This window comes from Burkholderia sp. Bp9015 (genome assembly GCF_003853505.1).
GTDB lineage: Bacteria > Pseudomonadota > Gammaproteobacteria > Burkholderiales > Burkholderiaceae > Burkholderia.
Window position 1 is genome coordinate 57,179 of sequence record NZ_QTPZ01000014.1, and the last position, 115,343, is coordinate 172,521.

The window sequence follows — 115,343 nt, forward strand, 5'->3', positions numbered from 1 at the left end:
AAGTCGTAGTCGAGCAGGATCGGAATCTCGCCGGACAGCACGCGCGCATACGCGGTCTGCTTCGGCACGATCGGCGCGTTCGCCTTCAGCTTGCGGAACCAGTCGAGCCCCGGCTTGAAGTCGTCGAGGCTGCCGCCGAGCGCCTGGTTGACGGCCACGGCGCCTGCATAGCCGACGAACGCGCTCGACGGATCGAGGTAGCCGACCATGCCCTTGTATTCGGGCTTCAGCAGGTCGGCCCACGAGCGCGGGACCGGCTTGCCGTCGAGCGCGTCCTTGTTCACGAAGAAGCCGAGCGTGCCCGAGTGGATCGCGAACCAGTAGCCCTGCGGGTCCTTCAGGTTCGCGGGGATGTCGTTCCAGTGCGCGGGCTTGTACGGCGCGATCACGCCCTTGTCCTTCGCCTGGAACGCCGACGACACGCCGAGATAGACGACGTCGGCGACCGGGCTCTTCTGCTCGGCGATCAGCTGCGCGATCGCCTGGCCCGAGTTCTTGTTGTCGAACGGCACGCGGATGCCGGTCTTCTGCTTGATCGCCGCGATCTGCGCGGCCCAGTCGGCCCATTCGGGCGGGCAGTTGTAGCAGATCGCCGATTCGTCGGCATGGGCCGCGGGTGCGAACGCGACGAGCGCGGCGCAGGCGACGGGGGCTGCGAGCACGCGCAGCAGCGAGGTCAGGCGAAAGGACACGATGGATCTCCGGGCGGGGGCGGGGTAGCTTGCGCGCGCCGTGCACGATGGCGCGGCGCGTGCGTTCAGGCTTGGTGCAACTGCAGGTCGGCGGCCGGCGGCGCGACCGTCGCGCCGTCGCGCACCGTATGCGGCAGGATCAGCGACGTGCGCTCGATCGTCGCGCCGCCGATGCATTCGACGAGGCGCTGCCATGCATGACGGCCGATGTCCTGGTTCGGCGTCGCGACGCTCGCGAGCGGCGGTGCGAGCAGCTCGCCGATCGCGATGCCGTCGAAGCCGAGCACCGACAGGTCGTCGGGAATCGAGAAGCCCGCGCGGCGCAAGCCGCGCATCACGACCATCGCGAGCAGGTCGTTGCTGCAGAAGAGGGCGGTCGGGCGCGTGGCTCGCGCGGTGAGGTGCGCGAGCACCGCGTCGGGCAGCTCGGCCGCGTTGAAGTCGACCTCGACCGGCGGCAGCGTCGCGACGCCGGCCTCCTCGAGCGCCTGCGCGTAGCCGAGATGGCGCTGGCGAGCGCGATCCGACGCGGCGAGCGAACCGGCCAGCATCAGCACGCGGCGATGACCGCGTGCCGTCAGCATGCGCACGCCGTCGTAGGCGGCGCTGCGGTTGTCGACCGACACCGACGGGCGGCGTTGCGTGTCGTTGTGCATCAGCACGTAGTGCGGGCCGTCGCGGTCGAGCATGTCGAGCAGCGGATGCGTGTCCGCATCGGCGACGGTCAGGATCAGCCCCTCGACGCGCTGCTCGCGCAGTGTCTCGATCGCGTGGCGCTCGCGCGCCGCGTCGTATTCGGTCGTCATCAGGATCAGCTTGAAGCCGGCCGCGGTCGCGAGTTCGTCGATGCCCTGCAGGCAGTCGGCGAATACAGGGTTCGACAGCGTCGGCAGGACGACACCGACGAGCCGCGTGCGCTCGCCGCGCAACTGCCGGCCGAGCGGGCTCGGGCGGAACTGCAGCGTGTCGATGGCGGTGCGGATGGTCGCCAGCGTGGCGGGGCTGACGGTATGCGGCGCGTTGATCGCACGCGAGACGGTGGCGATCGAGAAGCCGGCGAGCGCGGCGACGTCCTTGATGGTCGGGGGCATGAAGTTACGCGATGTAAACGTTTTCGACGGGAGAATTATCGAAAGCGTTTGTGACTTCGCGATGACTGACGAGACGTCTGTTTCGTAAAAGATGCGATACAAACATCAGACGGTTGGCGCCCGGCGAGCGGGGCGGATTCGATTGTATCGACGGATGCTGCGGCGCGGGAGGAAATCGGCGACGGTGTCGCGCCGACGTCGATTGCGGCGCTCGAGTTCGGGTATGGACAGGGCAGGCCGACATGCTGCATCGCGATGCAATGCGCGCGAATCAGCTAATGCATGCGCAAGCAATGGTAGAATCGCGTCCGCCCTTTTGCCGGGGTGATGAAATTGGTAAACATAGCGGACTTAAACGATTGAGTGCCCGGCCGGAAACGACCGGTGCAGAACCCTTCAAATTCGGTGAAACCCCTGACGCGCGCCGTGCGTCGAGGCAACGCCGAGCCAAGCCTCGCGGTACGACTGCAGCGAGGAAGGTGTAGAGACTAGACGGGGGGCGCCTAAGGCGCACGGGCGGTAATACCGCCCGCGCGCGACGGCGAAGGCATAGTCCAGCGCACGAACGGCGTCGTTTCGACGACGCCGGCTTTGAAAGAAGCAGTGTGACGAAAATCCGCCGCCTTAACTGGCTTGCCGGTTCGAGTCCGGTCCCCGGCACCAAGATCGCTTCCATGCGATTCCATGACGTTCCGAAAACCCGCGAGAAACAAGCCGCTCGCGGGTTTTTTGTTTTTCAGGTCGTGCTTCGCTTCGATGGCGGCGGCCGGTTCCCGTAGATCCCCCGCGCTGGCCAAACGCAAACGTACCGGCGATTGAAATATCGATTCCCCGCGATTTGCTTCAGGCGTCCGCTCGTCGCCCGAATGAGGCGCGCTTCAACACCCGGCTATCCGCTTTCCGCGCCGAAAAACAGCCGGCGTTCTGGAGAGCACCTTTCCGCTGCAGGCCACTAACAGCAGAAAAACGGCTCATTACACTGCGCCCGTCGCATCGCGGGGAAACATCGATGCGACGCACATTCGCAGCACGCAACCGTTGCGACCAGCAAACGAAAGACCTGGGGGTAAATCGTCATGAACATGCGTTTGGGGATCATCGCACCCGCCGCCTTGCTTGCTGCCGCGGCGCATGCACAAAGCAGCGTGACGCTGTACGGCAAGATCGAGGACGGTATCAACTACACGAGCAACGCACGCGGCCACGGCACCGTGCAACTGCAAAGCGGCTATGACTACGGCAGCCGCTGGGGCATCAAGGGCACCGAAGACCTCGGAGCAGGCTACCAGGCGATTTTCACGCTCGAGAGCGGCTTCGACGTCAACAACGGAAAAATGAGCCAGGGCGGCCGGGAATTCGGCCGTCAGGCGTTCGTCGGCATCGCGTCGGACCGATACGGCACCCTGACGTTCGGTCGTCAGTACGATCCGAGCGTCGACATCTTCTCGCCGCTCACCGCAAACGGCAACTGGACCGGCTACCTGTTCTCGCATCCGTACGACAACGACAACACCGACTACTCGTTCCGCGTGAACAATGCGGTCAAGTACGTGTCGCCCGTATGGCACGGCGTTACCGCGGAGGCGATGTATGGATTCAGCAATCAGGCGGGCGGCTTCGCGAACAACCGTCTATATGGCGCCGCGCTGCAATACCAGCAGGGCGGGCTGACGGTCGGCGCCTCGTATTTGAAGATCAACAACGCACGCAATGCCGATTCGAACGGGGCGATCACCGGCGACAACACGTTCGATGCATCGTCGCAGCAGAACATCGGCATCGGCGTGAATTATGCGTTCTCGAATGCCCTCGTGGGATTCACGTATTCGCACGTCGACGTCTACGATCCGACTTCGAACGCGTATTTCACCGGTACGACGCAGCCGGCGGGCGGTGCGTGGCAGTCGTGGAAATTCGACAACTTCGAGGTGAACGGCCTCTATCACTTCACGACCGCGTTCTACGTCGGCGCGGCATATACGTACACGCAGGCCCGCGTCGCGTCGACGGTCGGCGCGTTCAATCCGAAGTGGCATCAACTGAGCGCGAAGCTGAACTACGACTTGTCGAAACGCACGTCGGTATTCGTCGAAGGTGTCTATCAGCATGCGCTGAACGCGCACACTGGAACCGACTTCGACTACGCGTACGTTCCGGGCGCCGCCGATATCTCGTCGGGCCCGAATCAATTCGTCGCGCGAGTCGCGCTGCTGCATCATTTCTGACGCTGCTATCCGGGCGGTTATCGGTCATGTGTGGGTAAAAAAGTCCTGAACTTCGGGCTTGAAGGGAAATGTCGGCTCGACGGGCCATGGCGGGCCACTTCGCTGCGACGAAAGCGCCGCCGTGTGATACTTGGCACGTACGTCGCACAGGCCGTCGCCACCATCGTCGCGCACGTGACGCGGCCGATGGAATCAAACGACGTTTCCCTCCCGCAAGACCACCCGCCATGACCGACTCGAACTACCACTATTACGAACCGTCGCAAGGCCACGGGCTGCCGCACGATCCGCTGAACGCGATCGTGGGCCCGCGCCCGATCGGCTGGATTTCCTCCCGCGGCAACGACGGCACGCTCAACCTCGCGCCGTACAGTTTCTTCAACGCATTCAACTATCGTCCGCCGATCATCGGCTTTTCGAGCACCGCCGCGAAGGACAGCCTGCGCAACGTGCAGGAAACCGGCGAGTTCGTCTGGAACCTCGCGACGCGCGACCTCGCCGACCGGATGAACCAGACCTGTGCCGCCGTGCCGTACGACGTCGACGAATTCGAACTCGGCGGCCTGACCGCGATTCCGTCGCGCCTCGTCGGCGTGCCGCGCGTGGCGGAAAGCGGCGTCAACTTCGAATGCAAGGTGACCGACGTGATCCGGCTGCGCGATCACCGCGGCGTCGAGACGCCGGCCACGCTGGTGCTGGGCGAGGTCGTCGCCGTGCATATCCGTCACGACCTGCTGAAGGACGGCATCTTCGATACGTTCGGCGCGGGCATCATTCTGCGTGCGGGCGGCCCGTCCGCCTATGTGCACGTGACGCCCGACAGCCGCTTCGACATCGCGCGCCCCGACGCGTGATGCATTGCATCATCGACGCATCGCGCCATCGCGCCATCGCGCTTTCGCGCTTTCTCGCCCATCGCACCATTACGCGCCGGAATGATCCGGCGCGCGAGCGCTGAAGCACGCGGACGCGCACCGACAAAGACAAAGACCCCGCCGAAATCCAGGATTTCGCGGGGTCTTTCGCTTCGTACCCTCCGACACGCGTGACAGACGCGCATCGATTCCGCGCTCCCCGACGCGTTGACGCATCGCAGCACACGCAACCGTCCTTCAAACCCACCGGCAATGCCGCTCGCCCATCGTCGCCGCCATGGCAAATCTGCTCACCCCGAACGAGCGGGTTGGGCATCGACGTCCGGTACTGCAAGGCATACATTCCCAAGGTTGGCGTGCTTATCCGCGTGCCAGCCCGCGCGTGAGCCGGCAACCGGCCGCGCGTTCCAATCAGCGTGAGACACAATCGAGCGTGGAGACGACACGATGAGCCTGTCAGAGCCATTGCGTCTGCATGTGCCGGAGCCCACCGGGCGCCCGGGCTGCAAGACGGATTTTTCCTATCTGCATCTATCGCCGGCCGGCGCGGTTCGCCGCCCGCCGATCGACGTAGCGCCGGCGGACACCGCCCATCTCGCCCGCAGCCTGGTGCGCGTGCTCGACGATCACGGCGAAGCCCTCGGCCCGTGGGCGCCGGATCTCGACGATGCGCGCCTGATCGCCGGGATGCGCGCGATGCTGAAGACCCGCATCTTCGACGCGCGGATGATGATCGCGCAGCGTCAGAAGAAAATCTCCTTCTACATGTTGAGCCTCGGCGAAGAGGCGATCGGCGCCGCGCATGCGATGGCGCTGCGTCACGGCGACATGTGCTTCCCGACCTACCGCCAGCAAAGCATCCTGATCGCGCGCGACGTGCCGCTCGAACGGATGATCTGCCAGCTGATGTCGAACGAAGGCGACCCGCTGAAGGGGCGCCAGCTTCCGGTGATGTACTCGGACCGCGAAGCCGGCTTCTTCTCGATCTCCGGCAATCTCGCGACGCAGTTCATCCAGGCGGTCGGCTGGGCGATGGCGTCGGCGATCAAGGGCGACACGAAGATCGCGTCCGCCTGGATCGGCGACGGCGCGACCGCGGAAGCCGACTTCCACACCGCGCTGACGTTCGCGCACGTGTATCGCGCGCCGGTCGTGCTGAACGTCGTCAACAACCAGTGGGCGATCTCGACGTTCCAGGCGATCGCGGGCGGCGAGGGGACGACCTTCGCCGGGCGCGGCGTCGGCTGCGGCATCGCTTCGCTGCGCGTCGACGGCAACGACTTCCTCGCGATCTACGCGGCGTCGACCTGGGCCGCCGAACGCGCGCGCCGCAATCTCGGCCCGACCTTGATCGAGTGGGTCACCTATCGCGCCGGCGCGCATTCGACGTCGGACGATCCGACCAAATACCGGCCGGCCGACGACTGGGCCCATTTCCCGCTCGGCGATCCGATCGCCCGCTTCAAGCAGCACCTGATCGCGAAGGGCATCTGGTCGGACAGCGCGCACGACGCGCTCACGGCCGAACTGGAAGCCGAGGTGATCGCCGCGCAGAAGGAAGCGGAGAAGTTCGGGACGCTGGCCGACGACCGCATTCCGTCGCCGGCGTCGATGTTCGACGACGTGTACAAGGAGCTGCCCGCGCATCTGCGCCGTCAGCGCCAGGAACTGGGAGCGTGATCATGGCGCAACATGAAACAACGACGGCATCGGCCCAGCCGATGACGATGATCCAGGCGCTGCGCTCCGCGATGGACGTGATGCTCGGCCGCGACGACGACGTGGTCGTGTTCGGGCAGGACGTCGGCTACTTCGGCGGCGTGTTCCGCTGCACCGAGGGGCTGCAGGCCAAGTACGGCAAGTCGCGCGTGTTCGATGCGCCGATCTCGGAAGGCGGGATCGTGGGCGCTGCGGTCGGGATGGGCGCGTATGGCTTGCGGCCGGTCTGCGAGATCCAGTTCGCGGACTACTTCTACCCGGCCTCCGACCAGATCGTGTCGGAAGGCGCGCGGCTGCGCTATCGCTCGGCGGGCCAGTTCACCGCGCCGATGACGATCCGGATGCCGTGCGGCGGCGGCATCTACGGCGGCCAGACGCACAGCCAGAGCCCGGAAGCGATGTTCACGCAAGTCTGCGGACTGCGCACGGTGATGCCGTCGAATCCGTACGACGCGAAAGGACTCCTGATCGCGTCGATCGAGAACGACGATCCGGTGATCTTCCTCGAGCCGAAACGCCTGTACAACGGGCCGTTCGACGGCCATCACGAGCGTCCGGTCACGTCGTGGCTCAAGCATCCGGGCAGCGAGGTGCCGGAAGGCTATTACACGGTGCCGCTCGACACGGCCGCCGTCGTGCGGCCCGGCAACGACGTGACGGTGCTGACGTACGGCACGACCGTCCACGTGTCGCTGGCGGCCGCCGAGGAGACCGGCATCGATGCGGAAGTGATCGACCTGCGCACGCTGTGGCCGGTCGATCTCGACACGATCGTCGCGTCGGTGCGCAAGACCGGCCGCTGCGTGGTGGTGCACGAGGCGACGCGCACCTGCGGCTACGGCGCGGAGCTGGTGTCGCTCGTCCAGGAACACTGCTTCTACCATCTGGAGGCACCGGTCGAGCGGACGACGGGCTGGGACACGCCGTATCCGCACGCGCAGGAATGGGCGTATTTCCCCGGGCCGGCCCGGGTCGGCGAAGCGTTGCGACGCGTGATGGAGGCCTGAGATGGGGATTCATGTCATCAAGATGCCGGATATCGGCGAAGGGATCGCCGAGGTCGAGCTGGTGGCCTGGCACGTGCAACCGGGGCAGACGATCGCCGAAGACCAGCCGCTCGCCGATGTGATGACCGACAAGGCGGCGGTGGAGATTCCGTCGCCGGTGGCGGGCAAGGTGCTGGAGCTCGGCGGCCGGATCGGCGAGATGATGGCGGTCGGCAGCGAGCTGATTCGTCTCGAAGTCGAAGGCGACGGCAACCTGAAATCGGGCGCGAAAGCACACGATGCAGGCCCGGATGCGACGCAGCGAGCGGCGGCGGTCGACGTGCCTGCCGATTCATCTTCTACCGCTGAGGGATCCGAAACACATGCGTCGTCGAAGGCAGCGACGCACGCCGCATCCCGCGCGCCGGCCGAGCCGCGCCGCGCGGAACATGCGGCGCCGCCGCGCGCGGCGCTCGCGCCGGGCGAACGGCCGCTCGCGTCGCCGGCGGTGCGCCAGCGCGCGTGGGACATGGGCATCGAGCTGCGCTACGTGCGCGGCACCGGCGAGGCCGGGCGGATCCTGCATGCGGACCTCGACGCGTATGCGCGCACGGGCGGCGGCGCCGCGCGCGGATCGCAAGCGCGCGGCTACGCCGAGCGCAACGACGCAACCGAGGTGCCGGTGATTGGCCTGCGGCGCGCGATCGCGCGCAAGATGCAGGAAGCGAAGCGCCGCATTCCGCACTTCAGCTACGTCGAGGAGATCGACGTCACCGAGCTCGAAGCGCTGCGCGCCGAGCTGAACCGGCGCCACGGCGACACGCGCGGCCGGCTCACGCCGCTGCCGCTGCTGATCCGCGCGATGGTGATCGCGCTGCGCGACTTCCCGCAGATCAACGCGCGCTACGACGACGAAGCCGGTGTCGTCACGCAATACGGCGCGGTGCACATGGGCGTCGCGACGCAGACGGACGGCGGCCTAACGGTGCCGGTGCTGCGTCATGCGGAGGCGCGCGACGTATGGTCGATCTCGGCGGAAATCGCGCGGCTCGCCGACGCGGTGCGCGCGAACCGCGCGCAGCGCGACGAGCTGACCGGCTCGACGATCACGATCTCGAGCCTCGGCGCGCTCGGCGGCATCGTGTCGACGCCGGTCATCAACCATCCCGAGGTCGGCATCGTCGGCGTGAACCGGATCGTCGAGCGGCCGATGATCCGCGACGGCGCGATCGTCGCGCGCAAGATGATGAACCTGTCGTCGTCGTTCGACCATCGCGTCGTCGACGGAGCGGACGCGGCCGAATTCATCCAGGCCGTGCGCGAGGTGCTCGAGCGCCCGGCGCTGCTGTTCGTGGAGTGAGCCCGATGAAGAACGAACACACCACGCTGCTCGTGATCGGCGGCGGGCCGGGCGGTTACGTCGCCGCGATTCGCGCGGGGCAGCTCGGCATTCCGACGGTGCTCGTCGAGCGCGACCGGCTCGGCGGCACGTGCCTGAACATCGGCTGCATTCCGTCGAAGGCGCTGATCCACGTCGCCGACGCGTTCGAGCAGGCGCGCGGGCAGGCCGGCGAGGGGATGCTCGGGATTCGCGTGCGCGCGCCGGAGATCGACATCGCGAAAAGCGTCGCGTGGAAGGACGGCATCGTCGAGCGGCTCACGCGCGGCGTCGGCGCGCTGCTGAAGAAGCACGGCGTGCGCGTGCTGCACGGCGACGCGCGCGTCGTCGACGGCAAGACGGTCGACGTCGTCGCCGGTGACCACACGACGCGGATCGCCTGCGAGCACCTGTTGCTCGCGACGGGTTCGGAGCCGGTCGCGCTGCCGTCGATGCCGTTCGGCGGCCACGTCGTCTCGTCGACCGAGGCGCTGTCGCCCGCGTCGTTGCCGAAGCGGCTGGTCGTCGTCGGTGCCGGCTACATCGGGCTCGAACTCGGATTCGTCTATCGCAAGCTCGGCGTCGACGTCAGCATCGTCGAGGCGGCCGAGCGCGTGCTGCCCGCATACGACGCGGAACTCGCGAAGCCGGTCGCCGATTCGCTCGCGCGGCTGGGCGTCGGGCTATGGACGGGCCACAAGGTGCTGGGCCTCGCGAGCGACGGCGCGGTGCGCGTGCAGGCACCCGACGGCGCGGAGAAAACCCTGCCGGCCGATCGCGTGCTGGTCGCGGTCGGCCGCCGGCCGCGCGTCGACGGCTTCGGGCTCGAATCGATGCCGCTCGATCGCAACGGCCGCGCGCTGCGTATCGACGACGAATGCCGGACGTCGATGCGCAACGTATGGGCAATCGGCGACGTCGCCGGCGAGCCGATGCTCGCGCATCGCGCGATGGCGCAAGGCGAGATGGTGGCCGAGCTGATCGCGGGACGGCGCCGCAAGTTCACGCCGGCCTCGATCCCGGCCGTGTGCTTCACCGATCCCGAGGTCGTCACGTCCGGCTGGTCGCCCGACGACGCCAAGGCGGCCGGTGTCGACTGCATCGGCGCGTCGTTCCCGTTCGCGGCGAACGGCCGCGCGATGACGCTGCAGGCGACCGACGGTTTCGTGCGCGTCGTCGCGCGGCGCGACACGCACCTGATCGTCGGCTGGCAGGCGGTGGGGCGTGGCGTGTCGGAACTGGCCGCCGCGTTTTCGCAGTCGCTCGAGATGGGCGCGCGGCTCGAGGACATCGGCGGCACGATCCACGCGCATCCGACACTCGGCGAAGCGATGCAGGAGGCGGCGTTGCGCGCGCTGGGACATGCGCTGCACGTGTGAGCATCAGCCGGCCCGCGCGGCTGATCGAAGCCCCGCCACGGCGGGGCTTCTTGTTTGTGTCGATCGCGGGCGTCGGCTTCGTGTCTCCCGCGCCGGATTCGACATGACGGTTCGCGCTTCGACTATCCGGATTGCCGACGATCGGTCAAGGCCGACGCCGCGCTCGACGCGCGCCCGGGCGCGCATGTGATCGGTTCGGAACGCTTGGCCTGAACCGGAACCGGCGACGCCAAGCTGCCGGCGGCACGGCTGAACGAACGGACGGCCAGCGCCGGCGGTTCGCGCACGACGCCGTCAAGCGGGCCGACCCGTTGCAAGACTGTTTCGTCATACCAGGCAATAGCGGACATGTGGCGTGCATGCTGACCTACGATGAAGACATCGCGTCCATCGTCTGCCCAACCATGTGCACCCACTACCGCGCCCCCGATGAAGACCCGGGCATCAGCGAGCTGAGGATCGGCATCGGCGACCTGTTCCGCCGCGATCCGTGGGAACCCGACGTATATCCCGATTACGCGGCGCCCATCGCGCGTGCCGACGGCGACGGTCTCGCGGTCGTCAGCGCGGTGTTCGGCTTCTGGCCGAAGTTCATGCAGCCCGAGCGTCTCGACGAGCACGGCCGCAAACGAAAGAAGCTCGATACGGTGAATGCGCGCGCGGAGACGGTCGGCGCGTCGCGGCTCTACGGCAATGCCTGGCGCAACGGCCAGCGCTGCCTGATTCCGGTGCGCTGGATCTTCGAGCCGTGCTACGAGACGGGCCGCAACGTGTGGCACCGGATCGGTGTCGACGGCTGGCAACCGTGCTGCGTCGCCGGCCTCTGGCGGCGCTACGAAGCGGCCGACGGCCGCGAGCGGATCGGCATGACGATGCTCACGGTCAACGCCGACGATCATCCGGTGTTCGCGCGCATGCACCGGCCCGGCGACGAGAAGCGGGGCGTCGTGATCCTGCGTCGCGACGACTACGACGAATGGCTGCATGCGCGCGACGTCGAGGCCGTGCGGCGCATGCTGACACTCCTTCCTGCGACCGACATGGTCGCCGCACCCGATCAGGTGTCGCCCGCCGGCGCCTGAGCTTTCATTTTTCATACACTTTTCATACGCAACCGATTGCTGCGCAGGTCGGACGTATCCCGTTCTCTCAGACGATTTCTAAAATTCCCGGATTCCGGGTAATCACCGATATCAGCCAAGTTGTATATACAAGATCATCCGCTGGCAATGTCGGCACACGTCGTGCCCGTTGCGCGCCAGCGTGCTGACCGTGCGTGCGTGGCGCATGCCGGCGATCCACGGCGCCCCGCACCCGGCGAGCCGAAAGGGCGGCTCGGCACGTTTTTCGTCTCGTCCCAACCATTTGTGATCCTCAGTATCTTGGAGATTTACCCGTGTCAACGAATCCCAGTGGAAAAGCCGGCGGTCTGATCGAGGTACGCTCGATCGATTTCATTCCCGACGCCGAACGCCACGGCGGACTGCTGAGCCAGTTCACGCTGTGGCTGTCCGCGAACATGCAGATCACGGCCATCGTCACGGGCGCGCTGGCGGTCGTGCTCGGCGGCGACGTGTTCTGGTCGCTGATCGCGCTGCTGCTCGGCCAGCTCGTCGGCGGCGCGGTGATGGCGCTGCACGGCGCGCAGGGGCCGCAGCTCGGGTTGCCGCAGATGATCTCGAGCCGCGTGCAGTTCGGCGTCTACGGCGCGATGATCCCGATCGTGCTCGTGTGCCTGATGTACATCGGTTTTTCCGCCAGCGGCTCGGTGCTCGCCGGGCAGGCCGTCGCGCAATTGCTGCACGTCGACGACGCGGCCGGCATCCTGTTGTTCGCGGCCGTGATCGTCGTGCTGACGGTGTTCGGCTATCGCGCGATCCACTTCGTCGGCCGGATCGCGAGCGTGATCGGCATCGTCGCGTTCGTCTACATGTTCACGCAGCTGTTCGCGAACCACGACGTCGGCGCACTGCTCGCGAACCGGCACTTCTCGCTCGCGAGCTTCCTGCTGTCGATGTCGCTGTCCGCGTCGTGGCAGATCGCGTTCGGCCCGTACGTCGCCGACTACTCGCGCTACCTGCCGCGCTCGACGTCGTCGGTCGCCACGTTCCTCGCGGTCGGCCTCGGCTCGGTGATCGGCGCGCAGGCGGCGATGGTGTTCGGCGTGTTCGCGGCGGCGCTGGCCGGCAGCCAGTTCGCGCACCACGAGGTGTCGTACATCGTCGGCCTCGGCTCGACGGGCGCCGTGGCCGCGCTGCTGTACTTCAGCATCGCGTTCGGCAAGGTGACGGTGACCGCGCTCAACGCGTACGGCAGCTTCATGTCGATGGCGACGATCGTCAGCGGCTTCCGCGGCAAGGGCGCGGTGTCGTCGAAGAGCCGTCTCGTGTACATCTTCGGGATGATCTGCGTGTCGACGCTGATCGCGCTCGCCGGCCGCCATTCGTTCCTGAAGGAATTCACCGCGTTCATCCTGTTCCTGCTCGCGTTCTTCACGCCGTGGAGCGCGATCAACCTGGTCGACTACTACTGCTTCACGCGCTCGCGCTACGACGTGCCCGCGCTGTCCGATCCGGACGGCCGCTATGGCCGCTGGAACGCGATGGCGATCACGATCTACGTGGTCGGCATCCTGGTGCAGCTGCCGTTCATGTCGACGCACATCTATACCGGTGCGCTCGTCGACGCGCTCGGCGGCACCGACATCTCGTGGATCCTCGGCCTCATCGTGCCGGCCGTGCTGTACTACGTCGGCGCGCGTGCGTCGCGGCGCAGCATCCCCGAGCGCCTGATCCTGCCGCTCGAACGCGGCGAGGTTCATCACTGACGCATCGCGTCGTCCGCCGGGCCGGCCTGCAGCCGGCCTGAGCGGCCCGCCGCGCCGAACCGGGCGCGACCGGCTGCCGCGCTGTACCTCACCTTCGTTATCCGCGATGCCGGCATGGCAGACCACCGTGCCCGGCATCGTTCCATTCTCCTTTCATTGAATAGTATGACTAAGCAGATGAACGCACGAGACAATCGTTCCCGAGCGCGATCGGCGCATGCCGGTCTTCGCATGGCCGTTACGGCCGCATGCCTGGGTGGGTCGGGCGCCGCGCTCGCGCAGGACGGCGTCACGCTGTACGGCGTGATCGACGAATTCGCGCAGTACGTGAATACCGGCAACGGCTACACGGCGGCGATCGGCTCGGGCGGCCAGTGGGGCAGCCGCTTCGGGCTGAAGGGCGGCGAGGACATCGGCGGCGGCCAGAAGATCGAGTTCGCGCTCGAGAACGGCTTCAACGCGAACGACGGTTCGCTGGCAAGCTCGGGCAGCATGTTCAACCGGCAGGCGTGGGTCGGCATCGCGGGGCAGTGGGGCAAGGTGCGCGCGGGCCGCCAGAATTCGCCGCTGTTCAACGACCAGGGCGGGCAGGACGCGTTCGGCGGCGTCACGCAGGCGTCCGGCATGGACAACCTGACCGTGTTCGCGTTCCGCACCAGCAATACGCTGTCGTACCAGAGCCCCGAGATCGCCGGTTTCCAGGCCGGCCTGTATTTCGGATTCGGCGACGCGGGCGGCGTGCGCTCGGCAGGCTCGAGCCAGCAGTTCGACCTGACCTACGAGCACGGGCCGTTCGCGGCATTCGTCGCAGGCCAGTGGCTGAAGAACAAGACCGCGACCACGACCGATCGCACGATCATGGCCGGCGCGTCGTACGCAATCGGCAAGGCGACCGTGTACGGCGGCTTCTCCGCGGTGAAGTGGGCCGACCTCGGGATCGATTCGCGCGTGTACGGGCTGTCGGTCAAGTACCAGCTCAATCCGGCGAACTACGTCGCGCTCGGCTATGCGTACCTGCATGACCAGACTTCGCAGGGCGACAACGCGGACCAGTTCGGGCTGATGTACGAATACGACCTGTCGAAGCGCACGAGCTTCTACGGCGCGCTGTCGTACCTGCGCAACCGCAACCAGGCCGGCTACACGCTCGCCGGCGCGGCGAACCCGGGCCTGCCGCTCGCGTATCCGGGCGCGAATGCGCGCGGCGTGCAGCTCGGCATCGTGCATCGCTTCTGACGAGGCATCGGGCGCCGGGCCGCGGGTCGGCGCCTGTTTCCCGTCACGGGTGCGCGCAATCGCGCGCCGGCATGCGTGCGCCCGCATTCGCGCGCCAACATCCGCGCGCTCACATCCCCAGCCGTTCCGCGAGCGAATGACGCTGCATGCAGCGCTCCATCGCGTCGAGGAACGCCTGCTCGGCCGCGTTCATCTTGCGGTCGCGATGCCACAGCAGGAACACGTCGACGTCGACGAGCCCATCGTCCGGCGGCAGCCGCCACAGGCGTTGCTGCGCGATGTCGTCGCGCACGATGTGCTCGGGCAGGCAACCGATGCCGTAACCGGCGAAGATCAGCCGCCGCACTTCCTCGAGGCTCGGCGACGACGCGACGATGCGCCCGGTGAAACCCTTCTGGTCGCGGAACACGGTGAGCGGCGACAGGCTGTCGCCGATCTGGTCGCTCGTAAACGACACGAAGTTTTCCGCGAGCAGGTCGTCCATCCGCAACTGCGTCTGCCCGAACAGCCGGTGATGGCGGCCGCAGTAGATCGCATAGCGCTGCCGCAGGAAGCAGCGCATCTCCAGCTTGTCGTGCGGCGTGCGGCACAGGCCGAGCCCGGCGGTGGCCGTCTTCTGCAGCAGCGACGACAGGATGTCCGACGAGCGCATCACCTCGATCTGCAGGTCGATGCGCGGATACGCGCGATGGAAGTCGGCGAGGAATTCGTCGTAGACGGGCGACTCGATGCGGCTCACCGTCAGCAGCCGGATCGAGCCGGTGAGGTCGGCCGTGCTGTCGTCGAGCTCCGTTTCGAGCCGCGACACGCCGCCGTAGATGTCGCTCGCGATCCGGTACACGGCTTCGCCGGCCGGCGTCGGCGCGAAGTGCGCGCCGCGCCGCTCGATCAGCTTGCGCTCGAGGGCCTCCTCGAGCCGCCGCAGCGCCTGGCTCACGGCCGGCTGCGTCACGTGCAGGCGCGCGGCCGCGCGGCTCACGCTGCGCTCCTGCATGATCACCAGATACGTGCGCAGCAGGTTCCAGTCGAGGCGGTCGTTGAGGAAGGGGGCGAGGTCGGCGCGCATCGGGTCAGTCATTAGCTGAATTTATACGCGAAATAATAACTTGAAATTTGACTAATGATGTGCGGTCGCCGATAAAGGAGGGGCGCCGCACCGTGCGGCGCGAGGCCGCGACAGACGGCCGGCCATCACGATATCGCGCGTGCCGCGGCGCGCGCCAGGAGCCCGCATGACCCAGTCCCTTCCTTCCGCCCGCCAGCCGGCGCGTGCCGCGACGGCCGCGTTCATCGGCACGATGATCGAGTGGTATGACTTCTACATCTACGCGACCGCCGCCGCGCTCGTGTTCGGCGAACTCTATTTCCCGTCGCATGACCGCTTCGTCAGCACGATGGCGTCGTTCGCGACGTTCGCCGTCGGCTTCTTCGCGCGCCCGCTCGGCGGCATCGTGTTCGGCCACCTCGGCGATCGCATCGGCCGCAAGAAGGCGCTGATGACGACGCTGATGATGATGGGCGTCGCGACCGTCTGCGTCGGGCTGCTGCCCGACTATTCGAAGGTCGGCATGCTCGCGCCGGTGCTGCTGGTCGCGCTGCGCGTCGTGCAGGGGATCGCGGTCGGCGGCGAGTGGGGCGGCGCGGTGCTGATGGCGGGCGAACACGCGCCGCAGGGGCGCCGCACCTTCTTCGCGTCGTTCGCGCAGCTCGGCAGCCCGGCCGGGCTGATCCTGTCGCTGGTCGCGTTCCGCGCGGTCACGTCGATGGACAAGGCCGACTTTCTCGCCTGGGGCTGGCGCCTGCCGTTCCTCGCGAGCTCGGTGCTGCTCGTCGTCGGCATCCTGATCCGGCTCGGCGTGAACGAGTCGCCGGAGTTCGCGCGCGTGAAGGAGACGAACCGTACCGTGAAGCTGCCGGTCGCCGAAGTGTTCCGCTCCGCATCGGGGCTCGTGCTGCTCTGCATCGGCGCGAACACCATCGGGATCGCGGGCGTCTATTTCACCAACACGTTCATGATCGCGTACACGACGCAGTACGTCGGCGTGTCGCGCTCGCTGATCCTCGACAGCCTGTTCGCGGTCGCGATCATCCAGTTCATCGCGCAGCCGATCGCCGCGTGGATCGCCGAGCGCATCGGCGGCGCGCGTTTCCTGAAGATCGCCGCGCTGCTCGCGATGCTGTCGCCGTACCCGATGTTCATGCTCGTGCAGGGCGGCACGTCCGCGTCGCTCGTCGCGGGCATCGCGCTCGCGGTCGTCTGCATGGCCGGTTTCTATTCGGTGATCGCCGGCTTCGTGAGCGGCGTGTTTCCCGCGCACGTGCGCTATTCGGCGATCTCGCTCGCTTATCAGATCTGCGGCGCGATCGCGGGCGGCCTGACGCCGCTCGTCGGCACCTGGCTCGCGCATCGCTTCGCGGGCCAGTGGTGGCCGCTCGCGGTGTTCTACACGGGGCTCGCCGGCGTCTCGCTGCTTTGCATCGTTGCGCTCGACGCGCGCCGCGCGGCCCGGCCGGCCGCCGCCGAAGCGCTCGGCTCGCGCTGAAACTCAACGAACGAATTCATCGGAGTGCAAATGAAAGACCTGCTGGAAATCGACGGTGCCCGCCTGTGGCGGAGCCTGGCCGAGATGGCGCGCATCGGCGCGACGCCGCGCGGCGGTGTGCGGCGCCTTGCGCTGACCGACGACGATCGGCGCGGGCGCGACCTGTTCGCGCAGTGGTGCCGCGACGCGGGAATGACGGTGAGCGTCGATGCGGTCGGCAACCTGTTCGCGCGGCGCGCCGGCACCGATGCGCAGGCCGCGCCGGTGCTGATCGGCAGTCATCTCGACACGCAGCCCGAAGGCGGGCGCTTCGACGGCGTGTACGGCGTGCTCGCCGCGCTGGAGCTCGTGCGCACGCTGAACGATGCGGGCATCGCGACCGACAAGCCGCTCGAGATCGTGTCGTGGACCAACGAGGAAGGCGCGCGTTTCGCACCGGCGATGCTCGGCTCGGCGGTGTTCACGGGCGCGCTGCCGCTCGACGACGCGCTCGCGAAGCAGGATGCCGACGGTGTCACGCTCGGCGCCGCGCTGGACGCATGCGGCTACCGCGGCACGCGCGCGCCGGGCGGCGCGCTCGACGCGTATTTCGAAGCGCATATCGAACAGGGCCCGGTGCTCGAGGCGAACGGCACGACGATCGGCGTCGTCACGGGCGGGCAGGCGATCCGCTGGCTCGACGTGAGCGTGACGGGCGTGGCCGCGCATGCGGGCACGACGCCGATGCCGTATCGCAAGGACGCGTATTTCGCGAGCGCGCAGATCGCGCTCGAACTGGAACGGATCGTCGCGGGCTACGCGCCGCGCGGGCTCGCGACGATCGGGCAGGTCGGCATCCGCAACGCGTCGCGCAACACGATCGCAGGCGACGTGACGTTCACGGTCGACCTGCGCCATCACGACGATGCGCAGGTCGATGCGATGGAGCGCGAGCTGCGCGATGCCGGCGCGCGCGTGGCCGCCGCGCGCGGCGTTCAGGTGTCGATCGAGAGCTGCTGGCGCAGTCCGGCGGCGCCGTTCGACCGCGCCTGCGTCGAACTGGTCGCGCAGGCGGCGGACGCATTCGGCTACACGAACGAGCGGATCGTCAGCGGCGCCGGTCACGACGCGATCCTGCTCGCGCGCCGCGTGCCGACCGCGATGGTGTTCATCCCGTGCGTCGACGGGCTGTCGCACAACGAGGCCGAGGACGCGTTGCCCGACGACGTGACGCGCGGCACGAACGTGCTGCTCCACGCGGTGCTCGCACGAGCGGGCGTCGCGACGCGCGTGGCCGCGGCCGCGCACGACGCATGACACGGCGAATCGACGAGGACCCACGATGAAAACCTATTTCCACCCCGAACAGTTGCTGCACCATCCGCGCACCTACCTGTCGCGCGGCAGGATGCGCGAGCCGCAGGAGGTGCCCGAGCGCGCGGCGCGGCTGGTCGCGGCGGTGCATGCGCTTGACTTCGACGTGCGCGAGCCGGCCGACCGCGGCACCGCGCCGATCGCGGCCGTGCACGACATGAACTACCTGCGTTTTCTCGAGGAAGCGCATCGCGACTGGAAGCGGATGCCCGACGACTGGGGCGACGAAGTGATGTCGAACGTGTTCGTGCGCGACCCGAACCCGCTGCGCGGCGTGCTCGCGAAGGCCGCGCGCTATCTCGCCGACGGCAGTTGCCCGGTCGGCGCGAACACGTGGCGCGCCGCGTACTGGTCCGCGCAGAGCGCGCTCGCGGCCGCGTCGGACGTGAACGACGGCGCGCGCGATGCGTACGCACTGTGCCGGCCGCCCGGCCATCACGCGCGCCGCGATGCGGCCGGCGGCTTCTGCTACCTGAACAATGCGGCGATCGCCGCGCAGGCGCTGCTCGGCCGCCATCGCAGGGTTGCGATCCTCGACACCGACATGCATCACGGGCAGGGCGTGCAGGAGATCTTCTACGGCCGCGACGACGTGCTGTACGTATCGATTCACGGCGACCCGACCAATTTCTATCCGGTCGTCGCCGGTTACGAGGACGAGACGGGCGCGGGCGCCGGCGACGGCTACAACCTGAACCTGCCGATGCAGCATGGCGCGCCCGAGTCGGCGTTCTTCGAGCGGCTCGACGACGCGCTGCGGGCGCTCGCGCGGTTCCAGCCCGACGCGCTCGTGCTCGCGCTCGGCTTCGACATCTACAAGGACGACCCGCAATCGCAGGTGGCCGTCACGACCGACGGGTTCGGCCGGCTCGGCGGCGCGATCGGTGCGCTCGGCTTGCCGACGGTGATCGTGCAGGAGGGCGGCTATCACCTCGAGAGCCTCGACACGAATGCGCGCGCGTTCTTCGGCGGGTTCGCCGGCGCGCGCTGAGGCGCTGAGGCGCTGAGACGTCGATACGTCGATACGTCGATACGTCGAAGCGGCGGCCCGCGATGCGCGATGTGCGGCCGTCAACGAAAATGCCCGCACCGGAATCCCGGCGCGGGCATTTCTCAATCGCGGTGCCGCGTATCGGCACCACGCGGGTCACCGGGCGCTCACGAATTCGCGGCGACCGGCGCGCGGCGGCGCTGGATCATCTGCAGCGCGACGAGCGCGAGCCCCGCCGCCGCGATCAGCCCGCCGACGAGCGGCACCGCCGCGTAGCCGAAGCCGGCCGAGATCGCTGCGCCGCCCGCTGCCGCACCGACTGCGTTGCCGAGGTTGAACGCGCCGATGTTGACGGCCGACGCGAGGCCCGGGGCTTCGTGTGCGGCACGCATCACGCGCATCTGCAGCGGCGGGACCACCGCGAACGTCGCGACACCCCAGACCAGCAGCGTGACAGCGGCGCCGGCATGGGTGCGCGCGAGCAGCGGGAACGCGGCCATCGTCACGATCAGCAGCACCAGGAAGCCGATCAGCGTGCCGTCGAGCGAGCGGTCGGCGAGGCGGCCGCCGGCGATGTTGCCGATCGAGAAGCCGACGCCGATCAGCACGAGCATCGCGGTGACGAAGCCGGGCGTCGCGCCGGTCAGGTGTTCGAGCGTCGGGGCGACATACGTGTACAGCGTGAACATCGCGCCGGCGCCGAGCACCGTGGTCCCGAGCGCGCCGAGCACGACCGGGCGCGTCAGCACCGACAGTTCGGCACGCAGGTTCGGCATCCTGCCGGCTGCGCCCTTCGGCAGCGCGGCGAACAGGCCGGCGATCGCGATCAGGCCGAGCACGGCGGTCGCCGCGAACGACATGCGCCAGCCGATCATCTGGCCGAGCCAGGTCGCGGCCGGCACGCCGCCGACGTTCGCGATCGTAAGGCCCATGAACATCGTCGCGACCGCGCTGGCCTGCTTTTCGCGCGGCACGAGGCTGGCCGCGACCACCGAGCCGAGCCCGAAGAACGCGCCGTGGTTCAGGCTCGTGACGAGTCGTGCGAGCAGCAGCGTCGTGTAGTCGGGCGCGACGGCCGACAGCAGGTTGCCGATCGTGAAGATCGACATCAGCGCGATCAGCGCCGAGCGGCGCGACCAGCGCGCGAGCAGCAGCGTCATCAGCGGCGCGCCGACCATCACGCCGATCGCATACGCGCTGATCAGCATGCCGGCCTGCGGAATCGACACGTGGACGCCGTCGGCGATCACGGGCAAGAGGCCCATCGGCGAGAACTCGGTCGTGCCGATGCCGAACGCACCGGCGGCGAGCGCCAGCAGCGGCAGCGTGGCGCTGCCGCCCGGGCGGGAAGGGGAAGAAGTCGTGGTGTTCACGCGATGCGCTCCGGTAAGCATGGGGCAACGGCACCGGGCCGTTGTGGACAGGGTGAAGTGTGCCTGCGTTACTTTTGCGGAAAAAGCCGTGCTCGGGCGAAATTATCTTGATTTCATGTCAACAATGCGCGATTGGGACGGCACGCGCGTACGGCCGCCGGGCGGGGCTTCCCGCGATGCGACGGCCGGCCGCCGGCCGTGCGGACGATCGAACCGTATCCGGAGCAAGGTTTTCGTCGTCGGACGGAACGCGGCGTCCGGGTGGGTGCGCGATCCGCTTGCGCGCCGCGCTCGATGCGCGGCGGGTGTTCGACGTGATGCGGGCGGCAGGCGGGGGCGTGCGGGGCGGGCCGGCGCGCGGCGTCGTCAGGCCGGTCGGGCGACGGGCCGCACAGCCGGCGAGGCCCGGCGCGAGCGCGTCATCCTTCCCGCCAACCCACCCTTTGCCGGCGCGGCTTGCCGCCAAAAAAATCCCCGGTCACAGGGGGACCGTGGCCGGGGCGGAAAGGCATCCTCTCTTTGGCACGAGGGCGGATGCGGGCGCAGTATATTTCGGTGCATAACGTTTCGAAGTGACGTTAAACGGCCTTTTTTGGCGTCAATTTGAAAATTCCGGCGTGATGGCGTCGATCGTCACCCATTCGAAAGATTGGTCGTGCACTCGGACGGACGTTCCGGGGGCACGATGACGGCAATGCCGGCCGTCGTCCGAAGCGACTGCGCGCAGACGGCCGAATCCGCTGCCGCGCGACGAGGCGGAATCCGCCGGCGTCGCGCGGGTCGCGCATGCCAGGCCGGTCGGTCAGTCCGCCTGCCCGGCCGCATCGCGCACCGCCTCGAGAAACCGCGCGACGACGGGCGAGCCCGGCGCCGCCGCACCGTCGAACACGAACTCGATGTCGAAGCGGCTCGCGAGTTCGTCGAGTGCGACGAGCCGGACCGTGCGCGGGCACGTCGGCGACGCGCTTTCCGGCACGAATGCGCAGCCCATGCCGGCTGCGACGAGACCGATCAGCGTCGGGATGTCGCTGCCGACCTGCGCGATGCGCGGCGTGAAACCGGCCCGGTCGCACTGAGCCATCAGGAAGCGGTGGTGCGCGGCGGAGCGCTGCGCGTCGAACCAGACGAACGGCTCGTGCGCGACGTCGGCGAGCGTGCGCGGCGCGTGGAAGCGGCCGCCGGGCGGCGCAGGCATCGCGAGCACGAAGCGATCGCTCAGCAGCCGCACGCCCGACAGATGCGGCGCCTCGTCGCGGCGCCACGCCATGATGCCGCCGTCGAGCTGGCCGAGCATCAGCGCCGCCGCCTGTTCGGCCGACAGCATCGGCGCGATCGACAGCTTCACGTCCGGACACGCGTCGCGAAACGCCTTCAGCACGTTCGCGACGACCGGCAGCGGCAGGCAGTTCGGCAGCGCGCCGAGGCGCAGTTCGCCGAGCTGGCCGGCCGCGCTGCGCAACGCGCGTTCGCGGCTGTCCCGCAATGTCGCGAGCAGGCCCGTCGCATCCTGCAGGAAACTCGCGCCGGCCGCCGTGAGCGTGACGCCCGTCGCGCGGCGGATCAGCAGCGGCGTGCCGATCGCATCCTCGAGTTCGCGGATCTGCCGCGACAGCGCAGGCTGGACGATGCCGGCCGCGCGGGCGCCGGCCATCACGCTGCCGGCTTGCGCGACGGCCACGAAGTAACGCAGGTGACGCAGTTCGATCTGGCGCATGCGGTGTCGGCTCCGGTGTTCGGCCTCGATTCTATGGGTATGCCTGTCAAGCATGGTAAGTGCCATCCAATGGTATTGGAAAGCATGGCGAGCGTGCCGTACGATGGTCGTCGTTGGCGGGCCGGTTCACCGGCCCGTGCGTTCTCCTTGCCCCGATTCCCGACCGTGTCCCGCATCATGCCGCTTCATATCCAGACCCCCTATATCCGCTCGCAAATCGCGTCGCGCCGTCTCGGCAAGAACATCCGGCTGAAGCTCGACGCGCTGCAGCCGTCCGGCTCGTTCAAATTGCGCGGCATCGGCGCGGCGTGCGAAACACGGCATGCGGCCGGCGCGCGCCGGTTCGTGTCGTCGTCGGGCGGCAATGCGGGCATCGCGGTCGCGTATTGCGGCCGCGAGCTCGGCGTGCCGGTGCTCGTCGTCGTGCCGGAAACCGCGTCGGCCCGCGCGCGGGAGCTGATCCGCGTCGAGGGGGCGGGGGTGGTCGTGCACGGTGCGAGCTGGGCCGAGGCGAATGCGTTCGCGCTGTCGACCGTCGGTACGCAGGACGCGTTCGTGCATCCGTTCGACGATCCCGTGCTGTGGCAGGGGCACGCGACGATGATCGACGAGATGGCGGTGGCCGGCCCGAAGCCCGACGCGGTCGTGCTCGCGGTCGGCGGCGGCGGGCTGCTGTGCGGCGTGCTCGAGGGGCTCGCGCGCAACGGCTGGCACGACGTGCCGGTCGTCGCGGTCGGGACGGAAGGCGCCGACAGCTACGCGCGCTCGGTCGCGCACGGGCATCCGGTCGAATTGCCGGCGATCACGAGCATCGCGACGTCGCTCGGCGCGAAGCGGCCGTGCGACGCGGCGGTCGCATGGGCGAAGCGGCACGCGATCCATCCGGTCGTCGTGTCGGACGCGCAGGCGGTGGCTGCGTCGCTGCGGTTCCTGGACGAGCACCGGATCGTCGTCGAGCCGGCGTGCGGTGCTGCGCTGGCCGCGCTCGAAGAACCGGTGCCGGTGCTTGCTTCGGCGTCGGAGATCGCGGTGATCGTGTGCGGCGGCGTGACGGCGACGGCCGAGCAGATGCGGACGCTGAACGCGACGCTGCGGTAACGCGCTCGGGCATGTGACGCAGCGCAGCCGGATCGTGATGCGGACGAAGATGTCACGGTGAAGTGACGGCGAAGTGACGGCGGGGCGGGACCGGTCGCGGGCATCCGCGGAATCGGGGGCGTGTCGTCTGTCGCGACGGGCTGTTTCCGCTCGCGGGTTAAGTCACGCCGGGCGCGCGCAGCCAGTGGCCGGGGGCAAGATCTTCTCGTCTGAGGGTGACGGGGCGGGGATCGGCCGGCGCACCGCGCGCACGGCGCGCGGCGCGGCGAGGGCGCGCGCGGTCAGTTCGCGGACGGCGCGCTGGCGCCGGTCGGCGCGGACGACGCGACGGGGCCGGCAGCAGCGGGTGCGGACGTCTTGCCTGCCGGCGCCGGAGCGGCGTTCGAGGGCGTCGGCGCGGACGCCGCCGGCGCAGGCACGGACGATGCCGCCGTGGTAGCGGCAGACGTCGACGTGGCCGGCGCCGAAGCGGAAGTGGGCGTCGAAGCTGAAGCGGGTGCGGAGGCTGACGCGGGCGTCGAAGCCGAGGTGGGCGCCGAGGTCTTAGCAGGTACCGCAGCCGAAGCAGGCGCCGAAGCCCGCGCCGAGGCCGAAGCTTGTGCCGAACCCGAACCCGAACCCGAACCCGAACCCGAACCCGAACCCGAACCCGGCGCGGCACCCGCCGCAGCCGCCGAACCCACGCCGGCTCCCAACCCCGACCCGACGGCCCGCATCGTCCCCGGCGCGACCACGGACGATGCCGCAGCAGGCACGGCCGGCACGACCGACGTGCCCTGCGTCGGCGCGACGCTCGGCACGGACAGCGGCACCGGCGCCGCCGGCGGCGTCGGCACGACCGGCGTCGTCATCTTCATCGGCTCGCCCTGCGGCGTCGGCGCGGGCTCGGGCAGCGGCGTCACGGGCTCCTTCTCGGCCGCCTTCACGGTCGCGCGATCGCGGCGGGCCGGATCGATCTTCAGGAAATGCTCGACGAGATTGAAGAAGCGCTCGTAGAACACGCCGGCGGGAATCGTCTCGCTCGCGGTCTTCACGAGCGCGTCGTCGCTCGACCCGATCGGCAGCGACAGCGAACCGAACACGCTGAGCCCGACGCTCGCCGACGTATTCGACTTCTTCAGCGTGTAGCGGTCCTGCACCGCGTTCACGTACGCGATGCTCGACGAGCCGTCGGCAGTCGCGTCCGCGCACACGACGTGAAACTCAATCACGACATGCATGTCGTTGCTCGGCTGGAAATTCTTGCTGCCGTCGACCGCGTCGTTGCGCGACGAGGACACGACATAACCCTGGCTCAGCAGCGCGCGCCGCGCGGCCTCGCAGGAAGCGTCGGATTTCGAGTGGAACGTGTGCGCATACGGGCTGCTCGTCGCGTCGAACTGCTCCTGCTGGTAGATCGGCTTGGGTGGCGACGAGCACGCCGCCAGCACGGTCGCGGCCGCGAGCGCGCACGAAACGGAAAACAGGCGAAATCGGTTGTGCATGGCGTCTTTCAATAGGCTCGGCGAGATGCCGCGCGGGGCTGCGGGCGCAACGCACGCGGCGGCGGGGCCGGTGCGATGCGCGTGGCAATCTCGTATGGCCGGGGCGTCATTATAGTTTCGTTTGATGTCGCGCTCGCTTCAGCCGGCCGGCGCCGGCCGCGCGGCGGCGAGCAAGCGCGACGCCAGCGGGTGGTGTTCGCCGCGCCGCGAGCGGATCGCATGGATCTCCTCGGTCACGTCGGCCGCGCGGCCGAGCCGGCGCAGCCCGCGCAGCAGCGATGCGTCGTTCGCGCCGAGTTCGCTGAGCGGAAACACGCCGAGGCCGCGCGCCGCGAACACGGCCATCAGCGCGCTGTCCTCGAATTCGCCGGCAATGCGGGGCACGATCCGTTCCCGCTCCAGCCACAGGTCGAGGCGCGCGCGCAGCGCCGAGTGGGCGGTCGGCAGCAGCACCGGCAGCTCGGCGAGGCACGCCGGAAAGCGCTGCCGCGCGGCCGGCGTGACGAGCGCCGCGGGCCCGTACCAGTCGACCGGCGACGCGACGAGCCGCTCGCTCGTCACGCGCAGGTTCGACCCCGACGGTGCACCCTGGCCCGCCAGCACGAGGTCGAGGTGATGGAGCGCCAGTTCCGCGAGCAGCGCGTCGTGCTCGCCCTCGTGGCACAGCAGCCGCAGCGTGGGCGTATCGAGCACCGGCGCGAGGAGCGCATGCGCGGCGAGCTTCGAGATCCCGTCCGCGAGGCCGACCGCGAGCCGCACGGTCGGCTGGCTGGCCGCCGCGCGCACTTCGTCGGGAATCAGCCGGCCCATCTCGAAGATGACCTCCGCACGCGCATACGCGGCCTGGCCGGCGTCGGTCATCGCGACACCGCGCCCGGCCGGGCGCAGCAACTGGTGGCCGAGCGACTTTTCCAGTTCGCGGACCTGCGCGCTGATCGTCTGCACGGCCATGTCGAGCCGCTCGGCGGCCCGCGCGAAGCCGCCTTCCTTCACCACGACCCAGAAATAGTACAGGTGTCGAAAATTCAGCATCGGATCGTTATTTCGTAAAAACCGAACCAAAGATCAGATTCTCTCTGATTTTTTCGAAGTCGTGGGGTGACTATCATCGGGCTTTCCACCTTCGAATCGGCCCTTTTCATGGACTACCTGCTGACGCTTGCCGCCGACCCCGCCGTCTGGGCCGCGCTCCTGACGCTCGTCGTGATGGAAGTCGTGCTCGGCATCGACAACCTGATCTTCATCTCGATCCTCAGCAACAAGCTGCCCGAAGCGCAGCGCGCCCGCACACAGCGCCTCGGCATCGCGCTCGCACTCGTGATGCGCCTCGCGCTGCTCGGCAGCGTCGCGTGGATCGCGAGCCTGACCGAACCCGTGTTCACGCTGTTCGATCACGCGTTCTCGTGGCGCGACATGATCCTGCTGTCGGGCGGCCTGTTCCTCGTGTGGAAGGCAACCACCGAGATCCATCACCACGTGTCGCATGACGGCGACGGCGCGGGCGCGTCCGGCGGCGCGGCCGGCCTGACGATGTGGGCCGCGATCGGCCAGATCGTGATGCTCGACATCGTGTTCTCGATCGACAGCATCGTGACCGCGATCGGCATGACCGAGCACGTCCCGATCATGTTCGTCGCGGTGATCGTCGCGGTGTCCGTGATGCTGTTCGCCGCCCAGCCGCTCGCACGTTTCATCGACCGCAACCCGACCATCGTGATGCTCGCGCTGTCGTTCCTCGTCGTGATCGGCATGACGCTGATCGCGGAAGGCTTCGGGTCGCACGTGCCGAAGGGCTATATCTACGCGGCCATGGCGTTCTCGGCGTTCGTCGAGGGCATGAACATGCTGGCGCGGCGTGCGAAGGCGAAGCGCGTGGCGCGGCGCGAAGGTCATTGAGCCAAGCGGGCGGGACGTGGCCCGCCCGCGATTCGGAATGTCCGACGAAAGGAGAAACGCGATGAAATGTCCGGTCTACAAGACGCCCGACCTGCTGATGGCCGAGCGGCAATCGATCGAGATCGACTACTGTCCGACGTGCCGCGGCGTGTGGCTCGATCGCGGCGAACTCGACAAGCTGATCGCGCGCGAAACCGGCGACGGGCCGGCGCGCCGCGACGAGGTGCCGGTGCGGCACGATGCGCAGGCGCCGCGCGGGCGTGACGACGGCTGGGGGCGCGACGGCCGCGTGCCCGACGACCGTTACCGGCACGACGGCCGGCGTCGCAAGAAGTCGGTGTTCGACCTGTTCGATTTCGATTGAACGCGACGGCGAGCGTGTACTGCTCGGCACATCGAAAAAAAGCCCCGCCGCGCGTCATGCCCGGCGGGGCTTCGTCATTCGTCATTCGTCATGCGCGTCGCGTGACGAACACGCGCCGACGTTACGCGTTGCCGGCCGTCACGTCGATGCGGCGCGGGCGCGTTTCCTCGCGGCGCGGAATCGTCAGCGTGAGCACGCCGTCGCGCAGGCCCGCATCGATCCGCGACGTGTCGAGGTCGGGGCTCAGCACGAACGTGCGCACGTAGCGCGGCGCGCGGACTTCGGCGTGACGCACGCGCAGGTCGGCCGGCGTGTCGATGCGTGTGTCGGCTTCGATCGTCAGCGTGTTGTCGTGCACCTTCACGTCGAGGTTTTCGCGCGGCACGCCGGGCAGGTCGGCACGCAGCGTGACGCGCTGCCTGTCTTCGACGATATCGACGGCCGGCGTGATCGCGGGCCGGCGCACGGCTTCGGCGGCGGCTGCCTGCGCGGCACCGGTCTGGCGTTCGGTCAGGGTCTGGCTCTGGCTCGTATTCATATCGTTCTCCTGAAGGTTACTGAACGGTGATCGCGCGCGGCTTCGAGGCCTCGCGCCGGCCGACGCGAATCAGCAGGCAGCCGTTCTCATAGCGGGCGCTGACGTTGTCGGCGTCCGCGTTCTGCGGCAGCTCGACCACGCGGCGGAACGCGCCGTGAAAGCGCTCCTGCGCGTAGGTGCGTACGTCGTCGCCGGCGTCGTGCGGTGCGGGTTTGCGCTCGCCGCTGATCGTCAGCAGGTCCTTGTCGATCGAGACGTCGAAGTCGGCCGCGGCCATGCCGGGAGCGAACGCGACGATCTCGATCGCGTCGTCGGTCGCGCCGACGTTCAGCGCGGGGAACGCGCTCGGACGCACCGCGCGGATGCCGGTCGGGGGCTCGCCGAACAGGCTCGCCATCTGCCGCTGTACCCGGGCGAACTCGTCGAACAGGTCGTGACCGAAATGAATACCGCTCATGAGGATCCTCCGGAACATGAGACGCGAAAGACACGATGGCGCGACGCCGATGGCGAGTGCGACGCACGGTTTTCCGCTGAGTCGAAACGGGGGCAGTGCGCGTGACGGGCACTGCCTGGCAACGGGTAATTAGAGGCCGCCGCGGTCGTTTTCAAGAGGGAAAGTGCAATCGGCATCAACGCGTCGTGACGGGGATCGATGCGACAATCGTCGCGCTATCCACAGACCACGGAGACGGAACGGACATGGAGATTCAACGCATCGCGATCGTCGGGGCCGGCGTGATCGGCGCGAGCTGGGCGGCTTTCTATCTGTCGAAGGGCTTCGACGTCGTCGCGACCGATCCCGCACCACAGGCCGACGCGCGGCTGCGCGACGCGCTCGCGGCCTTCCTCGGCGAGCGGGCCGCCGAACTTTCCGCGCGGCTGTCGTTCGACGCCGATCTCGTGCGCGCGCTCGACGGCGTCGATTTCGTGCAGGAAAACGGCCCCGAGCGGCTCGACCTGAAGCGCGCGCTGTACCGGCAGATGGACGACGTGCTGCCCGCGCGCGTGCCGATCGCGTCGAGCTCGTCGGGCCTGAAGATGTCCGAGATCCAGACCGCGTGCGACAGGCATCCGGAACGCTGCCTGATCGCGCATCCGTTCAACCCGCCGCACCTGATTCCGCTCGTCGAGCTGGTCGGCGGCAGCGCGACCGACCCGAGCGTGATCGCGCGCGTGAAGGCGTTCTACGACGCACTCGGCAAGCAGACGATCGTGCTCAACAAGGAGATGACCGGCCACGTCGCGAACCGGCTCGCGGCCGCGCTGTTTCGCGAGGTGTATCACCTCGTCGGCGAAGGCGTGGTGAGCGTCGCCGATGCGGACAAGGCGGTCGCGTGGGGGCCGGGCCTGCGCTGGGGCTTGATGGGGCAGTGCCTGACCTATCACCTCGGCGGTGGCGCGGGCGGGATCGCACACTTCCTCGAACACCTGTCGGGGCCGATCACGACGTGGTGGGACGACCTCGGCACGCCGTCGTTCGATCCGGCCGTCGATCGCAAGCTGAACGACGAACTGCGCGCGATCCAGGGCGAGCGTTCGATGCAGGAACTGGCGGCCGAGCGCGACCGGCTGCTCGTCGAGCTGATCGACGCGCGCCGCCGCAGCTTCCTGCCCTGAGCGCGTCGCCGCGCGGCGTTCCGGTCGCGCCGGGAAGGCTATTGCTGCAGGGCCGTTTGCGGTGCCGGCTGCGGCGTCTGCGCGAGCCACGCGGGCAGCGCGGCCTGCACCAGTTCGCGATTGCGCGCGCGCGTCGCGGTATCCGGCGGATAGTTACCGTCGTTGGTCGGCAATTCGCCGTCGAGGTAGGCCTGCTTCAGCTGGGCGACGACTTCCGCGCGCGTGAGGCCCTGCGCGGGGGCGGCGGCATCGGTTTGCGCAAAGGCGGGGGACAGCAGCGCGGCTGCGGCGGCCGCGACGGCGATTCGCACGACGTTCATGGTGTGCTCCGATCAAGGGGACGGGACAGCGGACGCGCGGCACACTGCCGTGCGTTCCGATGCGGCCCATTGTCGCGAGCGGGGACTGCGCGGACGCTGACGCGTTCCGGGCAAGATGGTCAGTTGCGCGCGAACACCGCGGCGGCGTTGGCGTGAAGGCGGCAGCCAGCCTTACAGCTCGGCCGCCGCCGCGATCAGCGTCGCTTCGAGCGCGAGCGTCGAGCGCGACGCGGCCGCCGGCCGGTCGATCACGTATTCGAGTTCGCCGAGTTCGGGGAGCCCCGCGTCGAGCCGCGCGAGCCCGGCCGGAATCACGTAGCCGGCGAACGCGCTGACGCCGAGCCCCGCGCTCGCGGCCGCGCGCAGCACCGCGATGCTGCTGCTCACGACGGCGATCCGGTAAGGGCGGCCGACCGCCTCGAGCGACTCGAGCACGCGGCGGCGCGATACGCTCGGCTCCGGATGCATCGCGAGCGGCAGCACGGCCTCGTGGCCGGTGATCCGCGAATCGGGGCCGGTGCACCAGTACAGCGGTTCGCTGCGGATCACGCGGCCGCGCCGGCTGCCCGCGACGCGTTTCGCGAACACGAGGTCGTGACGGCCTTCGTCGAGCGCATCGAACAGGTCGCCCGACAGCCCGGTCGAGATCGCCAGCTCGACTTCCGGATTGCGCTGCACGAAGCTCGCGAGCGCGGCCGTCAGGTGCGCGGACGCGAAATCCTCCGACATCGCGAGCCGCACCTTGCCCGACAGCGGCGGGCCACACACCGACGTGACGGCCTCGTCCATCAGCTCGAGGATGCGCACCGCGTAGCGGAACAGTGCATCGCCGTGCTGCGACAGGTGCACGTTGCGCGTGTCGCGCTCGAACAGCGGCCGGTCGAGCAGCTCCTCGAGGCGGCGAATGTGCTGGCTGACGGTCGACTGCGACAGGCTCACGCGTTCGGACGCGGCGGTGAAACTGCCGGACTGGGCGACGGCGACGAAGCTGCGCAGCAGCTCGGGCGGTAATGGACGCATTGCTAAATCCACTGAATCGGTTTCGACAACTTCATAAATGGCCGGATGGTGCGGCGCTAGTATCGGATCACGCGCTGGTGCGGCCCATGCAAACGGGGCGCACCGGACGCGTAGCCCGTGTCGCGCCGCCGGCTCCATCGGTCAGTCTAAGCCATCCGGCGTCCGGCCCGAAACCGCATCATCCCATCGACCGCCTGAGAACGCGCTCGCACGACGAGCCGCCGGGCCGCGGCGCCCCGCCGCAGGAGACACCCAGTCCGCGCCCGGAACCGGCATGCGGGCCCGACTCCCGCACGCGTCAGGCACCCGTCACGAAGAGACTGGAGACGACTCATGATCATCTACGGAACCGCGCTGCTGGCGTTCTGCCATCTGGCCGGACTGTTCCTCGGCGACCTGCTGGGCGCAGCGATCGGCGTGAAGACCAACGTCGGCGGCGTCGGCATCGCGATGCTGCTGCTGATCTGCCTGCGCCTGTGGCTGCACCGGCGCGGCTGGCTGCCGAAGGAGACCGAGGCCGGCGTCGGTTTCTGGGGCGCGATGTACATCCCGGTCGTCGTCGCGATGGCCGCGAACCAGAACGTCGTCGCCGCGCTGAAGGGCGGGCCGGTCGCGCTGCTCGCCGCCATCGGCGCGGTCGCGATCTGCGCATGCTGCATCGCGGTACTCGTGCGCACCGGGCGCGACGACACGGCCTTCGCGGGCATTCCCCAATTCGAAGAACAGTAACGGAGGCCGCCATGCTGCAGATGCTCGAAAAAACCGTCGCCCACAACGGGCTCGTCGCGTCGTTCGCGCTGGTCGGCCTGATCATGTGGCTGTCGTCGCTCGTGTCGCGCAAGCTCACCTTCGGCCGCGTGCACGGCTCCGCGATCGCGATCGTGATCGGCCTCGTGCTTGCGTACGTCGGCGGCGCGTTCACCGGCGGCGAGAAGGGGCTGGCCGACGTCAAGCTGTTCGCCGGCGTCGGCCTGATGGGCGGCGCGATGCTGCGCGATTTCGCGATCGTCGCGACCGCGTTCGAAGTGCAGCCGACCGAGGCGCGCAAGGCCGGCCTCGTCGGCGTCGTGTCGCTGCTGCTCGGCACCGTGCTGCCGTTCATCGTCGGCGCGTGCATCGCGCGCGCGTTCGGCTATACCGATGCGGTCAGCATGACGACCATCGGCGCGGGCGCGGTCACCTACATCGTCGGGCCCGTCACGGGCGCCGCGATCGGCGCGAGCTCCGACGTGATCGCGCTCAGCATCGCGACAGGCCTCGTGAAGGCGATCATCGTGATGGTCGGCACGCCGGTCGCGGCGAACTTCATGGGCCTGAAGACGCCGCGCTCCGCGATGATCTTCGGCGGCCTCGCCGGCACCGTGAGCGGCGTGAGCGCGGGCCTCGCGGCGACGGATCGCCGGCTCGTGCCGTACGGCGCGCTGGTCGCGACGTTCCATACCGGCGTCGGCTGCCTGCTCGGGCCGTCGGTGCTGTTCTTCACGACGCGCGCGCTGGTCGGCGCATAGCCGCCCAAGCGTGCGATCCGGGCGACCGGTGCGCAAGCGCCGGCGCGCGCGGGCCGCGGCGGGGCCGCATCCATCGCGGCGTCCTCTGAGTCGCATTCGTCAACATCATCAATCGGCGGCGGCGCCAGGCTTAGAATGCCGCTGAACCATCGAAGCGGGAGAACTGTTCATGACGGGATGGAATCACGCGCGGCAGGCGCGCGATGCACGCCTCACGGCCGGCGCGGCTTTCGCGTGGCCCAAGGCCACTTCCTCCGGGGCGCGCGGCAAGCGGGTCGATGCGCGCGACACCGTCGCGTTGCTCGAAGCGGTGCTGCGGCCCGGCGACCGCGTTTGCCTCGAAGGCGACAACCAGAAGCAGGCCGACCTGCTCGCCACCGCGCTCGCCGACGTCGACAGCGCGAAGATCCACGACCTGCACATGGTGCAGTCGGGCGTCGTGCTGCCCGAGCATCTCGACGTGTTCGAGCGCGGCATCGCGAAGCGTCTCGACTTCGCGTATTCGGGCCCGCAGTCGCAGCGCATCGCGAAGCTGCTGTTCGGCGGCAAGATCGCGCTCGGCGCGGTGCACACCTATCTTGAACTGTTCGCCCGCTACTTCATTGATCTCACGCCGCAGGTCGCGCTGATCGCGGCGGTCAGCGCCGATGCCGACGGCAACCTGTACACCGGCCCGAACACGGAAGACACGCCGACCGTCGTCGAAGCCACCGCGTTCAAGGACGGCATCGTGATCGCGCAGGTCGACCGCATCGTCGACAAGGTGCCGCGCGTCGACATTCCGGGCGATCGCGTGCATTTCGTCGTCGAGGCCGGCCGGCCGTTCTACGTCGAGCCGCTGTTCACGCGCGACCCGGCCGCGATCACCGAGACCCAGATCCTGACCGCGATGCTCGCGATCAAGGGCATCTACGAACCGTACGGGATCAAGCGCCTGAACCACGGGATCGGCTTCAACACGGCCGCGATCGAGCTGCTGCTGCCGACCTACGGCGCGAAGCTCGGGCTGAAGGGCAAGGTCTGCACGCACTGGGCGCTCAATCCGCACCCGACGCTGATTCCCGCGATCGAATCGGGCTGGGTCGAGCAGGTTCACTGCTTCGGCTCCGAAGTCGGGATGGACGACTACATCCGCGCGCGCTCCGACGTGTGGTTCACGGGCCCCGACGGGTCGCTGCGCTCGAACCGCGCGTTCTGTCAGACCGCAGGCCTCTATGCGTGCGACATGTTCATCGGTTCGACGCTGCAGATCGACCTGTCGGGTCATTCGTCGACGGTCACGGCCGAGCGCATCGCCGGGTTCGGCGGCGCGCCGAACATGGGCAGCGACGCGCGCGGGCGGCGTCACCCGAGCGCGCCGTGGCTGAAGGCCGGCGCGGAGGCCGACCCCGACACGCCGGCGGCGCTCAGGCGCGGCCGCAAGCTCGTCGTGCAGATCGGCGAGACGTTCGGCGACAAGAACGTGCCGATGTTCGTCGAGAAGCTCGACGCGCTGAAGCTCGCCGACAAGCTGCAGCTCGACCTCGCGCCGATCATGGTCTACGGCGACGACGTCACGCACATCGTCACCGAGGAAGGGATCGCGAACCTGCTGATGTGCCGCGACAAGGACGAACGCGAGCATGCGATCCGCGGCGTGGCCGGCTATACGGAAGTCGGCCGCGGCCGCGATCGCAGGCTGGTCGAGCGGCTGCGCGAGCGCGGCGTGATCCGCCGCCCGGAGGATCTCGGTATCGATCCGCTCGACGCCGACCGCCGCTGGCTTGCCGCGCGCTCGATCAAGGATCTCGTGCACTGGTCGGGCGGCCTGTATGCGCCGCCGGCCCGGTTCCGCAACTGGTGAGGACAAGGGCATGGAACAGTTGAACTATCGCTTCACCGCGCGCGAACGCGCGCAGGGCGAACTGGCCACGGCGCTCGTCGGCGTGGTCGCGTCCGGCAATCTCGAGGTGCTCGTCGAGCGCGTGCTGCCGGGCAACGAATGCGAGATCGATATCCGCACCGCGGCGGTCGGTTTCGGCGCGGTGTGGCAGGCCGTCGTGTCGGACTTCGTCGAACGGCGCGCGCCGGGCGGCCTGAAGCTGTCGATCAACGACGGCGGCGCGCGGCCCGACATGGTGTCGCTGCGGCTCGCGCAAGCCGTGCGCGCGATCGAGGGAGGCGCATGATGACCGACGCGATCCACGACGCACCCGCATTCGTCGCGAACCGCGCGAGCTGGTACGAAGCGTCGGCGCGCCAGCGCGTCGACGGGCTGCTCGACGCGGGCAGCTTCACCGAATTTCTCGGGCCGGGCGATCGTGTGACGAGCCCGCACCTGCCGCTGTTCGACCTGCCGCAGCAGTTCGACGACGGGATGGTGGTCGGCCGCGGCCGGCTCGACGGCACGCCGGTGTTGATCGCCGCGCAGGAGGGCCGCTTCATGGGCGGCGCGTTCGGCGAAGTGCACGGCGCGAAGCTCACGGGGCTGCTGCGTGCGGCGCGCGACCTCGGCACGCCGGTGCTGATCCTGTTCGATACGGGTGGCGTGCGGCTGCAGGAAGCGAATGCGGGCGAACTGGCGATCGCCGAGATCATGCGTGCGCTCGTCGAGGCGCGTGCGGCCGGCGTGCCGGTGATCGGGCTGATCGGCGGGCGCGCGGGCTGCTACGGCGGCGGCGGCCTGCTCGCCGCCTGCTGTTCGGCGCTCGCGGTGTCCGAGCAGGGGCGCATCAGCGTGTCGGGGCCCGAGGTGATCGAGACCAATCGCGGCGTCGAGGAATTCGATGCGAAGGACCGTGCGCTGATCTGGCGCACGATGGGCGGCAAGCACCGCCGGCTGATCGGCGGCGCGGACCGCTACGTGGCCGATACGCCCGACGCGTTTCGCGCGGCCGCGCTCGACCTGATCGGCCGTGCGCCGAAATTCGACGCGGCGATGCTGCGCGCGGAGCAGTCGCGTCTCGAAGCGCGCGTCGAACGGTTCGGCGCATGCAAGGACGCGCTCGACGTGTGGCGCGCGCTCGGCGCGAGCGAGCCGGAAACGATTCCCGGCATGTCCGACGGTGAATTCGCGAAGCTCGCCGATCAACTGCAGGAGCCGCAGCATGACGCTCGATGAAGTACTGACCTCGCTGTTCCCGAACGGCCACGCGATCACGCGAACCGGCGGCTTGCTGGCGGGCCACGCTGATCTGACCGGCACGCGCGTCGACGTGATCGGCGTCGCCGACCGGCTGCCGTTCGGCATCGACGAAGCCGTGACGCTCGCGTCGCACGTGCTCGACACGATCGGGCGCGGCGGCGACACGCCGATTCTCGTGCTCGTCGACAGCGACAGCCAGCGGATGAGCAAGCGCGACGAACTGCTCGGCCTGAACGAAGGCTTGTCGCATCTCGCGAAATGCCTGATGCACGCGGAGCTCGCCGGGCACCGGACGATCGGCCTGCTGTACGGCCATACGGCCGCGGGCGCGTTCATCGCGACCGCGCTCGCGACGCGCACGCTGCTCGCGTTGTCGGGCGCGGAGCCGGAAGTGATGGACCTCCCGTCGATGTCGCGCGTGACGAAGCTGCCGATCGACGTGCTGAAGGAGATGGCGCGCTCGACGCCGGTGTTCGCGCCGGGGCTCGACAATCTCGTGAAGATGGGCGCCGTCGACGCCGTGCTCGACCCGGCACGCGCGCTCGACGCGCAGGTCGCCGAATGGCTCGGCAAGCCGGCCGATCGCAACGACGTGCGTGCGGCGCGCGGCCGGCCGGTCGCGGCCGACGTCACGCGCCGTGTCGAGGCACTCGCGCGTGCCGCACGCTGACACGCCGCTGCGCCGCCACACGCTCGTCACGCTGACGGCGGCAGGGTGGGGCGCGGCCTGCGCGCGCGATCCCGCGCTGGCGGCCGATCCGCTCGTGCAGGCGTGGGCCGCGCACGGCTGGCCGCTGATCGTGCGCCGCGCGTCGCCCGACGAGGCCGATGCGGGGCGCATCCCGCTCGGCTTGCCGCTGCCGCCTTCGGCGGGCAAGCGGCGCATTGCAATGAACGTCGCCGCCGACGCCCTCGCGTCGGTCGGTCCGCTGCCCACGCTCGCCGATGTGCTCGCTGTCGCGCCCGACGCATGGCACGCGACGCTGCGCGACCTGGCTGCGCTCGGCGCCCGCTGCGGCGTGCAGGGCCGCGTATTCGGCAGCCTCGCATGGCAGGCGCTGACGGGCGAGCGCTACCTGAGCGCGTCGTCCGATCTCGACCTCGTGTTTCCGCTGCCTGACGCCGCATCGCTCGCCGCGCTGCTCGACGGCCTGGCGACACTCGATGAACACGCGCCGATGCGCATCGACGGCGAACTGCTGCGCGACGACGGCGCCGGCGTGAACTGGCGCGAGCTGCATGCGCGGCTGCCTGAAGTCGCGGTCAAGACGGCGATCGCCGTCGAATTGATGCCTGCCGACGCATTCACCGGAGGCACGCGATGAGTGCGTGGGCCGCCTGCCGCGCGCCGGCGCCGTCCGATGCCGAGCGCATCGCCGAACTCGCCGAGCACAGCCTCGTGCTGGAAATCGACACCTATCCGAAGCCGGGCCTCGTCAGTCACGTCGACACCGGCAGTCACGCGGACATGGATGCCATGATGTTCGTGCGCAGCGCGGCCGTGCTGCGGCCGTACTTCGCGGAGCTCGCCGAAGCCGGTGCGCGTGACGCCGACATGGCCGTGCTGCGCAAGATCGGGCTGCGCGCGGAACACGCGATGCTTGCCGCGACCGGCGGCGTCAACACGCATCGCGGCGCGATCTTCGGGCTCGGGCTGCTGTGCGCGGCCGCCGGCCGCCGCACGGTGCCGGGCACCGCGGCACGCACGCTGACGCTCGGCGCGTTCGTCGCGCGGCGCTGGGGCACTGAGATCCTCGGCGGCCCGCGGCTGCCCGACAGTCACGGCGAGCGCGCGAGCCGCCGCTACGGCGTCGGCGGCGCGCGTCGCGAGGCGGCCGACGGGTTCACGACCGTGTACGACGTCGGGCTGCCGGCCCTGCGCCGCGCGCAACGCCGCGTGCCGGACGATCCGGAGGCCGCGCGCGTCGACGCCTGCTTCGCGCTGATCGCCGCGCTCGACGATACGAACCTGCTGCACCGCGGCGGGCAGGCCGGCCTCGATTTCGCGCGCGCCACGGCACGCGCATTCGTTGCCCGCGGCGGCATCCGCGCCCGCGACTGGCGACTGCGAGCGGCCGCCGCGCACCGCGCGTTCGTCGCGCGCCGGCTGAGCCCGGGCGGCGCGGCCGACCTGCTGGCGATGAGCGTGTTCGTCGATGCGCTCGAGACGAACGAGGCGGGACGATGACGCTGGCGATCCTCTGTTCGGGGCAAGGTGCGCAGCGTGCGGACATGTTCGAGCTGACCGGCGCGGTGCCGCAAGCCGATGCGCTGTTCGCGCACGCCGGCCGGCTCCTCGGCGACGATCCGCGCGACTGGGTGCGGCACGCCGAACCGGATGCGCTGCGCGAGAACCGCGCTGCGCAGATCCTCTGCACGGTGCAGGCGCTTGCGGCGACGATGTTGCTCGAGGCGATGTGGCCGCGGCGTCGTTGCGTCGCGGGGTACAGCGTCGGCGAAGTCGCATCGTGGAGCGTCGCGGGGATGATCGATCCGCACGATGCGCTGGCGCTGGCCGAGGCGCGCGCGCGCGCCATGGATGCCGCGAGCGGCGGCGATGAACGGATGGCATTCGTGCGCGGGCTCACGCGTGCGCGGCTCGCGCAACTCTGCGACGGCCGCGATGCGGCGATCGCGATCGCCAATCCGGGCGATGCTTACGTGCTGGCCGGGCGGCAGGCCGACGTCGCCGCGGTGGCCGACGCCGCCGCACGCGACGGTGCGCTGCGTGTCGCGCCCGTGTGCGTGCGGATCGCGTCGCACACGCACCGGCTCGCGGCGGCGGTGCCCGCGTTTCGCGCATCGCTGGCCGCTGTCAACGTGCGCCGGCCGCCGCCCGGCACGCGACTGTTTTCGGGGATCGACGGCGCGTCGGTGCTCGATGTCGACGCCGGGCTCGACAAGCTTGCGCGCCAGATCGCGGAGCCGGTCGAGTGGGCGGCCTGCCTGGCCGCGTGCGTCGAGGCCGGCGCGACCGCGTTTCTCGAACTCGGCCCGGGCCGCGCACTGGCCGAGATGGCGGGCAGCGCGTATCCGGCGCTGCCGGCACGCAGCGTCGCGGATTTCCGTTCCGTCGACGGTATCGCGAGCTGGCTCGCGCGCGTCGCGGCCGGCTGACCGGCGGCGGGCGAGCGGCCGGATCACGCGCCGCAACCGCTTCGAATCCGCGTCGAATCCAGTTCGAAATCTGCCTGCCGACCGGTCGTTCCGCGCCGGGTGTTGCGCCGGCGCAGCAGCGCTGCAGCAGGCGCTTGTCAAGCGAATTGGCGTCGCTACAATGGCGCCCGCCATGAGACCAGCCGCCTTCCTCGTCGCCGCGCTTTGCTGTGCGGCGACCGCCCACGCCAGCCCGATTCCGTCCGACGCCGCCGCGGTCGGCAGGTACTTTTCGTATGACAATGCGGCGGCCGACGCGACCGTCGACCTGATCGGTCAGGCACAGCGCCGCGTGCTGCTGGCCGGCTACGCGTACGTGCCGCCCGCGGTCGCGGCGGCGCTGCGCGCGGCGCGTTCGCGCGGGATCGACGTACGGGTCGTGCTGGTGCGCTCGCCGCGTGCGGGCAAGTACAGCGGCGCGGGCTATCTGAAATCGGCCGGCATCGACGTCGCGATCGATTCGCGGCACGGCGACCCCGCACCGCGTTTCGTGATCGTCGACGACAGCGTCGCGCTGACGACGCTGTCCGACGACGCGGCCGCGCACGCGGAAACGGTCAACGTGTTCCAGCGCGCGCCGGAACTCGCGCAGTCGTACGCGCAGTCGTTCTGGCGGCTGTATCGGCAGGCCGGCGGGCTCTGAGCGCGTGACGGCAGCCCGCCCCGGGCGAACGCCATCCATCCTTGTCAGTGCCGCGATCCGCCTGCCGCGCACGCCGGTATGACCCCGCTTGCATCGGCGTGTCCGATGAACCATGCTCGTTGAACAGGTGCCGGCGCGCAGGTCGCGCATCCGGCCCAACGGCAGGGAGCCGATCTTGACCGAGTGTTTTGCCGATCGCGCCGACGCGGGTCGTCAGCTTGCGCTCGCGCTGCACGACTATGCGGGGCGTCGCGACGTCGTCGTGCTCGCGCTGCCGCGCGGCGGCGTACCGGTTGCATTCCCGATCGCGCAGGCGCTGCGCGCGCCGCTCGACGTGCTGGTCGTGCGCAAGCTCGGCATGCCCTCTGATCCCGAATTCGCGATCGGCGCGATCGCGACCGGCGGGGCGATCCACCTGCAGCACGCGGCGATCCGCGCGATGGGCGTGTCCGATTCCCAGCTGGCCGACGTGATCGTGCGCGAGACCGCCGAACTGCAGCGCCGCGACACGCTGTATCGCGGCGCGCGGCCGCCGCTGCCGGTCGACGGCCGCATCGCGATCGTCGTCGACGACGGCATCGCGACCGGCGCGTCGATGCGCGTCGCACTGCAGGCGCTGCGCAAGCGCCATCCCGCGCGCATCGTGGTCGCCGCACCCGTCGCGCCGGCCGGCGCCCAGCATGCGTTCGACGATCTGGCCGATGCGTTCGTGACGGTGTCGCAGCCGCTGCGCTTCTTCGGGATCAGCCAGTTCTACGCGCGTTTCGACCAGACCGGCGACGACGAGGTGCGCGCGCTCCTCGATGCTGCCCGCGGGCCGGACGACGACCTCACGTCCGCCTGACCCGGCGCCGGCGCGATCCCGGGCGAACGGCTTCGGCCTGCGCGAACATGCGCTGCAGCGCCGGATGGACGTTGCCGTGCCAGCGCGCGCCCGTGAACAGCCCGTAGTGATCGCAATCGTCGATATCGAGACGCTGGCGCTCGCCGGCCTTGAGGCCGCGGCACATGTCGAGTGCCGCATGCGTCTGGCCGGCGCCGGTGACGGCGTCGCAACCGCCTTCGACCGTCAGCAGCGCGACGCCGCGCAGCGCGGCCGGCTCCACGCGCTGGCCGCCGACTTGCCACGTGCCGTTCGCGAGGCACATCCGCTGGAACACGATATCGACGGTGTCCAGGAAGTATTCGGCCGGCATGTCGAGCAGCGCCGTGTATTCGCGCAGCGCGCGCCGCGCGTCCGCCAGCGCCGTCAGGTCGAAGTGCGACGCGGCGCGCGCGTAGTCCTCGATCAGCGTCAGGAAGCGTTGCGGATACAGCAGCGCGATCTCGCCCTGCTGAAGATAGGTCGGGAACACGTGCCGGCCACGGCCGGGGAAGCGGGGCGGCACGATGTCGATCAGGTGGCGGCGGCACCACGCGAGCGAACGGGACGCGGCCGTGGTGCCGAGCGTGGTCGGGTTGATGCGTGCGTCGAGCGGCCCGCCGATCAGCGTGACGCTCGCGGGCGGTGCGTGGCCGCGCGCGGCGCGCAGCGCGAGTGCGCCGAGCGCGGGAACGGTGGCCTGGCATACGGCGACGACATGCAGCGGCCGGTCGTCGCGGGCGAGCGCGTCGACGAAGCCGTCGAGCGTCGCCACGTACTCGTCGAGCCCGAAGCGGCCCGCCGCGAGCGGGACGTCGCGCGCATTGACCCAGTCGGTCACGCAGACGTCGCCGTCCGCGAGCAGCGCCTCGACGGTCTCCCGCATCATCACGGCCGCGTGCCCCGCTAGCGGCGCGCACAGCAGCACCGCGCGCCGCGCATCGTCGCGTGCGAAGCGCCGCAACTGGCAGAACGGCGTGCGCGCGACGATCCGCTCGTCGACGGCCGGCCGCCGGATCTCGAAGCGCGGCGGCCCGGCGGCCGGCCCGAGGAGCGGTTCGAACAGGTCGTCGTAGCACGACGACACGGCGTGCGGCAGCGTCGCGGCGGGCCATACGTCGAACGCGTGGCGCGTCGCTTCGCGCCAGGCGCGCATCCATTCCCGCTGCTGCTCGACGACGTCGTACCACATGGCGAACCTCGAGGCGGAAGGGGGATGAATCTGCATTATGGTCACTCCGGGCGCGCAGCGGGTGTCGGAAACGTGACCGGACGACGCGGATTTCGCCGCGCGTTTCGGCGGCATCGCGCTAGGCACCGGCGCACGGCGCTGCTACAGTCGTCGGTCCCATTCCCTCAAGCGGAGCGTTTGCGATGAAGCTGATCGGCATGCTGGATTCCCCGTTCGTGCGCCGTGTCGCCATATCGGCGAAGCTGCTCGACCTGCCGTTCGAACACGAGTCGGTCTCGGTGTTTCGTCAGTTCGACCGGTTCCGGTCGTTCAGCCCGGTCGTGAAGGCGCCGACGCTCGTGACCGACGACGGTGCGACGCTGATCGATTCGTCGCTGATCGTCGACTACCTCGACCATCGCGTCGCGCCGGAGCGGCGCCTGTTGCCCGACGCCGCCGACGCGCGGCTGCGCACGCTGGTGCCGGTGGGCCTCGCGCTGGCGGCGGCCGAGAAGACGGTGCAGGTGGTGTACGAGCACGCTTTGCGGCCGACCGACAAGCAGCACGCGCCCTGGCTCGAGCGCGTGCTGAGCCAGCTCGAGGCTGCGTACGGCGAACTCGAGCCGCTCGTCGCGGCCGCGAACGGCTGGTTCGGCGGCGCGCGGCTGCTGCAGTCCGACGTGACCGTCGCCGTCGCCTGGCGCTTCACGCAATTCATGGAAGCCGATTACCCGGCGCTCGCGCGGATCGATCCGGCCCGGTATCCGGCGCTGGCCGCGCATTCGGCGCGTGCGGAAGCGCTGCCGGCGTTTGTCGAGACGCCGCTCGCCTGAACCCGGCGTCGATCGCGGCGGCACCGGAACGACGGCGGGCGAGGGCGGCGCGTCCGGCCCCGCCGCGTCGGAACCGGGCCGGCATTCTGCGCGTATCGACCCAACCGCAGTCCGCGGCGCGTCCGACCGCGCGTTATTGTTCGGCGCGACGTGCTGAAAACCACGTCGCGCCGCTGCGTCTTATGCGCCCGCGCGCTCGTGCGCTGCCCGCCCGGCCCCGTCCGGCAAGGACGTGCCGATTGTTCTCCGCCGCTGACAAGTGACTTCGCATTCGCGCTGTTTATCCGGATGCGGGCCGTCCCTAGAATCCACTCCATCGAATATGCATTGCCTGATGGAGCCGATGATGAGAGCGCTGATCGAATCGAGTTTGTACCACCCGTCCGTCGTGTTGCCGCTTGCCGCGCTGACGCAGCTGATGGTCGAGCGCGACTTCAATCTCGGCCAGGTCGGCCTGATCGTCGCCGCGCGCGGCGCCCAGGCAGCCGTGTCGCGTTCGCGTGCGCTGATCTTCTGCCGCCACTGCGAAGCGCACGCATGAACCCGCGTCGCATCGTCGGATGAAAAAACGCCCGGCCGGCGCAAGCCGGTCGGGCGGATCGGGTTCGATCAGGCCCCGGCTTCGGCCGGGGCTTTTTCATGGGCGAGCGGGCGACGCTCAGGCGCGCGCGGGCGACACGACGCCGTAGATTTCCGCGTCGTCTTCCTCGCGCAGCTGGCGCGCCAGCTGGTGTGCCTCGCGGCGCGACGCGACGGCCGGCGGCGAGCCCTTGAGCGGCTGGCGTGCGGTTTCGGCGAGTGCGACGACCGACACGATGCCGATCACGGCCGCGCCCATCATGTAGTACGCGGGCATCATCAGGTTGTGGGTCACGTCGACGAGCCACGCGGTGACGAGCGGCGTCGTGCCGCCGAACAGCGACACCGATACGTTGAAGCCGATCGCGAGCGCGCCGTAGCGGATCTCGGTCGGGAACAGCGCCGGCAGCGCCGACGGCATCACGCCGGTGAAGCACGACAGCAGCACGCCGAGGATCAGGAGGCCGCCGAACACCGACGCGGTGGTGCCCGCATGAATCAGCATCATCGACGGAATCGACAGCGCGAGCAGGCCGACGCAGCCGGCCAGCATCACGGGCTTGCGGCCGACCTTGTCCGACAGGCGGCCGGCGGCGAGCGTCAGCGGCATCATCAGCACCATCACGATCAGCACCAGCACGAGGCTGTGCGACTCGTCGAAGTGCAGCGTCGACGACATGAAGCTCGGCAGGTACGACAGCACCATGTAGTCGGTCACGTTGAAGATCAGCACGAGGCCGACGCAGAGCAGCAGCGCGCGCCAGTTGCGCATCAGCGTCTCGCGGAAGCGCGCTTTCGGCACGGCCTTGTCCTGCGCTTCGCGCTCCTCGGCCTGGCGCTTGAACGCCGGCGTTTCCTCGAGCTTCATCCGGATGTACAGGCCGATCAGGCCGAGCGGGCCCGCGATCAGGAACGGCACGCGCCAGCCCCACGACAGCAGCGCTTCCTGCGACAGCGACGCGGTGAGCAGCGCGACGACGCCGGCGCCCATCACATAGCCGATCAGCGTGCCGAACTCGAGGAAGCTGCCCATGAATCCGCGGCGCTTGTCGGTCGAGAACTCGGCGATGAAGGTGGCGGCGCCGCCATATTCGCCGCCGGTCGAGAAGCCCTGCACGAGGCGGGCGACGAGCAGCAGCACGGGCGCGATGATGCCGATCGACGCGTAGCTGGGGATCAGGCCGATCGCGAAGGTGCCGACGGCCATCATGATCATGGTGGCGGCGAGTACGCGCTGGCGGCCGATGCGGTCGCCGAGCGGGCCGAACACCATGCCGCCCAGCGGGCGCACGAGGAACGCGGCCGCGAACGTGCCGAAGGTCGCGAGCAGCTGCGCGGACGGACTGCTGGACGGGAAGAACACCTTGCCGAGCGTGACGGCGATATAGCTGTAGACGCCGAAGTCGAACCATTCCATCGCATTGCCGATGGCCATCGCGCTGACGGCGCGCTTGAGCAGGCTCTGGTCGACGACGGTGATGTCGTCCGCGGCGAGCGGAGCCTCGCCGGACGACGTGGAGGAAGAAGCAGCGGTCGGGCTGACGTGTGTTGCGGTCAAGGTCATGCACTCCTTTGACTGCGCCGGAACGGGCGGGCCGTCCGACACGGTTTGCCGGCGAGCGCGATGTCGTGTGCTGCGCGTCGGGGCAGGCCATTTAAGCGCTTACTGCACATGAGGCGGTAAAGGGCCGTAAGGGACTGCTTCGACGCGGGCCCGATGGGCCGTCGCGACGGTGCGCTCATGAAGAATGGGCCGCGTGATGCGAGCGGCAGATGCCGGCGCGGACGGAGTCCGGCGTTCCGGCAAGCGCCCCGGAGGGGCAACGAAACGAGAAAAGCGGGCCTGTCGGGCGGGCTTTCCTGTGGATGCAATTTCGGTCGAAGCACCGGCCCGCAATGCGCGGACGGACTTCTTGCGAAATCGAATAGACAGAGATTGAATGTTGAAACAGGCGACATGATAGCACGATGACAGACGATCGTGCAAATTGCCCGGAATCCCCCGTCTGGCGGCGGTTCCGGCGGGGTCGGCTCCGGTATGATCGGCGGCGCGCGGCGGGGTCGCGCGGGCCTGCCGGATGGGGCCGAATTTGCGAGGAACCGGATGACCGAACTGATCAGGATTGCGGCGTTGTTCGCTGTCACTGCACTGGCCGAGATCGTCGGCTGCTACCTGCCGTGGCTCGTGCTGAAAGGGGGAAGGCCTGTCTGGCTGCTGGTGCCGGCCGCGCTGTCGCTCGCGTTGTTCGCGTGGCTGCTGACGCTGCACCCGAGCGCGGCGGGGCGCACGTATGCGGCGTACGGCGGCGTGTATATCGCGGTGGCGCTGATCTGGCTGCGGGCAGTCGACGGCATCGCGCTGACCCGCTGGGATGTGGCGGGTGCGATGCTCGCGCTCGGCGGGATGGCCGTCATCGCACTGCAGCCGCGCGCTTGAGCGCGGCTGCAGGCACGGCTTCGGCGCGTGAGGCGCCGCGTCAGGCGGCTTCGGCGGCGTCCGCGTCGGCGGACTTGCGCCATACGCAGGCGCCCTTGACCGACTTGTCGAGTTCGTCGAGCTGGGCCTGGTGAGCGGCCAGTTCGTCGTCGCTCGCCGCGAGCACCGGCAGGTCGAGCGATGCGAGCGCCACGCGCTGGCCGTTCGCCGCGCCGCCGTCGGCGCCTGTGTCGTCGAGCATGTCGATCACGAGGCTGTCCTGGCCGCGCGTCATCGCGAGATAGACTTCGGCGAGCAGTTCCGAGTCGAGCAGTGCGCCGTGCAGCGTGCGGTGCGCGTTGCTGATGCCGAACCGGTCGCACAGCGCGTCGAGCGAATTGCGCTTGCCCGGGAACATCTGCTTGGCCTGCACGAGCGTGTCGATCACGCCGCCGCAATGCTCGGTGAACGGCGGCAGGTCGAGCCGCGCGAATTCTGCGTCGAGGAACCCGAGGTCGAACGGCGCGTTATGGATGATCAGCTCGGCGTCCTTCACGAAGTCGCGGATCTGGTCGACGACTTCCGCGAACTTCGGCTTGTCGCTCAGGAATTCGGTCGTGAGGCCGTGCACGGCCAGCGCGCCCGGATCGCTGTCGCGCTCGGGGTTCACATAGATGTGCAGGTTGTTGCCGGTGAGCCGCCGGTTCAGCAGCTCGACGCAGCCGATTTCGATCAGGCGGTCGCCCGTGCGGGGGTTCAGGCCGGTGGTTTCGGTATCGAGAATGATCTGGCGCATGTCGGATAAATCGGGAAAGACGGTAGGGCGGCCTGCGTTCAGGCTGCGATTCAGGCCGCGAGCGATGCGACGCCGCGGTTCGCGAGCGCGTCCGCGCGTTCGTTTTCGGGATGGCCCGCATGGCCCTTCACCCAGCGCCACTCGACCTCGTGCTGCACGACGAGCGCGTCGAGCCGCTTCCACAGGTCGGCGTTCTTCACCGGGGTTTTCGCCGCGGTGACCCAGCCCTTCTTCTTCCAGCCGTGGATCCACTCGCTGATGCCTTTCTGCACGTACTGCGAGTCGGTATGGACGATCACGCGGCACGGCCGCTTCAGCGCCTCGAGCGCGGCGATCACGCCCATCAGCTCCATGCGGTTGTTGGTCGTGTTGGGCTCGCCGCCGAACAGTTCCTTTTCGCGGTCGCCGTAGCGCAGCAGTGCGCCCCAGCCGCCGGGGCCGGGGTTGCCCTTGCAGGCGCCGTCGGTATAGATGTCGATGGTGTCGGTGGTCATGAGTGTTCTTGATGGGTGGTCGGGGTGGCCGCCGGCGTCAGGCCCGGCGCGAGCACGGGCTTCTTCATTTTGATCGGGCCGACGAGACGCATGCCGCGCACGCGCTTGACGGCGGTGATCATGTAGACGGCGCCGAAGATCGGCCACCAGCGGTCGCCGGCGGCTTCCATGAAGCCGTAGCGGGCAAGCCATTTGTCGGTGACGAGCGGCGGCCGGTAGCAGCCGAAGCGGCCGCGCTCGAGATCGAAGCCGAGCAGCTTGATCCAGTCCTTGAGCCGGATGAACGCGATCTGGTCGCGTGCGGCCGGCACGAACGGGCGGTTGGCCATGCGCCCGAACGACTGCCGCATGCCCCACAGGCTCAGCGAATTGAAGCCGGTGATCACGAGCTGGCCTTCCGGCATCAGCACGCGTTCGGCCTCGCGCAGCAGGCGGTGCGGGTCGGACGTGAATTCGAGCGTATGCGGCATCACGATCAGGTCGACGCTTTGCGACTCGAACGGCAGGTCGAGCAGGTCGCACCAGGTCGTGCTGCGGTCGGCCGGCGCATGCTCGGGCGCATGCGCCTCGCGCGCCCACGGATACTGGTAGGGCGCGCTCGCGCCGCTCGCCGGGTCGAGCACGAGGCCGCGATACGGCATGCGGTTCTCGCGCAGCGCGTCGAGCTGCGGCAGGCCGAGCTGCAGCGCGTGAAACCCGAAGACGTCGGACACGATCCGGTCGAGCTGCGCCTGCTCCCAGTCCAGCACGTAGCGGCCGGGTGGCGAGTCGGTCCAGGCGGGCCAGTCTATAATTTGACGATCGGACATAACGATGATTGCGTGCCCATGAACGAGCTGGAATATGTGCCGGTGCCGGCATTCGAAGACAACTATATCTGGCTCGTCTCGGACGGCCGCGATGCGATCGCCGTCGATCCGGGTGAAGCCGCGCCGGTACGCCGTGTTCTTGCCGAACGCGGCTGGCGCTTGACCGCTATTTTACTCACGCACCATCACGCCGACCACGTCGGCGGTGTCGCGGCGCTGCGCGATGGCCAACCGGACGATGTGCCGCTGGTCGTTTATGGCCCGGCGGAAGAATCGATCGACGTGGTCACGCGCCCGCTCGCGGGCGGCGATCGCGTGACGCTCGGCGCACCGGCGCTTGCGTTCGACGTGCTCGACGTGCCGGGTCATACGCGCGGCCACATCGCCTATTTCCAGGCGGCCGGGCAGGGCGCGGCCACGCCTCACGTGTTCTGCGGAGATACACTGTTCTCATGCGGTTGCGGCCGGCTGTTCGAGGGCACGCCCGCGCAGATGCTCGCGTCGCTCGACGCGCTCGCGGCGCTGCCCGGCGACACGCGCGTGCATTGCGCACACGAATACACGCTGTCGAACATCCGCTTCGCGCTCGCGTGCGAGCCGGGCAATACGGCGCTCGCCGCCTGGCGCGACGATGCGCAGGCGCTGCGCGCGCGCGGCGTGCCGACGCTGCCCACGACGATCGCGCACGAACGTGCCGTCAACCCGTTCATGCGGTCGGACAGCGCGGCCATCCATGCGACGCTCGAGGCCGAGCTGCACGAAACGGTGCCGGATCGACTGGCGGCATTCACGCTGATGCGCGAGTGGAAAAACCGGTTCCGATGACGATTTCGGGAGGACTCCAAACCTCAGGTAGCGTCTGTAAAAATTGCTGCAAATGTAGGATTTCGCTGAGTTTTCGGTGTTTTTATTGACGTGAAGCACGCACTTCCGTAGTATCGCCAGCAATTTCCAGCCGTCGGAAGCCGAGATTTTCATGCGACTTATATTGAGTGCGATGGTGGTCCTGCTGCTCGCCGCTTGCGCGAGCCAGGCCCCTGTCGCCAACAACGCCGCCGATTCGCAGGCGACGTCCAACTACCTCCGTAAATCAGCCACCGCCAAAGAAACTGTCGACGTCGACAAGCAATCCGTCGGCGACCTGACCAGTGCGGACTCCGATCTCTGGGGCCGTATTCGCCGCGGCTTCCAGATGCCCGACCTGCAGAGCGACCTCGTCGACATGCAGACGACCTGGTACACGCAACGTCCCGATTACGTGCAGCGCATGACCGAGCGCTCGCAGAAGTACCTCTATCACATCGTCGAGGAGCTCGAGGCGCGCCACATGCCGACCGAGCTCGCGCTGCTGCCGTTCATCGAATCCGCGTTCAACCCGCAGGCGCTGTCGGTCGCGAAGGCGGCCGGCATGTGGCAGTTCATGCCGGGCACGGGCCGCACGTACAACCTGAAGCGCAACATGTGGCAGGACGAGCGTCGCGACGTGCTCGCGTCGACGAGCGCCGCGCTCGACTACCTGTCGCGCCTGCATGACATGTTCGGCGACTGGTATCTCGCACTGGCCGCGTACAACTGGGGCGAAGGCAACGTGCAGCGCGCGATCGCGCGCAACCAGGCGGCCGGCCTGCCGACCGACTACCAGAGCCTGCGGATGCCGAACGAGACGCGCAACTACGTGCCGAAGCTGCAGGCGGTGAAGAACATCATCGCGAATCCGCAGCAGTTCGGCCTGACGCTGCCGGAGATCCCCAACCACCCGTATTTCGTGACGGTCACGACGGCGCGCGACATCGACGTGGCGGTGGCCGCGAAGCTCGCGAATCTGTCGCTCGACGAGTTCCGCTCGCTGAACCCGTCGTTCGCGAAGCCGGTGATCCTCGGCGCGACCGAGCCGCAGATCCTGCTGCCGTTCGACAACGCGGCGGCGTTCGAGAAGAACCTGAAGGCCTACAACGGCCAGTTGTCGACGTGGACCACCTATACGGTGAGCGAGCGCGCGCGCCCGGCCGCGATCGCCGAGAAGATCGGCGTGGACGCCGACACGCTGATGTCGGTCAACAAGATTCCGGCCGGCATGCGCCTGAAGCCGGGCTCGACGATCGTCGTGCCGCGCGGCGATGACGACGACGAGGACATCAGCGCGGACGTCGCGGAAAACGGCGTGCTCGCGATGGAGCCCGACGTGCCCGACACGCGCAAGATGCTGATCCGCGTGCGCCGCAAGCAGTCGATGGTGGCGATCGCCGGCCGCTACGGCGTGTCGGTCGCGCAGCTGAAGGCATGGAACCGCACGCATCGCGATCTCGCGATGCCGGGCCAGGCGCTCGTGCTGCACGTGCCGGTCGGCCGCGCGGTGCCGGCCGAGCCGGGGCCGGAGCGGATCGCGACGTCGACCGCCGGCGCGCATATCGAGCGCGCGAGCCTGTCCGTCGGCGGCAAGTCGCGCGGCGCGAAGCACGGTGCCGCGAAGCCAGCGGCCCGTGCGGCCAAGGCCGCGCCCGCGAAGGCTGCACCGAAGGCCGCTGCGCACAAGGGCAAGAAGTAACGCGGCCGCGATCGCGGCGCGGCGGCCCGACCGGGCCGCGCGATTGCGTTATCATCCGACGAAACGCGTAGCAACGCCGTCACCGAGGTGACGGCGTTTTCGTTTGTGCGCGGCAGCGCGGCCGCCGCTGCGCGCAGTCACAAGGAGAAGCGATGTCGTCGGTGCAGGTGAGGGTGCTCGCGCTGTTTGCGATCGGATATTTCGTGTCGTACGTGTTCCGCGGCGTCAATCTCGGCTTCGCGCCGTTCGTCACGCACGAGCTCGGGCTGTCGGCCGCCGATCTCGGGCTGCTCACCAGTCTCTATTTCCTCGGCTTCGCCGGCGCGCAGATTCCGGCCGGCGTGCTGCTCGACCATTTCGGCCCGCGCCGCGTGGCGGCCGGGATGCTGCTGTTCGCGGCCGCCGGCGCCGCCGTGTTCGGTATCGCGCACGATCTCGGCACGATGATGGTCGGCCGGCTCCTGATCGGTGTCGGCGTATCGGTGTGTCTCGGCGCGGCGTTCAAGGCGCTCGCGCAGCATTTTCCGGTCGGCCGGCTTCCGCTCGTCAACGGTCTCGTGATGGCGGTCGGCGGCCTGGGTGGTGTCGCGGTCGGCTCGCCGCTGACTTGGCTGCTCGGCGTGACGAGCTGGCGCGTGATCTGCGGCGGCCTCGCGGTGCTGACGATCGTCGTCGCGGCCGCGATCGGCCTCGGTGCGCCGGAAGCCGAGCGGCCGCGTCAGCAGGGCGGGATCGTCAGCCAGTTCAAGGGCACGTGGCACATCCTGGGCAGCCGTGCGTTCTGGAAGATTTCGTCGTTCTCGATCGTCACGCAGGGCGTGTTCTATGCGATGCAGTCGCTGTGGGTCGGCCCGTACCTGCGCGACGTCGCGGGGTTCGATGCGCAGCACACCGCGCGGCTCGTGTCGGTGCTCGGCTTCGCGATGATGGCGGGCTGCGTCGGCTTCGGCGCGGCGGCGCGCGTGCTCGAGCGCCGCGGGGTGTCCGTCCAGGCATTTTGCGGCATCGGCATGGCGCTGTTCGTCGCCACGCAGGGCGCGATCGTCGCGCGCGTGCCGCTGCCGCCGGCCGTGCTGTGGGCGGCCTACGGGATGTTCGGCGGCGTCGGGATCCTGACCTACGCGGTGCTGGCCGGTCGCTTTCCGGCGCATCTGATCGGCCGCGCGAATACGACGCTGACGCTCGTGATCTTCGTGCTGATCTTTGCGTTCCAGATCGGCATCGGCGCGGTGCTGTCGCACTGGCCGGCCGTCGACGGCCATTACCCGGCCGCCGCGCACGTTACCGCATGGAGCGTGCTGCTCGCGCTGCAGCTCGCGAGCGCGGTCTGGTGCGTGTGGCCCGCGCGCAGCGTTGGCAAGCACGTTGATCCGGCGGTACGCTGACGGGTAGGGCGGCTGCGGAAACGGGGCCGCAGCAACGAGTGTCGTGCGCGACCGCGCGCCGTCACGCGCGCCGCATGCACGATCGGACGGCCATATCGATTGAAGATAAGGCCATTTTCGGGCTATAATTTGAAAGTTTGTGCTGATCAACCTCGCACCCTAGCGCCTACCTCACTCATCCCGTTCATCCGCCGCACGCCGCCTGTCGGGCGATGCCGCGAAGCCTCGTGCGCCACGCGCCGGGTTCGCGTCTCGACAACGCAGGTCGCGTCCAGCTAGCGATTCCGCGCGCCTACGCAGCGCGGCGCTCGCGCGGCAGGGTAAACAGGTCGGCAGCAGGGTGTTCCCCAAGGAGCCTCCCGTGTTGCCGTCTTTTTCTCCCGCCTTGCTTGCACTCGCCGACGGCACGGTCTTTCGTGGTTATTCGATCGGGGCCGAAGGCCACACGATCGGTGAAGTCGTGTTCAACACCGCGATTACCGGCTATCAGGAAATCCTGACCGATCCGAGCTACGCGCGTCAGATCGTCACGCTCACCTACCCGCATATCGGCAACGTCGGCGTCAACGCCGAAGACGTCGAAGCCACGAAAGTCCATGCCGCCGGCCTGATCATCCGTGATCTGCCGACGCTCGCATCGAACTTCCGCATGGACCGCACGCTCGGCGATTACCTGCGCGACGAAGGCGTCGTCGCGATCGCCGGCATCGATACCCGCAAGCTGACCCGGATCCTGCGCGACAAGGGCGCGCAGAGCGGCTGCATCCTGGCCGGCTCGGACGACGAGGCGAAGGCGATCGAGCTCGCGCGCTCGTTCGCGGGCCTCGCGGGCATGGATCTCGCGAAGGTCGTATCGACCACCAAGCCGTTCGAGTGGAAGCAGACCGAATGGCGCCTCGGCAGCGGCTACGGCATGCAGGAAGCGCCGAAGTACCGCGTCGTCGCGTATGACTTCGGCGTCAAGTACAACATCCTGCGCATGCTCGCGGAGCGCGGCTGCCACGTGACGGTGCTGCCGGCACAAGCGAGCGCGGAAGATGCGCTCGCGCTGAATCCGGACGGCATCTTCCTGTCGAACGGCCCCGGCGATCCGGAACCGTGCGACTACGCGATCGCGGCCACGAAGCAGTTCATCGAGCGTGGCGTGCCGACCTTCGGCATCTGCCTCGGCCACCAGATCATGGGCCTCGCGGTCGGCGCGAAGACGCTCAAGATGAAGACGGGCCACCACGGTGCGAACCACCCGGTGAAGGATCTCGGCGACGGTCGCGTGGTGATCACGTCGCAGAACCACGGCTTCGCGGTCGACGCGGATTCGCTGCCGGCCAACGCACGCGTGACGCACGTGTCGCTGTTCGACGGCACGCTGCAGGGCTTCGAGCTGACCGACAAGCCGGCATTCTGCTTCCAGGGCCACCCGGAAGCGTCGCCCGGCCCGCACGACATCGGCTATCTGTTCGACCGTTTCACCGCACTGATGGACGCGGCGAAGCAGCGCAACGCCTGACGCAACTGAAGCAACCGAAGAACGGGAGATTCGCATCATGTTCGGCCACGCACTCGGCATCACGGATATCTGGACCTACGTGTTCGGCGTGATCTTCATCATCCTGCTGCCGGGGCCGAACTCGATGTACGTGCTGTCGCTCGCGGCGCAGCGCGGCGTGAAGGCCGGCTATCGCGCGGCCTGCGGCGTGTTCGTCGGCGATACGGTGCTGATGGTGCTGTCCGCCGCGGGCGTCGCGTCGCTCCTGAAGGCGAACCCGCTGCTGTTCTCCGTCGTCAAGTACGGCGGCGCCGCGTATCTGCTCTACATCGGCTCCGGCATGCTGCGCAGCGCGTGGCAGAAGCTGCGCGCGCGCAGCGATGCCCCGGCTGACGCACCGCAGGCGGTCGACGGCGAGCGGCCGTTCCGCAAGGCGCTGATCGTGAGCCTCCTGAATCCGAAGGCGATCCTGTTCTTCATCTCGTTCTTCATCCAGTTCGTCGACCCGGCATTCCCGCATCCCGCGCTGTCGTTCGTCGTGCTCGGGGCGATCGCGCAATGCGCGAGCTTCCTGTACCTGAGCACGCTGATCTTCGCGGGCGCACGGCTCGCCGAGCATTTCCGCCGCCGCCGCAGGCTCGCGGCGGGCGCGGCGAGCAGCGTGGGCGGCCTGTTCATCGGTTTCTCGGTGAAGCTCGCGCTCGCCACCATGAGCTGAGCGCGGCCTGCCGACCGACGACAACGCCACGACAAAGATTACTTACTGAATTCACAAGCCATGCCAAAACGCACAGACATCAAAAGCATCCTCATCATCGGCGCCGGCCCGATCATCATCGGCCAGGCTTGCGAGTTCGACTATTCGGGCGCGCAGGCTTGCAAGGCGCTGCGTGAAGAGGGCTACAAGGTCGTCCTCGTGAACAGCAACCCGGCGACGATCATGACCGACCCGAACACGGCCGACGTCACGTACATCGAGCCGATCACGTGGGAAGTGGTCGCACGCATCATCGAGAAGGAGCGCCCGGACGCGATCCTGCCGACGATGGGCGGCCAGACCGCGCTGAACTGCGCGCTCGACCTGCACCACCACGGCGTGCTCGAGAAGTTCGGCGTCGAGCTGATCGGCGCGTCGCCGGAAGCGATCGACAAGGCGGAAGACCGCCAGAAATTCAAGGAAGCGATGACCAAGATCGGTCTCGGTTCCGCGAAGTCGGGCATCGCGCACTCGATGGAAGAAGCGACCCAGGTGCACGCCGAGATCATGGTCGGCACCGGCGGCAGCGGTTACCCGGTCGTGATCCGTCCGTCGTTCACGCTCGGCGGCTCGGGCGGCGGCATCGCATACAACCGCGAAGAATTCGAAGAGATCTGCAAGCGCGGCCTCGACCTGTCGCCGACGCGCGAACTGCTGATCGAGGAATCGCTGCTCGGCTGGAAGGAATACGAGATGGAAGTCGTGCGCGACCGCGCCGACAACTGCATCATCGTGTGCTCGATCGAGAACCTCGACCCGATGGGCGTGCACACCGGCGACTCGATCACGGTCGCGCCGGCGCAGACGCTCACCGACAAGGAATACCAGATCCTGCGTAACGCATCGCTCGCGGTGCTGCGCGAGATCGGCGTCGACACGGGCGGCTCGAACGTGCAGTTCTCGATCAACCCGAAGGACGGCCGCATGGTCGTCATCGAGATGAACCCGCGCGTGTCGCGTTCGTCGGCGCTCGCGTCGAAGGCAACCGGCTTCCCGATCGCGAAGGTCGCGGCGAAGCTGGCGGTCGGCTACACGCTCGACGAGCTGAAGAACGAAATCACCGGCGGCCAGACGCCGGCGTCGTTCGAGCCGACGATCGACTACGTCGTCACGAAGATCCCGCGTTTCGCGTTCGAGAAGTTCCGCGAAGCCGATTCGCGCCTGACCACGCAGATGAAGTCGGTCGGTGAAGTGATGGCGATCGGCCGCACGTTCCAGGAATCGTTCCAGAAGGCGCTGCGCGGCCTCGAAGTCGGCGTCGACGGTCTCGACGAGAAGTCGACCGACCGCGACGAGATCGCGATCGAGATCCACGAGCCGGGCCCGGACCGCATCTGGTACGTCGGCGATGCGTTCCGCATCGGCATGACGGCCGAGGAAATCTTCGCGGAAACCGCGATCGACCCGTGGTTCCTCGAGCAGATCGAGCAGATCATCCTGAAGGAAAAGGCGCTCGCGGGCCGCACGCTCGCGTCGCTGACGTTCGACGAGTTGCGCTTCCTGAAGCAGAGCGGCTTCTCCGACCGCCGCCTCGCGAAGCTGCTCGGCGCGACGCCGGAAGACGTCCGTCGCCGCCGCATCGAACTGAACGTGCGCCCGGTCTACAAGCGCGTCGACACCTGCGCGGCCGAGTTCGCGACCAAGACGGCCTACATGTACTCGACCTATGAGGAAGAGTGCGAGGCGCAGCCGACCACCAACAAGAAGATCATGGTGCTGGGCGGCGGCCCGAACCGGATCGGCCAGGGCATCGAGTTCGACTACTGCTGCGTGCACGCGGCCCTCGCGATGCGCGAGGACGGCTACGAAACGATCATGGTCAACTGCAACCCGGAAACGGTGTCGACCGACTACGACACGTCCGACCGCCTGTACTTCGAGCCGCTGACGCTGGAAGACGTGCTCGAGATCGTCGACAAGGAAAAGCCGGTCGGCGTGATCGTCCAGTACGGCGGCCAGACGCCGCTGAAGCTCGCGCTCGACCTCGAGGCGCACGGCGTGCCGATCGTCGGCACGTCGCCGGACATGATCGACGCGGCCGAAGACCGCGAACGCTTCCAGAAGCTGCTGCAGGACCTCGGCCTGCGCCAGCCGCCGAACCGCACCGCGCGCGCCGAAGACGAAGCGCTCGCGCTGGCGGCCGAAATCGGCTACCCGCTCGTCGTGCGTCCGTCGTACGTGCTGGGCGGCCGCGCGATGGAAATCGTCCACGAGCCGCGCGACCTCGAGCGCTACATGCGCGAGGCCGTGAAGGTGTCGAACGATTCGCCGGTGCTGCTCGACCGCTTCCTGAACGACGCGATCGAATGCGACGTCGACTGCATCTGCGACGGCGAATCGGTGTTCATCGGCGGCGTGATGGAGCACATCGAGCAGGCGGGCGTCCACTCGGGCGACTCGGCATGCTCGCTGCCGCCGTACTCGCTGTCGAAGGAAACCGTGGCCGAGCTGAAGCGCCAGACGGGTGCGATGGCGAAGGCGCTGAACGTGGTCGGCCTGATGAACGTGCAGTTCGCGATCCAGCAGGTGCCGCAGGCGGACGGTTCGAAGCAGGACATCATCTACGTGCTCGAAGTGAACCCGCGCGCGTCGCGCACGGTGCCGTACGTGTCGAAGGCGACCAGCCTGCCGCTCGCGAAGATCGCGGCGCGCGCGATGGTCGGCCAGAAGCTCGCGCAGCAGGGCGTGACGAAGGAAGTCGAGCCGCCGTACTTCAGCGTGAAGGAAGCGGTGTTCCCGTTCGTCAAGTTCCCGACCGTCGATCCGGTCCTCGGGCCTGAAATGCGTTCGACCGGCGAAGTGATGGGCGTCGGCCAGACCTTCGGCGAAGCGCTGTTCAAGTCGCAGCTCGCGGCCGGTTCGCGCCTGCCGGAGTCGGGCACGGTGCTGCTCACCGTGATGGATGCCGACAAGCCGAAGGCGGTCGAAGTCGCGCGCATGCTGCACGACCTCGGCTACCCGATCGTCGCGACCAAGGGCACGGCTGCCGCGATCGAAGCGGCCGGCGTGCCGGTGAAGGTCGTGAACAAGGTGAAGGACGGCCGTCCGCACATCGTCGACATGATCAAGAACGGCGAGATCGCACTCGTGTTCACGACGGTCGACGAGACGCGCCAGGCGATCGCCGATTCGCGTTCGATCCGCATGAGCGCGCAGGCGCACAAGGTCACGTACTACACGACGATGTCCGGCGCGCGCGCGGCCGTCGAAGGCCTGCGCTACCTGAAGGATCTGGAAGTCTATGATTTACAAGGTCTTCACGCTCGCCTAAACTAAGCAGTCAGTTACCTGTCGAAGCAACACGTGCCGCGATTAAGCGGTGTTTCCGGTTCACCGGAAATACGTTTAATCGCGGTGATTTTTTTTATAGCCGTTTTTAGCGATTGAGCCGTTTATGAGCACCATTCCGTTGACAAAGCGTGGCGCAGAGCAACTGCGCGATGAATTGCAGCGCCTCAAGTCCGTCGAGCGGCCGGCCGTGATCAACGCGATCGCGGAGGCTCGCGCACAGGGCGATCTGTCCGAAAACGCCGAATACGACGCTGCGAAAGAAAAACAGGGCTTCATCGAGGGTCGCATCGCGGAAATCGAATCGAAGCTGTCGGCCGCGCAGGTCATCGATCCCACCGTGCTCGACGCCGAAGGCCGCGTGGTCTTCGCATCGACGGTCGAACTCGAGGATCTCGAGTCCGGCGACACCGTCAAGTACCAGATCGTCGGCGACGACGAAGCCGATATCGATCACGGCCTGATCTCGGTCAGCTCGCCGATCGCGCGCGCGCTGATCGGCAAGTCCGAAGGCGACGTCGCGGCCGTGCAGGCGCCGAGCGGCGTGCGCGAGTACGAAATCATCTCGGTCAGCTATATCTGAAGCGGGGCGACGTGATGCCGCATCGCGTGTTCCGTCTGCTGTCGGCCGTGTGGGTCGGCAGCCTGCTGACGATCGGGTATGCGGTCGCGCCCGTGCTGTTCCGGACGCTGGAGCGGATGACGGCCGGCTCGGTCGCCGCCCAGCTGTTCCGCATCGAGGCGATCCTCGGTGTGGTATGCGGCGTGCTGCTGCTCGCGCTGTCGAACCAGCAGGTGCGGCGCGGCAGCGGCGATTATCGTCGCGTGCGCTGGATCGTCGCGGCGATGGTCGCGTGCGTGCTGGTCGGGTATTTTGCGTTGCAGCCGTTCATGAACGCGCTGCGGGTGGCCGCGATGGAGGCGGGCACCGATATCGCGAACTCGCCGTATGCGAGCCGCTTCGGGATGCTGCACGGCGTCTCGAGCCTGTTCTATCTCGTCGAGAGCGTGCTGGGGCTGATGCTGATCTGGCGTCTGCCGGCGCAAGACGCCTGAATGGCCTGAGCGCCGCGCGGGCAACGCGGCACGGGGTGCCCCGTGCCGCGCGGCGGGATTACTTGCCCTGGTGCGGCCGCTTCGTGCTGGCCTGACGCTTTTTCGCGCGCTTCACCGTGCCGCCTGCCGTCACGCGCTCGTTGCCGCGCACCGTGACCTTCACCGGCCGCGGACGGCGCACCGGGCTCGCGTTCGGCGACACCTTGACGACCTTGACGGTGCGCGGTGCACGGCCTTTCTTGTCGTCGACGGCTTCGGCCGCGCTCGGCAGCGCGCCGGCACGACGGCCGCGGGCCGGGGCCGTCACGGCAGCCTCGGGCTTCCAGATCACCAGCAGCTTGCCGATGTGCTGGATCGGCGCCGCGTTCAGGCGGTCGCAGATCTCGTCGTAAATGGCGACGCGCTCGTCGCGCTCGTCACCGAACACACGGATCTTGATCAACTGGTGCGCAGCGAGGTGCACCTTGATTTCCTTCAGCACGGCGTCGGTGAGCCCTTCGGCGCCGATCAGCACGACGGGCTTGAGCGCATGGGCCTGGGAGCGCAGCGCGGAGCGCTCGGCGGGGGAAAGCGAAAGGGCGGGCATGGAAATGTCGAAATCTAAATAGGGGCGCGCTGCGTCAGAAGCGAATCGCGGGAAGTTACCGCATCAGCCGCGCGCCGAAACCACGTAAAATCGCGGCTTGGGCCCGGAAGGGGCCGCAGCCGCGCGAAGAAGACGCGTATTATCCGCCAAAAGCACGGCTTCACGAAGCAAATAGCAGCAATCTCTCTCTCGAATGGCAAAAAACCGCTTTAACCAGCACTGGCTGCACGACCACATCAACGACCCGTACGTCAAAATGGCGCAGCGGGAGGGCTATCGCGCGCGCGCCGCGTACAAGCTGAAGGAAATCGACGAGCAGGACAAGCTGATCCGTCCGGGCCAGGTGATCGTCGACCTCGGCGCGACGCCGGGCAGCTGGAGCCAGTATGCCCGCAACAAGCTCGCGCAGGGCAAGAAGCGCGACGCGGAGCGCGAAGGCGGCATCGACGGCACGATCGTGGCGCTCGACATCCTGCCGATGGAGCCGATCGCCGACGTCCACTTCCTGCAGGGCGATTTCCGCGAGGACGACGTCCTCCACCGGCTCGAAGAAGTGCTCGAAGGTCGCGCGGTGGACCTTGTTATTTCCGACATGGCCCCCAACCTCTCCGGCGTGGCCTCGGCGGACGCGGCGCGCATCGAGCATCTGTGCGATCTGGCGCTCGAATTCGCGCAGAATCATCTGAAGCCGGACGGTGCGCTGCTCGTGAAGTGCTTTCACGGCAGCGGCTACAGCCAGATCGTCGAAAAGTTCAAACAGCAGTTTAAGACTGTCGCGCCGCGCAAGCCGAAGGCGTCCCGCGACAAATCGTCCGAAACGTTCATTTTGGGTCGGCATCTGAAGCATCCGCGCTGACGCGCAGCGGCGTGCCGCAAACGGGCTCCGGCCCTTGCCAGACAAGCGAAGCGCTATCGCGGCGGTTGTCAATCCTTATGGCAGGGGTGGTCGGACTGGATTAGAATGACCGAGGAGCGCCGCAAGGAAAATGTAGGCGCTCGTCTACGAGTGAAGGAGTGGTGCTTTGAACAACAATATGTTTTCGAAGGCAGCAGTGTGGCTGGTGATCGCACTGGTGCTGTTTACGGTGTTCAAGCAGTTCGACAAGCCCCGCGTCCAGGAAGGTGTGTCCTATTCGCAGTTCATGGACGACGCCAAGAACGGCAAGGTCAAGAACGTCATCGTTCAGGGGCGCAACCTCACCGTCACTCCGGCTGATGGCCAGAAATACCAGATCGTGTCGCCCGGCGACATCTGGATGGTCGGCGATCTGATGAAGTACGGCGTGCAGGTCAGCGGCAAGGCCGACGACGAGCCGAACGCGCTGATGTCCGCGCTGTACTACCTCGGGCCGACGATCCTGATCATCGTGTTCTGGTTCTACATGATGAGGCAGATGCAGGGAGGCGGCAAAGGCGGCGCATTCTCGTTCGGGAAATCGCGCGCGCGGCTGATCGACGAGAACAACAACGCGGTGAACTTCTCCGACGTCGCGGGCTGCGACGAAGCGAAGGAGGAAGTGTCCGAGCTCGTCGACTTCCTGCGCGACCCGCAGAAATTCCAGAAGCTGGGCGGTCGCATTCCGCGCGGCGTGCTGCTCGTCGGCCCTCCGGGTACCGGCAAGACGCTGCTGGCCCGCGCGATCGCCGGTGAAGCGAAGGTGCCGTTCTTCAGCATCTCGGGCTCCGATTTCGTCGAAATGTTCGTCGGCGTCGGCGCGGCCCGTGTGCGCGACATGTTCGAGCAGGCGAAGAAGCACGCGCCGTGCATCGTGTTCATCGACGAAATCGACGCGGTCGGCCGTCATCGCGGCGCCGGCATGGGCGGCGGCAACGACGAGCGCGAGCAGACGCTGAACCAGATGCTGGTCGAGATGGACGGCTTCGAAGCGAACTCGGGCGTGATCGTGATCGCCGCGACCAACCGTTCCGACGTGCTCGACAAGGCGCTGCTGCGTCCGGGTCGTTTCGACCGCCAGGTCTATGTCGGCCTGCCGGACATCCGCGGCCGCGAGCAGATCATGCGCGTGCACCTGCGCAAGGTGCCGATCGCGAACGACGTCGACGCAGCGGTCATCGCGCGCGGCACGCCGGGCTTCTCGGGCGCCGATCTCGCGAACCTCGTGAACGAAGCGGCGCTGTTCGCCGCCCGCCGCGGCAAGCGCATCGTCGAGATGCAGGATTTCGAGGACGCGAAGGACAAGATCTTCATGGGTCCGGAGCGCAAGTCGGCGGTGATTCGCGAGGAAGCGAAGCGCGCCACGGCTTACCACGAGTCGGGCCACGCGGTGATCGCGAAGCTGCTGCCGAAGGCCGATCCGGTACACAAGGTCACGATCATCCCGCGCGGTCGCGCGCTGGGCGTCACGTGGCAGCTGCCGGAGCATGACAACGAGACGTATTCGAAGGATTACCTGCTCGACCGCCTGGCGATCCTGTTCGGCGGCCGCGTGGCCGAGGAGCTGTTCCTGAACCTGATCAGCACCGGCGCGTCGGACGACTTCAACAAGGCCACGCAGACGGCACGCGCGATGGTGGCCCGTTTCGGCATGACCGACGCGCTCGGGCCGATGGTCTACGTCGACGACGAGAGCGACAACGGCCCGTTCGGCCGAGGCTTCACGCGCACGATCTCGGAAGCGACGCAGCAGAAGGTCGACGGCGAAATCCGCCGCGTGCTCGACGAACAGTACGGCCTTGCACGCCGCCTGCTTGAAGAGAACCGCGACAAGGTGGAGGCAATGACGGCCGCGCTGATGGAGTGGGAAACGATCGACGCCGATCAGATCAACGACATCATGGAAGGGCGTCCGCCGCGCTCGCCGAAGAGTTCGCCGGCTGTCGGCGGCGATTCGTCGGGCGGCGGCACCACCGCCGAAGTGAAGCCCGGCAACGCGCCGGCGCCTGCTTCGCCGGCCTGACCTTCGCCGTAGCACCGTTCACGGGCTGGTGTGGCTTCACACCGGCCCGTTTTGCATTCATCAACGCCTCCCGCCCGTGCCCGATTCCGCTGTTTCAGCATCCATTCCAGCGCCGCTGCAGTGCGGCCGTTTCTCCCTGACGTTCGAGCGCCCGCTCGTGATGGGCATTCTGAACGCCACCCCCGATTCGTTCTCCGACGGCGGCCGCTTCCTCGCGCGCGACGATGCGCTGCGCCAGGCCGAGCGGATGATCGCCGAAGGCGTCGACCTGATCGACATCGGTGGCGAGTCGACACGCCCCGGCGCGCCGCCCGTGCCGCTCGACGAGGAACTCGCGCGCGTGATCCCGCTGGTCGAAGCGTTGCGGCCGCTGAACGTGCCGCTGTCGATCGACACCTACAAGCCGGCCGTGATGCGCGCGGCGCTCGCTGCCGGCGCGGACCTGATCAACGACATCTGGGGTTTCCGTCAGCCGGGCGCGATCGATGCGGTGCGCGAGGGTAACAGCGGGCTGTGCGCGATGCACATGCTCGGCGAGCCGCAGACGATGCAGGTCGGCGAGCCCGATTACGGCGACGTCGTGAGCGACGTGCGCGATTTTCTCGCCGCGCGCGCGCAGGCGCTGCGCGACGCGGGCGTCGCGCCGCAACGGATCTGCGTCGATCCGGGCTTCGGGTTCGGCAAGGCGGTGGTCGACGACAACTACGCGCTGCTGGCCGCGTTGCCGGACACGGCGCCGGCGCGGCCCGACGGGCGCGCGTATCCGATTCTCGCGGGCATGTCGCGCAAGTCGATGCTCGGCGCGGTGATCGGCGGCAAGCCGCCGATGGAACGCGTCGCGGCGAGCGTGGCGGCCGCGTTGTGCGCGCTCGAGCGTGGAGCTGCGATCGTGCGCGTGCACGACGTCGCGGCGACGGTCGATGCGTTGAAGGTCTGGAACGCCGTGCGCGAAGCCGCGCGGCAACGATAAGTCAGAAATCAGAAAGACGAAGGAGGAAGGTTCGCCATGGGACGTCGATATTTCGGCACGGACGGCATTCGCGGCACGGTGGGCGAGGCGCCCATCACGCCTGATTTCGTGTTGCGTCTCGGCTATGCAGCCGGCAAGGTACTGGCCGGTGCGGCCGACGTCGCGGCCGGTGCACGGCCGACGGTACTGATCGGCAAGGACACGCGCGTGTCGGGCTACATGCTCGAGGCCGCGCTCGAGGCCGGCTTCTCGGCGGCCGGCGTCGACGTGATGCTGGCCGGCCCGATGCCGACGCCGGGCGTCGCGTATCTCACGCGCGCGCTGCGCCTGTCGGCCGGCGTCGTGATCAGCGCATCGCACAACCCGTACCAGGACAACGGGATCAAGTTCTTCTCCGCCGACGGCAACAAGCTGCCCGACGAAACGGAAGCCGAAATCGAGGCATGGCTCGACAAGCCGCTCGAATGCGCATCGTCGGACCGGCTCGGCAAGGCGCGCCGCCTCGACGATGCGGCCGGCCGCTACATCGAGTTCTGCAAGAGCACGTTCCCGGCCGCCTACGATCTGCGCGGGCTGAAGCTCGTGATCGATTGCGCGCACGGCGCCGCGTACCAGATCGCGCCGCACGTGTTCCACGAGCTCGGCGCGGACGTGATCCCGGTCGGCGTCGCGCCGAACGGCTTCAACATCAACGACGGGGTCGGCGCGACGGCGCCCGACGCGCTGATGCGCGCGGTGCGGGCGAACCATGCGGACCTCGGCATCGCGCTCGACGGCGATGCGGACCGCCTGCAGGTCGTCGATTCGACCGGCCGGCTGTACAACGGCGACGAGCTGCTCTACGTGCTCGTGAAGGACCGCATCGCGACCGTCGGCAAGGTCGACGGCGCGGTCGGCACACTGATGACGAACCTCGCGGTCGAAGTTGCGCTGCAGCGTGAGGGCGTCGAGTTCGTGCGCGCGGCGGTCGGCGACCGCTACGTGCTCGAACAGTTGCGCGAGCGCGGCTGGCAGCTCGGCGCGGAAGGCTCGGGCCACATCCTGTCGCTCGACCGCCACTCGACCGGCGACGGCATCGTGTCGGCGCTGCTCGTGCTGGCCGCGCTCAAGCGCAGCGGCCGCACGCTTGCGCAGATGCTCGACGGCGTCACGCTGTTCCCGCAGAAGCTGATCAACGTGCGGATGAAACCGGGTGCCGACTGGAAGGGCAACGCATCGATTCGCGCGGCGATCGACGCGGCCGAAGGCGCGCTGGCCGGTCACGGCCGCGTGCTGATCCGCGCGTCGGGCACGGAGCCCGTGCTGCGCGTGATGGTCGAGGCCCGGCATGCGGCCGACGCGACGCGTCACGCGGAAGCGATCGCCGACGCGGTGCGCGCGGCGACGGCCTGAACCGGCTCGGCGACGGCGCGCGACGGTCCGGCCGTGTGCGCGCCGCCGCCCCGGTGATTCGACATGCGGCGCCTGCGGGCGCCGCAATTCGTCAGACGCAAAGGTTTGCGCTATTAAACAGAAGGCGCTTTCGACGCGGATTTCATCTGATCAAAGAAATCCTCCGTCCCTGAATCGTGACAGCCGCGGCAAGGGGCTTTCCGGCCCGCGCGCGCTGCGATACGATCCGCTCGCAACCCGCATCGGCGGGCGCGGATCTGCCTCTTCCCGACCGGCAATTCTTGCCGCCAACCCCGCCACGCCGCGCTTGTGCTGCTGCCCGAACCGGGCCCGCTACACCCTTTCAACCAGTCATGTTACTGTCACGCCAGTTTCATCGATTGTCACATTATCGTCATGAGGAGCCCCTAACCTTCGCGGTGCCGTAGTCATCCGCTCACACACTGGAGGTCTCATGAAATTGATGCAAACCGCGATTGCCGGCCTGGCTGGCGCGCTTTTCGCAGTCGCCGCGCAAGCTGCCGACATCACGGGCGCAGGCAGCACGTTCGCGATGCCGATCTATACGAAATGGGCTGCGGACTACCAGCAGTCCGGCGGCGCGAAGGTGAACTACCAGGGTATCGGCTCGTCGGGCGGCCTGAAGCAGATCGTCGCGAAGACGGTCGATTTTGCCGGTTCGGACGCGCCGCTGAAGGATGACGAACTCGCGAAGGAAGGCCTGTTCCAGTTCCCGACGGTGGTCGGCGGCGTGGTGCCGGTGATCAACGTGCCGGGCGTGAAGGCTGGCGAACTGACGCTGTCGGGCCCGGTGCTCGGCGACATCTATCTCGGCAAGATCAAGAAGTGGAACGACCCGGCGATCGCCGCGCTGAACCCGAAGGTCAAGCTGCCGGATACGGACATCGCGGTCGTTCGCCGCGCTGACGGCTCGGGCACGAGCTTCATCTGGACGAACTACCTGTCGAAGGTCAACGACGAATGGAAGTCGAAGATCGGCGAAGGCACGACGGTCAACTGGCCGACGGGTACGGGCGGCAAGGGCAACGACGGCGTCGCGGCGTTCGTGCAGCGCCTGCCGGGCGCGATCGGCTACGTCGAGTGGGCGTACGCGAAGAAGAACAACATGATCTACACGGCCCTGAAGAACTCGACGGGCACGGTGGTCGAGCCGAAGACCGAAACGTTCAAGGCCGCTGCTGCAGGCGCGAACTGGTCGAAGTCGTTCTACCAGATCCTGACGAACCAGCCGGGCAAGGAAGCATGGCCGGTCGTCGGCGCGACGTTCGTGCTGCTGCACGCGAAGCAGGACAAGCCGGAGCAGGGCGCCGAAACGCTGAAGTTCTTCAGCTGGGCGTTCAAGAACGGCGAGAAGGCTGCCGACAGCCTCGACTACATCTCGCTGCCGGCATCGGTCGAGACGGAAATCCGCAAGCAGTGGAAGACGAAGGTGACGGACGCATCGGGCAAGCCGGTCGCCGCAGAGTAAGCCATCCAGCGGTTCGCTGCCCGGTCGTGCCGGCCGGGCAGTGTGTGCGGTAAGGCCGGGCGTTACGGCGTCCGGCGATCCAGAACAGGCGCCCATGTCTGATATTTCGTACACGTCCTCCCGGTCCGATGCCGCGCAGCAACGCGCGCCGAGCCGTCTCGGAGACGTTCTGTTCGGCGGCCTCGCACGGCTCGCCGCGATCGTGACCCTGCTGCTGCTGGGCGGGATCATCGTTTCCCTCATCATTGCGTCGCTGCCGACCATCCAGAAGTTCGGCCTCGGCTTCCTGTGGCAATCCGAGTGGGATCCGAACTCGGATGTCTACGGCGCAGTCGTGCCGATCTACGGCACGATCGTGACGTCGTTGATTGCACTCGTCATCGCGGTGCCGGTCAGCTTCGGCATCGCGCTGTTCCTCACCGAACTGTCGCCCGTGTGGCTGCGCCGCCCGCTCGGCATCGCGATCGAACTGCTCGCCGCGATTCCGTCGATCGTGTACGGCATGTGGGGCCTGCTCGTGTTCGCGCCGATCTTCGCCGAATACTTCCAGAAACCGATCGGCCATCTCTTCAAGGACGTGTGGGTGCTCGGTCCGCTGACGGCCGGCGCGCCGATCGGCATCGGCATTCTCGCGGCCGGCGTGATCCTCGCGATCATGATCATCCCGTACATCGCATCGGTGATGCGCGACGTGTTCGAAGTCACGCCCGTGCTGCTGAAGGAATCGGCGTACGGGATCGGCTGCACGACGTGGGAAGTGATGTGGAAGGTCGTGCTGCCCTATACGAAGACCGGCGTGATCGGCGGCGTGATGCTCGGCCTCGGCCGCGCGCTCGGCGAAACGATGGCCGTGACCTTCGTGATCGGCAACACGAACCTGCTCGACAGCGTGTCGCTGTTCGCACCGGGCAACAGCATCACGTCGGCGCTCGCGAACGAATTCGCGGAAGCGCAACCGGGCCTGCATACGTCCGCCCTGATGGAACTGGGCCTGATCCTGTTCGTGATCACGTTCATCGTGCTGTCCATCTCCAAACTGCTGCTGCTTCGTCTCGAGAAGGGAGAGGGCAAGAAATGAGCGAGCCCATCATGAATTTCCCGGGGCCGAACGGCGCCGCGCTCGACGCGATGCGCAACCGCCTGCAGCGCAAGCGCAAGGTGACCAACGCGATCGCGCTGACCGCGTCGCTCGCCGCGATGGCATTCGGCCTGCTGTGGCTCGTGTGGATTCTCTACACGACGGTGCATCTCGGTGTCGGCGGCCTGTCGCTGCAGCTGTTCACCGAATCGACGCCGGCACCGAACACCGAAGGCGGCGGCCTGGCGAACGCGATCGCCGGCAGCCTGCTGCTGTGCGGTTTCGGCACGCTGGTCGGCACGCCGATCGGCATCCTCGCGGGCGTCTATCTCGCCGAATACGGCCAGAAGAACCTGCTGGCGAGCACGATCCGCTTCATCAACGACATCCTGCTGTCGGCGCCGTCGATCGTGATCGGCCTGTTCGTGTACGCGATCGTCGTCGCGAAGTCGGGGCGCTTCTCGGGCTGGGCCGGCGTGATCGCGCTCGCGCTGCTGCAGATCCCGATCGTGATCCGCACGACCGAGAACATGCTGAAGCTCGTGCCGAACGCGCTGCGCGAAGCAGCCGTCGCGCTCGGCACGCCGAAGTGGCGCATGGTGCTGAAGATCACGCTGCGCGCGTCGGTCGGCGGGATCGTGACGGGCGTGCTGCTCGCGGTCGCGCGGATCGCCGGCGAAACGGCGCCGCTGCTGTTCACGGCCCTGTCGAACCAGTTCTTCTCGGTCGACATGAGCCAGCCGATGGCCAACCTGCCCGTCACGATCTACAAGTTCGCGATGAGCCCGTTCGCCGAATGGCAGTCGCTCGCATGGGCGGGCGTGTTCCTGATCACGCTCGGGGTGCTCGGACTCAACATCCTGGCGCGCTCGATCTTCTCGAAAAAGTAACGGCGGAGCAATCCGATGAATATGGCAGAAAGCCACCTGAATCCCGTCGAGCGCACCGCTGCGCCCGCCGGCACGCACGATGCGTCGCATGGCCGTCCGCTGGCGCCGCTGAACGCGAAGATCGAGGTCAACAACCTCAACTTCTTCTACAACAAGTTCCACGCGCTGAAGAACATCAACCTGCGCATTCCCGAAGGGAAGGTGACGGCGTTCATCGGCCCGTCGGGCTGCGGCAAGTCGACGCTCTTGCGCACGTTCAACAAGATGTTCGCGCTCTATCCGGAGCAGCGCGCCGAAGGCGAAATCCTGATGGACGGCGAGAACCTGCTGACCACCAAGCGCGACATCTCGCTGCTGCGTGCGCGGATCGGCATGGTGTTCCAGAAGCCGACCCCGTTCCCGATGTCGATCTACGACAACATCGCGTTCGGCGTGAAGATGTTCGAAAAGCTCACGCGCTCGGAGATGGACGATCGCGTCGAGTGGGCGCTGACGAAGGCCGCGCTGTGGAACGAAGTGAAGGACAAGCTGAACCAGAGCGGCTACGGTCTGTCGGGCGGCCAGCAGCAGCGTCTGTGCATCGCGCGCGGCATCGCGATCCGTCCGGAAGTGCTGCTGCTCGACGAGCCGTGCTCGGCGCTCGACCCGATCTCGACGGGCCGCATCGAGGAACTGATCGCGGAGCTGAAGAGCGACTACACGGTCGTGATCGTCACGCACAACATGCAGCAGGCCGCGCGCTGCTCGGACTTCACGGCCTACATGTACCTGGGCGAGCTGATCGAATTCGGCGAAACCGAAAAGATCTTCATCAAGCCGGTGCGCAAGGAAACGGAAGACTACATCACCGGCCGTTTCGGCTGATGACGGAGAACCACAACCATGTCGGATAAACATCTGTCGAGCCAGTTCGACGCGGACCTGAATGCCGTGTCGTCGAAAGTGCTGGAAATGGGCGGGCTCGTCGAGTCGCAGATCGTCGGCGCGATGCATGCGCTGAACGAATTCGACCGCGATGCGGCCGAGAAGGTGATCGCGGCCGAGGAAACGCTGAACGCGATGGAAGTCGACATCGACCAGGAGTGCGGCAACATCATCGCGCGGAGGCAGCCGGCCGCGCGCGACCTGCGTCTTCTGATGTCGATTTCGAAAACGATTACGAACCTCGAGCGCGCCGGCGACGAGGCCGAGAAGATCGCGAAGCGCGTGCGCCGCCTGATCGAAGAACCGGCCGCGCGTGCGGTGAACATCGCCGAGATCAAGGTGTCGGGCGAGATGGCCGTGACGATCCTGCGCCGCGCGCTCGACGCGTTCGCGCGCCTCGATACGGTGGCGGCCGCGCAGATCGTCAAGGACGACAAGGAAATCGACCTCGAATTCCGCGCGTTCGTGCGCAAGCTCGTGTCGTACATGCAGGAAGATCCGCGCACGATCTCGGTCGGCCTCGAGTATCTGTTCATCGCGAAGGCGATCGAACGGATCGGCGACCACGCGAAGAACATCGCCGAATTCATCATCTACATCGTGAAGGGCACCGACGTGCGGCACCAGCCGCGCGACACGCTCGATCGCGAAGCCAACAGTTAATCGACTCCGTATAGGAAGAACAGAGGTGCCGATGCCCAGCAACATTCTCGTCGTCGAAGATGAGCCAGCGATTTCCGAACTGATCTCGGTGAATCTCCAGCATGCCGGTCACTGCCCGATCCGCGCGTACAACGCGGAGCAGGCGCAGAACCTGATCAGCGACGTGCTGCCCGATCTCGTGCTGCTCGACTGGATGCTGCCGGGCAAGTCCGGCATCGCGTTCGCGCGCGACCTGCGCAACAACGAACGGACCAAGCACATCCCGATCATCATGCTGACCGCGCGCGGCGACGAGCAGGACAAGGTGCTCGGCCTCGAGATCGGCGCGGACGACTACGTGACGAAGCCGTTCTCGCCGAAGGAACTGATGGCGCGCATCAAGGCCGTGCTGCGCCGCCGCGCGCCGCAGCTGACCGAGGACGTCGTGTCGATCAACGGGCTGCGCCTCGATCCGGCCACGCATCGGGTCGCCGCGCACGGCGACGGCAGCGAGATCAAGCTCGATCTCGGCCCGACCGAATTCCGCCTGCTGCATTTCTTCATGACGCATCCGGAGCGCGTGCACAGCCGCACGCAACTGCTCGACCAGGTCTGGGGCGATCATGTGTTCGTCGAGGAACGCACCGTCGACGTCCATATCAAACGATTGCGCGCGGCCTTGAAACCGGCCGGCTGCGATGCGATGATCGAGACCGTACGCGGCAGCGGCTACCGGCTCGCCAAGCACGCGTAACGTATCCGGACATGCCGTGTGCCGCGGCATGCCGTTCATTCTTTCGGACGCTGAATCATGAACATCATCTGGGCGCGCTTTCTGGTGTCGCTCGTGCTGCTCGTGCTGATCAGCGTATTGGTCGGCGTATTCGCCGGCCCGACCGCGGCCCTCGGGTTCGCGGTCGTGATGCTGGTCGCGCAGGGCTTCTTCAGCACCTTCCATACGCAACGCCTGTGGCGTCTGCTCGATGCGCCCGTCTATGGCGAGGTGCCGAGCGCACCGGGCATCTGGGGCGAAATCTACTACCGGCTGCACAAGCTCGCGAAGCAGTGGCATGCGCAGGTGCGCCAGGTCGAGCAGCAGCATTCGCGCTTCATCCAGGCGATCCAGGCGTCGCCGAACGGCGTCGCGATGCTCGACGACCATGACCAGATCGAGTGGTGCAACGCGATCGCCGAGGTGCACTTCGGCCTCGATGCGAAGCGCGACCTGCGCCAGCACATCACGAACCTGGTTCGTCATCCGGAGTTCGTCCGTTACCTGAACGCGCAGCATTACGACGAGACGCTCGTGATGCGCGGGATGGGCGACTCGCGGCAGAACGTGCTGGAAGTGCAGGTGTTCCCATACGGCGAGAACCGCAAGCTGCTGCTCACGCAGGACATCACGGAGCTCGAGCGGACCGACGCGATGCGGCGCGACTTCGTCGCGAACGTGTCGCACGAACTGAAGACGCCGCTCACCGTGCTGTCGGGCTTCCTCGAGACGATGCGCGAACTGCCGCTGAACGAGGAAGATCGCGCGCGCTATCTCGAGATGATGGAGCAGCAGGCGTCGCGGATGCGGCACATCGTCACCGACCTGCTGGTGCTCGCGAAGCTCGAGGGCGAAAGCAAGCCGCCGATGGATCACGCGATCGACATGCGTGCCGTGTTCGACCATCTCAAGGAGGATGCGCAGACGCTGTCGAACGGGCATCACGAGATCGCGTTCGCGATCGACGAGACGCTCGGTGTCACGGGCGCGCAGACCGAAGTGTTCAGTGCGTTCGCGAATCTCGTGACCAACGCGATCCGCTATACGCCGGACGGCGGCAAGATTCTCGTGTCGTGGCGGCGCGAGGGCGCGCAGGGCGTGTTCTCCGTCACCGACAGCGGCTTCGGCATTCCGGCCGCCGACCTGCCGCGGCTGACCGAACGCTTCTACCGCGTCGATCGTAGCCGCTCGCGCGATACGGGCGGTACGGGGCTCGGCCTCGCGATCGTCAAGCACGTGCTGCAGCGGCACGACTCGCACTTGTACGTGCAGAGCGAGGAAGGGCGCGGCAGCACGTTCACCGCGCGCTTCCCGGGCTCGCGGATCATCGCGATCCGGCCGGCCGCGTTCGAGGCGTGAGCGCGTCACGCGAAGCGGCGCCTCACATCGGCACCCCGGCGGAATGAAAAAAGCACAGCCCTCGGGCTGTGCTTTTTTGCTTGTTACGCGGCACGCGAAACCGCGCCGTATGTCTACGAACAGAACTTCGCGAGCAGCCCGAGTTGCGCATTGCGGATCGTCTTGCCCGCGCGCCGCCGGCGGTAGTGGCCGTCGCTGAGCATCTGCCAGGCCGACTGGTTGTCGCCGAGACAGACCGACAGCCCTTCGGCGATCACGCGGCGCTTCAGCTTGCGCTCGCGGATCGGGAACGCGACTTCGACGCGGCGGAACAGGTTGCGGTCCATCCAGTCGGCGCTCGACAGATACACGTCCTCGGCGCCGCCCGCGTGGAAATAGTAGATGCGGTGGTGTTCGAGGAAGCGCCCGACGATCGAGCGCACCGTGATGTTGTCCGACAGCCCCGGCACGCCCGGCTTCAGCGCGCACACGCCGCGCACGATCAGGTCGACCTTCACGCCGGCCTGCGACGCTTCGTACAGCGCGGCGATCACCGACGGCTCCAGCAGCGCGTTCATCTTCGCGACCACGCGCGCGCGCTTGCCGGCGCGTGCATTGTCGATCTCCGCGCGGATCGATTCGATGATGCGCGGATGCAGCGTGAACGGCGACTGCCACAGCTCGTGCAGCGTGAGCTCGCCGCCGATCCCGGTCAGCTGCTGGAACACGTGATGGACATCCTCGCAGATCTTCTGGTCGGCCGTCATCAGCCCGAAGTCGGTGTAGAGGCGGGCGGTGCGCGGGTGATAGTTGCCGGTGCCGAGGTGCACGTAGCGGCGCAGCGACGCCTTGCCGTTCTGCACGACGCGCCGCACGATCAGCATCATCTTCGCGTGGCACTTGTGGCCGACCACGCCGTACACGACGTGCGCGCCGACGGCTTCGAGCTGCGACGCCCAGTTGATGTTGGTTTCCTCGTCGAAGCGCGCGAGCAGCTCGACGACGACGGTCACTTCCTTGCCGTTGCGCGCGGCTTCCATCAGCGCGTCCATCAGCGGCGAATCGGTGCCGGTGCGATAGATCGTCTGCTTGATCGCGACGACGCTCGGGTCCTTCGCGGCCTGCTGCAGCAGTTCTAGCACCGGCTGGAAGCTTTCGTACGGGTGATGCAGCAGGATGTCGCCGTCGTCGATCGCGTCGAACATCGTCGGCGCGTTCGCGATCGCGGGCGGGATCGATGCGGTGAACGGCGCGAACTTCAGGTCGGGTCGATCGACGAGATCGGGGATCTGCATCAGCCGCACGAGGTTCACGGAGCCGGACACGCGGTAGCAGTCCTTCTCGCCGAGCAGGCTTTCCTCGAGCAGGCGTCGCACGATATGCGCGGGCGTATCGGCCGACACTTCGAGCCGTACCGCGTTGCCGAGGTGGCGCGCGGGCAGTTCGCCCTGCAGCGCGACGCGCAGGTTGGTGATTTCGTCCTCGTCGACGAACAGCTCGCTGTTGCGCGTGATGCGGAACTGGTTGCAGCTCTTCACGACCAGTTGCGGGAACAGTTCGCCGACGAAGCGTTGCATGAACGAGCTGAGCAGCACGAAGCCGTGCTCGAAGCCCGACAGCGCCTGCGGCATGCGCACGACGCGCGGCAGCGCGCGCGGCGCCTGCACGATGCCCATCACCGCCTGGCGGCCGAACGCGTCGCGGCCTTCGAGCTCGACGACGAAGTTCAGGCTCTTGTTCAGCACGCGCGGGAACGGATGCGCGGGATCGAGGCCGATCGGCGTCAGCACCGGCAGCAGTTCGTCGAGGAAGTAGCGGCGCGCCCATTCGAGCTGCTCGTCGTTCCACGAGTCGCTCGCGTGGAAGTAGATGCCTTCCTGTTCGAGCGCGGGGAGCACGGTTTCGTGCAGCATCGTGTACTGGCGGTGCACGAGCCGCTGCGCGCGCTCGACGACGAGATCGTAAGCGTGCTGCAGCGACATGCCGTCGGGCGTCAGGGCACCCGGGTTGTCGCGGATCTGTTCCTGGAGGCCGGCCATCCGGACTTCGAAGAACTCGTCGAGGTTGCTGCTGGTGATGCAGATGAAGCGCAGTCGCTCGAGCAACGGAATGTGCGGGTCGGCTGCCTGGGCCAGCACGCGCTCGTTGAAGCCGAGGATGCCGAGTTCACGATTGAGAAGCGGATAGCGGACGGACATCGGCAGAGTAGGGGGTGATTCGGGCGATGATTCGAAAGGACGCTCGGAAACTCTCACGGTACGATGACGTGCTGATGACAATAATGTATTTATATCGGGAAATTCTACGCTTGAACCGATTCGTCTCATAAATGTTTCGGCCATATACTTTCTACCCGAGTACATGCCCGTGAAGCGTGGCAATGGCAAGCGTTCCACGCTTAAAATATCGCCTTTGATTGATCGTCCAGCGAGGCCGGAGCGGCTGCCGCGGGCGAACGCGCACGGAGCCCCCTTCTGATGGTTACATCCCCCCACTTGCTGGCTGCCGTGGATCTCGGCTCGAACAGCTTCCGGCTGATCGTCGGGCGCGTCGAGGAAACGCCGGCGGGCAGCCAGATCTATCCCGTCGATGCGCTGCGCGAGCCGGTTCGACTGGCCGCGGGGCTGTCGAGCGACAAGATGCTCGATCGCGCGTCGCAGGAACGTGGCTGGGAGGCGCTCAAGCGGTTCGGCGAGCGCCTGCGCGATTTCCATCCCGATCATGTGCGCGCGGTGGCGACCAACACGCTGCGCGTCGCGAAGAACGCGGGCGAATTCCTCGGCGAAGCCGAAGCGGCGCTTGGTTTTCCGATCGAAGTGATCGCGGGCCGCGAAGAGGCGCGCCTGATCTATGCGGGTGCCGCGCATTCGGTGCCGGCGAGCGCGGGCAAGCGGCTCGTCGTCGACATCGGCGGCGGCTCGACCGAATTCATCATCGGCTCGCACTACACGCCGCTCGTGATGGAGAGTCTCTACATCGGCTGCGTGAGCCATAGCCGGGCGTTCTTCCCGGCCGGCAACGTCGACGAATACACGATGCGGCAGGCCGAACTCGCGGCCAAGCGCGAGATCCAGATCATTTCCAGCGAGTACAAGAAGGCCGGATGGGACCAGGCGATCGGTTCGTCGGGCACCGCGCGTGCGCTCGCGGAGCTCGTCGAGGCGAACGGCTTCAACGACGCCGGCATCACGCACGGCATTTCGCGCGGCGGGCTCGAACGCCTGAAGCGCGCGCTGATCAAGGCCGAGAACGTGAACCGGCTGAAGCTGATCGCGCTGAAGCCCGATCGCGTGCCGGTGCTTGCCGGCGGCCTCGCGATCATGCTCGCGGTATTCGAGGAACTGGGTGTCGACTACGTCGACACCACCGACGGCGCGCTGCGTCTCGGCGTGCTGTACGACCTGCTCGGCCGGGCCCAGCACGAGGACATGCGTGCGGTGACCGTCGAGGGTTTCACGCGCCGCTACGGCGTCGATCGCGCGCAGGCCGGGCGGATCGCCGCACTGGCGGTGCGGTTCTACGACGAGCTCGAGGCGTCCGACGACGAAGAAGCGCGCGAGGAAGGCCGGATGTTCCTCGGCTGGGCCGCCGCGCTGCACGAGATCGGCCTGTCGATCTCGCACAGCTCGTATCACAAGCATTCCGCGTATATCGCCAGCAACGCCGACATGCCGGGCTTCTCGCGCACTGACCAGGCGCGCCTCGCCGCGCTCGTGCTCGGGCATGCGGGCAAGCTCGGCAAGCTGTCGCAGGCGCGCGACGTCGAATGGCCGCTGCTGTTTTGCCTGCGGCTCGCCGCGCTGCTGTGCCGGCGCCGGACCGATGCCGGGCTGCCGGACATTTCCGTGTCGCAGATGAAGAAGGGCGGGTATGAAGTGCGCCTGCCGAGCGCATGGGTCGAGCAGAACCCGTTGACCGACTACAGCCTCAGCCAGGAAGCGGCCGAGTGGGAGAAGGTCGGGATTCCGTATCGCGTGGTTTATACGGGCGCGTAACGAGACGCTACCGAGGGCGCGGCGCCCTCGCGCCGCTTGCCTCGCGGCATGCTCAGTCGGAGCATACGATCGCGGTCAGGAACGGGAACGCCTGCTTGACGGTGGCGTCGCTGCCGGCATTGCGAACGGCCTGTTCGACTGCACTCTTCGTGCCGCGTACCACGACGCCGTACGCCCATTTGCCGATCGGCGTGCCGTCGCCCGGCTGGAAGATCGGATCATTCGCCTGGTAGCCGAGCACGACGTAGACGCCGAAGCCGTAGGCGGTCAGCGGATGGTTCGTGCGGAACGCGTTCACCGAATTCGCTTCGACGTGCATCGGCTCCGACTGGATGTCGCCGGCCGCGAGCAGCGGCGCGACGAACTTGTGGCCGTTCGAATGGCAGTCGAGCGCGTCGTCGAGCGACTTGGCCGACGCGGCGCCGGACGCGCCGAGGGTGCCGAATGCGCCGATTGCGAGCAGCGCGCCGAGCAGGGCGGTCTTGAAAACGGTTTTTTTCATGCGCGGTTGCGGGTTGGGTCGCGGACATTATCGCGTGTTCCCGCAAGATTCGTGCGCGGGCTCTGCATGGGGCGGCAGCGGTTGAGAAGGCGCACGGCGGAGCAAACGAAAAAGGGCTGCAAGCGCGATGGCTTGCAACCCTTATCGTGTATCGTGGTCGGAGCGAAAGGATTCGAACCTTCGACCCTCTGATCCCAAATCAGATGCGCTACCAGGCTGCGCTACGCTCCGACGAGCCAAAGATTCTATCGTCTAATGGGTGGCCGGGTCAATCACGTTTTGCATACGGCGCACATCATCACGAACCGCTCGCGATTGGCGACAATTCGAAGTGTGATCGTCCGGCCCGCGGGTGGTCGGCCGAACCATTCGTCGAAGCATGGAAGGAGACATCATGATGAACCTGATCCTGTGGCGCCACGCCGAAGCCGAAGACTACGCGGCAAACGACCTCGCACGCCAGTTGACGGCCCGCGGGCGCAAGGAAGCGCAGGCCATGGCCAAATGGCTGCGCAGCCGGCTCGAGTCGAACAGCGTGATCCTCGCGAGCCCGGCGGCGCGCACCGTGCAGACGGTCGAGGCGCTGACCGACCAGTACCGGACCGTCGATGCGCTCGCGCCGGGCGGTAGCGTCGATGACGTGCTGGCCGCCGCCGGCTGGCCGGACGGCATCGCGCCGACGGTCGTGATCGTCGGACATCAGCCGACGCTCGGCAGCGTCGCGGCGCAATTGATGGCCGGCAACGACGACAGCTGGAGCATCAAGAAGGGCGGCATCGTGTGGCTCGCGAGCCGCACGCGCGACGGCAACCATCAGGCCGTGCTGCGCGCAGTATTGACGCCGGAGCTGGCCTGAAGGGGTTTGCGGGCTTTGATCATACGGTTTCGCAAGCTTTCTGCTAAAGTCAATTCGGCGACACGTCATTGAAAGGACACGGTCGTGCCACAGAACGGTAACGACCGGTTACTACATTGGCTGGCATGTCGTCCTATTCCTTACGATCAGGAAAGCCTAATGCGAGAACTGCCGACGCCTACGCTCCCTTTTGCCTCGCTTCCCCTCGACACGACGCGGCGTCACCTGCCGCGCGCTGCTGAAACCGTCACATCCGAGTACCGTCTGCGTGCCGCCTGGGCGCGCACGGAAGACGAACTGCGCGAGGCCCAACGCCTGCGCTACACCGTGTTCGCCGAAGAGATGGGCGCGCAGGTCAGCGGTCCGTCCGGTCTCGACGTCGATCCGTTCGATGCCTACTGCGACCATCTGCTGGTGCGCGATCTCGACACGCTGAAGGTGGTCGGTACGTACCGCGTGCTGCCGCCGCACGAGGCCGCTCGGGTCGGCCGCCTGTATGCCGAGGGCGAATTCGACCTGTCGCGCCTCACGCACCTGCGCGGCAAGATGGTCGAGGTCGGCCGCTCGTGCGTGCACAGCGACTACCGCAGCGGCGCCGTCATCATGGCGCTGTGGGGCGGTCTCGGCGCATACATGATGCAAAACGGCTACGAGACGATGCTCGGCTGCGCGAGCGTATCGATGGCCGACGGCGGCCATTACGCGGCGAACCTGTATCAGTCGCTGCCGGCGAACGCGCTGACGGCGCCGGAATACCGTGCGTTCCCGCATACGGCGCTGCCGGTCGACGAACTGCAGACGGGCACCGTCGTCGCGCCGCCGCCGCTGATCAAGGGCTATCTGCGTCTCGGCGCGAAGATTTGCGGCGCGCCGGCGTGGGATCCCGATTTCAACTGCGCGGACTTCCTGACGCTGTTCCGGCTGTCGGACATCAACGCCCGCTACGCCCGGCACTTCCTGGGCTGAGCCATCCCGATCGCGGCGCGCTGCTCCAGGCGCGCGCAAGCGAACGCCGTCGCGCGGCAGGTTGTCGCGCGACGGCGTTCGACCATTCCGGGGATGTTGTCTTATCCGACCCTGTTAATTCGAGCGATATGCGCCGACCACCGTGCGGGTGGGCGCACGTTCGGAGCGGGCCCCGCGCGCGGCGGCCCGGACGACACGGCGGGCTTGCCTAATGCTTGCGCCGCCAGTCGAGCAGATGGTGTTCGGCCATCCAGTGATGGATCATCCCTTCGCCGCCATGGTTGCGCTTGTATTCGCGCGACTCGAAATAGGACAGGGCGACGAGCACCATCAGGCCGATGAACAGGCCGATCAGGCCGGCAATCTCTTCAGACGACATGGCTGCCTCCTTTCAACGGCACAGCGCCATGGATTCATATTAGGACACGCGCGGGACGATCCCTAACCCGGAATTCCGCTAGACTCGGCGCGGTCCTGGCGCGCGATGGGCGCGCCGTTTTACGGAGCCTTCCCGATGACCCGTTTCATGCTGGCCGTGCTGGCCGCGTCCATTCTTGCCGGCTGTGCCAGCGATCCCCGCCAGGCCCGTCGCGGCCACCCGCCACAAGATCCGGCCGATTACCACGGTGTGCCGACCGACATGACGCCGCCGTCGATGCTCGGCGAGCCGGCGCCGTCGGCACCCGCAGCCGTGCAGTGACGATGGCGGCAGGCCTTCGCGGCCGTCAGGTGCCGGCCGCGGCTGCGTCGGCGCCGATTCGCCGCGTCAGCGCCGGCAGGTAGCGCGCGAGCGTCGCGCCGCGCGCGACCATGAACAGCAGCAGCGCGAACCACAGCCCGTGATTGCCGAACGGGCCGACGGCCGCCAGCGTCGCGGCGATGAAGATCGCGAACGACGCGACCATCGCACGCATCAGCGATTGCGTCTGCGTCGCGCCGATGAACACGCCGTCGAGCAGGAATCCCCACACGGACACGATCGGCGAGACTGCCGCCCAGGGCAGGTAGCGCAGCGCGACCGCGCGGATTTCGGCCTGGTCGGTCAGCCGCGCGACGATCCAGCCGCCCGCGACCCAGTAGACGAGCGCGAACAGCAGCGCGCCGAGCGCGGACCACAGCAGCGTGACGCGCACGGCCTGCCGGAAGGCGGCGCGGTCGCGCGCGCCGGCGGCGGCGCCGACGAGCGCCTCGGCCGCATGCGCGAAACCGTCGAGTCCGTAGGCCATGAAGGTCTGGAAATTCAGTAGCAGTGCGTTGGCCGCGAGCGTCGCGTCGCCCTGTCTGGCGCCGAGATGCGCGAACCAGCCGAACGCGCCGAGCAGGCACAGCGTGCGCAGGAAGATGTCGCGATTGAGCGCGATCAGCCGCTTGAGTGCCGTACGGTCCGCGAGCGCCCGCGCGGCCAGTGGCGCGAGGCCGCGCGGCCGCAGCCGCCACAGCATCCAGGCGCCGAGCGCGAAGCCGCATGCGTCGGCGGTCGCGGTCGCCGCACCGATTCCGGCGATGCCCCAGCCGAAGCCGTACACGTAGAGCAGCACGGCCCCGATATTCACCGCGTTGATGAAGACCTGCGCGACGAGCGCGAGCCGTACGCGTTGCACGCCGAGCAGGTAGCCGAGCACGACGTAGTTGGCGAGCGCGAACGGCGCGCTCCAGATCCGTGCGTGGCCATAGGCCAGCGCCGTCGTGCGCACGGCCTCGCTGCCGCCCAGCGCGGTCAGCGCGAACGACAGCAGCGGCACCTGCAGCGCGAGCACGGCGGTGCCGAGCGCGAACGCGACGATCAGCGCGCGCAGCACGTTCAGCCGGATGCCGGCGGCGTCGCCGGCGCCGTGCGCCTGCGCGACGAGGCCGGTCGTGCCCATGCGCAGGAAGCCGAAGCCCCAGAACACGAAATTGAAGAACAGCCCGCCGAGCGCGACGCCGCCGAGATACTGCGCGCCGTCGAGGTGGCCGGCGACGGCCGTGTCGACCGCGCCGAGGATCGGCTGGGTCAGGTTTGCGAGGACGATCGGGAAGGCGAGCGCGAGGACGCGCCGGTGCGAGACGGCGGCCGACCCGGTGCCGGCCCCGTGCGGTAATGCGGATTCGGACATGGCGAACGCGTCAGGCGCGTTCCTGCACGCAGACCCACGGCGACACGACGACCGCCCACAGCTCCGGATTGCGCGCCGCGAAGTCGGCGGCGGTTTCCGCCGGCATGCGTGCGACGAGGCCGGACGACAGCCAGCGCGTGACCTGTTGCGCGTCGTCGCCGGCGATCGCTTCCGCGACGCTCACGAGATCGAGATCGCGTGCAACCGACAGCAGCTTGCCCTGTGCGAAGAAGCGCTCGAGATCGCACCAGTCGATCTTGGCGGTTTCGCCCAGGAGTTTGGCGTAAAGCGGGCTGTGCGACGCGCCCGCGGCGGATTCGTGTTGGTGGGAGGACATCGGTTGTGTGCTGGAAAGACTGCGTGGCGCCACTATAAACCATCCGGGCGCGCGGCCGGCCGCCCGGTACGGCCACGACCGTTTCAGGCGTCGCGCAACGCGCGCCGCACGATCTTGCCGGTCGGCGTCATCGGCAGGCCGTCGACGAACGCGATCGCGCGCGGGTACTCGTGCGCGGCCAGGCGCGTGCGCACGTGCGCCTGCAGCGCCTGCACGAGCGCGTCGTCGCCGACGTGGCCGGGGTTCAGCACGACGAACGCCTTGACGATCTCGGTGCGCGTCGGGTCGGGGACGCCGACGACGGCCGCCATCCGTACCGCCGGATGCGTGAGCAGGCAGTCCTCGATCGGCCCCGGGCCGATCCGATAGCCGGCGCTCGTGATCACGTCGTCGTCGCGGCCGACGAAGCGCACGAAACCGTCGGCGTCGATCGTGCCGGTGTCGCCGGTGAGCAGGTAGTCGCCCGCGAACTTGTCGCGCGTGGCGGCGGGATTGCGCCAGTATTCGATAAACATCACCGGGTCGGGGCGGCGCACCGCGATGCGCCCCTCGACGCCGGGCGGCAGCGGCGTGCCGTGCTCGTCGACGATCGCGACCACGTGGCCGGGCACGGCCTTTCCGATCGCACCCGGCTGCGCATCGAACAGCGCCGCGCACGACGACAGCACCATGTTGCATTCGGTCTGTCCGTAGAACTCGTTGATCGTCACGCCGAGCGCGTCGCGCCCCCAGGCCGTCAGCCCGGCGCCGAGGGATTCTCCACCGCTCGCGACCGATTTCAGCGCCAGCGCGTGGCGCTCGCGCGGCGCCGGCACCGCGCGCATCAGCTTCAGCGCGGTGGGCGGCAGGAACGCGTGGGTCACGCCGTGCCGCGCCATCAGCGCGAACGCGGCTTCGCCGTCGAACTTCTCGAAGCGGCGCGCCAGCACGGGCACGCCGTGATGCCATGAGGGCAGCAGCACGTCGAGCAGCCCGCCGATCCATGCCCAGTCGGCGGGCGTCCAGAACAGGCGTGCGTCGCGCGGGAAGCATTGCTGCGACATCTCGACGCCCGGCAGATGGCCCAGCAGCACGCGATGCGCATGGAGCGCGCCTTTCGGCTTGCCGGTCGTCCCGGACGTGTAGATGATCACCGCCGGATCGTCGGCCGCGGTGTCCGCCGGCACGAAATCCGGCGATTCGGCGGCGAGCGCGGCGTCGAAGCGCAGCACGCCGGGGGCGTCGGGTGCATCGTCGCCGATGCAGTAGCACGTGCGCAGCATCGGCAGTTGCGCGCGCAGCGACGCGATCTTCGCGTAACCGGCTGCGTCGGTGACGAGCGCGGCGGCTTCGCTGTTCGCGAGCCGGTATTCGAGTGCGTCGGCGCCGAACAGCGTGAACAGCGGCACCGCGATCGCGCCGAGCTTGTACGCGGCGAGATGCGCGATCGCTGTTTCCGGACCCTGTGCGAGGAAGATCGCGATCCGGTCGCCGCGTTGCAAACCTGCCCGCGCGAGGCTGTTCGCGAAACGGTTAGAAGCATTCTTCAGGTCGTCGAACGTGAGGCGCGACACGTCGCCTTGCGCCGTTTCGTGGATCAGCGCGAGCTGTCCGCTGCCGTCGGCCCACTTGTCGCAGACGTCCACGCCGATGTTGTAACGGGCCGGAACGTCCCACCGGAAGCGGGCGAGCAGGTCGTCGTAGCGGTCGGCGGCGGGCAGCATGCGAGTCTCCTTGGCGTCGATCGTCGGCATCGGTCGATAGATTACATCGGCATTTCACGCGACCGAAACCACAATGGCGTCGGATAGATAGGGAATGTGCGGACTCGTGCAACGGGTGCGGCTCAGTGCACGATTCCGTCATGACGCATAAGATCACGACAAAACAGTGATATGACCATGGATTTGCTTCTGATAGCTGCGGGGTTCAGCCTCTTCGGAATCGGGGCGCTGGTGGCGTTCGCCAGCCGTGTCGATCCGCTGTCCGGCCGGTTCACCGGCCGTCTGCGCAAGCGCTGACACAACCTTCCCGTTCTCCCTCTCGACGACATGCGATGCGTGCCGGCATCGCGTGTCGTCCGTCGTCTGCCGTCGACGCTGGCGCGCTCAGCGCGCCGGCAGGTAGCGTGCCGGATCGATCGAGCGGCCACCGTAGCGCAGCTCGAAGTGCAGCGCGGTGCGATCGCTGTCGCTGTTGCCCATCTCCGCGATCGTCTGCCCCTGCGTGACCGGCTGGCCTTCCTTCACGAGCAGCGCGCGGTTGTGCGCGTAGGCCGTCAGGTAATCGGCGTTGTGCTTGAGGATGATCAGGTTGCCGTAGCCGCGCAATCCGTTGCCCGCATAGACGACGGTGCCCGGCGCGGCGGCCAGCACCGGCGTGCCCGCAGCGTTCGCGATATCGATGCCCTTGGATTTCGAGCCGTCGAAGCTGCGCACCACGTTGCCGGCGGCCGGCCAGATCAGTGCGATGCTGGTGGCCGGCTTGACCGCCGATTCGACCGGCGCGGAAGGCGCGGGGCGGCTGCGGCCCGCGCTGCCGGTGCCGGTGGTCGACGCCGTCGTCGTGCCGGGCGGCGGCGCGACCCGCAGCACCTGGCCGACTTCGATCGCGTCGGGGTTCGTGATCTGGTTCCAGCGCACGATGTTGGCCGTCGACGTGCGATTCTCGCGCGCGATCTTGTAGAGCGTGTCGCCGCGCTCGACGCGGTAGTAACCCGGGCCGACGGGAGCGGAGCCGCACGCGACGAGCAGCGCGGCGCAGGCGGCCGCGAAGAGCCGCTTCGTTGTTGTTCCGATCATTGAACCTCGCAAAACCCTGCCGCGCGCGACGCGGCAGGCGATACAAAACGTCCGATTTTAACGGGTTCGACCCGCGCACCGCAGTTTTGGGCAGCGGGCGCGGCCGGCGCGCACCGGTTCGGCGCGGCCGGTGTCAGCCGGCGAGCGGCAGCACGCGAATCCGCAGCGTGGCCGTTTCCGTCGCGCCCGGCGCGAGCGTGCGCAGCCCGAGGCCGTTGTGGATCGCGTCCGGCAGGCCGAGCCAAGGCTCGACGCAGTAGAAGTCCGATTCCGGTTTTTCCGTCCAGGTCGTGACCGCGTACCACGGGATCGAGCCCGGTACGTCGAGCGCGATCTCGATCGTGCGGCGGCGGCCCGGCATCACGATGCGTACCGGCGTGGACGGCGCGCCGTCGAGACAGTGGAAGCGGTCGAGGATGTCCGGATCGCCGAGGCTGTACGACGCTGCGCCGGGCTCGAGCGGGCTGATCGAGCCGTCGGCGCGCTGCATGCAGCGGCGCGTCGGCGGCAGCTCGAGCGTGGTTTCTGCACGTTCGCCGTGCGGCAGCGCGAAATAGAAATGATGGCCCGCGTAGTAGGGCAGCGGCGTGTCGCCGCGGTTGGTCGTGGTGAGCGCGACGTCGAGCGTGTGCGCATCGGCGAGCCGGTAGGTCGTCTCGAACCGGAAATCGAACGGATAGCTGTCGCGCAGCGCGTCGTTCGCGTCGAGCGTCATCGACAGTGCGGCGCCGTCGGCCGACGGCCGTGCCGCGAACGGCAGGTCGCGCGCGAAGCCGTGCATCGGCAGGTCGCGGACCACGCCGGCGGCATCGCGCCAGCGGCCCAGTTCACCGTCGACGCGATGGCGGCCGAGGAACGGAAACAGCAGCGGATTGCCGCCGCGCACGCGCGCGAGGTTGCTCCAGTCGGCCGCGTCCGGCCAGAAGATGACCGGCTCGCCGTCGACGTGCCACGACAGCAGGCGGCCGCCGAATTGCGGGGCGACCCGGACGAGCGACGGGCCGGCGTGGAGTTCATGAATGTCGTGCTGCTGGAAGATCGGCATGGCGAATCGGTATGAACGGGTGGGCGGGGTGCGCGATGGCGCGCTCCATTATCGGGTTGCGAGGCGGTCGGGGAAAACCCTTCTCGGGGAAATTGCGAGTTTTTCAACCTGCCGACGGTCTGGATAATGCCTCTAAACCGGTGATGTTGCCGGGTCATGACACTTCGTGGAGGGGGCCATGGATCTGGCAATGGCAATGGGAATCGCACTGTTCGGCATGTTCACCGGCAGCACGGTATTGTTTTTCTATCAGCTCGGCCGCTGACGGCAATTTCTGCCGGAATCGCAAGGCCCGCCATGCAAATGGCGGGCTTTTTGCTTTCTGCGCGCTTACAAATTGCAAGCGTTTGTGTGCATTGCCGCAATAACCAGTCAAATGCCTTGGCGCAGTAATCTGGGCTGGGCATAATCGGGGCGCGTTTTTTCGGACGCGCGATGCGTCGTCCGCTCTTCTACCCGACTGATCACCACCAAAAGGACCGACGCGTGAGTCTCTGGTTTCTGGTATTCCTGAGCGTCCTGCAGGGCGTCACCGAACTCTTCCCCGTCAGCAGTCTCGGCCACACGCTGCTCGTGCCCGCGCTGTTCGGCATGCACATCGACAAGCATGCGCCGCAGTTGCTGCCGTTCCTCGTCGCGCTGCACCTCGGCACCGCGCTCGCGCTGCTGTGGTATTTCCGCGCGCGCTGGATCGCGCTGATCAGCGGCTTCTTCGCGCAGCTCGGCGGCCGCAAGAACGACGACGGGCACCTGATGTGGGCGCTGATCATCGGCACGATCCCGACCGGGATCGTCGGCCTGCTGCTCGAGAAGCGCATCGAGCGCGTGTTCCACGACCTGCGGATCGTCGCGATCGCGCTGATCATCAACGGCGTGCTGCTGTGGATCGGCGACCGGATCCAGCGCAGCCGTGCGCATCAACCGCCCGAAAAGATGACGTTCAAGCAGGCGTTCTTCGTGGGCCTGGCGCAGATCGGCGCGCTGATCCCGGGTTTCTCGCGCAGCGGGCTGACGATGATCGCCGGTAACGTGGCCGGGCTGACGGCGGAGAAGGCCGCGGAGTTTTCGTTCCTCCTCGGCACGCCGATCATTTTTGCCGCGGGCGTGCTCGAACTGCCGAAGCTGTTCCATGCGCGCGACCAGCTCGCCGATGCGCTGCTCGGCGGCGTGCTGACGGCGATTGCCGCTTATCTGAGCGTGCGGTTCCTGATGCGCTATTTCGAAGGGCGCGGGCGGTTGGCCTCGTTCGGCGTGTATTGCGTGATTGCTGGGGTGTTCTGTCTTGGCTGGTTCATGCTGCATCCGCAGCCGGTTTGAGGGGCGCGGTGCCGCCGGTCGCGCGTCGCGCGTGATGTGACGCGATGATCGGGTATAATTTCGGGCTCGGCTTCATGCCGGGCCCGTTTCGTTTCGGGGTTTCGAGTTTTGGGTTGTCGTGGTGGTGCTCGAAGCCTTTCGCGTGAAATGCGGTCCGGGTTTTGTCGCCGTGTCTTTTCCCCTCGACCGCCCTTAGCTCAGTTGGATAGAGCAACGGCCTTCTAAGCCGTAGGTCACACGTTCGAATCGTGTAGGGCGGGCCAATGGAATCAGTGCGTTAGCTGATATTTATTTTCAAATTTCTCATCCTCTGTCGGCGCGCTCGTGTGGGCAGCATGTAGGTGTTTGTAGTCAACCACGATCGCAACCAATCCATGTGAGACCGGCGGCTCACTCTGACAAGCATTTTTGACGGCGTCGTAAGCTGAAATGCCGAGCCGGTCGCACGACAAGATCGAGGCGTGGATGCTTGGTAGGCTGACCTCTGAATGGTTGGGATTCTGGCTGTAGTACGCATGTGCGACTTCCCGGAATCTGCCGCCGTGCGATTGAGCACCTCATTGCGACGCACCGACACTTCGACCGAATCCGCGCCGAACGTCGCGACCTTCTCGGCTATCGCAATCGAGGTTGCGGACCATTGCACCGCCGCTCCGCCATTCACGCCGACCTGTACCTTGGCGAACTTGAGGTTGTTCTGAAACATATCGCATCAACGATGCACCTTCGATGGTGAACGAAAGCGCGACGACTGTCGGCGCATTCGTATTGGACACTGGTGTTCCCGTGGTCCGCTGGTCGGATTTCCCGCACTCAGTCAATAGTCCAATGGCTACGCACGCCAATGTCATTGTCCTCATGCTTCCCCGAGATGTCGTTATTGTGTTGATTTGAAATTGTGAGGCGCGCTGCAGGGGGCCGATGTTCGGCGACACCTATAGATTGAAGCTACTGCTGCCGTTAACCTATTCGAGCTATCTCCTTTAGCGGGATGGCTTACAAAATGAATGAGTTACGGGGAATGCTATGCGATGGATCAAATCACTAACCGCTCTTGCAGTGGTTAGTCTGTGTTCGGGTTGCGCTTATAACGTGCAAGTGTCGTCCCAATCAGGGGCTGCTGAAGTAATGAGCACCAAGGTCAAGCAGGACAAGGCGTATGTGGTGTTCAGTGACAACCTAGCGACTGCCGGGAAGGAGGTGAAGCCGGGGTTCCAGTGCGGCGCTCACCGATACCCCATGTATATCGGAGAGACCCTCGAAAATTCCTTGTCGAAGACGGTTGAAGCGGCCTTTCCTCACGCGGTCAGGAACGGCGGTGCAATTCCCACATTGGGTGACGGACTGGTTTTCAAGTTCGACCTCGCTGAGTTCGATCCGCGCGTCCGTTTTACCCCCGGCTTCTTCGTCCCGACAGCAGATGCGAACGTAGACATAGCAATTCGCGCCCGCGTATCTGATAAGGCGGGTAAGGAACTGATTGCGACGACGTTTCGCGGACAGGGACATTCGAGTCAAGATGGGTCTTGCGGCGTAGGTGCAGACGCGTTGGCGGACGCCGGACAGAAGGCAATCGCGAATGCGATGGAGAATTTCGTGGACAAGGTCATCAATACCGGAATCCTCGATTCGTCAACGACGGCGAGCAAATAGCCATTCGACTTGCGATCCCTCTTGATTGATAGATCGCGGTTGCGCCAATTGAGGCTTCGGGCGGTGACGGGAAACGTATCCCCGTCCCGCCCCTTGCTCGGAGTCTGTCAGTCTAGCCTCAGAGCGAAATCGTCGGCTCGCAGGTGCATATACCGCCGCAGCATGGCAAGCGTCTTGTGCCCGGCGATACTGGCAACTTCCATGATGTTCAGTCCGTGTTCAAAAAACGGCTTGTCGCTTCGTACCGGGCGCGGGCCCGCTGCGTGGGCCGACGGAAAGCCCGCCCGAACGCGTTAGCGGTTAGCCGCTTGACGAGGCAGTTTCTCACCGGTGCCGAAGTACAAGTCCGCCGAGGATGATGTCATTCCACCAAAGTTGCATGGTAACAGCCGCTACTTGGTCCTTGGCGTTAGTGACCATCGCTGCAACTTTGTCGAGCATTGCGGCATCCGTCGGCGGCGTTGACTCATCGAGTTCTTACTTTCGCCTGAAGGCGAGAATAACGGGCAGCATGGTGGTGCTGCATGTCCGTAGGCATGCAATTTTTCAAGATAAAGAAAATGCGCGCCATTATCGAGCGCCATATGACATCGCGTGGCAAATGTGCGCGCGCATTATGGAAATGCCTGAACCTGAGGTTAGGGTTGTCCGATCTCGAAAAGAGCGGAGAAAGCGAGCCCGATGCACACCCGGGCCGTACAGTTGCCATTCAGGCGTGAAATAATCTTTGTTCAAAAACGAGAACAGTTTTCTGAGAGAACAAAGAGAAACGCAGCATGAAGGAAATCGAAAGCCAGCGCCATGAGGCCGTGACGAATCAGGAGGGGCAGTATTCGATCTGGCCGACTTCTACGGAGATTCCGTCCGGCTGGAAAAAGGCCGAATTCGGCGGCACCCGGGAACCATGTCTCGACCACATTCGAAGCGCCTGGACCGACATGCGTCCGCTGATCGTGCGCCAAGCGATGGCAAGCGAGGGAGGCGCGTGAACGCTGCGGGGAAGGCCGGCCTGCAGGCCGCGAACAAACGGGCATCGAGGACGCTGATAGGTTGGCGCATGAAGGCCTATTCGCGTGTGGTCGCACAGGCTGTCGCGCGTCATGCGAAGACGCTGGCGATCATCGTCGGCACCTTCGTGTTCGGGCTACCGTTGAATGCGCAACTCGACCTGCTCGGCATGCCGATGAAAGTGTTGCTGGCAGAACACGCAACCGGACTCGGCGTGGCATCGGTGCTGGCGACCTTGTCGATGCTGGCTGCCGCGTCTGTGGCCGTGCAGGGCGATACGGTGTTCGGTGGCGCCGCGCGCCGCTGGAGCGCGAGTTTGCCAGGCGGGATCCGCGCGCATCGTGCGGCCGATTTCATCGTGACGGGCGCTGCCCTGTGGCCGTTCTGGATCATGCTTGCCGCGGCGATTGCGCGACACGTGCTGGGCGCGCGCGACATCGTGACCGGCCCAACCTTTGCGCTGGTCGTCGCGACGCTTGCGCTCGTCTGGACGGGCGCGCCGCTCGCGCTGCTCGCACGTTCGCGCGCGGCGTTGGCGGCGGTGTTCGCGGCCAACGCATCGTTGTGGATCGCACTTCGCTTCGGCGGCGCAGGGACCGCCTGCGCGGCACTTGCCCTGGCGTGCGGCGTTGTCGCACTGTGGCGCGCGCGGCTTGACGCGTTCGTCGAGCGCGAACAGCACGGAGCGACGTTGCTCCGCGGTGGGAATCCGTTCGAACTCGTTCGTGCGGTAATGGTGAACGTCTATGGTCATTCACTGCGGCTGGGCGGCTTGATGCTGGCCGTGCTGGCGATGATCTGCGGATGGATCGTCTCGATGCCCGACTATCTGTCGCGACATTGGGGCATCGTGAACGTGGTGCTGCCGTTCGCGCTGTACCAGATCGCGATCCTGCATGGGTGGATGCGCGACGAATCAGGCCGGCTGACCAGTTGGCTGGGCAGCTTGCCACGCGCGATTGCCCGCTTCAATCGGGCGGCGGCGATGAGCATCGTGGGGCTGTCGAGTGCGTATGTGCTGGCGATTTGCGTGCCGTTCGCAATTGCAACCGACGAAGGCCGTCGCTACGCCATCGTCTTTGCGTGTTATGCCGGCCTCGCCACCGCATTGGCTGCATGTCGCTGGTGGGGCGCGAGGGCGTCTCGAATCGTCGACATGTTTCTGACGGCGGGCTGTGCCATCGCTTGCTACGGCATGCTGAAATAGATGGAAAACGACATGAGCATCTTGAGAGTGGCGGGGCTGGGCAAGCGATACGCCGGACGGACGATCTTCAGCGACGTCGAATTGGAACTGCAGGCAGGAGTCTATGCGCTGAGAGGCAAGAACGGCAGCGGCAAATCGACGTTGCTGAAATTGCTGGCAGGCGTGGTCCGGCCAGACGAGGGCGTCGTCGAAGTGGGCGGTCACGCGATCGACCGTGCAGCGGACAAGGCCAAGGCCTGTACCGGCTACATGCCGGACAGTGAGGAGTTCTACGATTTCGTGACACCATCGTCGGTATGGCGGCTGATTGCCGATGCGCGGGGGACGAATCTCGAGCAGGGTCTGGTGACGGCCGACCGCCTTGGGTTGACGCGATACGCCGACGAACCGCTTGGCGCGCTGTCGCAGGGAACGCGCCGCAAGGTATTTCTGGTCGGTGCGTTCATGGGCCCTCCGGCCTTGATACTGCTCGACGAACCGAGCAATGCACTCGATGCCGCCGCACATGCGCAGCTGTGCCGGATGATTGCGGCCGCGGCGCCGACGTCGGTCGTGCTGATGTCGACCCACGACGCGGAACTGGTCGCCGCGACCCGCGCGCGCATCGTCGAACTGACGGCACACGGTATCGTCCTGTCGAGACCGTCGAACGTTGCAATGCATGTCGAGCAGTGATGACGGGACCGGCGCGACGCGCATGACGCGCCGCGCTTCCCGGCGCCGTGGGCCGCACGCCAGGATGGCTGCTCGGACGACGACTTTCGCGGCTACATCGGCAGGATCGAATCGGCGGCCCCGTGCAGGTTCGGCGAGACGCCGCTGTCGTCGCAGCGCAAGTACCTGCTGAAGCAGACCGCGAGCACGGCGTTCGCGAAGATCTGCCGTTTCTCCTGTCGCGTCACGGGATACACGTGCGCTCCCGGTGCGTTGCACATTCTGCAGAAAATGCGAATGTCCCCCGGATGCCAAAGTGTTTTCGCGGAATAGCCCTTCCGCGGCACAGCGTCGGCCACGGATACTGACAGCCATACACGTTCCGCATTCGCGGACGCCACACCGATCCCTGCATGATCGATGCCGCGGACACCGGACGACTATGCGACGCCGCTCGGCGGCGTCGGCGAGCCGGGGCTGCCGCCGGTCGCACCGGCGCTGACCAACGCGATCTTCGCGGCGACGGGCACGCGCATCCGCAGCCTGCCCGTCGCGGACCAGCTCGCGAAGCCGAAAGCGGCGTGATGCCGTGCTGCGCGCCGGGCCGTCCGCAAGGCCCGGTGCGTATATTCGCCCGCGCGCCCGCCGTTGCGTGCGGCCCGTTCATGCACTCTGTTTGCATATCAATTCGACGGATTCCATCGGGCCGATCAGCCGCCACGACAATCACTTTCCGGCATCAACTGCGGGAATTCAATCTCGACATTTGCGCCCAGAATTCCACCTGAAAATAGAATCAATAGCCCTCTGATATCGGGTTTGCCCGATGGTGCGGTATCGTACAAAGAGGGGCCGGAAAGTGTCGGATCATTGGCCCGTGAATTAATTTTTTGTAAGAAATTCATTGAGCAAAACCTGACGCGGCTCAATCATTTCTTGAGGGTTGATTGGGCGGCTGGTAATCGGTGCGTATCTGATTTTTTGCTGATTATCGGGCAAGTATTCATTCGCGCTTTCATTCTTTTGTTCCGCGACGTGCACGGTGCCGCGAGGTCCACTCACGGGGTGTCTGCTCGCCTGCAGACTGAAGTCGTCGAATCGGACGCCGGGCGGCGCGAGGATTAATTGCATATCGACAAACAGCCGGTTTGTCGAATGCTGATCGATCGTGAGGGCGTTGCGAAAGAATTCATCGCGATATTCGATCCGATGGGACGCCGCACGCCATCTGGCTGGAATGATCGATGAAATATAAACGGGCGATGGAGTCGTTTCGTTCATAAATTTAACATATTTAACGTATTGACCTGCGTCGCGATTCGCGGCGTGGTTCGATGCCCCGCTAGATGGGTTATCTAGCATTCTCAATCTGGAGAAACGCAATGCAAGAACTGAATCAGCAGGAAATCGCACAAGTTTCCGGCGGCTACTACGGCGGCGGCTCGATTTTCGACACGCTGGGCAACGTGGTCGAGCTGTACGGCCAGACGCTCTACAACGTCGGCGAAGCGCTGACGACGGCTGTCGTGGGCACGGGCAACGCACTGCTCGGCCTGCTGGGCGGTCAGCACGCGTAAGCCGAACGCGATTTCCGTGCGATGGCGCGCGCTGCGCCGCCATCGCGTGAATCGCGGACCGCCGCGGCACCGAAGCGGGGTGCCGCGGCGATCTTCCCGGGCAACCGGAACGCATCCCGTCGAACCCAATTGACAGTCAGTCATCCCGTATCTTGACGAACCCGACTTCTCTCTTCCGGCACGAAGCACAAAAGGCGCAGCGCGCCGGCGCGCTGGGCGAGATCGTGCTGGTGCGCCCCGTGTCGCTGACGCTGCTGGCGGCCGCCGCGGTCGCGATGGCCGCGTGCGTGCTGCTGTTCTTCACGTTCGGCACCTACACGCGTCGCACGACGGTCAGCGGCGTCGTGATGCCGGATGCGGGGCTGGTGAAGGTCTACGCGCTGCAGCCGGGGATCGTCGTCGAGCGCGACGTGAAGGAAGGGCAGCACGTCGCACGCGGGCAGACGCTCTATACGGTGTCCACCGACCTGCAGAGCGCGGCGCAAGGCGCGACGCAAGCCGCGCTGATCGCGCAGGCGCGGCAGCGCAAGGCGTCGCTGCTCACGGAAATGGACAAGACGCGCAGCCTGCAGCAGGACGAACGCGCAACGGTGCGCGCGAAGATCGCGAGCCTGGGCGGCGAGCTTGCGCAGATCGACGATCAGCTCGCGGCGCAGCGGTTGCGCACGTCGATCGCGGCCGACGGCGCGAAACGCTATCGCGGCCTGCTGGCCCAGGACTACATCTCGAAGGATCAGGCGCAGCAGCGCGAAGCCGACCTGCTCGACCAGCAGTCGAAGCTGAACGGGCTGCTGCGCGAGCGTGCGTCGACGGCGCAGTCGCTGACGGAAGCGAACAACCAGTTGGCCGGCCTCGACCTCAAGCAGCAGAACCAGCTCGCGCAGATCGACCGCAACGTGATCGACGTCGACCAGAACCTGATCGAAAGCGAGGCGAAGCGCCGGATCGTCGTCACCGCGCCGGAAGCGGGCGTCGTGACGGCGGCGATCGCCGCCGTCGGCCAGTCGGTCGATACGTCTAGGCCGCTCGCGAGCGTGGTGCCGGGCGGCGCGCGCTGGCAGGCGCACCTGTTCGTGCCGAGCACGGCGATCGGCTTCGTGCGGGTCGGCGAGCCGGTGCTGGTCCGCTACCAGGCGTTCCCGTACCAGAAATTCGGCCAGTATCGCGCCGAGGTCGTGTCGATCGCGCGCACGGCGCTGTCGGCGGCCGAACTCGCGAACGACGGCGGCCCGGCGGCGACGCCGGGCGAGGGGCGCGACGCGACCTTCTATCGCGTGATCGTCGCGCTCGATGCGCAGCACGTCACCGCGTATGGCGCGCAGCAACCGTTGCAGGCGGGCATGACGCTGCAGGCAGACATCCTGCAGGAGCGCAGGCGTCTGTACGAATGGGTGCTGGAGCCGCTTTACAGCCTCACCGGCAAACTCTGACGAGGTCGCGCATGGCACTACTCGATCGACTCTCGTTCGGCCTCGGCCGCCAGCTGCCGATGATCCTGCAGACGGAGGCCGCGGAATGCGGGCTCGCGTGTCTCGCGATGGTGGCCGGCTATCACGGCCATCACGTGGATCTCGCGACGCTGCGCGGGCAATTCCCCGTTTCGCTGAAGGGCGCGGGGCTCGGGCGCGTGATCGAGGTCGCGCAGCGCCTCGCGCTCGGCACGCGCGCGGTAAAGCTCGATCTGGCGCAGCTCGGCCAGCTTCGCCTGCCGTGCCTGTTGCACTGGAATTTCAATCACTTCGTCGTGCTGAAGGAAGTGAGCGGCAAGACCGCGACGATTCATGACCCGTCGCACGGCGTCCGCAAGGTGCCGCTCGCCGAAGTGTCGCGCGCGTTCACCGGCGTCGCGCTCGAACTGTGGCCGGCCGCCGGGTTCGCGCCGCGCGCGGCGCGGCCGGCGGTGAAGCTGCGCGAACTGCTCGGCCCGGTGTCGGGGCTGTCGCGCTCGCTCGCGCAGATCCTCGCGCTCGCGATCGCGCTCGAAGTCTTCATGCTGGTGCAGCCGTTCTTCCTGCAGTGGGTGATCGACGAGGTGATCGTCAGCGCCGATCGCGACCTGCTGACGGTGCTGGCGCTCGGCTTCGGCCTGTTGCTGCTGATGCAGCAGGCGACCGGCTCGATTCGCGCGTGGGCGCTGATGTACGTCGGCGTCACGCTGAACATCCAGTGGCGCGCGAACGTGTTCACGCACCTGCTGAGCCTGCCGGTGCGCTACTACGAGCGGCGCCATCTCGGCGACGTCGTGTCGCGCTTCGGTTCGATCGACACGATCCAGCAGACCCTGACCACGTCGTTTCTCGGCGCGGTGATCGACGGGCTGATGACGATCGTGACGCTCGCGATGATGTTCGTGTACAGCCGCGTGCTCGGCCTGGTCGCGCTGGCGACGATGGCGCTGTACGCGCTCGTCCGGTGGCTGTGGTACGGACCGCTGCGGCGCGCGACCGAGGACCAGATCGTGCACGCGGCCAAGCAGCAGAGCCATTTCCTCGAAACGGTGCGCGGCGTGAAGACGATCAAGCTGTTCAACCGCCAGACGGAGCGCCGCGCGAGCTGGATCACGCTGCTGGTCGAGCAGGTCAATGCGAGCCTGCACGTGCAGAAGCTGCAGATCTTCTACCAGCAGCTCAACGGCCTGCTGTTCGGCATCGAGAACGTGCTGATCATCTGGCTCGGCGCGCGCATGGTGATGGACGGCCAGTTCACGGTCGGCGTGCTGATGGCGTTCAACGCGTACAAGAACCAGTTCGACAGCCGTGTCGGCAGCCTGATCGACAAGTACTTCGAAGTCAGGATGCTGCAGCTCCAGGGCGAACGGCTGGCCGACATCGTGTTCGCGGCAAGCGAGCCGGACCCGAGCCTGCGCAACGTGCCGGGCGAGGCCGACGCGCTCGACGCGAGCATCGAGATCGAGGCGCTGTCGTTTCGCTACGCGGAAGGCGAGCCGCTCGTGCTGGACGGCGTGAGCGCGACGATCGCGGCGGGCGAGTCGGTCGCGATCGTCGGGCCGTCGGGTTGCGGCAAGACGACGCTGATCGGCGTGCTGCTCGGCATCCACGAACCGACGGGCGGCACGGTGCGGATCGGCGGGCTCGACGTCGGCCGGCTCGGCGTCGAGCGGCTGCGCGCGCTGGTCGGCACGGTGCTGCAGGACGACGTGTTGTTCGCGGGCTCGATCGCGGACAACATCAGTTTCTTCGATCCGGACGCGGACCCGCGCTGGGTCGCCGAATGCGCGCGCGTCGCGGCCGTGCACGACGACATCGCCGCGATGCCGATGGGCTACAACACGCTGGTCGGCGACATGGGCACGGTGCTGTCCGGCGGGCAGAAGCAGCGCGTGCTGCTCGCGCGTGCACTGTACAAGCGGCCGGGCATTCTGGTGCTCGACGAAGCGACGAGCCATCTCGACATCCAGCGCGAGATGCAGGTCAACGCGGCCGTCACGCAGCTCGCGATGACGCGGCTGATCGTCGCGCACCGGCCGGAGACGATCGCGTCCGCGCAGCGCGTCATCATGCTGCAGGGCGGCAAGGTCGTGCTCGACCAGTCGACCGCCGCGATGCGCGCGGCGATGGCGGCAAGGACGTCCGCCGCTGCACCCGCCGCGCCGCAGCAGGCGACGCATGACGCCGGCGCGGCGGAACCGGTCGCGGGGCGCTGAGCGATGAAGCGTCCCCTCGCTACCGTGCTGGCCGTCGTCGCGCTCGCGGGGTCCGCGCCGCCGGCACGTGCGCAGCTGCTCGACGTGTACGGCACGCGCAATGACGTCGCGGCCACGCCGGCCGGGTCGATGGCGTCGGCCACCGCGTGCGGCGCACAGCCTGTCGACGCGCGGCCGCTCGCGCTCGAGGACGCGATCCTGCTGGCGATCTGCTCGCATCCGCAACTGAGCCGGACATGGTCGGATGCGCGCGCGGCGGCGGCCGAGGTCGGCGTGTCGAAGGCCGCGTACTGGCCGACGCTCAATGCGACGGCGGGTGTCGAGCGCGACAACCTGACGACGAACTACAGCGGCGGCTATTCGCAGGACCAGCGCAGCACCAGCCGCTACGGCATGCTCAACCTGAGCTGGGTGCTGTTCGATTTCGGCAAGCGCGGCGCGACGCTCGACCGTGCGCGCGCGCTGCTGCGCGCGGCCAACGCGGCGCACGACGATGCGCTGCAGAGTGTCTTCTACGACGCGGCGCAGGCGTTCTATGCGCTGCGCGACGCGCAGGCGGCACTCGCCGCCGCGCAGGCGGTCGAGCACGCGGCGCAGGAGAGCCTCGCCGAGGCGAGCGCGCGGCACGACGGCGGCGCGGGCACGCTCGGCGACGCATTGCAGGCGCAGACCACCTACCGCAAGGCGCTGCTCGATCGCGTGAGCGCGGAGGGCGACCTGCAGAGCGCGATCGGCACGCTCGCGACGACGCTGGGCGCCGACGCCGATACGCCGCTGCGCATCGCCGACGCGGAACCGTCGCCCGATCGCGACGACTTCACGCGCGGTGTCGCCGACCTGATCGCCGAAGCGAAGCGCCATCACCCGAAGCTGATCGCCGCGCGCGAAAAGCTCGAAGCGGCGCGCGACGAGGTGCGGGCGGTGCGCGCGCAGTCGTTGCCGACGATCTCGCTGACGGGCAGCCTCGCGCGCAACAACCCGTCCTACCAGCAGCAGGCGTCGTTTCTCCAGTTGCAGAGCAGTCACAGCAACTCGATCGGCATCCAGGTCTCGATTCCGCTGTTCGAAGGGTTCGCGTCGGGCTACCGGGTCGCGCAAGCGAAGGCGCAGGCGGACGCACAGGAAGCCGACGTGCGCAATACCGAACTGAAGGTGTCGCTCGACGTATGGAAGAGCTACCAGAGCCTGCAGACCGATACGACGAACCTGGACAACTCGCGGCATCTGCTCGATACCGCGCTGCATTCGCTCGACATCGCACGTGGCCGCTACAAGGCCGGCGTCGGCACGTTCACGGAATTGCTGAACGCGCAGTCGGCGCTCGCGGATGCGCGCCGGCAGCGTGTGCTCGCGGTGTCGAAGTGGCGGATCGCGAGACTGAAACTGGCCGAGAGCCTCGGGAGGTTGGGATTATGGAACGACGCGGGCTGAACGGCGCCGGGCCGGACGCGAGCGGCGCGCAAGCGCGCGGCTGCGCGTTCCTGTTCCCGGGACAGGGCGCGTTTTATGCGGGCGCGCTGCGGCAGCTGGGCCGCGAACACTCGAGTGTGCGGCTGACGCTCGACATGCTCGACGCGGTCGCGAGCGAGCGCCTCGGCCGCCCGCTGACGGGTGCGCTGTGGCGTGACGATGCCGGGCTCGACGTCTGGCTGCACGAAGCGCCCGATTTGCTGCAGCTCGGGATTTACGGCGCGTCGGTCGGGATGTTCGGCGTGCTGCGCGAGCGCGGCGTGACGCCCGACGTGCTGATCGGACACAGCTTCGGCGAGATCGCGGCGCTGGTGTGCGGCGGCATGTATTCGATCGAGCAAGGCGCGCGGATCGTCTGCGACCGGATTGCGTCGTTGCAGGCGGCGGCGCCGGCCGATGGGATGATGGCCGCGATCTCGACGGGTGCCGACGCGACGCGCGAGCTGATCGACGCGAGCGCCGTCACGCACGCGGTGCGCAACGTGTGCGTCGCGGTCGAGAACCATTCGTCGCAGACCGTCGTGTCCGGCCCGCGCGACGCGCTGGAGCGCTTCGTCGCGGCATGCGCGGCACGCGGCGTGACCGCACAGACGCTCAGGTCTCCGTATGGATTTCATCACACCGATCTGGCCGGCGCGCGCGAACAGTTCGCCGCGCGGCTCGCCGCGTATCGGCACGGCCCGCTCGCGATTCCGGTGTATTCGCCGATCCTCGGCCGCCGCTACAGCGGCGCCGACGATCCGGGCGCGCGGCTCGCGTCGCATTTCGTGCTGCCGGTGCGGTTCGCCGATGCGATTCGCGCGGCGTGCGCGGACGGCATCGGGCGCTACGTCGAATGCGGCGCGCTCAACGCGTTGGCGCGCATCGTCGTGCGCATCGCGGGGCCCGGCACGGTCAGGACGTTCGGCGGCCCGTCGAACGCGACCGAGGAATCGAGCGTCGTCACGACCATCACCCGTTATTTCCAGGAGGACAGCATCATGAAGGACGATATTCGCATCGGCAACGCCGGCTCCGGGTTCGACGCGTTCTGGCATGCGCGCGGACCGCACATCGTCGACTGGCTCAAGGGCGAGCTGCGTCACGCGTTCGATGCGGCGAGCACGGCGCCGGCCGGCGCCGCGCCGGTCGCGGCACCGACGCTCGCCGCATTGGCACCGCAGGCCGAGCCGCGCGGCGCGTCCGCGCCGCGCCTGGCAGCCGTGGCCGTGGCCGCGCCGACCCTGACGGCGGTGCCGTCGCCGTCGGCGCCGCACGAGCCGCTCGCCCCGGCGAAGCCCGCCCACGTGCCGCGCGAGCGGCTGTTCACGGAGCTCGTCGATATCTACGCGCAAGCGATGGAGTATCCGGCCGAGGTGTTCTCCGAAACGATCGAGCTCGAAGCCGAGCTCGGCATCGATTCGGTCAAGCAGACCGAGATCATCCAGCGCATCACCGCGCGCTACGCGCTGCCGCCGCTGCCGGCCAATTTCCGCAGCGGCGATTTCAAGGCGATGGGGCAGATCGTCGATTTCGTCTACGAGAACCAGGGGAAGGCGCTCGCCTGACGGCCGTGGGCTGAAACGTTGATCGGCAGGGGGGGCCCTGCCCGTAATGACAAGTTCTCGATAGGCAGGCGATCCATGTCGAATACCAGCATGCGCGGCAAGCTCGTTCTCGTGACGGGCGGTGCGAAAAACGTGGGCAAGGCGATCTGCAGGCGTTTCGCCGAGCAGGGCGCGCACGTGATCCTGAATTTCTTCCACTCGCTCGACGCGTCGAAGCAGACGGCCGACGAACTGCGCGCGCTCGGCGCGACGGTCGACGTGATCCGCGCGTCGGTCGCGCAGCAGGCGCAGGTCGACCGGATGTTCGACGAGATCGAACGGCGCTACGGCCGGCTCGACGTGCTCGTCAACAATGCGGCGTCCGGCGCGCTGCTGGGCGTCGACGAGATCGGCGCCGAGCATTTCGATCGCGCGCTAGACACCAACCTGAAGGGCGCGTTCTGGTGCGCGCGCCGCGCCGCGGCGTTGATGGCGCGCTCGGGCGGCGGCGCGATCGTCAACGTGTCGTCGGTGGGCGCGACGCTCGTGCCGGCGAACTATCTGGTCGTCGGCACCGCGAAGGCAGCGCTCGAATCGCTGACGCGCTATCTCGCGGTCGAGTACGCGGGGCGCGACATTCGCGTGAACGGCGCGTCGTCGACGCTGATCGACGGCGACGTCGCCGCGCAGTTTCCGGACCCGGAGAACACGAAGCGCTCGAGCATCGCGGCGACGCCGCTGAAGCGGCTCGCACGCGCGGAGGACCTCGCCGATCTCGTCGTGTTTCTCGCGTCGGATGCGGCGCGCTGGATCACGGGGCAGGTGGTCGTCGCGGACGGCGGGCTGTCGCTGTGCAGCGAAGGGTTGTCGCCGCGCGCGGAATGGGCGGGCGCGGCGCGTGCCGAGGGCGCGGGCGAGGCGGCGCCGGCCGCGGCGCCGCCCGTCTCCGTGAACGCGCAGCGGGCCGATGGTCCCGCCGCGCCACCGGACGACGCGCCGGACAGCGACGACATCGCCGTGGTCGGCATGGGTCTCGCGTTGCCTGGCGCGAGCGATCCGGACGCGTTCTGGCGCGCGCTGCTCGACGGCCCCGAACTGTTCGGCAACGTGCCGCCGGATCGCTGGGATTACCGCTCGTTCTATTCGCCCGACACGTCGGCCGAGGACAAGAGCTATCAGTCGCGCTCGGTCTTCATCGAGCAGTTCGAGCCGTGCCCGACGGTGCGCGCCGAACTCGACGCGGGTACCGCGCCGCATGAGCTGACGACGCTGTGGCTGCGTCACGCACTGTGCCAGTCGCTCGACGGCGTGACGCTGCGTGACGCCGATCGCGTGGCGTTCCTCGTCGGCTACACGGCGGACGGCAGCCAGCATCTCGAGGAGGGGATGGTGCTGGCCGCCGCGCGCGAACGCCTGAACGCGGTGCTGATCGAGGCAGGCGTGGACGCGGCCGAGCGCGAGCGGCGCGTGGCCGCGATCGATGCGGTGCTGAGCGCGCGTTATGCGCGCGGCGCCGGCGATCTCGCGTCGTTCTTCCCGCACCGGGTCGGCCTGAACGCGATGCAAGGCGTGCTGCCGGACGACGCGCAATGCATGATGGTCGACACCGCGTGTTCATCGTCGCTGTATTCGATCGATCTCGGGATCAAGGCGCTGCTGCTCGGCAAGCAGGACGTGGTTGCGTGCGGCGGCGCATTCGCGCTCGCGCCGCGCGGCTCGGTCCTGTTCTCGAAGCTGCACGGGCTGTCGCGCAGCGGCGAGGTGCGGCCGCTCGATCGCGACTGCGACGGCGTGCTGTTCGCGGACGGCGCGGGCGTCGTGATCCTGAAGCGCGTCGCGCGGGCGCGTGCGGACGGCGACCGCATCCTCGGCGTGCTGAAATCGTTCGGCTCGTCGTCCGACGGCAAGGGCAAGGCGATCTACGCGCCGAATTCGGCCGGCCAGCGCATCGCGATCGACCGCGCGTATGCGCGCACCGCGACGGTGCCGGCCGACGTCGACTGGGTCGTTGCGCATGCAACGGGCACGCCGGCCGGCGATCTCGCGGAATTCCAGAGCCTGCGCGACGCGATCCGGCGCGACCGTCCGGTGCAGGTGACGTCGAACAAGTCGCTGGTCGGGCATACGGGGTGGGCGGCCGGCGTCGTGTCGGTGATCCAGGTGCTGCTCGGGTTGCGCCATCAGGTGATCCCGCCGCAGCACCGCTTCAGCGAGCCGCCGCCTGAGTTCGACATCGCCGGCACGAACCTGCGGATTCCGGTGGCGCCGGTATCGTGGCCGGTCCAGCGTGAATCGGCACGCGTCGCGGCGGTGTCCGGGTTCGGCTTCGGCGGTACGAACGGTCACCTGATCGTGTCGGAATACCGCGCGGATCTGCCTGCCGGCGAGGCGAGCGGACGGTTCGAGCGCGAGCCGCTCGCGATCGTCGGCTGGTCCGCGAAGTTTCCGGGCCTCGACGGCGACGCCCAGGTCGCCGCGTGGCTGCGCGGCGAAGGCCGTGCGCCCGACGCGAGCTTCGGAACCGGCTACCCGCTGCCGAGCTTCGCGCGCGTGAAGATGCCGCCGGCGGTGCTGCGCGCGCTCGATCGCTGCCAGCTGATGGCGCTCGACGCCGCGCACGACCTGCGCGAACGCCTCGGCACGTTCTGGCACGCGCATGCGGACACGATCGGACTCGTGATGGGGCACATGGGGCCCACGCGCAATGCGGCGCTCTACGCGAGCCGCTGCTATCTCGACGACATCGCGGCCGCGGTGCTCGACGCGACGCGGCCGGACCAACGCGCGGCGACCGAACGCGTGCTGGACGGCTTGCGCGAGGCGACGAAGCAACTCGTCGCGCCGACGACCGAGAATTCGTTCCCGGGAATGATGCCGAACGTGATCCCGGCGCGCGTCGCGAACTATCACGACCTGCACGGAATGAACATGACGGTCGATGCGGGCCACGCGTCGACGCTCGCGGCATTCGAGGCGGCCGAGCGTTTCCTGTGCAGCGGCGAACTCGACATGGCGATCGTCGGCGGCATCAACGGCAACTCGGCGGAAGAGGTGCGGCCCGCGTTCGGGCTGCCGCTCGCGGAGGGCATCGTGCTGTTCGCCGTCACGACGGTGCGGCGTGCGCAGGCCGAAGGGCTGTCGGTGCTCGCGGTAGTGGGCGGCGGCGACGCGAGGGCTGCTGTCGAACCGGCTGCGCCATGCGATGCGACGGGCCGCGCGGTCACGTATGCGGGGGCCGACTCGGCGATCGACGTGCTGCGCGCAATCATCGCGCGCGATGCCGGCACGACGCTCACGCGCGACGGCGGCGGCGACCGCGCGCGCTACGCGCTGCACGTTGCATGTGAGCCGGCCGGCCCGCACGGGACCACGCCGCACGAGCCGCATCGCGACGCGCTGCGTGTGCCGCCTGCCCATGCGACGGCGCCGGCCGCCGCGACCGCGGAACCGGCCGCATCGACAACCGCGGCGACCGCACCCGTTGAACCCGGCACCCTGATACCCGGCCCGCTGCGCCGGACCGGCGTCGCGGCCGACGGCGAGCCGCTCGGCGTCGCGCGTTACCGGATCGAATGGCGCGACGCGCCGTGGCGGCCCGCGGGCCGGTCAACACCGTTCATCGCGCCGCGCTGCGTGATCGTGACCGACATGCCGGAGGCGCTGGCCGCACAAGCCACACAGGGCGGTGCGGGCCCCGGCTGCGTGGTGCTGTCGACGCGGCCGTTCGCCACGCACCGGCCGGGCTGGCACTGGATCGAGCGGATCGACGCGGCGGCGCTCGACTTCCTGCCCGACGACATCGGCCACGTGCGCGTGCTCACGTCGCTCGACGCCGGCACGCTCGCACCGGGCGCAGCAGCGCCGGCCGCTCCCGCGCGGCTCGCGCTGCACGACCTGGCGTTTCTCGCGATCAAGCGCTGCCATGCGGCACTCGAGCGCGACGGCAGCTTGATCGTATTGCTGCTCGACGCGCTCACGGGCGACGTGCCGCATCCGGATGCCGGCCTGTTCACGGGCCTCGTGAAGGCGCTGGCGATCGAGATGCCGGAAGCGCGCCCGGTTGCCGTGCTGACCGATGCGCGCGCGCTGCCGGACGCGCTGCGCGACGCGGAGCGGGAAAGCGGCGCCCGTCACTGGCTGCCGGTCGTCGCGCTGGGCGCCGGACGGCGCCGCACGCCGCGCGTGATCGCGGACGCGGGTGAACTGCGCGCGGACGAGCGGCTGTCGCTCGGCCAGGATTCGGTCGTGGTCGCGGTCGGCGGTGCGCGCGGGATCACCGGCGAGCTGATGAAGACGCTCGCCGCACAGGTGCGCCCGACGCTGTACCTGATCGGCAGCAGCGCGCTGGACGCGATCGACGCGGAACTGCTCGCTATGGATGACGAAACGTTCGCGAAGAGCCGTCCGGACTACATCCGCCAGCAGAAGGCGCTGCATCCGCAACGGTCGTTGCCCGAGATCATCCGCGCCTTCGAGCGGCGTGCCGACGCGCGCACGGCCTGCATGAACATCGAGGCGATGCGCGCGTTCTGCGGCGCGCACCGCGTGACCTACTTGCGCGCCGACGTGCTCGACCCCGACAGCGTGAAGACGGCCATCGACACGATTCTCGCGCGCGAGCCGCGCGTCGACCTGCTGGTCAACGCGGCCGGACTGAACCGTTCGGCATCGGTGCGCGTGAAGTCGCTGGACGATTTCGTCGCGGTGCGCGACATCAAGGTACGCGGCTACTGGAACCTACGCCGCGCGTTCGGCGCGCGGCAGCCGCGCCTGTGGTGCAACTTCGGCTCGTTCATCGGGCTGACCGGGCAGGCGGGCGAAACCGACTACGCGTCGGGCAACGACTTCCTGAACACGCAGGCGTCGTATCACCGCGCGGTGCTCGGTCACGACGAATTCACGATCGGCTGGACGCTGTGGCGCTCGGTCGGGCTCGGCGCGAACCCGGTCACGCGCGCGTTTCTCGAGAAGAGCGGGCTGTTCACGAGCATGCGCACCGCGGAGGGGCAGCATCACTTCATGCGCGAACTCGGGCTCGGCGAGCGCGCGGCGATGTCCGTGCATCTCGGCGACGCCGAGCGACGCGCGATCGAAACGCACCTGCCGGGTTACTTCGACCTCGACGAAGGCGCGCCGGCCGCCGTCGCCGCGTCGCGCGATCCCGATTTCTATCTCGGCGCGGAACGCGCGCGGACCGACGACAGCGTGACGTTCGAGCGCGTGTTCGACCTCGAGCGCGACGCGTACCTGCAGCATCACGTCGTCAACGGCTTTCCGACGCTGCCGGGAACCTTCGTGCCCGAAGTGGCCGCCGAGGCCGCGCTGCGGCTCGTGCCGGGGCTCAAGGTCGTCGGCTTCGCGGACGCGGCATTCCTGCACTTCCTGCGTGTGTACGACGCGAAGCGGCCGAGCGTGAAGCGCATCCACGCGCGGATCGCGTCGCGCGACGGCGACGCGGTGCACGTGCGCGTGCGGATTTCCGGCGACGTGCTGGCGCCGGGCGGGCAGGTGCTCGTGCGCGACAAGCCGCACTTCGAGATCACCGTGCGCCTGGCCGACGCCTACGCGCCGGCGCCGGTGTGGCACGAACCGGCAATGGCGACGTTCACGCCCGTCGCCGATCCGTATCACTTCGATGCGGCGCCGGTGCGGCTGACCGGCATGTTCGTGTCGACGACCGACACCGGCATGAGCGACGCGGGCAAGCAGGCGCGCTTCCGGCTGAACGTGCCGGACGGCGACCCGGTGTTCTCGCGCTTCGTGGTGCCGAGCATCCTGCTGGACGGGCTCGCGCGCGTGGCCGCGCTCGATCACGTCGCCGGCGACTACATTCCGCTCGCGGCGCCGATGTCGATCGGCCGCATCGATATCTACGAAGCCGGCAACGACTGCGAGCTGGCGAGCCGCCACACGTCGATCGCGCTGCGCGTGAGCCCGCGCGCGTTCGCGCTGGAAGGGCCGGCGAGCAGCGGCAACCGGTTCGTCGCGGTGCGCCCGGACGGCAGGATCCTGATGCAGATGCGCGACGTGACGGGCATCGTGATCGGCTACGTGCATCGCGTGACCGGCGCGTTCGCCGCGCGCGGCGAGATCGACGCGCAACTGGCCGGGCGCGCGCCTTCCGAACAGGTGTCCGCATGAGCATGAAGCGACTCGCGCCCGGCCCGCGCGGCAGCGTCGTGATGGGCAACCTCGCGGCGTACAAGCGCAATCCCGTCACGATGCTGCTGAAGCTGCAGCAGCAGTACGGTGACATCGCGCGCAACCGTCTCGGCCCGTTCCTCACGCACGCGCTCGCGCATCCCGACGGCGTGCAGCACGTGCTGCAGGACAACCACCGCAACTACGTGCGCGGCCGCTTCTACGACAACTTCAAGATGTTCTTCGGCGACGGCCTGCTGACGACCGACGGCGAATTCTGGCGGCGTCACCGTCGCGTGGTGCAGCCGCTGTTTCACCGCAAGCAGGTCGAGTCGCACACGGCCGCGGTCGGCGCTGCGGCGCTCGCGCTCGTCGAGGCGTGGCTGAAGCGGCCGGCGCATGCGCCGTTCGACGCCGTCGAGGAAATGATGCGCGTGAGCCTGCGCATGCTCGGGCTGATGCTGTTCAACGCGGACATCTCGCGGCATGCGGACGACGTCGGGCCGGCCGTGCGCTTCGGCATCGCGGCGATGATGCCGCAGGGCAACCTGAACGATTTCGTGCCGCGCTGGATGCCGACGCCGTTCAATCGCCGGATCGCGCACGCACGCCGCGGGATCGACACGATCGTGGACGCGATCGTCACCGAGCATCGCGCGGGGCGCTGCGACACGAGCGACGTGATCTCGCTGCTGCTCGCCGCGCGCGACCCGGACACGGGCGCGCCGCTGACCGAGCGCGAGGTGCACGACGAGGTGATGACCGTGTTTCTCGCCGGCCACGAAACCACCGGCAGCGGGATGGCGTGGGGGCTCTATGCGCTCGCGCAGCATCCGCAGGTGTTGCGCCGTTTGCGCGAGGAGCTCGATGCGGTGCTCGGCGGCCGCGCGCCCGATGCGGCGGATCTCGAACGCCTGCCGTACCTCGCGCAGACCGTCGACGAGATCCTGCGCCTGTACCCGCCGATCTGGGGCTTCACGCGCGATCTGGTCGACGACGACGAGATCGGCGGTTATCACGTGCCGGCCGGCTCGTCGGTGTTCATGTCGCCGTACGTCACGCATCGTCATCCGGCGCTGTGGGCGAACCCCGACGCGTTCGATCCGGAGAACTTCGGATCGCATGCGCCGGAGCGCCACAGGTACGCGTACTTTCCGTTCGGCGGCGGGATGCGCAAATGCATCGGCTATCAGACCGCGTTGCTGCAGATGCGCGTGCTGATCGCGGTGGTGGCGCAGCATGTCGACCTGAGCGCGGTGCCCGGTCATTCGCTCGACACCGGCGCGACGATCTCGCTGCGTCCGCGCGACGGGATCCGGTTGATCGCGAAGCCGCGCTTGCGCGAGCGGGTGTCCGCGGGGCAGGCCGGGGGGGATGCAAGCGCGCCGGCTGTCAGGACATCGGTGTGTCCGTTTACGGGCACGCAAGCGCTGGGGGCTACGTCGTTGCCGTTGCCGTCACCATCGCTGTCGCCAACGCCAACGCCAACGCCAACGCCAACGCCAACGCCAACGCCAACGCCAACGCCAACGCCAACGCCAACGCCAACGCCGACGCCGACGCCAGCGTCAACGCCAACGCCAACGCCGACACCGACACCGACACCCGGTGCCGAGCAACCGGCGAGCGCGGCATCACCCACGCCCGTTCATTCCGCCGGCCCTACGCTGGCGCCGGACGTGCTGGCCTTTCTGCAACGCGACGCGATCGCGGACGACGCGCCTCAGCGTACCGACGCCACGCCGACGCACCGCTTCACCTGGCGGCCGGTCGAGATCGAGCCGCTGCCCGACCTGCCGGCGGCCGAGCTGAGCGGCAAGCGGATCGCGATCGTCAACGGCCGCGGTCGCACGGTCGAGCGCGTGGTGGCGACTCTTACGCGCGCCTGTGCGAAACCGGGCGTGTTCGCGCCGGCCGACGGCGTCGATCCGGCAGCCGCCGCGAGCGCGTTCGCCGCGCAGTCGGGGCCGTTCGACGGGATCGTCGATCTCGGCATCGAAGCGCAGTTCTCGCTCGACGCGCGCGATCAATGGGAAGCGCCGCTGCGCCGTACGGTCGCACTGCTGCAGGCGTGCTACGGCGACTGGTCGCAGGAAGAATCGACGTCGCGGCTGTTCTATCTGGCGCTCACCTGGCAGGACGGCCTGATGGGCCATGGCCACGGCCCGCTCGTGCAGCCGCTCGGCGGACTGTGGGCCGGCCTCGCGAAGACGCTGCCGCAGGAACTGCCGAACTGCAACGTGCGCGTGCTCGACATCGCGCCCGACGAAACGGGGCGCGTCGACCAGCTGGTCGCGCGCGAACTGTACCGCTGGGGACGCTTCGAGGTCGGCCACCGCGGCGGACGCCGCCATACGCTCGTCGCGACCCGCGACGATCTGCCGGCCGACGCGGCGCCCGACTGGGCGCCCGACGACGTCGTGCTGTTCTCGGGCGGCGCGCGCGGCATCGGTTTCCTGGCCGCGTGCGCGCTGGCAAAACGCCATCGCTGCACGGTGGTCGTCACCGGGCGCGATGCGTTGCCCGCCGGCGACGAGCCGTGGCTCGCGCTCGACGACGCGGGCTTCAAGCGCTACGGGCTCGAGCAACTGCGCCAGGCGACGCCCGGGCGATCGCCGAAGGCGATCCGGGATGCGCTGCGGCAGCTCGAACGCCGGCGCGACCTGAAGGCGTCGCTCGACGCCGTGGCCGCGCTCGGCCTGCCGGTGCACTACCGCGTATGCGACGTGACCGACGCGGAGGCCGTGCGCACGCTGTGCGACGCATTCGGCGACCGGCTGCGCGCCGTGATCCACAACGCGGGCATCGATCAGCCGGTGCGCTTGCCGCGCAAGCGCGCCGACGAGTTCATCGGCATCGCGCGCGTGAAGGTGCTCGGCTTTCTCAATCTCTACGCGGCGGTGCGCAACCGGCCGCGCGTCGACTGTTTCGTCAACGTCGGCTCGCTGACCGGCCGCTGGGGCGGAATGACAGGCGAGACCGACTATGCGGCCGCGAACGAGGCGCTGGCGCGGCTCGGCTGGTGGGCGCGGCGCGACGCCGGCGAGCGCGTCGTGAAGACGATCGCGTGGCCGACCTGGGACGGTGTCGGGATGATCACGAACCTCGCCGTCACGCGGCGCTACGTAACGCCGATGCGAATCGACGAAGGCGTGCGCCACTGGCTCGCGGAACTCGCGAATCCAGCGAATTCAGCGACATCCGGCAGCGGCGAGCCGATGTACATGGGCGCGGTCGGCCGCGCACTGACGCCGATCCAACTGCGCGGGTTCGACGCGGTGGAAGGCTTGCCGAACCTCGGCGAACTCGCGACGCGCCGGCATCACGCGGGCGCGCCGCGACGCTTCCGGCCGTTCGCTTGCTTCTCGACGCGCTATCGCACGGCCGGCGCACCGTACACGCATGCCTTCCGCGTCGACGGCCGCGCGGCCGTGCCGGCGTCGCTGCTGCTCGAGCACGCGCGCGTCGTGGCCGACTGGGTCGCGCCGCCCGGCGGCGAGCGGGCCTGCCTGCAGGAAGCCGTCGACATCACGATCGCGCTCGACGCGCTCGCCGACGCGCTCGACGGCCATGGCGATCTCGCGCTCGACACCGACGTGAGCGGCCGCACGGTGGACGACGGCTGGCACGTGACGGTGCGCTGCGCGTCGCTTGCCGCCCGCGTGCTGCTCGATGCGACGTTCGTGTACCGCAGTCATCCACCCGGCGGCACGACCGTCGCGCTGCCGCGCGAGACGGAGGACGGCCCGGCCCGGCGGTCCGCACGCGCGAGCTGGCGCGACGACTTGTTGCCCGAGGCCCGATGGAGCGGCGGCATCGCGCAGGCGAAGGCCGCCGACCCCGCCGCGCTGTGGGGTGTACAGGGTGTGCAGGGTGATGCAGGGCGCGTGCCGTGTCCGCAGCTGTGGCTGCCGGTCAATCACCTGGAAAACGTGCTGCGCGTGCTGCTCGGCGCGTGGCCCGCCGACGGCGAGCCGCCGCACGCATGGCGCATCGGCCGCATCGTGTTCGGCTCCGCGCACGCGGGCGACGCCGACATGCTGCTGCGCTATCCGGACGATCGCTTCGCGATCGCGGATCGCGCGGGCGCATCGATCGCAGACCTGTACGACGCGCGGCTCGCCGGCGCGACCGACACGCAAGCCGTGACGGCGTCGGCTACTTGAACGGGAAGAGGAGGTTCACCATGACGGAGCGCAACGACGGCGCGCGGTACTGCATCATCGGCGCGGGCGCGGCGGGCATCACCGCCGCGAAGAACCTGCTCGCGGCCGGCATCGGCTTCGACGTGATCGAGCGCGAGGACGACGTCGGCGGCAACTGGTACTACGGCCGCCCGAGCGGCGCGGTGTATCGCTCGATCCACATGATCAGCTCGAAGCGGTTTTCCGAGTACACCGACTTTCCGATTCCCGACGACTATCCGACCTATGCACGCGGCGACCAGGCACTCGCGTATCTGCGCGCGTACGCGCGGCGCTTCGGCGTGTACGACCGGATCGAGTTCGGCCGCTCGGTGCTCGAGATCGCACCGGTGCAGGGCGGCACGCAGTGGCGCGTGGAACTGGATCGCGGCGAGGTGCGGACCTATCGCGGCGTGATCGTCTGCAACGGCCACCTGTCGCATCCGCAACTGCCCGACTATCCGGGGCGGTTCGACGGGCTGCAGCTGCATTCGTCGCAGTACCGCACGCCGGAGATCTTCGACGGCAAGCGCGTGCTCGTGGTCGGCGCCGGCAATTCCGGCTGCGACATCGCGGTCGAGGCTTCGCATCGTGCGCGCGCGGTCTTCCACAGCACGCGCCGCGGGTACTACTACTGGCCGAAATTCCTGTTCGGAATGCCGGCGGACGAGTGGGCGGAATGGCCGCTGCGGCTGCGCATGCCGCTGTGGGCGCGGCGTTTTTTCGGCGAGCGGCTGCTGCGCCTGACGACGGCCGGGCAACCCGAACACTACGGGCTGCGCAAGCCGGACCACAAGCTGTTCGAATCGCATTTCATCATCAATTCGACGCTGTTCTATCACCTCGGCCATGGCGACCTCGCCGCGCGGCCGGACGTGCGCGAACTGAAGGGCGATCGCGTCGTGTTCGTCGACGGCAGCGAGGAGGCGATCGACGTGATCGTGTACGCGACCGGCTACCAGCCGAGCTTCCCGTTCATCGAACAGGCGCACCTGCAATGGCGCAAGCAGCAGCCGTCGCTGTACCTGAACCTGTTCGACGCGCAGCATCGCGACCTGTTCTTCATCGGGCTGTTCCAGACCTCGACCGGCAACTGGCCGTTGATGGACTACCAGGCGCAGCTGCTCGCCCGCTACCTGCATGCGCGCGACGCGGCGCCGCGCAAGGCCGCGCGCATCGACCGGCTGATCCGGCGCGGCCGCTCGGACTGGAGCGGCGGCATCGCGTTCCATCGCACGCCGCGGCACGTGATCGAGGTCGAGCATTTCGCGTACCGGCTGCAGCTGCGGCGGCTGATACGCGGGTTGCCGGCCGTGCCCGGCGGTGCGGGCGCGGACGCATCGAAGGTGGCGCCGGCGCACGCGGTGCGCGCGGGAGGTGCGTCGTGAGCCTCGTGCATGTCGAACACCTGTCGAAGACCTACCTGCTCGACAGCGTGCGCGTGACCGGGCTCGCCGACGTGTCGGCGACGCTCGACGCGGGCCGCTTCACCGTGCTGAGCGGCCCGTCGGGCAGCGGCAAGACGACGCTGCTGAACCTGATCGGCTGCATCGACCGCCCCGACAGCGGGCGCGTGATGATCGCCGGTCACGACACGGCGTCGCTGTCGGACGATGCGCTGTCGGATTTTCGCGCGCGCCATGTCGGCCACGTGTTCCAGACCTTCAACCTGCTGCCGGTGCTGTCCGCGTACGAGAACGTCGAGTATCCGCTGCTGATGGCGGGCTGGTTACCCGCGCGGCGCGCGGCGCGGGTGCGCGACCTGCTCGACGCGGTCGGCCTGGCCGACAAGGCGCGGCACCGGCCGAGCCAGCTGTCGGGCGGCCAGCGCCAGCGCGTCGCGATCGCGCGTGCGCTCGCGGCCGAGCCCGCGATGGTCCTCGCGGACGAACCCACCGCGAACCTCGACAGCGCGACCGGGCACGCGATCATCGCGTTGATGCGCGCGATCCAGCGCGAGCGCGACGTGTCGTTCATCGTGTCGTCGCACGATCCGGAGGTGGTGAAGGTGGCCGACGCCGTGATCCGGATTCTCGACGGCCGCATCGTCGGCCACGAGCGGGCCGGCGACGACACGGCGACGCAGGAGGTGTACCGATGACCCATACGCTGATGCTCGCGCTGCGCAACCTGCAGCGCAACCGCCGGCGCTCGCTCACCACGCTGCTCGCGATGATCGTCGGCGTCAGCGCGATCCTGTTGTTCGGCGGCTTCAGCCGCGACATCACGCTCGGCCTGCAGACCGACTTCGTGCAGCGCAGCGGCCACCTGCAGATCCAGCGGCAGGGCTATTTCCTGTACGGCACGGGCGACCCGGCCGCGTACGGGATTCGCGGCTACCCGGCGCTGATCGAACGATTGCGGCACGACCCGCAGCTCGCGCCGCTGCTGCAGGTCGTCACGCCGACGCTGCAGTTCGGCGGGATCGCCGGCAATTTCGCGGCCGGCGTGTCGCGCACCGTGATGGGCTTCGGCGCGATTGCGGACGACCAGTACCGGATGCAGCAATGGAACGCCTACGGGTTCCCGCTGCAGCCGCGCACATTCGCGTTGCGCGGCAGCGCCGGCGACGCGGCGATCGTCGGCCTCGGCGTCGCGCGCGTGCTGCACCTGTGCGGCCCGCTGCGCGTGCCGGATTGCCGCGATGCGCCGCCGGCCCCGGCCGAGCCGCCTGCCGACGGCCCGGCTGCGACCGCGCCGCTCGACGTGCTCGCGCTCGCACAGGCCGAGGCCGGAACGCGGCCGGCCGCCGACGGCGCGCCCCATGTCGAAGTGCTGACCGCGAGCGCGGGCGGCGCGCCGAACGTCGGCCGCTTCTCGGTTGTGAAGGCGGACCAGCAGGGCGTGAAGGAACTCGACGACGTGTATCTCGCGGTGCAACTGCCGCAGGCGCAGCGGCTCGTCTACGGCGGCGCCGCGCCGCGCGCGACCGCGATCGAGATCCAGCTCGCGCGCACGGCCGACCTGCCGGCGGCGCGGGCGCGCATCGAGGAGCTGCTGCACGGCGGCTTCGACGGGCAGGCGCTCGACGTCGTCGATTTCGCGACGCTGAACCCGTTCTACGACCAGACCAACCGGATGTTCTCGGTGATCTTCGGTTTCGTGTTCGTGCTGATCAGCGCGATCGTGCTGTTCGTGATCAGCAACACGATGAGCACCGCGATCATCGAGCGCACCGTCGAGATCGGCACGCTGCGCGCGATGGGCATGCGGCGCGGCGGCATCCAGGCGCTGTTCGTCTGCGAGGGCGCGCTGCTCGGCGTGGCCGGCGCGTCGCTCGGCGTGCTGGTCGCGCTCGCCATTGCCGCGATCGTCAATCGCAGCGGGCTGGCCTGGACGCCGCCCGCGCGGATCGACGCCGTCGCGCTGACGGTGCGCGTGTGGGGCGAGTGGCGAACCATCGCCGTCACGTTCGCCGGGCTCGCGTGCGTGGCCGGGCTGTCCGCGTGGCTGCCGTCGCGGCATGCGGCGCGGCTGTCGATCGTCGATGCGCTGCGGCACGTGTGAGGTCGCCCGATTGCCGCGTTTTTCGTTCACTTCACTTTCGGGAGAGCGCCCGTGCGTCGCCTGTTCGTTTCATGCTGTCTGAGTCTTTCGTTCCTGGCCGGCGTCGCGCCTGCGCAGCCGGCGCCCGATCCGCAGAAGGTGCTCGCCGCGAGCGACGCGATCCGCACGCCGGAGAAATCGTTCGTGTTGACCGCGACGCTCGTCGAGTACCGGTCCGGCAAGCAGGTCGACGGCAATACGCTGTCGATCCATTCGAAGCCCGACGCGCCCGGCGGTGCGTTCCGCACGCTGGTGCGCTTCGTCGCGCCGGCGCGCGACACGGGCAAGCTGATGCTGAAGAACGGCAACGACCTGTGGTTCTACGATCCGGTGAACCAGGCCAGCGTGCGGATCTCGCCGGACCAGCGGCTGCTCGGCCAGGCCGCCAACGGCGACGTCGTGACGGTCAATCTCGCGCACGACTATACGGCCGCGCTGAAGGGCGTCGAGGACATCGTCGACGGCGACCGGCAGACCCGTCGCGCGTACCGGCTCGCGCTCGCCGGCCACGGCGACGGGCTCACGTACCGGCGCATCGAGATCTGGATCGACGCGGCGAACAACCGGCCGCTGAAGGCACGCTTCTATTCGGAAAGCGACCGGCTGCTGAAGACCGCGTTCTATCGCCGCTACACGATGCAACTGGGCGTCGAGCGGCCGACCGAGACCGTCATCGTCGACGGGCTCGACAGCAACTGGGTCACGGTCATGCGCTTCTCCGACTACGCGTGGCGCGACATTCCCGATGCATGGCTGCAGCGCGACTACCTGTCCCGCTTCCAGGCGCAATGACGGCGCGGCGCCGAGGCCGGATCGCGGCGCTCGCGTTCGTGCTGCTGCCCGCGCTCGTACATGCAGCGGATGCGGGTGGGGAGGGTGGAGCGGGTGCGGCGGATGGCACGGCCGGCGTCGACGCGGCCGATGCCGCGGCGCTCGCGCTGGCCGACCAGCCGGCCGCGCCCCCCGCCGATACCGCGAAGCCGTGGAAGCTGAACGTGCAGGACGCGCTGCGCACGAGCCGCTATCGCGACGGCGGCGAGGCCGGCCGCAACCAGCTGTCGATCGAGTTCGAATACGGCCAGTGGCTGACGCCGTCGTTCGCCGCGCATTTCTCGATGCGCTTCGACCGCTTCGATCCGCTCGGCACGTCGCGCACGTCGTCGCGCGACGTGACGCTCGTGAAGGAAGCGTATGCGAGCTGGCGCGCGTCCCCCGCGTTCGTGGTCGACGCGGGGCGCGTGAACGAGCGGCTCGGCGCGGCGATCGGCTACAACCCGACCGACTTCTTCCGGGCCGGGGCGGTGAGTCTCGACGTGCCGCCCGATCCGGACAGCCGGCACACGAACCGGCTCGGCACGGTCGGGCTGCGCGCACAACAGGTGTGGGACTCGGGCTCGCTCGCGGCGCTGCTGTCGCCGCGGCTCGAGCGCCGCAGCCTGCCGGGCGATCCGGCCGCGTCGTCCGACCTGCAGCGCACCAACGGCGTCGACCGCTGGATGCTCGTCGCGAGCCAGCGGCTCACCGCGGCGATCCAGCCGCAATGGATCGTCTACGGCGAAAGCGGGCAGGCGCCGCAGTTCGGCCAGAATCTGAGCGTGCTGCTCGGCAACTCGGTGGTCGCGTACCTCGAATGGACGGGCGGCTACCGGCGCTCGCTGATCGCGCGTGCCACCGGCGCGGCCGACGATCGTGCGTTTCGCACCAGTTCATCGGTGGGCGCGACGTGGACGCTGCCGGTCGACCTGTCGCTGACCGCCGAATTCCAGAGCAACGGCGGCGGCGCAAACGCGGCGCAATGGCGGTCGCTGCAGCGCGCGAACCCGCTCGCATGGGGCCGTGCGGTGCAGACCTCGATTGCCGCGCAGGAACTGCAAACCCGTCACGGCGTGTTCGTGATGGCGGCGTGGCGTAATGTCGGCGTGCGTCGCCTCGACCTGTCGGGTTTCGTGCAGGCCGATCTCGGCGGCGGCCGGCAATACTGGCTCGAGTTGCGGCGACGTTTCGACCGCTTCGACGTCGCGCTGCAATGGCTGCATCAGGGCGGGCCGTCGTGGAGCCGCTTCGGCGCGATGCCGGAGTCGACGAGCGTTCAGGTGCTGGGCATTTTTTATCGATGACGCAAGGAGAATTCGAATGAGCAAACGCGCGCTTCAGGCGGCGACCGCCGTGCTTGCGCTGGTTCCGACGATCACCGGGGTGCTCGGCATGATGGGCATCCACGATCCGCTGTACGCGTCGCTCGGCATCGCGCTGCCGGCCGACGCGACGCTGGACGGCAACCTGCGTTTCTATGCGGGCGTCTGGCTCGGGCTCGGGCTCGCGGCGTTTTCGGTGATCCCGCGCATCGAGCATCAGGGGCGGCTGTTCGCGACGCTGTGGACGATGATCTTTCTCGGCGGTATCGGGCGGCTGATTTCGCTCGCGGCGCTCGGGCTGCCGTGGCCGCCGTTCGTCGGTTTCACGGCGCTCGAAGTCGTCGGCGCGCCGCTGTTCATCGCATGGCAGCGGCGCGTGGCCGCGCATGCCGCAGGGGAGCACGCGAATGCATGACATCGACATCGACCAGCGCATCGCGCCGCGTCGTGGCGCCGACGCGGCCGTGCGGGGCATCGCGGTGGCGTTCCTGCACGCCGTGTCGGCACGCTGCGTGCCAATCGGGTACGCGCGGTTCATCGCCCGTATTGCCCTGCTCGCGTGGGTCCTGCTGGGCCCGGTGCAGGCTGATGCGCAGACGGCCGTCGACGACTACGCGGCGACCCGCTATCCGATCGTCCTCGTGCACGGGTTGACCGGGACCGACGACTATTTCGGCGTCCTGCCGTACTGGTACGGCATCCAGGCCGATCTTCAGCGGCATGGCGCGACCGTCTACGTCGCCGACCTGTCCGGTTTCCAGGGCGACCTCGGCCCGAACGGGCGCGGCGAGCAGTTGCTGGCGTACGTCAAGCAGGTGCTCGCGGTCACGGGCGCGGCCAGGGTGAACCTGATCGGCCACAGCCAGGGCGGGCTGACGTCGCGCTACGTGGCGTCGGTCGCGCCCGCGCTCGTCGCGTCGGTCACGACGATCGCGACGCCGCACCGCGGCTCGCAGTTCGCCGATTTCGTGCTGGGCGCGCTGAAGCTCGACCCGACCGGCCTGTCGACGCCGATATTCGGTGCGCTGCTGAACCTGTTCGGGATCCTCACCAGCGACACGCACAACACGAACCAGGATGCGATCGCCGCGCTCAACGCGCTGAGCACGCCCCGTGCCGCGCAGTTCAATCAGCTGTTCCCGAGCCCGGGGCTCGGCGCCGGCGCGTGCGGCACCGGCGCACCGATCGAGACGATCGGCGGCAACGTGCATCTTCTGTACTCGTGGAGCGGGGCCGCGTATCAGCCGGTGTCGCTGCTCGGCATCGTGACCGGCGCGGTCGACACCAGCGTGATTCCGGTCATCGATCCGGCGAACGTGCTGGATCCTTCGACGCTCGTGTTCCTGACGGCCGGCAACGTCATGGCGCTGGCCGGCGCCGGCCCGAACGACGGTTTCACGTCGACCTGCAGTGCGCGGTTCGGCACGGTGATTTCGACGCGCTATCGCTGGAATCACTTCGACGCGATCAACCAGCTGCTCGGCGTTCGCGGCGCCTATGCGGAAGACCCGGTCGCCGCGCTGCGCGTGCAGGCAAACCGGCTGAAGCAGCAGGGCGCCTGAGCGATGGAGGTCCGGACCATGCTGTCCCGCGCGGTGTTGTACGGCGCGACCGGGGCGATCGCCGCGGCCGCCGTTTGGCACGCGTTCGGTCGTCAGGCTGCGTCGACGGCTGCCGTGGCCGCCACGGATACCGCGCCGCCCGGCCACGCCGCGCCGAGCGGTGCGGCGGTGCCGCGGCCGGTGCTTGCCGTGTCGGATGTCACGCTGCCGGCATCGCTCGCGGGCGCGCGTGCGCCGCGCCTGCCGGTCGGGCCCGGCGGGCGCCTCGCGCACGCGCATGCGGTGCGGGAATTCTTCGATTACTTTTTGCTTGCGCAGCATGACCTGACGCCCGCGGCGCTCGATGCGCTGGTCGCGCACGAAATCGCATCGCAGCCGATCGGCGAGCCGGCCCGCCGCGATGCGCTCGATCTGTGGCCGCGCTATCGCGCGTGCATCGCCGCGTTCGACACGCTGCCGGGCGCGCTGCCGGCAGGCGCCGGTCTCGATCCGG

The 115,343-nt window shown here is 68.0% G+C and carries 102 protein-coding genes, 2 tRNA genes and 1 pseudogene (2 of these 105 running past the window's edge); 77 read left to right on the plus strand and 28 right to left on the minus strand.

From position 1 onward, the window contains the following. On the minus strand, nt 1-692 hold the 5' portion of the coding sequence (locus DIE12_RS16840; protein WP_124487543.1) for an ABC transporter substrate-binding protein. The gene continues 337 nt to the left of window position 1, outside the view; the window shows 692 of its 1,029 coding nt (coding positions 1-692); the start codon lies at nt 690-692; its stop codon lies beyond the left edge, outside the window. A gap of 65 nt (nt 693-757) precedes the next feature. Beyond that, on the minus strand, nt 758-1,783 hold the full coding sequence (locus DIE12_RS16845) for a substrate-binding domain-containing protein (protein WP_044844945.1): 1,026 nt from the start codon (nt 1,781-1,783) through the stop codon (nt 758-760). 1,076 nt (nt 1,784-2,859) lie between these two features. Between DIE12_RS16845 and DIE12_RS16850 the strand changes: the two genes are divergently transcribed. The 9 genes from DIE12_RS16850 to DIE12_RS16895 all read left to right on the plus strand — a co-directional run bounded on the left by DIE12_RS16850 (nt 2,860) and on the right by DIE12_RS16895 (nt 14,408). After that, nucleotides 2,860-4,008: a porin gene (locus DIE12_RS16850; RefSeq protein WP_124487544.1), complete on the plus strand. Its 1,149-nt coding sequence runs from the start codon at nt 2,860-2,862 to the stop codon at nt 4,006-4,008. Between the two features lie 227 nt (nt 4,009-4,235). Then, complete coding sequence (locus tag DIE12_RS16855) at nt 4,236-4,862, plus strand: flavin reductase family protein (RefSeq protein ID WP_124487545.1); 627 nt, start codon at nt 4,236-4,238, stop codon at nt 4,860-4,862. Nucleotides 4,863-5,330: 468 nt separating this feature from the next. Then, entirely contained in the window at nt 5,331-6,563 is a 1,233-nt protein-coding gene (locus DIE12_RS16860) for a 3-methyl-2-oxobutanoate dehydrogenase (2-methylpropanoyl-transferring) subunit alpha (RefSeq protein WP_044844942.1), read from the plus strand. 2 nt (nt 6,564-6,565) lie between these two features. Further along, nucleotides 6,566-7,609 (plus strand): alpha-ketoacid dehydrogenase subunit beta, encoded by a 1,044-nt coding sequence (locus tag DIE12_RS16865; protein WP_124487546.1) that lies wholly within the window; start codon nt 6,566-6,568, stop codon nt 7,607-7,609. Nucleotide 7,610: 1 nt separating this feature from the next. Continuing rightward, nucleotides 7,611-8,948, plus strand: coding sequence for a dihydrolipoamide acetyltransferase family protein (locus DIE12_RS16870; RefSeq protein WP_124487547.1), 1,338 nt, complete (start codon nt 7,611-7,613; stop codon nt 8,946-8,948). 5 nt (nt 8,949-8,953) lie between these two features. Beyond that, nucleotides 8,954-10,345 (plus strand): dihydrolipoyl dehydrogenase, encoded by a 1,392-nt coding sequence (gene lpdA / locus DIE12_RS16875; protein WP_124487548.1) that lies wholly within the window; start codon nt 8,954-8,956, stop codon nt 10,343-10,345. A 404-nt stretch (nt 10,346-10,749) separates the two neighbouring features. Beyond that, on the plus strand, nt 10,750-11,427 hold the full coding sequence (locus tag DIE12_RS16880; protein ID WP_124487627.1) for an SOS response-associated peptidase family protein: 678 nt from the start codon (nt 10,750-10,752) through the stop codon (nt 11,425-11,427). 314 nt (nt 11,428-11,741) lie between these two features. Continuing rightward, the gene (locus DIE12_RS16890) at nt 11,742-13,172 is read left to right on the plus strand and encodes a cytosine permease (RefSeq protein WP_124487549.1); all 1,431 of its coding nucleotides are present in this window, start codon (nt 11,742-11,744) and stop codon (nt 13,170-13,172) included. A 165-nt stretch (nt 13,173-13,337) separates the two neighbouring features. Next, on the plus strand, nt 13,338-14,408 hold the full coding sequence (locus DIE12_RS16895) for a porin (RefSeq protein WP_124487550.1): 1,071 nt from the start codon (nt 13,338-13,340) through the stop codon (nt 14,406-14,408). 109 nt (nt 14,409-14,517) lie between these two features. Here DIE12_RS16895 and DIE12_RS16900 read toward each other — a convergent pair whose 3' ends face one another. Then, on the minus strand, nt 14,518-15,474 hold the full coding sequence (locus DIE12_RS16900; RefSeq protein WP_124487628.1) for a LysR family transcriptional regulator: 957 nt from the start codon (nt 15,472-15,474) through the stop codon (nt 14,518-14,520). Nucleotides 15,475-15,640: 166 nt separating this feature from the next. Between DIE12_RS16900 and DIE12_RS16905 the strand changes: the two genes are divergently transcribed. Genes DIE12_RS16905 through DIE12_RS16915 form a run of 3 tightly spaced genes read left to right on the plus strand, consistent with a single transcriptional unit; the run spans nt 15,641 to nt 19,295 of the window. Beyond that, nucleotides 15,641-16,951 (plus strand): MFS transporter, encoded by a 1,311-nt coding sequence (locus DIE12_RS16905; protein ID WP_044844932.1) that lies wholly within the window; start codon nt 15,641-15,643, stop codon nt 16,949-16,951. A 30-nt stretch (nt 16,952-16,981) separates the two neighbouring features. Then, on the plus strand, nt 16,982-18,247 hold the full coding sequence (locus DIE12_RS16910; RefSeq protein ID WP_124487551.1) for a Zn-dependent hydrolase: 1,266 nt from the start codon (nt 16,982-16,984) through the stop codon (nt 18,245-18,247). Between the two features lie 25 nt (nt 18,248-18,272). Further along, nucleotides 18,273-19,295, plus strand: coding sequence for a histone deacetylase family protein (locus tag DIE12_RS16915; protein WP_124487552.1), 1,023 nt, complete (start codon nt 18,273-18,275; stop codon nt 19,293-19,295). A gap of 167 nt (nt 19,296-19,462) precedes the next feature. Here DIE12_RS16915 and DIE12_RS16920 read toward each other — a convergent pair whose 3' ends face one another. Then, complete coding sequence (locus tag DIE12_RS16920; RefSeq protein WP_124487553.1) at nt 19,463-20,668, minus strand: MFS transporter; 1,206 nt, start codon at nt 20,666-20,668, stop codon at nt 19,463-19,465. 802 nt (nt 20,669-21,470) lie between these two features. Further along, nucleotides 21,471-22,382 carry a LysR family transcriptional regulator gene (locus DIE12_RS16925; protein ID WP_124487554.1) on the minus strand — a complete coding sequence of 304 codons (912 nt, stop codon included), beginning with the start codon at nt 22,380-22,382 and terminating at the stop codon, nt 21,471-21,473. 177 nt (nt 22,383-22,559) lie between these two features. Here DIE12_RS16925 and DIE12_RS16930 point away from each other — a divergent pair, with 177 nt between their 5' ends. Further along, complete coding sequence (locus DIE12_RS16930) at nt 22,560-23,480, plus strand: pyridoxal-phosphate dependent enzyme (protein WP_124521321.1); 921 nt, start codon at nt 22,560-22,562, stop codon at nt 23,478-23,480. Between the two features lie 281 nt (nt 23,481-23,761). On the opposite strand, the gene DIE12_RS16935 is transcribed toward DIE12_RS16930, so the two are convergent. Then, entirely contained in the window at nt 23,762-24,964 is a 1,203-nt protein-coding gene (locus DIE12_RS16935; protein WP_124521315.1) for a DUF2242 domain-containing protein, read from the minus strand. A 138-nt stretch (nt 24,965-25,102) separates the two neighbouring features. Continuing rightward, nucleotides 25,103-25,996 (minus strand): LysR family transcriptional regulator, encoded by an 894-nt coding sequence (locus DIE12_RS16940; RefSeq protein ID WP_124487556.1) that lies wholly within the window; start codon nt 25,994-25,996, stop codon nt 25,103-25,105. A 108-nt stretch (nt 25,997-26,104) separates the two neighbouring features. Here DIE12_RS16940 and DIE12_RS16945 point away from each other — a divergent pair, with 108 nt between their 5' ends. Beyond that, the gene (locus DIE12_RS16945) at nt 26,105-26,860 is read left to right on the plus strand and encodes a TerC family protein (protein WP_124487557.1); all 756 of its coding nucleotides are present in this window, start codon (nt 26,105-26,107) and stop codon (nt 26,858-26,860) included. A 61-nt stretch (nt 26,861-26,921) separates the two neighbouring features. Continuing rightward, complete coding sequence (locus tag DIE12_RS16950; protein ID WP_124487558.1) at nt 26,922-27,224, plus strand: zf-TFIIB domain-containing protein; 303 nt, start codon at nt 26,922-26,924, stop codon at nt 27,222-27,224. 121 nt (nt 27,225-27,345) lie between these two features. Here the strand turns inward: DIE12_RS16950 and DIE12_RS16955 are convergent, their stop codons facing one another. Both DIE12_RS16955 and DIE12_RS16960 read right to left on the minus strand, forming a co-directional pair. After that, the gene (locus tag DIE12_RS16955) at nt 27,346-27,762 is read right to left on the minus strand and encodes an Hsp20/alpha crystallin family protein (protein WP_124487559.1); all 417 of its coding nucleotides are present in this window, start codon (nt 27,760-27,762) and stop codon (nt 27,346-27,348) included. Nucleotides 27,763-27,778: 16 nt separating this feature from the next. Further along, nucleotides 27,779-28,219, minus strand: coding sequence for an Hsp20/alpha crystallin family protein (locus tag DIE12_RS16960; protein WP_044844922.1), 441 nt, complete (start codon nt 28,217-28,219; stop codon nt 27,779-27,781). A 245-nt stretch (nt 28,220-28,464) separates the two neighbouring features. On the opposite strand from DIE12_RS16960, the gene DIE12_RS16965 reads away from it, so the two are divergent. Further along, entirely contained in the window at nt 28,465-29,382 is a 918-nt protein-coding gene (locus DIE12_RS16965; RefSeq protein WP_124487560.1) for a 3-hydroxyacyl-CoA dehydrogenase NAD-binding domain-containing protein, read from the plus strand. 38 nt (nt 29,383-29,420) lie between these two features. On the opposite strand, the gene DIE12_RS16970 is transcribed toward DIE12_RS16965, so the two are convergent. Together DIE12_RS16970 and DIE12_RS16975 are read right to left on the minus strand one after the other, a co-directional pair. Then, nucleotides 29,421-29,702 (minus strand): DUF4148 domain-containing protein, encoded by a 282-nt coding sequence (locus DIE12_RS16970; RefSeq protein ID WP_124487561.1) that lies wholly within the window; start codon nt 29,700-29,702, stop codon nt 29,421-29,423. A 171-nt stretch (nt 29,703-29,873) separates the two neighbouring features. Next, on the minus strand, nt 29,874-30,722 hold the full coding sequence (locus DIE12_RS16975) for a LysR substrate-binding domain-containing protein (RefSeq protein WP_039322076.1): 849 nt from the start codon (nt 30,720-30,722) through the stop codon (nt 29,874-29,876). A 333-nt stretch (nt 30,723-31,055) separates the two neighbouring features. Between DIE12_RS16975 and madL the strand changes: the two genes are divergently transcribed. From madL to DIE12_RS17030, 11 genes are all read left to right on the plus strand, one after another. After that, a complete protein-coding gene (gene madL, locus DIE12_RS16980; RefSeq protein WP_124487562.1) occupies nt 31,056-31,451 on the plus strand; it encodes a malonate transporter subunit MadL in 396 nt (131 codons plus the stop codon). Nucleotides 31,452-31,462: 11 nt separating this feature from the next. Further along, nucleotides 31,463-32,230 carry a malonate transporter subunit MadM gene (gene madM, locus DIE12_RS16985; RefSeq protein WP_124487563.1) on the plus strand — a complete coding sequence of 256 codons (768 nt, stop codon included), beginning with the start codon at nt 31,463-31,465 and terminating at the stop codon, nt 32,228-32,230. A 169-nt stretch (nt 32,231-32,399) separates the two neighbouring features. Beyond that, nucleotides 32,400-34,073, plus strand: coding sequence for a malonate decarboxylase subunit alpha (gene mdcA, locus DIE12_RS16990; protein WP_124487564.1), 1,674 nt, complete (start codon nt 32,400-32,402; stop codon nt 34,071-34,073). Between the two features lie 10 nt (nt 34,074-34,083). Beyond that, nucleotides 34,084-34,398: a malonate decarboxylase acyl carrier protein gene (mdcC, locus tag DIE12_RS16995; RefSeq protein ID WP_044844916.1), complete on the plus strand. Its 315-nt coding sequence runs from the start codon at nt 34,084-34,086 to the stop codon at nt 34,396-34,398. Continuing rightward, entirely contained in the window at nt 34,395-35,330 is a 936-nt protein-coding gene (locus tag DIE12_RS17000) for a biotin-independent malonate decarboxylase subunit beta (protein WP_124487565.1), read from the plus strand. The genes mdcC and DIE12_RS17000 overlap by 4 nt, the downstream gene beginning before the upstream one ends. Then, nucleotides 35,317-36,024 (plus strand): biotin-independent malonate decarboxylase subunit gamma, encoded by a 708-nt coding sequence (gene mdcE, locus DIE12_RS17005; protein WP_124487566.1) that lies wholly within the window; start codon nt 35,317-35,319, stop codon nt 36,022-36,024. The genes DIE12_RS17000 and mdcE overlap by 14 nt, the downstream gene beginning before the upstream one ends. Beyond that, nucleotides 36,011-36,679 (plus strand): malonate decarboxylase holo-[acyl-carrier-protein] synthase, encoded by a 669-nt coding sequence (gene mdcG / locus DIE12_RS17010; RefSeq protein ID WP_124487567.1) that lies wholly within the window; start codon nt 36,011-36,013, stop codon nt 36,677-36,679. Before mdcE ends, mdcG begins: the two co-directional genes overlap by 14 nt. After that, nucleotides 36,676-37,542 carry a triphosphoribosyl-dephospho-CoA synthase MdcB gene (mdcB, locus tag DIE12_RS17015; protein WP_124487568.1) on the plus strand — a complete coding sequence of 289 codons (867 nt, stop codon included), beginning with the start codon at nt 36,676-36,678 and terminating at the stop codon, nt 37,540-37,542. The genes mdcG and mdcB overlap by 4 nt, the downstream gene beginning before the upstream one ends. Then, a complete protein-coding gene (mdcH, locus tag DIE12_RS17020) occupies nt 37,539-38,471 on the plus strand; it encodes a malonate decarboxylase subunit epsilon (protein WP_124487569.1) in 933 nt (310 codons plus the stop codon). Before mdcB ends, mdcH begins: the two co-directional genes overlap by 4 nt. 160 nt (nt 38,472-38,631) lie before the next feature. After that, nucleotides 38,632-39,153 carry a phospholipase D-like domain-containing protein gene (locus DIE12_RS17025; RefSeq protein WP_124487570.1) on the plus strand — a complete coding sequence of 174 codons (522 nt, stop codon included), beginning with the start codon at nt 38,632-38,634 and terminating at the stop codon, nt 39,151-39,153. Between the two features lie 175 nt (nt 39,154-39,328). Beyond that, on the plus strand, nt 39,329-39,997 hold the full coding sequence (locus DIE12_RS17030; RefSeq protein WP_124487571.1) for a phosphoribosyltransferase: 669 nt from the start codon (nt 39,329-39,331) through the stop codon (nt 39,995-39,997). Here the strand turns inward: DIE12_RS17030 and phaZ are convergent. After that, nucleotides 39,984-41,207 carry a polyhydroxyalkanoate depolymerase gene (phaZ, locus tag DIE12_RS17035; protein ID WP_124487572.1) on the minus strand — a complete coding sequence of 408 codons (1,224 nt, stop codon included), beginning with the start codon at nt 41,205-41,207 and terminating at the stop codon, nt 39,984-39,986. The two genes, DIE12_RS17030 and phaZ, sit on opposite strands and share 14 nt — an antisense overlap. A gap of 182 nt (nt 41,208-41,389) precedes the next feature. Here phaZ and DIE12_RS17040 point away from each other — a divergent pair, with 182 nt between their 5' ends. Together DIE12_RS17040 and DIE12_RS17045 are read left to right on the plus strand one after the other, a co-directional pair. Beyond that, nucleotides 41,390-42,019 carry a glutathione S-transferase family protein gene (locus DIE12_RS17040; protein ID WP_124487573.1) on the plus strand — a complete coding sequence of 210 codons (630 nt, stop codon included), beginning with the start codon at nt 41,390-41,392 and terminating at the stop codon, nt 42,017-42,019. Between the two features lie 343 nt (nt 42,020-42,362). Beyond that, a complete protein-coding gene (locus tag DIE12_RS17045; protein WP_044844954.1) occupies nt 42,363-42,560 on the plus strand; it encodes a hypothetical protein in 198 nt (65 codons plus the stop codon). 117 nt (nt 42,561-42,677) lie between these two features. Here DIE12_RS17045 and proP read toward each other — a convergent pair whose 3' ends face one another. Continuing rightward, entirely contained in the window at nt 42,678-44,162 is a 1,485-nt protein-coding gene (proP, locus tag DIE12_RS17050) for a glycine betaine/L-proline transporter ProP (protein ID WP_124487574.1), read from the minus strand. Nucleotides 44,163-44,702: 540 nt separating this feature from the next. Between proP and DIE12_RS17060 the strand changes: the two genes are divergently transcribed. Next, on the plus strand, nt 44,703-45,035 hold the full coding sequence (locus DIE12_RS17060; RefSeq protein WP_044844907.1) for a YnfA family protein: 333 nt from the start codon (nt 44,703-44,705) through the stop codon (nt 45,033-45,035). Nucleotides 45,036-45,075: 40 nt separating this feature from the next. Here the strand turns inward: DIE12_RS17060 and dnaQ are convergent, their stop codons facing one another. From dnaQ to DIE12_RS17075, 3 genes are read right to left on the minus strand one after another with little or no spacing between them, the layout of a single operon-like run. After that, the gene (gene dnaQ / locus DIE12_RS17065) at nt 45,076-45,810 is read right to left on the minus strand and encodes a DNA polymerase III subunit epsilon (RefSeq protein WP_124487575.1); all 735 of its coding nucleotides are present in this window, start codon (nt 45,808-45,810) and stop codon (nt 45,076-45,078) included. Nucleotides 45,811-45,860: 50 nt separating this feature from the next. After that, nucleotides 45,861-46,304, minus strand: a complete 444-nt coding sequence (gene rnhA, locus DIE12_RS17070; protein WP_124487576.1) for a ribonuclease HI — start codon at nt 46,302-46,304, stop codon at nt 45,861-45,863. Continuing rightward, a complete protein-coding gene (locus DIE12_RS17075) occupies nt 46,301-47,113 on the minus strand; it encodes a class I SAM-dependent methyltransferase (RefSeq protein WP_124487577.1) in 813 nt (270 codons plus the stop codon). The genes rnhA and DIE12_RS17075 overlap by 4 nt, the downstream gene beginning before the upstream one ends. Nucleotides 47,114-47,131: 18 nt before the next feature. Here DIE12_RS17075 and gloB point away from each other — a divergent pair, with 18 nt between their 5' ends. From gloB to DIE12_RS17120, 8 genes are all read left to right on the plus strand, one after another. Beyond that, complete coding sequence (gloB, locus tag DIE12_RS17080) at nt 47,132-47,938, plus strand: hydroxyacylglutathione hydrolase (RefSeq protein WP_124521313.1); 807 nt, start codon at nt 47,132-47,134, stop codon at nt 47,936-47,938. 151 nt (nt 47,939-48,089) lie between these two features. Further along, on the plus strand, nt 48,090-49,658 hold the full coding sequence (locus tag DIE12_RS17085) for a transglycosylase SLT domain-containing protein (RefSeq protein WP_124521311.1): 1,569 nt from the start codon (nt 48,090-48,092) through the stop codon (nt 49,656-49,658). 152 nt (nt 49,659-49,810) lie between these two features. Beyond that, nucleotides 49,811-51,043 (plus strand): nitrate/nitrite transporter, encoded by a 1,233-nt coding sequence (locus DIE12_RS17090; RefSeq protein WP_124487580.1) that lies wholly within the window; start codon nt 49,811-49,813, stop codon nt 51,041-51,043. Nucleotides 51,044-51,404: 361 nt separating this feature from the next. Continuing rightward, entirely contained in the window at nt 51,405-52,550 is a 1,146-nt protein-coding gene (carA, locus tag DIE12_RS17100; RefSeq protein WP_044844900.1) for a glutamine-hydrolyzing carbamoyl-phosphate synthase small subunit, read from the plus strand. Between the two features lie 37 nt (nt 52,551-52,587). Continuing rightward, nucleotides 52,588-53,247: a leucine efflux protein LeuE gene (gene leuE / locus DIE12_RS17105; RefSeq protein WP_124487581.1), complete on the plus strand. Its 660-nt coding sequence runs from the start codon at nt 52,588-52,590 to the stop codon at nt 53,245-53,247. A gap of 60 nt (nt 53,248-53,307) precedes the next feature. Next, nucleotides 53,308-56,562, plus strand: coding sequence for a carbamoyl-phosphate synthase large subunit (carB, locus tag DIE12_RS17110; RefSeq protein ID WP_124492230.1), 3,255 nt, complete (start codon nt 53,308-53,310; stop codon nt 56,560-56,562). 118 nt (nt 56,563-56,680) lie between these two features. Beyond that, a complete protein-coding gene (greA, locus tag DIE12_RS17115) occupies nt 56,681-57,157 on the plus strand; it encodes a transcription elongation factor GreA (RefSeq protein ID WP_021163362.1) in 477 nt (158 codons plus the stop codon). A gap of 14 nt (nt 57,158-57,171) precedes the next feature. Beyond that, the gene (locus DIE12_RS17120; RefSeq protein WP_044844897.1) at nt 57,172-57,630 is read left to right on the plus strand and encodes a DUF4149 domain-containing protein; all 459 of its coding nucleotides are present in this window, start codon (nt 57,172-57,174) and stop codon (nt 57,628-57,630) included. Between the two features lie 58 nt (nt 57,631-57,688). Here DIE12_RS17120 and DIE12_RS17125 read toward each other — a convergent pair whose 3' ends face one another. After that, a complete protein-coding gene (locus DIE12_RS17125) occupies nt 57,689-58,216 on the minus strand; it encodes a YhbY family RNA-binding protein (protein ID WP_124487583.1) in 528 nt (175 codons plus the stop codon). Between the two features lie 193 nt (nt 58,217-58,409). On the opposite strand from DIE12_RS17125, the gene DIE12_RS17130 reads away from it, so the two are divergent. The 11 genes from DIE12_RS17130 (at nt 58,410) to phoR (ending at nt 70,650) form a co-directional block, all read left to right on the plus strand. Continuing rightward, a complete protein-coding gene (locus DIE12_RS17130; protein WP_124487584.1) occupies nt 58,410-59,072 on the plus strand; it encodes an RlmE family RNA methyltransferase in 663 nt (220 codons plus the stop codon). 166 nt (nt 59,073-59,238) lie between these two features. After that, nucleotides 59,239-61,134 carry an ATP-dependent zinc metalloprotease FtsH gene (gene ftsH / locus DIE12_RS17135; RefSeq protein ID WP_044844894.1) on the plus strand — a complete coding sequence of 632 codons (1,896 nt, stop codon included), beginning with the start codon at nt 59,239-59,241 and terminating at the stop codon, nt 61,132-61,134. Between the two features lie 28 nt (nt 61,135-61,162). Beyond that, complete coding sequence (gene folP / locus DIE12_RS17140; protein WP_124487585.1) at nt 61,163-62,104, plus strand: dihydropteroate synthase; 942 nt, start codon at nt 61,163-61,165, stop codon at nt 62,102-62,104. Nucleotides 62,105-62,140: 36 nt separating this feature from the next. Further along, nucleotides 62,141-63,496, plus strand: a complete 1,356-nt coding sequence (gene glmM, locus DIE12_RS17145) for a phosphoglucosamine mutase (protein WP_044844892.1) — start codon at nt 62,141-62,143, stop codon at nt 63,494-63,496. 454 nt (nt 63,497-63,950) lie between these two features. Beyond that, nucleotides 63,951-64,985 (plus strand): phosphate ABC transporter substrate-binding protein PstS, encoded by a 1,035-nt coding sequence (pstS, locus tag DIE12_RS17155; RefSeq protein WP_124487586.1) that lies wholly within the window; start codon nt 63,951-63,953, stop codon nt 64,983-64,985. A gap of 94 nt (nt 64,986-65,079) precedes the next feature. Then, on the plus strand, nt 65,080-66,063 hold the full coding sequence (gene pstC, locus DIE12_RS17160; RefSeq protein ID WP_044844890.1) for a phosphate ABC transporter permease PstC: 984 nt from the start codon (nt 65,080-65,082) through the stop codon (nt 66,061-66,063). Further along, on the plus strand, nt 66,060-66,953 hold the full coding sequence (gene pstA / locus DIE12_RS17165) for a phosphate ABC transporter permease PstA (RefSeq protein WP_124487587.1): 894 nt from the start codon (nt 66,060-66,062) through the stop codon (nt 66,951-66,953). The genes pstC and pstA overlap by 4 nt, the downstream gene beginning before the upstream one ends. A gap of 15 nt (nt 66,954-66,968) precedes the next feature. Continuing rightward, nucleotides 66,969-67,817: a phosphate ABC transporter ATP-binding protein PstB gene (gene pstB / locus DIE12_RS17170; protein WP_124487588.1), complete on the plus strand. Its 849-nt coding sequence runs from the start codon at nt 66,969-66,971 to the stop codon at nt 67,815-67,817. Between the two features lie 18 nt (nt 67,818-67,835). Next, nucleotides 67,836-68,540 (plus strand): phosphate signaling complex protein PhoU, encoded by a 705-nt coding sequence (gene phoU / locus DIE12_RS17175; RefSeq protein ID WP_044844888.1) that lies wholly within the window; start codon nt 67,836-67,838, stop codon nt 68,538-68,540. A gap of 31 nt (nt 68,541-68,571) precedes the next feature. Then, nucleotides 68,572-69,273: a phosphate regulon transcriptional regulator PhoB gene (gene phoB / locus DIE12_RS17180; protein WP_006750313.1), complete on the plus strand. Its 702-nt coding sequence runs from the start codon at nt 68,572-68,574 to the stop codon at nt 69,271-69,273. Nucleotides 69,274-69,330: 57 nt separating this feature from the next. Next, the gene (phoR, locus tag DIE12_RS17185; protein ID WP_124487589.1) at nt 69,331-70,650 is read left to right on the plus strand and encodes a phosphate regulon sensor histidine kinase PhoR; all 1,320 of its coding nucleotides are present in this window, start codon (nt 69,331-69,333) and stop codon (nt 70,648-70,650) included. 113 nt (nt 70,651-70,763) lie between these two features. Here the strand turns inward: phoR and ppk1 are convergent, their stop codons facing one another. Further along, nucleotides 70,764-72,827 (minus strand): polyphosphate kinase 1, encoded by a 2,064-nt coding sequence (gene ppk1, locus DIE12_RS17190; protein ID WP_044844886.1) that lies wholly within the window; start codon nt 72,825-72,827, stop codon nt 70,764-70,766. A gap of 279 nt (nt 72,828-73,106) precedes the next feature. Here ppk1 and ppx point away from each other — a divergent pair, with 279 nt between their 5' ends. Beyond that, nucleotides 73,107-74,624 carry an exopolyphosphatase gene (gene ppx / locus DIE12_RS17195; RefSeq protein ID WP_124487590.1) on the plus strand — a complete coding sequence of 506 codons (1,518 nt, stop codon included), beginning with the start codon at nt 73,107-73,109 and terminating at the stop codon, nt 74,622-74,624. A 52-nt stretch (nt 74,625-74,676) separates the two neighbouring features. On the opposite strand, the gene DIE12_RS17200 is transcribed toward ppx, so the two are convergent. After that, nucleotides 74,677-75,126, minus strand: coding sequence for a hypothetical protein (locus DIE12_RS17200; protein ID WP_124487591.1), 450 nt, complete (start codon nt 75,124-75,126; stop codon nt 74,677-74,679). A 154-nt stretch (nt 75,127-75,280) separates the two neighbouring features. Further along, nucleotides 75,281-75,357, minus strand: a tRNA-Pro gene (locus DIE12_RS17205). A gap of 163 nt (nt 75,358-75,520) precedes the next feature. Between DIE12_RS17205 and sixA the strand changes: the two genes are divergently transcribed. Together sixA and DIE12_RS17215 are read left to right on the plus strand one after the other, a co-directional pair. After that, entirely contained in the window at nt 75,521-75,982 is a 462-nt protein-coding gene (gene sixA / locus DIE12_RS17210) for a phosphohistidine phosphatase SixA (protein WP_044844883.1), read from the plus strand. A gap of 159 nt (nt 75,983-76,141) precedes the next feature. Then, the gene (locus DIE12_RS17215) at nt 76,142-76,948 is read left to right on the plus strand and encodes a GNAT family N-acetyltransferase (protein ID WP_044844882.1); all 807 of its coding nucleotides are present in this window, start codon (nt 76,142-76,144) and stop codon (nt 76,946-76,948) included. Nucleotides 76,949-77,156: 208 nt separating this feature from the next. Here the strand turns inward: DIE12_RS17215 and DIE12_RS38090 are convergent, their stop codons facing one another. Next, complete coding sequence (locus DIE12_RS38090) at nt 77,157-77,327, minus strand: hypothetical protein (protein WP_014897413.1); 171 nt, start codon at nt 77,325-77,327, stop codon at nt 77,157-77,159. A 135-nt stretch (nt 77,328-77,462) separates the two neighbouring features. Between DIE12_RS38090 and DIE12_RS17220 the strand changes: the two genes are divergently transcribed. After that, nucleotides 77,463-77,648 (plus strand): hypothetical protein, encoded by a 186-nt coding sequence (locus DIE12_RS17220; protein WP_124487592.1) that lies wholly within the window; start codon nt 77,463-77,465, stop codon nt 77,646-77,648. Nucleotides 77,649-77,673: 25 nt separating this feature from the next. On the opposite strand, the gene DIE12_RS17225 is transcribed toward DIE12_RS17220, so the two are convergent. The 5 genes from DIE12_RS17225 to DIE12_RS17245 form a co-directional block, all read right to left on the minus strand. Next, on the minus strand, nt 77,674-79,044 hold the full coding sequence (locus tag DIE12_RS17225; protein WP_124487593.1) for an MATE family efflux transporter: 1,371 nt from the start codon (nt 79,042-79,044) through the stop codon (nt 77,674-77,676). Nucleotides 79,045-79,054: 10 nt separating this feature from the next. After that, on the minus strand, nt 79,055-79,381 hold the full coding sequence (locus DIE12_RS17230; RefSeq protein WP_012363583.1) for a DUF2288 domain-containing protein: 327 nt from the start codon (nt 79,379-79,381) through the stop codon (nt 79,055-79,057). Between the two features lie 83 nt (nt 79,382-79,464). Then, nucleotides 79,465-81,084: an acyl-CoA synthetase gene (locus DIE12_RS17235; RefSeq protein ID WP_124487594.1), complete on the minus strand. Its 1,620-nt coding sequence runs from the start codon at nt 81,082-81,084 to the stop codon at nt 79,465-79,467. A 384-nt stretch (nt 81,085-81,468) separates the two neighbouring features. Continuing rightward, nucleotides 81,469-82,161, minus strand: coding sequence for a peptidoglycan DD-metalloendopeptidase family protein (locus DIE12_RS17240; protein ID WP_124487595.1), 693 nt, complete (start codon nt 82,159-82,161; stop codon nt 81,469-81,471). 133 nt (nt 82,162-82,294) lie between these two features. Beyond that, nucleotides 82,295-83,206 (minus strand): aldose epimerase, encoded by a 912-nt coding sequence (locus DIE12_RS17245; protein ID WP_124521309.1) that lies wholly within the window; start codon nt 83,204-83,206, stop codon nt 82,295-82,297. Nucleotides 83,207-83,692: 486 nt separating this feature from the next. Between DIE12_RS17245 and DIE12_RS17250 the strand changes: the two genes are divergently transcribed. The 9 genes and pseudogenes from DIE12_RS17250 to DIE12_RS38095 all read left to right on the plus strand — a co-directional run bounded on the left by DIE12_RS17250 (nt 83,693) and on the right by DIE12_RS38095 (nt 89,630). Further along, nucleotides 83,693-84,523 (plus strand): undecaprenyl-diphosphate phosphatase, encoded by an 831-nt coding sequence (locus DIE12_RS17250; protein WP_124487597.1) that lies wholly within the window; start codon nt 83,693-83,695, stop codon nt 84,521-84,523. A 186-nt stretch (nt 84,524-84,709) separates the two neighbouring features. Continuing rightward, nucleotides 84,710-84,786: transfer RNA gene (locus tag DIE12_RS17255), tRNA-Arg, on the plus strand. A gap of 865 nt (nt 84,787-85,651) precedes the next feature. Next, nucleotides 85,652-86,176, plus strand: a complete 525-nt coding sequence (locus DIE12_RS17260) for a hypothetical protein (protein WP_235879376.1) — start codon at nt 85,652-85,654, stop codon at nt 86,174-86,176. A 524-nt stretch (nt 86,177-86,700) separates the two neighbouring features. Next, nucleotides 86,701-86,895, plus strand: coding sequence for a hypothetical protein (locus tag DIE12_RS17270; RefSeq protein WP_124487598.1), 195 nt, complete (start codon nt 86,701-86,703; stop codon nt 86,893-86,895). 57 nt (nt 86,896-86,952) lie between these two features. Then, entirely contained in the window at nt 86,953-87,165 is a 213-nt protein-coding gene (locus DIE12_RS17275) for an MbtH family NRPS accessory protein (protein WP_124487599.1), read from the plus strand. Between the two features lie 68 nt (nt 87,166-87,233). Beyond that, nucleotides 87,234-88,391, plus strand: coding sequence for a hypothetical protein (locus DIE12_RS17280; RefSeq protein ID WP_124487600.1), 1,158 nt, complete (start codon nt 87,234-87,236; stop codon nt 88,389-88,391). Then, on the plus strand, nt 88,392-89,066 hold the full coding sequence (locus DIE12_RS17285) for an ABC transporter ATP-binding protein (RefSeq protein ID WP_124487601.1): 675 nt from the start codon (nt 88,392-88,394) through the stop codon (nt 89,064-89,066). It abuts the gene before it with no gap. A gap of 18 nt (nt 89,067-89,084) precedes the next feature. Then, nucleotides 89,085-89,270: pseudogene (locus DIE12_RS17290) on the plus strand (hypothetical protein); the annotation flags it as partial. Nucleotides 89,271-89,465: 195 nt separating this feature from the next. Then, entirely contained in the window at nt 89,466-89,630 is a 165-nt protein-coding gene (locus DIE12_RS38095) for a hypothetical protein (protein WP_185500370.1), read from the plus strand. Nucleotides 89,631-89,755: 125 nt separating this feature from the next. On the opposite strand, the gene DIE12_RS17295 is transcribed toward DIE12_RS38095, so the two are convergent. Both DIE12_RS17295 and DIE12_RS17300 read right to left on the minus strand, forming a co-directional pair. Then, a complete protein-coding gene (locus tag DIE12_RS17295) occupies nt 89,756-89,950 on the minus strand; it encodes a hypothetical protein (RefSeq protein WP_124487602.1) in 195 nt (64 codons plus the stop codon). Beyond that, nucleotides 89,928-90,326 carry a hypothetical protein gene (locus DIE12_RS17300; protein WP_124487603.1) on the minus strand — a complete coding sequence of 133 codons (399 nt, stop codon included), beginning with the start codon at nt 90,324-90,326 and terminating at the stop codon, nt 89,928-89,930. The genes DIE12_RS17295 and DIE12_RS17300 overlap by 23 nt, the downstream gene beginning before the upstream one ends. Nucleotides 90,327-90,427: 101 nt before the next feature. Between DIE12_RS17300 and DIE12_RS17305 the strand changes: the two genes are divergently transcribed. The 15 genes from DIE12_RS17305 to DIE12_RS17375 all read left to right on the plus strand — a co-directional run. Further along, entirely contained in the window at nt 90,428-90,622 is a 195-nt protein-coding gene (locus DIE12_RS17305) for a hypothetical protein (protein WP_044844870.1), read from the plus strand. A gap of 152 nt (nt 90,623-90,774) precedes the next feature. Continuing rightward, nucleotides 90,775-92,052: an HlyD family secretion protein gene (locus tag DIE12_RS17310; protein WP_124487604.1), complete on the plus strand. Its 1,278-nt coding sequence runs from the start codon at nt 90,775-90,777 to the stop codon at nt 92,050-92,052. Nucleotides 92,053-92,063: 11 nt separating this feature from the next. Then, nucleotides 92,064-94,286: a peptidase domain-containing ABC transporter gene (locus DIE12_RS17315; protein ID WP_124487605.1), complete on the plus strand. Its 2,223-nt coding sequence runs from the start codon at nt 92,064-92,066 to the stop codon at nt 94,284-94,286. A gap of 3 nt (nt 94,287-94,289) precedes the next feature. Continuing rightward, nucleotides 94,290-95,717: a TolC family protein gene (locus DIE12_RS17320; protein ID WP_124487606.1), complete on the plus strand. Its 1,428-nt coding sequence runs from the start codon at nt 94,290-94,292 to the stop codon at nt 95,715-95,717. Further along, nucleotides 95,699-97,303: an acyltransferase domain-containing protein gene (locus tag DIE12_RS17325; protein WP_124487607.1), complete on the plus strand. Its 1,605-nt coding sequence runs from the start codon at nt 95,699-95,701 to the stop codon at nt 97,301-97,303. The genes DIE12_RS17320 and DIE12_RS17325 overlap by 19 nt, the downstream gene beginning before the upstream one ends. A 75-nt stretch (nt 97,304-97,378) precedes the next feature. Next, nucleotides 97,379-103,423: an SDR family oxidoreductase gene (locus tag DIE12_RS17330; protein WP_124487608.1), complete on the plus strand. Its 6,045-nt coding sequence runs from the start codon at nt 97,379-97,381 to the stop codon at nt 103,421-103,423. Beyond that, nucleotides 103,420-107,589, plus strand: coding sequence for a cytochrome P450 (locus DIE12_RS17335; RefSeq protein WP_124551301.1), 4,170 nt, complete (start codon nt 103,420-103,422; stop codon nt 107,587-107,589). Before DIE12_RS17330 ends, DIE12_RS17335 begins: the two co-directional genes overlap by 4 nt. A gap of 20 nt (nt 107,590-107,609) precedes the next feature. After that, on the plus strand, nt 107,610-108,995 hold the full coding sequence (locus tag DIE12_RS17340; RefSeq protein WP_124521305.1) for an NAD(P)/FAD-dependent oxidoreductase: 1,386 nt from the start codon (nt 107,610-107,612) through the stop codon (nt 108,993-108,995). Then, nucleotides 108,992-109,708, plus strand: a complete 717-nt coding sequence (locus DIE12_RS17345) for an ABC transporter ATP-binding protein (RefSeq protein ID WP_124487611.1) — start codon at nt 108,992-108,994, stop codon at nt 109,706-109,708. The genes DIE12_RS17340 and DIE12_RS17345 overlap by 4 nt, the downstream gene beginning before the upstream one ends. Then, nucleotides 109,705-111,114: an ABC transporter permease gene (locus DIE12_RS17350; protein ID WP_124521303.1), complete on the plus strand. Its 1,410-nt coding sequence runs from the start codon at nt 109,705-109,707 to the stop codon at nt 111,112-111,114. Before DIE12_RS17345 ends, DIE12_RS17350 begins: the two co-directional genes overlap by 4 nt. A gap of 51 nt (nt 111,115-111,165) precedes the next feature. Then, nucleotides 111,166-111,945 (plus strand): outer membrane lipoprotein-sorting protein, encoded by a 780-nt coding sequence (locus DIE12_RS17355; RefSeq protein WP_124521301.1) that lies wholly within the window; start codon nt 111,166-111,168, stop codon nt 111,943-111,945. Next, the gene (locus DIE12_RS17360; RefSeq protein ID WP_124521299.1) at nt 111,942-113,270 is read left to right on the plus strand and encodes a hypothetical protein; all 1,329 of its coding nucleotides are present in this window, start codon (nt 111,942-111,944) and stop codon (nt 113,268-113,270) included. The genes DIE12_RS17355 and DIE12_RS17360 overlap by 4 nt, the downstream gene beginning before the upstream one ends. Nucleotides 113,271-113,286: 16 nt before the next feature. After that, complete coding sequence (locus tag DIE12_RS17365; RefSeq protein ID WP_124521297.1) at nt 113,287-113,703, plus strand: DUF4345 domain-containing protein; 417 nt, start codon at nt 113,287-113,289, stop codon at nt 113,701-113,703. Continuing rightward, nucleotides 113,696-114,850 carry a triacylglycerol lipase gene (locus DIE12_RS17370; RefSeq protein ID WP_124521295.1) on the plus strand — a complete coding sequence of 385 codons (1,155 nt, stop codon included), beginning with the start codon at nt 113,696-113,698 and terminating at the stop codon, nt 114,848-114,850. Before DIE12_RS17365 ends, DIE12_RS17370 begins: the two co-directional genes overlap by 8 nt. An 18-nt stretch (nt 114,851-114,868) precedes the next feature. Further along, nucleotides 114,869-115,343 carry the start of a lipase secretion chaperone gene (locus DIE12_RS17375; RefSeq protein WP_260426338.1) on the plus strand. It continues 536 nt past the right edge of the window, so 475 of the gene's 1,011 nt are visible here — the first part of the coding sequence; its start codon is at nt 114,869-114,871; the stop codon falls past the right edge of the window.

Coding starts and splice junctions, on each gene's coding strand:
- DIE12_RS16845 (WP_044844945.1), bottom strand. CDS start 1,783: ATGCCCCCGACCATCAAGGACGTCGCCGCGCTCGCCGGCTTCTCGATC.
- DIE12_RS16850 (WP_124487544.1), top strand. CDS start 2,860: ATGAACATGCGTTTGGGGATCATCGCACCCGCCGCCTTGCTTGCTGCC.
- DIE12_RS16855 (WP_124487545.1), top strand. CDS start 4,236: ATGACCGACTCGAACTACCACTATTACGAACCGTCGCAAGGCCACGGG.
- DIE12_RS16860 (WP_044844942.1), top strand. CDS start 5,331: ATGAGCCTGTCAGAGCCATTGCGTCTGCATGTGCCGGAGCCCACCGGG.
- DIE12_RS16865 (WP_124487546.1), top strand. CDS start 6,566: ATGGCGCAACATGAAACAACGACGGCATCGGCCCAGCCGATGACGATG.
- DIE12_RS16870 (WP_124487547.1), top strand. CDS start 7,611: ATGGGGATTCATGTCATCAAGATGCCGGATATCGGCGAAGGGATCGCC.
- lpdA (WP_124487548.1), top strand. CDS start 8,954: ATGAAGAACGAACACACCACGCTGCTCGTGATCGGCGGCGGGCCGGGC.
- DIE12_RS16880 (WP_124487627.1), top strand. CDS start 10,750: ATGTGCACCCACTACCGCGCCCCCGATGAAGACCCGGGCATCAGCGAG.
- DIE12_RS16895 (WP_124487550.1), top strand. CDS start 13,338: ATGACTAAGCAGATGAACGCACGAGACAATCGTTCCCGAGCGCGATCG.
- DIE12_RS16900 (WP_124487628.1), bottom strand. CDS start 15,474: ATGCGCGCCGACCTCGCCCCCTTCCTCAACGACCGCCTCGACTGGAAC.
- DIE12_RS16905 (WP_044844932.1), top strand. CDS start 15,641: ATGACCCAGTCCCTTCCTTCCGCCCGCCAGCCGGCGCGTGCCGCGACG.
- DIE12_RS16910 (WP_124487551.1), top strand. CDS start 16,982: ATGAAAGACCTGCTGGAAATCGACGGTGCCCGCCTGTGGCGGAGCCTG.
- DIE12_RS16915 (WP_124487552.1), top strand. CDS start 18,273: ATGAAAACCTATTTCCACCCCGAACAGTTGCTGCACCATCCGCGCACC.
- DIE12_RS16925 (WP_124487554.1), bottom strand. CDS start 22,382: ATGCGCCAGATCGAACTGCGTCACCTGCGTTACTTCGTGGCCGTCGCG.
- DIE12_RS16930 (WP_124521321.1), top strand. CDS start 22,560: ATGCCGCTTCATATCCAGACCCCCTATATCCGCTCGCAAATCGCGTCG.
- DIE12_RS16935 (WP_124521315.1), bottom strand. CDS start 24,964: ATGCACAACCGATTTCGCCTGTTTTCCGTTTCGTGCGCGCTCGCGGCC.
- DIE12_RS16940 (WP_124487556.1), bottom strand. CDS start 25,996: ATGCTGAATTTTCGACACCTGTACTATTTCTGGGTCGTGGTGAAGGAA.
- DIE12_RS16945 (WP_124487557.1), top strand. CDS start 26,105: ATGGACTACCTGCTGACGCTTGCCGCCGACCCCGCCGTCTGGGCCGCG.
- DIE12_RS16950 (WP_124487558.1), top strand. CDS start 26,922: ATGAAATGTCCGGTCTACAAGACGCCCGACCTGCTGATGGCCGAGCGG.
- DIE12_RS16955 (WP_124487559.1), bottom strand. CDS start 27,762: ATGAATACGAGCCAGAGCCAGACCCTGACCGAACGCCAGACCGGTGCC.
- DIE12_RS16960 (WP_044844922.1), bottom strand. CDS start 28,219: ATGAGCGGTATTCATTTCGGTCACGACCTGTTCGACGAGTTCGCCCGG.
- DIE12_RS16965 (WP_124487560.1), top strand. CDS start 28,465: ATGGAGATTCAACGCATCGCGATCGTCGGGGCCGGCGTGATCGGCGCG.
- DIE12_RS16970 (WP_124487561.1), bottom strand. CDS start 29,702: ATGAACGTCGTGCGAATCGCCGTCGCGGCCGCCGCAGCCGCGCTGCTG.
- DIE12_RS16975 (WP_039322076.1), bottom strand. CDS start 30,722: ATGCGTCCATTACCGCCCGAGCTGCTGCGCAGCTTCGTCGCCGTCGCC.
- madL (WP_124487562.1), top strand. CDS start 31,056: ATGATCATCTACGGAACCGCGCTGCTGGCGTTCTGCCATCTGGCCGGA.
- madM (WP_124487563.1), top strand. CDS start 31,463: ATGCTGCAGATGCTCGAAAAAACCGTCGCCCACAACGGGCTCGTCGCG.
- mdcA (WP_124487564.1), top strand. CDS start 32,400: ATGACGGGATGGAATCACGCGCGGCAGGCGCGCGATGCACGCCTCACG.
- mdcC (WP_044844916.1), top strand. CDS start 34,084: ATGGAACAGTTGAACTATCGCTTCACCGCGCGCGAACGCGCGCAGGGC.
- DIE12_RS17000 (WP_124487565.1), top strand. CDS start 34,395: ATGATGACCGACGCGATCCACGACGCACCCGCATTCGTCGCGAACCGC.
- mdcE (WP_124487566.1), top strand. CDS start 35,317: ATGACGCTCGATGAAGTACTGACCTCGCTGTTCCCGAACGGCCACGCG.
- mdcB (WP_124487568.1), top strand. CDS start 36,676: ATGAGTGCGTGGGCCGCCTGCCGCGCGCCGGCGCCGTCCGATGCCGAG.
- mdcH (WP_124487569.1), top strand. CDS start 37,539: ATGACGCTGGCGATCCTCTGTTCGGGGCAAGGTGCGCAGCGTGCGGAC.
- DIE12_RS17025 (WP_124487570.1), top strand. CDS start 38,632: ATGGCGCCCGCCATGAGACCAGCCGCCTTCCTCGTCGCCGCGCTTTGC.
- phaZ (WP_124487572.1), bottom strand. CDS start 41,207: ATGTGGTACGACGTCGTCGAGCAGCAGCGGGAATGGATGCGCGCCTGG.
- DIE12_RS17040 (WP_124487573.1), top strand. CDS start 41,390: ATGAAGCTGATCGGCATGCTGGATTCCCCGTTCGTGCGCCGTGTCGCC.
- DIE12_RS17045 (WP_044844954.1), top strand. CDS start 42,363: ATGATGAGAGCGCTGATCGAATCGAGTTTGTACCACCCGTCCGTCGTG.
- proP (WP_124487574.1), bottom strand. CDS start 44,162: ATGACCTTGACCGCAACACACGTCAGCCCGACCGCTGCTTCTTCCTCC.
- DIE12_RS17060 (WP_044844907.1), top strand. CDS start 44,703: ATGACCGAACTGATCAGGATTGCGGCGTTGTTCGCTGTCACTGCACTG.
- dnaQ (WP_124487575.1), bottom strand. CDS start 45,810: ATGCGCCAGATCATTCTCGATACCGAAACCACCGGCCTGAACCCCCGC.
- rnhA (WP_124487576.1), bottom strand. CDS start 46,304: ATGACCACCGACACCATCGACATCTATACCGACGGCGCCTGCAAGGGC.
- DIE12_RS17075 (WP_124487577.1), bottom strand. CDS start 47,113: ATGTCCGATCGTCAAATTATAGACTGGCCCGCCTGGACCGACTCGCCA.
- gloB (WP_124521313.1), top strand. CDS start 47,132: ATGAACGAGCTGGAATATGTGCCGGTGCCGGCATTCGAAGACAACTAT.
- DIE12_RS17085 (WP_124521311.1), top strand. CDS start 48,090: ATGCGACTTATATTGAGTGCGATGGTGGTCCTGCTGCTCGCCGCTTGC.
- DIE12_RS17090 (WP_124487580.1), top strand. CDS start 49,811: ATGTCGTCGGTGCAGGTGAGGGTGCTCGCGCTGTTTGCGATCGGATAT.
- leuE (WP_124487581.1), top strand. CDS start 52,588: ATGTTCGGCCACGCACTCGGCATCACGGATATCTGGACCTACGTGTTC.
- carB (WP_124492230.1), top strand. CDS start 53,308: ATGCCAAAACGCACAGACATCAAAAGCATCCTCATCATCGGCGCCGGC.
- greA (WP_021163362.1), top strand. CDS start 56,681: ATGAGCACCATTCCGTTGACAAAGCGTGGCGCAGAGCAACTGCGCGAT.
- DIE12_RS17120 (WP_044844897.1), top strand. CDS start 57,172: ATGCCGCATCGCGTGTTCCGTCTGCTGTCGGCCGTGTGGGTCGGCAGC.
- DIE12_RS17125 (WP_124487583.1), bottom strand. CDS start 58,216: ATGCCCGCCCTTTCGCTTTCCCCCGCCGAGCGCTCCGCGCTGCGCTCC.
- DIE12_RS17130 (WP_124487584.1), top strand. CDS start 58,410: ATGGCAAAAAACCGCTTTAACCAGCACTGGCTGCACGACCACATCAAC.
- glmM (WP_044844892.1), top strand. CDS start 62,141: ATGGGACGTCGATATTTCGGCACGGACGGCATTCGCGGCACGGTGGGC.
- pstS (WP_124487586.1), top strand. CDS start 63,951: ATGAAATTGATGCAAACCGCGATTGCCGGCCTGGCTGGCGCGCTTTTC.
- pstC (WP_044844890.1), top strand. CDS start 65,080: ATGTCTGATATTTCGTACACGTCCTCCCGGTCCGATGCCGCGCAGCAA.
- pstA (WP_124487587.1), top strand. CDS start 66,060: ATGAGCGAGCCCATCATGAATTTCCCGGGGCCGAACGGCGCCGCGCTC.
- pstB (WP_124487588.1), top strand. CDS start 66,969: ATGAATATGGCAGAAAGCCACCTGAATCCCGTCGAGCGCACCGCTGCG.
- phoU (WP_044844888.1), top strand. CDS start 67,836: ATGTCGGATAAACATCTGTCGAGCCAGTTCGACGCGGACCTGAATGCC.
- phoB (WP_006750313.1), top strand. CDS start 68,572: ATGCCCAGCAACATTCTCGTCGTCGAAGATGAGCCAGCGATTTCCGAA.
- phoR (WP_124487589.1), top strand. CDS start 69,331: ATGAACATCATCTGGGCGCGCTTTCTGGTGTCGCTCGTGCTGCTCGTG.
- ppk1 (WP_044844886.1), bottom strand. CDS start 72,827: ATGTCCGTCCGCTATCCGCTTCTCAATCGTGAACTCGGCATCCTCGGC.
- ppx (WP_124487590.1), top strand. CDS start 73,107: ATGGTTACATCCCCCCACTTGCTGGCTGCCGTGGATCTCGGCTCGAAC.
- DIE12_RS17200 (WP_124487591.1), bottom strand. CDS start 75,126: ATGAAAAAAACCGTTTTCAAGACCGCCCTGCTCGGCGCGCTGCTCGCA.
- sixA (WP_044844883.1), top strand. CDS start 75,521: ATGATGAACCTGATCCTGTGGCGCCACGCCGAAGCCGAAGACTACGCG.
- DIE12_RS17215 (WP_044844882.1), top strand. CDS start 76,142: ATGCGAGAACTGCCGACGCCTACGCTCCCTTTTGCCTCGCTTCCCCTC.
- DIE12_RS38090 (WP_014897413.1), bottom strand. CDS start 77,327: ATGTCGTCTGAAGAGATTGCCGGCCTGATCGGCCTGTTCATCGGCCTG.
- DIE12_RS17220 (WP_124487592.1), top strand. CDS start 77,463: ATGACCCGTTTCATGCTGGCCGTGCTGGCCGCGTCCATTCTTGCCGGC.
- DIE12_RS17225 (WP_124487593.1), bottom strand. CDS start 79,044: ATGTCCGAATCCGCATTACCGCACGGGGCCGGCACCGGGTCGGCCGCC.
- DIE12_RS17230 (WP_012363583.1), bottom strand. CDS start 79,381: ATGTCCTCCCACCAACACGAATCCGCCGCGGGCGCGTCGCACAGCCCG.
- DIE12_RS17235 (WP_124487594.1), bottom strand. CDS start 81,084: ATGCTGCCCGCCGCCGACCGCTACGACGACCTGCTCGCCCGCTTCCGG.
- DIE12_RS17240 (WP_124487595.1), bottom strand. CDS start 82,161: ATGATCGGAACAACAACGAAGCGGCTCTTCGCGGCCGCCTGCGCCGCG.
- DIE12_RS17245 (WP_124521309.1), bottom strand. CDS start 83,206: ATGCCGATCTTCCAGCAGCACGACATTCATGAACTCCACGCCGGCCCG.
- DIE12_RS17260 (WP_235879376.1), top strand. CDS start 85,652: ATGAGCACCAAGGTCAAGCAGGACAAGGCGTATGTGGTGTTCAGTGAC.
- DIE12_RS17270 (WP_124487598.1), top strand. CDS start 86,701: ATGTCCGTAGGCATGCAATTTTTCAAGATAAAGAAAATGCGCGCCATT.
- DIE12_RS17275 (WP_124487599.1), top strand. CDS start 86,953: ATGAAGGAAATCGAAAGCCAGCGCCATGAGGCCGTGACGAATCAGGAG.
- DIE12_RS17280 (WP_124487600.1), top strand. CDS start 87,234: ATGAAGGCCTATTCGCGTGTGGTCGCACAGGCTGTCGCGCGTCATGCG.
- DIE12_RS17285 (WP_124487601.1), top strand. CDS start 88,392: ATGGAAAACGACATGAGCATCTTGAGAGTGGCGGGGCTGGGCAAGCGA.
- DIE12_RS38095 (WP_185500370.1), top strand. CDS start 89,466: ATGCCGCGGACACCGGACGACTATGCGACGCCGCTCGGCGGCGTCGGC.
- DIE12_RS17295 (WP_124487602.1), bottom strand. CDS start 89,950: ATGAATTTCTTACAAAAAATTAATTCACGGGCCAATGATCCGACACTT.
- DIE12_RS17300 (WP_124487603.1), bottom strand. CDS start 90,326: ATGAACGAAACGACTCCATCGCCCGTTTATATTTCATCGATCATTCCA.
- DIE12_RS17305 (WP_044844870.1), top strand. CDS start 90,428: ATGCAAGAACTGAATCAGCAGGAAATCGCACAAGTTTCCGGCGGCTAC.
- DIE12_RS17315 (WP_124487605.1), top strand. CDS start 92,064: ATGGCACTACTCGATCGACTCTCGTTCGGCCTCGGCCGCCAGCTGCCG.
- DIE12_RS17320 (WP_124487606.1), top strand. CDS start 94,290: ATGAAGCGTCCCCTCGCTACCGTGCTGGCCGTCGTCGCGCTCGCGGGG.
- DIE12_RS17325 (WP_124487607.1), top strand. CDS start 95,699: ATGGAACGACGCGGGCTGAACGGCGCCGGGCCGGACGCGAGCGGCGCG.
- DIE12_RS17330 (WP_124487608.1), top strand. CDS start 97,379: ATGTCGAATACCAGCATGCGCGGCAAGCTCGTTCTCGTGACGGGCGGT.
- DIE12_RS17335 (WP_124551301.1), top strand. CDS start 103,420: ATGAGCATGAAGCGACTCGCGCCCGGCCCGCGCGGCAGCGTCGTGATG.
- DIE12_RS17340 (WP_124521305.1), top strand. CDS start 107,610: ATGACGGAGCGCAACGACGGCGCGCGGTACTGCATCATCGGCGCGGGC.
- DIE12_RS17350 (WP_124521303.1), top strand. CDS start 109,705: ATGACCCATACGCTGATGCTCGCGCTGCGCAACCTGCAGCGCAACCGC.
- DIE12_RS17360 (WP_124521299.1), top strand. CDS start 111,942: ATGACGGCGCGGCGCCGAGGCCGGATCGCGGCGCTCGCGTTCGTGCTG.
- DIE12_RS17365 (WP_124521297.1), top strand. CDS start 113,287: ATGAGCAAACGCGCGCTTCAGGCGGCGACCGCCGTGCTTGCGCTGGTT.
- DIE12_RS17370 (WP_124521295.1), top strand. CDS start 113,696: ATGCATGACATCGACATCGACCAGCGCATCGCGCCGCGTCGTGGCGCC.